Source organism: Xanthomarina sp. GH4-25 (assembly GCF_045363175.1).
Classification (GTDB): domain Bacteria; phylum Bacteroidota; class Bacteroidia; order Flavobacteriales; family Flavobacteriaceae; genus Xanthomarina.
Window position 1 is genome coordinate 173,015 of the sequence record NZ_JBJFLO010000007.1, and the last position, 84,510, is coordinate 257,524.

General features: G+C 32.7%; 78 protein-coding genes, 1 tRNA gene and 1 pseudogene (1 of these 80 running past the window's edge). 45 read left to right on the plus strand and 35 right to left on the minus strand.

The features are described 5' to 3' along the window. The 10 genes from ACI5KZ_RS11830 to rlmN all read left to right on the plus strand — a co-directional run. On the plus strand, window positions 1–237 hold the 3' end of the coding sequence (locus ACI5KZ_RS11830; RefSeq protein ID WP_406847731.1) for a prephenate dehydrogenase. 615 nt of this gene lie to the left of the window's left edge; 237 of the gene's 852 nt are visible here — the last part of the coding sequence; its start codon lies beyond the left edge, outside the window; it ends in the stop codon at window positions 235–237. A 52-nt stretch (window positions 238–289) separates the two neighbouring features. Further along, window positions 290–1,372 (plus strand): bifunctional 3-deoxy-7-phosphoheptulonate synthase/chorismate mutase type II, encoded by a 1,083-nt coding sequence (locus ACI5KZ_RS11835; RefSeq protein ID WP_109309730.1) that lies wholly within the window; start codon window positions 290–292, stop codon window positions 1,370–1,372. Window positions 1,373–1,442: 70 nt separating this feature from the next. Continuing rightward, window positions 1,443–2,396, plus strand: coding sequence for a ribosome small subunit-dependent GTPase A (gene rsgA, locus ACI5KZ_RS11840; protein WP_109309729.1), 954 nt, complete (start codon window positions 1,443–1,445; stop codon window positions 2,394–2,396). 3 nt (window positions 2,397–2,399) lie between these two features. Then, on the plus strand, window positions 2,400–2,852 hold the full coding sequence (dtd, locus tag ACI5KZ_RS11845; protein ID WP_109309728.1) for a D-aminoacyl-tRNA deacylase: 453 nt from the start codon (window positions 2,400–2,402) through the stop codon (window positions 2,850–2,852). A gap of 74 nt (window positions 2,853–2,926) precedes the next feature. Continuing rightward, window positions 2,927–4,828: a DUF3857 domain-containing protein gene (locus ACI5KZ_RS11850; RefSeq protein WP_406847732.1), complete on the plus strand. Its 1,902-nt coding sequence runs from the start codon at window positions 2,927–2,929 to the stop codon at window positions 4,826–4,828. A gap of 3 nt (window positions 4,829–4,831) precedes the next feature. Then, on the plus strand, window positions 4,832–6,847 hold the full coding sequence (locus tag ACI5KZ_RS11855; RefSeq protein ID WP_406847733.1) for a DUF3858 domain-containing protein: 2,016 nt from the start codon (window positions 4,832–4,834) through the stop codon (window positions 6,845–6,847). Window positions 6,848–6,850: 3 nt separating this feature from the next. Then, complete coding sequence (locus ACI5KZ_RS11860) at window positions 6,851–7,177, plus strand: nucleotide pyrophosphohydrolase (protein ID WP_109309726.1); 327 nt, start codon at window positions 6,851–6,853, stop codon at window positions 7,175–7,177. Window positions 7,178–7,231: 54 nt separating this feature from the next. Continuing rightward, the gene (locus tag ACI5KZ_RS11865) at window positions 7,232–8,458 is read left to right on the plus strand and encodes a 3-phosphoshikimate 1-carboxyvinyltransferase (protein ID WP_406847734.1); all 1,227 of its coding nucleotides are present in this window, start codon (window positions 7,232–7,234) and stop codon (window positions 8,456–8,458) included. Between the two features lie 102 nt (window positions 8,459–8,560). Next, window positions 8,561–9,610 (plus strand): tRNA preQ1(34) S-adenosylmethionine ribosyltransferase-isomerase QueA, encoded by a 1,050-nt coding sequence (queA, locus tag ACI5KZ_RS11870; protein ID WP_109309724.1) that lies wholly within the window; start codon window positions 8,561–8,563, stop codon window positions 9,608–9,610. Between the two features lie 239 nt (window positions 9,611–9,849). After that, window positions 9,850–10,890 carry a 23S rRNA (adenine(2503)-C(2))-methyltransferase RlmN gene (gene rlmN, locus ACI5KZ_RS11875; RefSeq protein WP_109309723.1) on the plus strand — a complete coding sequence of 347 codons (1,041 nt, stop codon included), beginning with the start codon at window positions 9,850–9,852 and terminating at the stop codon, window positions 10,888–10,890. Window positions 10,891–10,938: 48 nt separating this feature from the next. Here rlmN and ACI5KZ_RS11880 read toward each other — a convergent pair whose 3' ends face one another. Beyond that, complete coding sequence (locus ACI5KZ_RS11880; RefSeq protein WP_109309722.1) at window positions 10,939–11,811, minus strand: T9SS-dependent choice-of-anchor J family protein; 873 nt, start codon at window positions 11,809–11,811, stop codon at window positions 10,939–10,941. 155 nt (window positions 11,812–11,966) lie between these two features. On the opposite strand from ACI5KZ_RS11880, the gene ACI5KZ_RS11885 reads away from it, so the two are divergent. From ACI5KZ_RS11885 to ACI5KZ_RS11900, 4 genes are all read left to right on the plus strand, one after another. Continuing rightward, a complete protein-coding gene (locus ACI5KZ_RS11885) occupies window positions 11,967–12,944 on the plus strand; it encodes a polyprenyl synthetase family protein (RefSeq protein ID WP_109309721.1) in 978 nt (325 codons plus the stop codon). Window positions 12,945–13,051: 107 nt separating this feature from the next. Continuing rightward, window positions 13,052–13,615, plus strand: a complete 564-nt coding sequence (locus tag ACI5KZ_RS11890; protein WP_406847735.1) for an RNA polymerase sigma factor — start codon at window positions 13,052–13,054, stop codon at window positions 13,613–13,615. Next, window positions 13,602–14,333, plus strand: a complete 732-nt coding sequence (locus ACI5KZ_RS11895) for a hypothetical protein (RefSeq protein WP_406847736.1) — start codon at window positions 13,602–13,604, stop codon at window positions 14,331–14,333. Before ACI5KZ_RS11890 ends, ACI5KZ_RS11895 begins: the two co-directional genes overlap by 14 nt. 29 nt (window positions 14,334–14,362) lie before the next feature. Next, window positions 14,363–15,445, plus strand: a complete 1,083-nt coding sequence (locus ACI5KZ_RS11900) for a hypothetical protein (protein ID WP_109309718.1) — start codon at window positions 14,363–14,365, stop codon at window positions 15,443–15,445. Window positions 15,446–15,496: 51 nt separating this feature from the next. On the opposite strand, the gene ACI5KZ_RS11905 is transcribed toward ACI5KZ_RS11900, so the two are convergent. Then, window positions 15,497–16,591 (minus strand): DUF748 domain-containing protein, encoded by a 1,095-nt coding sequence (locus ACI5KZ_RS11905; RefSeq protein WP_109309717.1) that lies wholly within the window; start codon window positions 16,589–16,591, stop codon window positions 15,497–15,499. 137 nt (window positions 16,592–16,728) lie between these two features. Here ACI5KZ_RS11905 and dnaG point away from each other — a divergent pair, with 137 nt between their 5' ends. Then, a complete protein-coding gene (gene dnaG / locus ACI5KZ_RS11910) occupies window positions 16,729–18,687 on the plus strand; it encodes a DNA primase (RefSeq protein ID WP_109309716.1) in 1,959 nt (652 codons plus the stop codon). Here dnaG and ACI5KZ_RS11915 read toward each other — a convergent pair. Continuing rightward, the gene (locus tag ACI5KZ_RS11915) at window positions 18,684–19,313 is read right to left on the minus strand and encodes a response regulator transcription factor (RefSeq protein WP_109309715.1); all 630 of its coding nucleotides are present in this window, start codon (window positions 19,311–19,313) and stop codon (window positions 18,684–18,686) included. The two genes, dnaG and ACI5KZ_RS11915, sit on opposite strands and share 4 nt — an antisense overlap. Window positions 19,314–19,397: 84 nt before the next feature. Continuing rightward, window positions 19,398–20,192 carry an NAD(+) synthase gene (nadE, locus tag ACI5KZ_RS11920; protein ID WP_109309714.1) on the minus strand — a complete coding sequence of 265 codons (795 nt, stop codon included), beginning with the start codon at window positions 20,190–20,192 and terminating at the stop codon, window positions 19,398–19,400. Window positions 20,193–20,284: 92 nt separating this feature from the next. Between nadE and gldB the strand changes: the two genes are divergently transcribed. Together gldB and gldC are read left to right on the plus strand one after the other, a co-directional pair. Then, window positions 20,285–21,247, plus strand: coding sequence for a gliding motility lipoprotein GldB (gene gldB / locus ACI5KZ_RS11925; protein ID WP_109309713.1), 963 nt, complete (start codon window positions 20,285–20,287; stop codon window positions 21,245–21,247). Beyond that, window positions 21,247–21,576, plus strand: coding sequence for a gliding motility protein GldC (gene gldC, locus ACI5KZ_RS11930; protein ID WP_109309712.1), 330 nt, complete (start codon window positions 21,247–21,249; stop codon window positions 21,574–21,576). Before gldB ends, gldC begins: the two co-directional genes overlap by 1 nt. A gap of 50 nt (window positions 21,577–21,626) precedes the next feature. On the opposite strand, the gene aqpZ is transcribed toward gldC, so the two are convergent. The 14 genes from aqpZ to ACI5KZ_RS12000 all read right to left on the minus strand — a co-directional run bounded on the left by aqpZ (window position 21,627) and on the right by ACI5KZ_RS12000 (window position 38,003). Beyond that, a complete protein-coding gene (gene aqpZ / locus ACI5KZ_RS11935; protein ID WP_406847737.1) occupies window positions 21,627–22,316 on the minus strand; it encodes an aquaporin Z in 690 nt (229 codons plus the stop codon). 176 nt (window positions 22,317–22,492) lie between these two features. Continuing rightward, entirely contained in the window at window positions 22,493–23,530 is a 1,038-nt protein-coding gene (locus tag ACI5KZ_RS11940) for an HAD family hydrolase (RefSeq protein ID WP_406847738.1), read from the minus strand. A 20-nt stretch (window positions 23,531–23,550) separates the two neighbouring features. After that, window positions 23,551–24,102, minus strand: a complete 552-nt coding sequence (locus ACI5KZ_RS11945) for a hypothetical protein (RefSeq protein ID WP_406847739.1) — start codon at window positions 24,100–24,102, stop codon at window positions 23,551–23,553. Window positions 24,103–24,438: 336 nt separating this feature from the next. After that, window positions 24,439–25,227: a neuromedin U gene (locus tag ACI5KZ_RS11950; RefSeq protein WP_406847740.1), complete on the minus strand. Its 789-nt coding sequence runs from the start codon at window positions 25,225–25,227 to the stop codon at window positions 24,439–24,441. 230 nt (window positions 25,228–25,457) lie between these two features. Next, window positions 25,458–27,353 carry a DUF3604 domain-containing protein gene (locus tag ACI5KZ_RS11955; protein WP_406847741.1) on the minus strand — a complete coding sequence of 632 codons (1,896 nt, stop codon included), beginning with the start codon at window positions 27,351–27,353 and terminating at the stop codon, window positions 25,458–25,460. A 20-nt stretch (window positions 27,354–27,373) separates the two neighbouring features. After that, window positions 27,374–29,239, minus strand: coding sequence for a DUF3604 domain-containing protein (locus tag ACI5KZ_RS11960; RefSeq protein WP_406847742.1), 1,866 nt, complete (start codon window positions 29,237–29,239; stop codon window positions 27,374–27,376). Then, window positions 29,236–30,222, minus strand: a complete 987-nt coding sequence (locus ACI5KZ_RS11965; protein WP_406847743.1) for a transporter — start codon at window positions 30,220–30,222, stop codon at window positions 29,236–29,238. Before ACI5KZ_RS11965 ends, ACI5KZ_RS11960 begins: the two co-directional genes overlap by 4 nt. Window positions 30,223–30,243: 21 nt before the next feature. Continuing rightward, window positions 30,244–31,323, minus strand: coding sequence for a DUF6515 family protein (locus tag ACI5KZ_RS11970; RefSeq protein ID WP_406847744.1), 1,080 nt, complete (start codon window positions 31,321–31,323; stop codon window positions 30,244–30,246). Window positions 31,324–31,351: 28 nt separating this feature from the next. After that, window positions 31,352–32,077: a DUF2092 domain-containing protein gene (locus ACI5KZ_RS11975; RefSeq protein ID WP_406847745.1), complete on the minus strand. Its 726-nt coding sequence runs from the start codon at window positions 32,075–32,077 to the stop codon at window positions 31,352–31,354. Window positions 32,078–32,220: 143 nt separating this feature from the next. Then, a complete protein-coding gene (locus tag ACI5KZ_RS11980) occupies window positions 32,221–33,153 on the minus strand; it encodes a metal ABC transporter substrate-binding protein (protein WP_406847746.1) in 933 nt (310 codons plus the stop codon). 18 nt (window positions 33,154–33,171) lie between these two features. Next, window positions 33,172–34,350 carry an ABC transporter permease gene (locus ACI5KZ_RS11985; RefSeq protein WP_406847747.1) on the minus strand — a complete coding sequence of 393 codons (1,179 nt, stop codon included), beginning with the start codon at window positions 34,348–34,350 and terminating at the stop codon, window positions 33,172–33,174. After that, window positions 34,347–35,003 (minus strand): ABC transporter ATP-binding protein, encoded by a 657-nt coding sequence (locus ACI5KZ_RS11990; protein ID WP_406847748.1) that lies wholly within the window; start codon window positions 35,001–35,003, stop codon window positions 34,347–34,349. Before ACI5KZ_RS11990 ends, ACI5KZ_RS11985 begins: the two co-directional genes overlap by 4 nt. Further along, window positions 35,000–37,153 carry a hypothetical protein gene (locus ACI5KZ_RS11995; RefSeq protein WP_406847749.1) on the minus strand — a complete coding sequence of 718 codons (2,154 nt, stop codon included), beginning with the start codon at window positions 37,151–37,153 and terminating at the stop codon, window positions 35,000–35,002. Before ACI5KZ_RS11995 ends, ACI5KZ_RS11990 begins: the two co-directional genes overlap by 4 nt. Beyond that, window positions 37,143–38,003, minus strand: a complete 861-nt coding sequence (locus tag ACI5KZ_RS12000; RefSeq protein WP_406847750.1) for a peptidyl-prolyl cis-trans isomerase — start codon at window positions 38,001–38,003, stop codon at window positions 37,143–37,145. The genes ACI5KZ_RS11995 and ACI5KZ_RS12000 overlap by 11 nt, the downstream gene beginning before the upstream one ends. 336 nt (window positions 38,004–38,339) lie before the next feature. On the opposite strand from ACI5KZ_RS12000, the gene ACI5KZ_RS12005 reads away from it, so the two are divergent. From ACI5KZ_RS12005 to ACI5KZ_RS12040, 8 genes are all read left to right on the plus strand, one after another. Beyond that, a complete protein-coding gene (locus tag ACI5KZ_RS12005) occupies window positions 38,340–39,227 on the plus strand; it encodes a hypothetical protein (protein WP_406847751.1) in 888 nt (295 codons plus the stop codon). A gap of 127 nt (window positions 39,228–39,354) precedes the next feature. After that, on the plus strand, window positions 39,355–40,893 hold the full coding sequence (locus ACI5KZ_RS12010) for an arylsulfatase (RefSeq protein WP_406847752.1): 1,539 nt from the start codon (window positions 39,355–39,357) through the stop codon (window positions 40,891–40,893). Between the two features lie 170 nt (window positions 40,894–41,063). Next, entirely contained in the window at window positions 41,064–42,032 is a 969-nt protein-coding gene (locus ACI5KZ_RS12015; RefSeq protein WP_406847753.1) for an AAA family ATPase, read from the plus strand. Window positions 42,033–42,060: 28 nt separating this feature from the next. After that, the gene (locus ACI5KZ_RS12020; protein ID WP_406847754.1) at window positions 42,061–42,993 is read left to right on the plus strand and encodes a DUF58 domain-containing protein; all 933 of its coding nucleotides are present in this window, start codon (window positions 42,061–42,063) and stop codon (window positions 42,991–42,993) included. A 2-nt stretch (window positions 42,994–42,995) separates the two neighbouring features. Next, a complete protein-coding gene (locus tag ACI5KZ_RS12025) occupies window positions 42,996–43,502 on the plus strand; it encodes a DUF4381 domain-containing protein (RefSeq protein ID WP_406847755.1) in 507 nt (168 codons plus the stop codon). Then, window positions 43,495–44,490 carry a VWA domain-containing protein gene (locus ACI5KZ_RS12030; protein ID WP_406847756.1) on the plus strand — a complete coding sequence of 332 codons (996 nt, stop codon included), beginning with the start codon at window positions 43,495–43,497 and terminating at the stop codon, window positions 44,488–44,490. The genes ACI5KZ_RS12025 and ACI5KZ_RS12030 overlap by 8 nt, the downstream gene beginning before the upstream one ends. Continuing rightward, window positions 44,487–46,232, plus strand: a complete 1,746-nt coding sequence (locus ACI5KZ_RS12035) for a vWA domain-containing protein (protein ID WP_406847757.1) — start codon at window positions 44,487–44,489, stop codon at window positions 46,230–46,232. Before ACI5KZ_RS12030 ends, ACI5KZ_RS12035 begins: the two co-directional genes overlap by 4 nt. Next, the gene (locus ACI5KZ_RS12040; RefSeq protein WP_406847758.1) at window positions 46,226–47,572 is read left to right on the plus strand and encodes a BatD family protein; all 1,347 of its coding nucleotides are present in this window, start codon (window positions 46,226–46,228) and stop codon (window positions 47,570–47,572) included. The genes ACI5KZ_RS12035 and ACI5KZ_RS12040 overlap by 7 nt, the downstream gene beginning before the upstream one ends. Window positions 47,573–47,616: 44 nt before the next feature. Here the strand turns inward: ACI5KZ_RS12040 and ACI5KZ_RS12045 are convergent, their stop codons facing one another. From ACI5KZ_RS12045 to ACI5KZ_RS12080, 8 genes are all read right to left on the minus strand, one after another. Beyond that, the gene (locus ACI5KZ_RS12045) at window positions 47,617–48,195 is read right to left on the minus strand and encodes a DUF4136 domain-containing protein (protein WP_406847759.1); all 579 of its coding nucleotides are present in this window, start codon (window positions 48,193–48,195) and stop codon (window positions 47,617–47,619) included. Window positions 48,196–48,343: 148 nt separating this feature from the next. After that, window positions 48,344–49,621, minus strand: coding sequence for a rod shape-determining protein RodA (gene rodA / locus ACI5KZ_RS12050; RefSeq protein WP_406847760.1), 1,278 nt, complete (start codon window positions 49,619–49,621; stop codon window positions 48,344–48,346). Continuing rightward, window positions 49,621–51,480 (minus strand): penicillin-binding protein 2, encoded by a 1,860-nt coding sequence (mrdA, locus tag ACI5KZ_RS12055; RefSeq protein ID WP_406847761.1) that lies wholly within the window; start codon window positions 51,478–51,480, stop codon window positions 49,621–49,623. Before mrdA ends, rodA begins: the two co-directional genes overlap by 1 nt. After that, on the minus strand, window positions 51,480–51,983 hold the full coding sequence (locus ACI5KZ_RS12060) for a rod shape-determining protein MreD (RefSeq protein WP_109309706.1): 504 nt from the start codon (window positions 51,981–51,983) through the stop codon (window positions 51,480–51,482). Before ACI5KZ_RS12060 ends, mrdA begins: the two co-directional genes overlap by 1 nt. Then, entirely contained in the window at window positions 51,976–52,797 is an 822-nt protein-coding gene (gene mreC, locus ACI5KZ_RS12065) for a rod shape-determining protein MreC (protein WP_109309705.1), read from the minus strand. Before mreC ends, ACI5KZ_RS12060 begins: the two co-directional genes overlap by 8 nt. Before the next feature lie 9 nt (window positions 52,798–52,806). Next, window positions 52,807–53,835 (minus strand): rod shape-determining protein, encoded by a 1,029-nt coding sequence (locus tag ACI5KZ_RS12070; protein WP_109309704.1) that lies wholly within the window; start codon window positions 53,833–53,835, stop codon window positions 52,807–52,809. A gap of 138 nt (window positions 53,836–53,973) precedes the next feature. Next, entirely contained in the window at window positions 53,974–55,506 is a 1,533-nt protein-coding gene (purH, locus tag ACI5KZ_RS12075) for a bifunctional phosphoribosylaminoimidazolecarboxamide formyltransferase/IMP cyclohydrolase (protein ID WP_406847762.1), read from the minus strand. A gap of 167 nt (window positions 55,507–55,673) precedes the next feature. Then, the gene (locus ACI5KZ_RS12080) at window positions 55,674–56,129 is read right to left on the minus strand and encodes a GAF domain-containing protein (protein ID WP_406847763.1); all 456 of its coding nucleotides are present in this window, start codon (window positions 56,127–56,129) and stop codon (window positions 55,674–55,676) included. 90 nt (window positions 56,130–56,219) lie between these two features. On the opposite strand from ACI5KZ_RS12080, the gene xrtF reads away from it, so the two are divergent. The 6 genes from xrtF to ACI5KZ_RS12110 all read left to right on the plus strand — a co-directional run bounded on the left by xrtF (window position 56,220) and on the right by ACI5KZ_RS12110 (window position 61,120). Next, window positions 56,220–56,771: an exosortase family protein XrtF gene (gene xrtF / locus ACI5KZ_RS12085; RefSeq protein ID WP_406847764.1), complete on the plus strand. Its 552-nt coding sequence runs from the start codon at window positions 56,220–56,222 to the stop codon at window positions 56,769–56,771. Next, window positions 56,764–57,192, plus strand: a complete 429-nt coding sequence (locus ACI5KZ_RS12090; protein ID WP_109309700.1) for an exosortase F system-associated membrane protein — start codon at window positions 56,764–56,766, stop codon at window positions 57,190–57,192. The genes xrtF and ACI5KZ_RS12090 overlap by 8 nt, the downstream gene beginning before the upstream one ends. A gap of 50 nt (window positions 57,193–57,242) precedes the next feature. Next, window positions 57,243–57,656 (plus strand): HYC_CC_PP family protein, encoded by a 414-nt coding sequence (locus ACI5KZ_RS12095; protein WP_406847765.1) that lies wholly within the window; start codon window positions 57,243–57,245, stop codon window positions 57,654–57,656. A 163-nt stretch (window positions 57,657–57,819) separates the two neighbouring features. Next, entirely contained in the window at window positions 57,820–60,057 is a 2,238-nt protein-coding gene (locus ACI5KZ_RS12100) for a TonB-dependent receptor (protein ID WP_406847766.1), read from the plus strand. Window positions 60,058–60,085: 28 nt separating this feature from the next. Then, window positions 60,086–60,442, plus strand: a complete 357-nt coding sequence (locus ACI5KZ_RS12105) for a heavy-metal-associated domain-containing protein (protein ID WP_406847767.1) — start codon at window positions 60,086–60,088, stop codon at window positions 60,440–60,442. 72 nt (window positions 60,443–60,514) lie between these two features. Further along, window positions 60,515–61,120, plus strand: coding sequence for a hypothetical protein (locus tag ACI5KZ_RS12110; protein ID WP_109309696.1), 606 nt, complete (start codon window positions 60,515–60,517; stop codon window positions 61,118–61,120). Between the two features lie 22 nt (window positions 61,121–61,142). On the opposite strand, the gene ACI5KZ_RS12115 is transcribed toward ACI5KZ_RS12110, so the two are convergent. The 8 genes from ACI5KZ_RS12115 to miaB form a co-directional block, all read right to left on the minus strand. After that, window positions 61,143–61,781, minus strand: coding sequence for a DUF6090 family protein (locus ACI5KZ_RS12115; RefSeq protein WP_109309695.1), 639 nt, complete (start codon window positions 61,779–61,781; stop codon window positions 61,143–61,145). Window positions 61,782–61,893: 112 nt separating this feature from the next. Next, window positions 61,894–63,525 carry a chaperonin GroEL gene (gene groL, locus ACI5KZ_RS12120; RefSeq protein ID WP_109309694.1) on the minus strand — a complete coding sequence of 544 codons (1,632 nt, stop codon included), beginning with the start codon at window positions 63,523–63,525 and terminating at the stop codon, window positions 61,894–61,896. A gap of 128 nt (window positions 63,526–63,653) precedes the next feature. Further along, on the minus strand, window positions 63,654–63,929 hold the full coding sequence (gene groES, locus ACI5KZ_RS12125) for a co-chaperone GroES (protein WP_109309693.1): 276 nt from the start codon (window positions 63,927–63,929) through the stop codon (window positions 63,654–63,656). Between the two features lie 138 nt (window positions 63,930–64,067). After that, the gene (gene secG, locus ACI5KZ_RS12130; protein WP_109309692.1) at window positions 64,068–64,424 is read right to left on the minus strand and encodes a preprotein translocase subunit SecG; all 357 of its coding nucleotides are present in this window, start codon (window positions 64,422–64,424) and stop codon (window positions 64,068–64,070) included. A 2-nt stretch (window positions 64,425–64,426) separates the two neighbouring features. After that, entirely contained in the window at window positions 64,427–65,362 is a 936-nt protein-coding gene (locus ACI5KZ_RS12135; protein WP_109309691.1) for a hypothetical protein, read from the minus strand. Between the two features lie 4 nt (window positions 65,363–65,366). After that, a complete protein-coding gene (locus ACI5KZ_RS12140) occupies window positions 65,367–65,873 on the minus strand; it encodes an LptE family protein (RefSeq protein WP_109309690.1) in 507 nt (168 codons plus the stop codon). Between the two features lie 7 nt (window positions 65,874–65,880). Next, on the minus strand, window positions 65,881–67,137 hold the full coding sequence (locus tag ACI5KZ_RS12145) for a sigma-54-dependent Fis family transcriptional regulator (protein WP_109309689.1): 1,257 nt from the start codon (window positions 67,135–67,137) through the stop codon (window positions 65,881–65,883). A gap of 65 nt (window positions 67,138–67,202) precedes the next feature. Beyond that, window positions 67,203–68,648 (minus strand): tRNA (N6-isopentenyl adenosine(37)-C2)-methylthiotransferase MiaB, encoded by a 1,446-nt coding sequence (gene miaB / locus ACI5KZ_RS12150; RefSeq protein ID WP_109309688.1) that lies wholly within the window; start codon window positions 68,646–68,648, stop codon window positions 67,203–67,205. 163 nt (window positions 68,649–68,811) lie between these two features. On the opposite strand from miaB, the gene ACI5KZ_RS12155 reads away from it, so the two are divergent. From ACI5KZ_RS12155 to ACI5KZ_RS12195, 9 genes are all read left to right on the plus strand, one after another. Next, the gene (locus tag ACI5KZ_RS12155) at window positions 68,812–69,555 is read left to right on the plus strand and encodes a hypothetical protein (protein WP_109309687.1); all 744 of its coding nucleotides are present in this window, start codon (window positions 68,812–68,814) and stop codon (window positions 69,553–69,555) included. A gap of 43 nt (window positions 69,556–69,598) precedes the next feature. Continuing rightward, complete coding sequence (locus ACI5KZ_RS12160; protein ID WP_109309686.1) at window positions 69,599–70,378, plus strand: hypothetical protein; 780 nt, start codon at window positions 69,599–69,601, stop codon at window positions 70,376–70,378. 133 nt (window positions 70,379–70,511) lie between these two features. Continuing rightward, on the plus strand, window positions 70,512–73,016 hold the full coding sequence (topA, locus tag ACI5KZ_RS12165) for a type I DNA topoisomerase (protein ID WP_406847768.1): 2,505 nt from the start codon (window positions 70,512–70,514) through the stop codon (window positions 73,014–73,016). Window positions 73,017–73,044: 28 nt separating this feature from the next. Continuing rightward, window positions 73,045–74,211: a formimidoylglutamase gene (locus ACI5KZ_RS12170; protein ID WP_109309684.1), complete on the plus strand. Its 1,167-nt coding sequence runs from the start codon at window positions 73,045–73,047 to the stop codon at window positions 74,209–74,211. Window positions 74,212–74,373: 162 nt separating this feature from the next. Further along, window positions 74,374–75,738 carry a gliding motility lipoprotein GldK gene (gldK, locus tag ACI5KZ_RS12175; RefSeq protein WP_109309683.1) on the plus strand — a complete coding sequence of 455 codons (1,365 nt, stop codon included), beginning with the start codon at window positions 74,374–74,376 and terminating at the stop codon, window positions 75,736–75,738. A 75-nt stretch (window positions 75,739–75,813) separates the two neighbouring features. Beyond that, complete coding sequence (gene gldL, locus ACI5KZ_RS12180; protein ID WP_109309682.1) at window positions 75,814–76,455, plus strand: gliding motility protein GldL; 642 nt, start codon at window positions 75,814–75,816, stop codon at window positions 76,453–76,455. A 55-nt stretch (window positions 76,456–76,510) separates the two neighbouring features. Beyond that, window positions 76,511–78,061, plus strand: coding sequence for a gliding motility protein GldM (gene gldM / locus ACI5KZ_RS12185; protein ID WP_109309681.1), 1,551 nt, complete (start codon window positions 76,511–76,513; stop codon window positions 78,059–78,061). A 51-nt stretch (window positions 78,062–78,112) separates the two neighbouring features. After that, window positions 78,113–79,012: a gliding motility protein GldN gene (gene gldN, locus ACI5KZ_RS12190; protein WP_406847769.1), complete on the plus strand. Its 900-nt coding sequence runs from the start codon at window positions 78,113–78,115 to the stop codon at window positions 79,010–79,012. A 90-nt stretch (window positions 79,013–79,102) separates the two neighbouring features. After that, a complete protein-coding gene (locus tag ACI5KZ_RS12195; RefSeq protein ID WP_406847770.1) occupies window positions 79,103–80,146 on the plus strand; it encodes an NAD(P)/FAD-dependent oxidoreductase in 1,044 nt (347 codons plus the stop codon). On the opposite strand, the gene ACI5KZ_RS12200 is transcribed toward ACI5KZ_RS12195, so the two are convergent. Then, window positions 80,127–80,519 (minus strand): DUF983 domain-containing protein, encoded by a 393-nt coding sequence (locus tag ACI5KZ_RS12200; RefSeq protein WP_406847771.1) that lies wholly within the window; start codon window positions 80,517–80,519, stop codon window positions 80,127–80,129. The two genes, ACI5KZ_RS12195 and ACI5KZ_RS12200, sit on opposite strands and share 20 nt — an antisense overlap. Window positions 80,520–80,604: 85 nt before the next feature. On the opposite strand from ACI5KZ_RS12200, the gene ACI5KZ_RS12205 reads away from it, so the two are divergent. From ACI5KZ_RS12205 to ACI5KZ_RS12225, 5 genes and pseudogenes are all read left to right on the plus strand, one after another. After that, window positions 80,605–82,509, plus strand: a complete 1,905-nt coding sequence (locus tag ACI5KZ_RS12205) for an ABC-F family ATP-binding cassette domain-containing protein (protein ID WP_109309677.1) — start codon at window positions 80,605–80,607, stop codon at window positions 82,507–82,509. A 116-nt stretch (window positions 82,510–82,625) separates the two neighbouring features. Further along, window positions 82,626–83,447 carry a Two component regulator three Y domain protein gene (locus tag ACI5KZ_RS12210; protein ID WP_109309676.1) on the plus strand — a complete coding sequence of 274 codons (822 nt, stop codon included), beginning with the start codon at window positions 82,626–82,628 and terminating at the stop codon, window positions 83,445–83,447. A gap of 73 nt (window positions 83,448–83,520) precedes the next feature. Then, window positions 83,521–83,703: a CPXCG motif-containing cysteine-rich protein gene (locus ACI5KZ_RS12215; protein WP_109309675.1), complete on the plus strand. Its 183-nt coding sequence runs from the start codon at window positions 83,521–83,523 to the stop codon at window positions 83,701–83,703. 120 nt (window positions 83,704–83,823) lie between these two features. Beyond that, window positions 83,824–83,896, plus strand: a tRNA-Met gene (locus ACI5KZ_RS12220). 54 nt (window positions 83,897–83,950) lie between these two features. Beyond that, window positions 83,951–84,510: pseudogene (locus ACI5KZ_RS12225) on the plus strand (hypothetical protein); the annotation flags it as partial.

The following is an 84,510-nucleotide window of genomic DNA, read 5'->3' on the forward strand; positions in this document are numbered from 1 at the left end:
ATTTTTGATCTGGCTGGTAGTGGATTTGCCTCAACAGTTAGGTTAGCAAAAAGTTCACCACACATGTGGACACCCATTTTTAAGCAAAACAAAGTAAATGTCATCGAAACTTTAGATGAGTATATAAACAATCTGACTAAATTTAAGGAGTTTATGGAAGCTGATAATTTCGACGACATATTTAATGAGATGGAAAACACCAATCATATCAAAGATATCCTTAATGGAATCGCCTAAAAAAGAATAGTGTCAGGTCGAGCGCAGTCGAGACCTAAATAATAAATAGATTATGGAAAATAAAAAAGAATTAAGAAATTGGTTAAATGCTTTCAATTTAGATCATCCTCTAGTGATAGCAGGACCATGTAGTGCAGAAACAGAAGAACAGGTTTTAACTATTGCACATCAATTAAAAAATAGTGATGCCACTGTTTTGAGAGCAGGAATCTGGAAACCAAGAACACGACCTGGAAATTTTGAAGGTGTTGGCGCTTTAGGTTTAAAATGGCTACAGAAAGCCAAAGAAGAAACAGGCTTGTTAATTTCTACAGAAGTGGCCAATGCCAATCATGTAGATTTAGCCATGCAGCATGATGTAGATATTTTATGGATTGGAGCCAGAACAACGGTAAGTCCTTTTATAGTTCAAGAAATTGCTGAAGCTCTAAAAGGAACAGATAAAATTGTTTTGGTTAAAAATCCTGTAAATCCAGATTTAGCACTATGGTTAGGAGCTGTAGAGAGACTTCATACGTCAGGAATCAATAATTTGGGCGTTATTCATAGAGGTTTTTCAACTTATGAAAAAACAAGATATAGAAACAATCCCGAATGGCAATTGCCAATCGATTTACAAAATCGTTTTCCAGATTTACCACTTATTTTAGATCCTTCTCATATTGCAGGACGAAGAGATATAATTTTCGATTTATGCCAAACAGCTCTCGATTTAAATTACGACGGTTTGATGGTAGAAACACACCATACTCCAGATAAAGCCTGGAGCGATGCTTCGCAGCAAATCACACCAGAAACGCTTATTCAATACACAAAAGATTTACGTATTAGAAAAGAAATTGGAGAAGCTGCAGAGTTTAAAAATAAAATAAATACGATGCGTACACAAATTGATGTGATAGATCATCAGTTAATTGATATGTTGGGTAAACGTATGAAAGTAGCCGACGAGATAGGAGCACTTAAAAAGTCTCATAACGTAGCCGTTTTGCAGACAAAGCGATGGAATGAAATTCTTGGAAAAATGATTCTTCAAGGGGAAGAAAAGAACTTAAGCGAAGAATTTATTTTACGTGTTTTTAAGGCTGTTCATCAAGAATCTATTAATCATCAAGAGAAGATTATTAATAGTTAAACAGGAATAGTTCATGCCATTATTAACGAATCTCTTTTAAATATTAATTAATAGTGGCATCTTTGTAAGAATGACAGGAATTGTATATAAATCTACCGGAAGCTGGTACACTGTGAAAACAGATTTAGGTGCCACATACCAATGCCGAATTAAAGGAAAGTTCCGTATGCAAGGTATTAAAAGTACCAATCCCATTGCCGTTGGAGATAGAGTAGACTTCGATTTAGATACAACTAATAACGACGAGCCTGTTGGTGTTGTTACAAACATTCACGACAGAAAAAATTACATTGTTAGAAAATCGGTTAATCTGTCTAAGCAAACACATATTATCGCTTCAAATATCGATCAGGTTTTTTTATTGGTTACTATTGATAATCCTCCAACGTTTACAAGTTTTATCGACCGGTTTTTGGTAACAGCTCAAGCCTATTCCATTAAAACAATATTACTTTTTAATAAACTAGATACGTATAACAAAGACACGCTTAATGAGGTGAGATATTTAGCACATGTGTACCGTCAAATAGGTTATGAATGTATTGGTATTTCGGCAGAAACAGGAAAAAATATCGATAAAGTAAAAGCCTTAATGCAAAATAAAGTAAGCATGTTTGCAGGTCATTCAGGTGTTGGTAAATCAACATTAGTCAATGCTATTGAAGCAGATTTAGATTTAAAAACCAAAGCTATTTCCAGTCAACATAGTCAAGGGCAACATACTACAACGTTTGCCGAAATGTACGATTTAAGTTTTGGAGCAAAAATTATTGACACACCTGGAATTAAAGGGTTTGGTGTGGTAGATATGGATAAAGCTGAGGTTGGCGATTATTTCCCTGAATTTTTTAAACTAAAACAAGACTGTAAGTTTAATAATTGTATTCATGTTGATGAACCAAAATGCGCTGTAAAAGATGCTTTAGATAAAGACGAAATTGCCTATTCTAGATATAGAAGTTACATTCAAATTTTAGAAGGAGAAGACGAACACTATAGAACTGATACTTGGGATAAAGAGTAAAAAATGAAAGCAGTTATTCAAAGAGTTTCAAAAGCAAGTGTTACTATTGAAGGAAAACAAGTAGCATCCATTTCCTGTGGGTTATTAATTTTACTCGGGATAATTGATGAAGACTCCACCGAAGACATTGCATGGTTAACCAATAAAATTACAAATCTCCGAATTTTTAATGATGAAAATGGCGTCATGAATCAATCTTTAAAAGAGGTTCAAGGAGATGCTATTGTTGTTAGTCAGTTTACCCTTCATGCAAACACAAAAAAAGGTAATAGACCTAGTTATATTAAAGCTGCAAAACCAGCAGTAGCCATTCCTATGTATGAAGCTTTTGTAAAACAATTAGAAATAAATATAGGGAAATCAGTTCAAACTGGAGAGTTTGGTGCAGATATGAAAGTGGAGCTTTTAAACGATGGGCCTGTAACCATAATCATAGATACTAAAAATAAAGAATAAGGAAATTAATTTTAATTAAAGCTTTGTTAATTCACAAATAGTCCTATTTTTGAGAAGAGAAAAAAAGTTCCTACATGCATAAAATTATACTTTTAGTACTCTCCTCACTAATTTTTACCCAAATAGCAGCACAGGAAGAAGATTTACTTACTGTAAATTCCATTCCTTTAGACCTTAGAATAAAATCTAATGCTGTCGTTAGTTTTGACAATATTCAAATTGAAATTTTAGACTACAATAAATTTGTATATACTAACAAAAGAATCATCACGGTTTTTAATAAAGAAGGCGATTATAAAATTGGCGCTTATCGGCATTACGACGAGAATATCAACATTCAAGATCTTGAAGCACGTGTTTATGATTCAAGTGGGAAAGAAATAAAGAAATTTAGAAAGAACGATTTTAAAGACGTTAGTGCAGTTCCAGGAGGCACATTATATTCAGATAGTCGAGTAAAATACCTAGACTATACACCAATTAGCTATCCATACACACTGCTTTTCGAAACGAAAGTTGTTTATAATTCTACAGCATTTATCCCAAGTTGGAGACCTATTGAAGGTTATTATATCAGTACTGAAAATGCAGAATATAAAATTACAAATTCGACTCAAATTCCTCTTAAAATAAAAACTTCAAATTTTGAAGAATATGCCATTGAGAAAGTCAGCGACTATCACTTTATAGCTAAGAATTTAAAGTCAATAGAACCTGAATCTTTTAGTCCAGACTTCAAAACATTTGCACCATATTTAAAAGCAGCATTAACAGAATTTGACATGGAAGGTGTTAAGGGAGTTAATAATACTTGGGAAGATTTTGGCTTATGGATGAACGATAAACTTATTGCCGACACTCAAGAATTACCTCAGAATGTAAAAAACACAATTCATCAGCTTACTTTAAATGCTAATTCAGATGTTGAAAAAGCCAAGATTGTCTATCAATATATGCAAGACAAAACACGCTATATTAGTGTGCAAGTAGGAATTGGTGGATGGAAGCCTATGCTAGCCGAAGATGTAGATAGACTAGCCTATGGAGATTGTAAAGCTTTAACAAATTATACTCAGGCTTTGTTAAAAGAAGTTGGAATAGCATCTTATTATACCATTATTTATGGCGATGATAAATTGTTAGATATTGATAGAGATTTTTCTGCAACGCAAGGGAATCATGCCATTCTATGTTTGCCTAATAACGACGATTACATCTGGTTAGAATGTACTAGTAAAACAAGTCCGTTTGGTTATAATGCCAATTTTACAGACGATAGAGAAGCACTTATTATTACTCCAGAAGGAGGGAAGATTGTTCGGACAAAAGTGTATCATGCTGCAGAAAATTTACAAGAAATGCTTGCCAATATATTTATAGATGCTACTGGAACTGTATTGGGAGAGATTAAAATACAATCTAAAGGAGCTCAATATGGCGACCATGAAGGGATTCAGAATAAAACTATTAAAGAGCAGGAGCTTTATTATAAAAATAATTTTTGGGACGATTTAAACAATCTCGAAATTCTTAAAATGAATTTCAATAATAATAAAGACAGTATAGTTTTTACAGAAGATGTCAATGTTAAAATTTCTAAATACGGCTCTAAAGCAGGAGAAAGATTATTATTCCAACCTAATGTGTTTAATAAATTAACGGTAACACCTCCAAGATATAAAAATAGAAAATTACCATTTGTAATAGAGAGAGGTTTTACAGACAAGGATACCTATCAAATTAAATATCCAAATTCATTACAAGTTGAGGCCATAAAAAAACCAGTGTCTATTCAAAATAAGTTTGGATCTTATATTTTAAGTATTTCAACAACCAATAATATCATTAGCTATAAGCGTGAATTCATATTACATAAAGGCTCCTATTCTAAGGAGGATTATCAAGAGTTTAGAACGTTCTTATTGAGTATAAAAAAACACGATAACTCTAAAATTGTATTTAACACAAAAACTTAACCTATGAAATATATTTTATTATTTGCATGTGTCTTCACTTTCCAAATAGCAATAGCACAAGATTATAAATTTGGAAAAGTAAGCAAAGAAGAATTAAAAGAAACCCAACATCCTCTCGAACCAAATGCCAATGCAGCTGTTTTATATAGAAGTCAGGATGTCAAGTTTACCTATGTACAAGATTTGGGTTTTGTACAACAAAATTATGTCTCTGAAAGAATAAAAATTTATAATAAAGAGGGTTTTGAATATGCAACAAAAAGAATTAGGCTTTATGATGGTGATAAAAATACCGAAGATGTTTTAAAGAGTTTAAAGGCTTACACATATACACTCGAAAACAATAAAATTGTTGAAACGAAACTAGGTAAAAATGAAATTTTTGAAGAAAAAATAAACAAATATTGGAAGGCAACACAATTTGCAATGCCAAATATTAAAGAAGGCTGTGTGATAGAATATAAATATATGATTGAGTCGGAGCTATTAGCAATAGATGAAATCCCTTTTCAAACAACAATCCCAATTAATAAATTAGACCTTAGAGTAGGTACTCCGGAATATTATAAATATTCTACTATTGTAAATCCAAAAGCTACCTATTATCCTCAACTTAAACAGTTTAATGAACAGGCAAAAATTACTTTAAGTAAGACCAGACAATCCAATGCACGTTCTGTTGGCTCTGCCACTTCCTTAGATTATTCAACTATAGACTACTTTATAAATGTTATAACTTCTAATTTAGTAAATATTCCTTCGTTAGAAGATGAAGCATATGTTGATAATTTAAGTAACTATCAAGCTAAACTAATTATGGAGTTGAAATCCATTCAATTTCCTAATGAGCCATTTGAGAACTTGTCAACTTCTTGGGAGGAAGTCACAAAAACAATTTACGATAGTAATGATTTCGGCCAACAATTAAAAAGGTCAGGTTATTTTGGAAACGATTTAGACACTGCAATTGCAGGAGCAACCGAGCCAATAGAACAAGTCTATCATATTTTCAATTTTGTAAAATCTAAAGTAAAATGGAATGGAACTTATGGTTACTATACTGAATTAGGTGTTAAACAAGCATATAAACAAGGTGTCGGTAATGTAGGAGATATTAATCTAATTTTAATTGCTATGTTGCGAGAAACTGGATTAGATGCCAATCCAGTTTTAATAAGTACTAAAGACAATGGCATTCCTTTATTCCCAACTAGAAGAGGTTTTAACTATGTTATTTGCGCTGTCAATACAGAACAAGGTCAGGTTCTCTTAGATGCCACAGAAAGCTTTACAAGTCTTAATGTGTTACCTGTTAAAATATTAAATTGGCAAGGCCGTTTAATTCGAAAAGATGGAAGTTCAGATTGGGTAAGTCTATCTGCCTCACAAGCATCAAAAGAAATTGTTTCATTAAATGTTAAATTAGACTCAGATTTATCTGCAACTGGAAAAATAAGAAATCAATATACAGATTATAAGGCTTTAGAATATAGAAACACTTATGAGAATTACTCGGAAGACGATTTAATAAAAGCAATTGAATCGAAAAATGGAAATCTATTGGTTTCAAATATTGAAGTTGAAGACATGAATGTTCCAGTAAAACCTGTACTTTTATCTTATGAATATCAATTAGATGAAGCTTTAGAGGAAATAGGAGATAACTATTATTTTTCGCCCTTATTATTTTTAAAAATAAAGGAATCACCTTTTAAACTTCAAACCAGAAAATACCCAATAGATTTAAACTTTCCTACATCTAGAAAGTACATGGTAAATATTATGTTACCTGAAGGTTTTCAAGTGGAATCATTACCGGAAAACGTGAAATTGGAATATAATAGTAACGAAGGAGAATTTACTTATTTAATAAGAGAAAATGGTTCCATGCTTCAATTGGTCATTACTTTAAATTTAAACAACACATTAATATTGCCAACAAATTACGAGCAGTTTAAACAGTTTTTTGAGTTAGTAGTAAATAAACAAGCTGAAAAAATTGTACTTAAAAAAGTATAAAAAATGAATTTACAAAACTCACAACAAGCCGTTGATAGCTGGATAAAAGAACATGGAGTTCGCTATTTTAACGAGCTAACAAACATGGCGCAATTAACCGAAGAAGTAGGCGAAGTTGCTAGAATTATTGCCAGACGTTATGGAGAGCAAAGTGAAAAAGAAAGTGACAAGAACAAAGATTTAGGAGAAGAATTAGCCGATGTTGTTTTTGTAGTTTTATGTCTAGCAAATCAAACAGGAATCGATTTGCAAGAGGCTTTCAATAAGAAAATGGATAAAAAAACCAAACGCGATCACGATAGACACCATAATAACGATAAACTTAAGTAGCAGGTTTTAAACAAACATCGAGCTCAGTCTCGATGTTTCCTGCTTTTAAAATAGATGAACATTCAACTCCATAAATCTAGCATAAATCAACTGTCAACAATCGAAATAACAGGTTCCAAAAGCGAATCTAACAGATTGTTATTATTACAGGCTTTATATCCAAATATAGAAATAAAGAATTTATCAAATTCAGACGACACACAAGTCATGTCTGAAGCCCTATCAACATTATCAAATACCATTGATGTCCATCACGCAGGAACTGCTATGCGTTTTTTAACAGCTTTTTTCGCAACTCAAGATGGACGAGAAGTAATAATTACAGGTTCAGAGAGAATGAAGCAAAGACCTATAAAAATTTTGGTCGATGCCCTTAAAAGCCTTGGAGCAGATATTTCGTATTTAGAATCAGAAGGACTGCCACCTTTAAGAATAAAAGGAAAAACAATAACACAAAATAAAGTTACTCTAAAAGCCAATGTAAGCAGTCAGTACATTTCTGCCTTATTGCTAATTGCTCCTAAGTTAGAACAAGGTTTGGTGCTGACTTTAGAAGGAGAAATAACATCCATTCCGTACATTAACATGACATTGAGTTTGTTAAACAAAATAGGAATTGAAACGAAGTTTCAAGATAATGTTATTCAAGTTAGCCAACAATCAACAGTTAAAGATCAACAATTAGTAATCGAGTCGGATTGGTCATCTGCATCCTATTTCTATAGTATTGTAGCATTAAGCAATATTGGTTCAGAAATTAATTTGTCTTCATATAAAGAAAATTCTTTACAAGGAGATTCTGTATTGGCCAAAATTTATCAGCAGTTTGGCGTTAAAACAAACTTTCAAGATAATAATATCGTACTTCATAAATCAGCAGTCAGCAATCAAGAAGCATCAATCAAATTAGACTTAGCAGATGCACCAGATATTGCTCAAACTATTGTGGTAACATGTTTTGCTTTAGGGTTAGGTTGTAAGCTTATAGGTCTTCATACCTTAAAAATAAAAGAAACAGATAGACTATTGGCACTTAAAAACGAAATTGAAAAATTAGGTGGTAAAATTACAGTTTCTGACGACAGTTTGTTGTTAAAGCTGTCAAAATCAATAAAATCTCAAGTTAGCATAGATACATATAACGATCATAGAATGGCCTTGGCATTTGCTCCTCTTGCGCTAGTAACTTCAATAACCATCAACGATGCCGAAGTTGTTTCAAAATCCTATCCATCGTTTTGGGAAGATTTAAAAAGCATCGGATTTCAACTATCTAAATAATAATTGCCTAAATACTTGACAACGCCTACTTTCAGGTTGTATATTTGCAACCTTTACAAAAACAAATCACTTTCATTTTAACATAAAAATTGATTGACAAATATGAAATTATCACATTTTAGTTTTGACCTCCCAGAAGAATTATTAGCTGAGTATCCATCAGAACATAGAGACGAAGCTCGTTTAATGGTCTTAAATCGCGAGAAGCAAACTATTGAACATAAAATGTTTAAAGATCTTATTGATTATTTCGATAAAGATGATGTGATGATTCTTAATAATACCAAAGTATTTCCAGCGAGACTTTTTGGAAACAAAGAAAAAACTGGAGCAAGAATTGAGGTGTTTTTATTAAGAGAGTTAAACGAAGAGCAACGTCTTTGGGATGTGCTTGTAGATCCAGCTAGAAAAATAAGAATTGGAAACAAATTGTATTTTGGTGAAGGAGAGTCTTTAGTAGCGGAAGTTATAGATAACACAACTTCAAGAGGAAGAACCTTACGATTCTTATACGATGGATCGTATAGAGATTTCCGTATGAAACTTCAGGAACTTGGCGAAACACCACTTCCTAAATACATAAAAAGAGATGTAGAACCAGAAGATGAAGAACGCTACCAAACTATTTTTGCTAAAAATGAAGGTGCAGTTGCAGCTCCTACTGCAGGAATGCATTTTTCTAAACACCTTTTAAAGCGTTTAGAAATTAAAGGAGTTAATTTTGCAGAAGTTACATTACATGTTGGTTTAGGTACTTTTAACCCAGTTGAGGTTGAAGATTTATCGAAACACAAAATGGATAGTGAAGAAATTATTATTAAAAAAGATGCAGTAGATATTATTAATACTGGAATTAAAAACAGAAAACGTGTATGCGCTGTTGGTACAACTGCCATGCGTTCTATAGAAAGTTCAGTATCTTCAAGCGGTACTTTAAATGAGTTTGATGGTTGGTCTAATAAATTTATTTTTCCTCCATACGATTTTAGTATCGCGAATTGCATGATTACAAATTTCCATACGCCAAAATCTACCTTATTAATGATGGCGTCTGCATTTGCTGGTCACGATTTCATTAAAAAAGCGTACGATGAAGCTATTAAAGAAAAATATAAATTCTATAGCTATGGAGATGCCATGCTAATTATTTAATTAAAAATATATTCTATTAAAAGCCTTGTTTTTGCAAGGCTTTTTTTATGGTCACTACCCAAAGAGTCGTATCTGCCTGCCAGCAACTAGGCTTTCACTACTCGTTTTTTTATGTTGCATAGGTGCAACAACATTAAAAAGCTCAAACATGCGTTCAATAGTTAATGGGTTTATCACGCAATTATTCTCTAGTCCTTAATTTCTGTTTACAAATCCCTTTTTATTACTTTTGCAAACACATGGAAACAAAAAAGAAAGACATACGTGCATTAACCAAAGAGCAACTTCGAGATTTCTTTGAAAAAGAAGGCGATAAAGCATTTCGTGGGAATCAGGTTTATGAATGGTTGTGGAGTAAAGGAGCTCATTCCTTTGAAGATATGACGAACATATCTTTAGAAACCAGGCAAATGCTTGAAGATAATTTTGTTATTAATCACATCCATGTAGATACCATGCAAAAAAGTAACGATGGCACTATTAAAAATGCAGTTCGTTTGCACGATGGATTAATTGTCGAGTCGGTTTTAATTCCAACCAAATCAAGAACTACAGCCTGTGTTTCTAGTCAGGTTGGTTGTAGTTTAGATTGCAGATTTTGTGCAACATCTAGGTTGAAACGCATGCGAAATCTAAATCCAGACGAAATTTTCGACCAAGTAGTTGCCATAGATAAAGAAAGCAGATTGTATCATGACAGACCCTTAAGTAATATTGTGTTTATGGGTATGGGAGAACCACTTATGAATTATAACAATGTTCTAAAAGCGATTGATAAAATTACATCAGATGAAGGTTTGGGAATGTCGCCTAAACGAATTGTGGTTTCAACATCTGGCGTGCCAAAGATGATAAAAAAGATGGCTGACGATGAGGTAAAGTTTAAATTAGCCGTATCACTCCATTCAGCAATCGATGAGGTTCGTACCTCTATCATGCCCTTTAATGAAAATTTCCCTTTAGCAGATTTACGTGAAGCGTTAGAATATTGGTATGCCAAAACCAAAAATAGAATTACCTACGAATATGTGGTTTGGAAGGATATCAATGATAAAAAGAAAGATGTTGATGCCTTAATAGCCTTTTGCAAATTTGCACCAAGCAAGGTTAATTTAATTGAATACAATCCCATAGACGATGGCGAGTTTCAACAAGCAAACACGCAAGCTATAGATATGTATGTGTCCATGTTAGAACGCAACAATATTACTGTAACTGTAAGACGTTCCAGAGGTAAAGACATTGATGCTGCTTGTGGACAATTAGCTAATAAAACATAAAAAAGACTGCCTTCTCAGGCAGTCTGTAAGATATTAATTTGTTACTTTCTAAAATGCAATTTTCTTTCTGTAAACAGCATTTGTTTGCGGATTGGAAATTTCAATAACATACACTCCAGAAGTTAATGTTGTAGCATCAATGGTATGAGTTTTATTAGAGGTTTTTCCCTCTAAAAGTTGCTGTCCAGTTAATGAAATTAGCTTGTAATTTACTACATCATTTATATTGTAAATAGAAATGTATTGATTGTTGCAACCAATTTTATAGTAAGGTGCTTGAGCGTATTCATCGATGCTTAAAGTTTCGTTAACTTCTACAGCATCAATACCAATAAAATTGGAGTTAGTTCCTGATGGACCTCCACTTGCCACATAATATCTAAAAGCTAATCTAGCATCAATAGCAGTACTGCCTAAACCAGAAATGGTAACAGTTTGTAATTCCCAATCTGCATTAGGATATCCACCAACAGTTAAGGTTGGATTAATATCTAAAAGTAATGTGGTATAAGATCCTTCATCAGAATCATTTGTTGGAGCTACAGATGCAGCTCCATCAGCACTAACTCTTACTTGCAATCTGTCTGGATAAATGCTTCCTGTGCTAGTTCTAGTGTAAAATGTTAATACATCATCATCTTTTAAAGATAGTACTGGTAAAATTAACCAGTTGCTTATGGTTCCAGTACCTGTGGTGGCGTTAAAGTTTGCTCCAATATAAGAAGTTGGCCCACCATTATATGAAGAAAAAACAGCATCGTTACCTTGAAACCAATTTGTTGACCCTAAAGTAGTACTAACATTAACCTGATCCCAGTCTGTAAGGGTCGTGATGTCATCGAAATTTTCGGATAATACAATTTGGGAATTAGCCGATAATATAGCTAAAAACCCCATAATAAGTAAAGTAATTTTTCTCATAAGTCTGATTTTTAAAGGGTTATAATTAATTAAGATATTAAAAAAAATGAATTTATCCTAAATAACAATGTTAATTTTCCTTTGTTAAAAATAAGAATAGAATATCACAGGCATTTTTAGTAGGTTTGTTATAACCATATTAGTAATATTTTCTTTTGAAAATTGTAGAACAAATAAAACAGCCCATTGATTACGAAATGGAACTTTTTGAACAGAAGTTTCAGCTTTCCATGTCTTCTAAGGTGGCTCTTCTAAACAGGATTACACATTATATTGTTAATAGAAAAGGCAAGCAAATGCGACCGATGTTTGTGTTCTTGGTAGCTAAAATGGTTTCTAATGGAGAGATTAGTGAGCGTACCTATCGTGGCGCTTCGGTTATAGAACTGATACATACTGCTACTTTAGTACATGACGATGTGGTAGACGAAAGCAACAGACGTCGTGGTTTTTTCTCTATCAATGCACTTTGGAAAAACAAAATTGCAGTTTTAGTTGGAGATTACCTACTTTCAAAAGGCTTGTTGCTTTCTATCGATAACAACGATTTCGACTTGCTAAAGATTATCTCTATAGCAGTTAGGGAAATGAGTGAAGGCGAATTACTTCAAATTGAAAAAGCTAGGAAATTAGATATTACAGAAGCCGTTTATTACGATATTATTCGTCAAAAAACAGCCACACTAATTGCTGCTTGTTGTAGTCTTGGTGCTGCTTCGGTAAAACCAGAATCAGACCATGTTGAACGCATGCGTAAATTTGGTGAACTTATTGGGATGGCTTTTCAAATTAAGGATGATTTGTTCGATTATGGAAATGAAGCTATTGGCAAACCTACAGGCATTGATATTAAAGAGCAAAAAATGACTTTGCCTTTAATTTATGTTCTCAATCAGGCAGACAAAAAAGACAAACGTTGGCTTATTAATTCTATTAAAAACCACAATAGAGATAAAAAGCGTGTAGCTGAAGTAATTAGTTATGTTAAAACAAAAGGAGGATTAGACTATGCTGTTTCCAAAATGAAAGAATTTCAGGAAGAAGCCTTACAAATACTACAAATATATCCGGAATCTACCTTTAAAAATTCCTTAGAGCTTATGGTTAATTATGTGATTGATCGAAAAAAATAGGTTTTAATCACCTCATTTTTAACAGTATAAAAATTAATTAAGTTATCAGGCAACCTTTTGCATGATTTTTTCGTCTTTATAAATAGAAGCAGAACAAAACCCTTTTAGTGAAAGTTATACAACTCTACAAAAACGAGACTGTGCTTATAAAAAAAGCCATTAAAAACAATCGTGAAGCGCAACACGTTTTGTTTGAAATGCATGCACCTAAAATGTTAAGTGTTTGTCGATATTATATTAAAGATGTTCAACATGCAGAAGAAGCTATGTTAAATGGTTTTTTTAAAGTGTTTAAATACCTTAAAAATTATAAAGCAGAAGGGAGTTTTGAAGGTTGGATTAGACGTATTATGGTTCGAGAATCTATCTCATTTTTAAGACAACAAAAGCATATTGAATTTTCGGTAGAAAAGATGGAAGAAACAAACACCTATTCCAACCAGATAAATACCGAAATTGAGGTTGCCGAAATTCAAAAACTGATAGATGGTTTACCAGAAGGATACAAAATAGTTTTTGTTATGTATGCTATAGAAGGATATAAACATGCTGAAATTGCAGAACTTTTAAAAATAACTGAAGGCACGTCAAAATCGCAGCTATTTAAAGCTAGAAAAATGCTTCAAGAACAAATTAATAATCAAAATAACACCAGTTATGGCTCCAATTAAATTTGAAGAAAACATCAAAGAGAAGCTTGAAAAAAGAACACTTGAACCATCAAGTCAGGCTTGGAATGTGTTGTCTGAAAAGCTTCATAAGGACTCAAAGCAATCGTCTAATAAAACAATTTGGTGGTTTGGTGTTGCTGCTAGTTTGGTAGGAGTTTTGATAATGGTGAACCTATTTTTTAATACTTCTGAAACAGACAGTTATAAGCCAGTTTTAGGAGACACTGAAGCAAAGGAAATTAAAAATATTCAGGATGTCGACCTTGTAAAACCAGAAGATAATATCGTTGCTGTTGAAGACATGCATGTCGTATCCAAAACTATTTTAAACGAGACTACTGACGCAGATAAAAAGTCTAAAATCTCAAAAAACCAAATCGTTAAAAACACAAATATTACGGAAGTTGTACCACTTCACGAACCAGACGAAAAAACAACTAATTCTAACCTTGAAGTGGTTTCAGAAAAAACAGAATTAACACAAGTTGCTTTTCAAGAGAATTCCAATAAAACCGAAACAGATATTGATGCGCTACTTAAAAAAGCCCAACAAAATCTAGCCGATAATAAAAAGAATGAGGCTTATTCTATAGATGCTCAATCCTTACTTCAAGACGTTGAAGAAGATTTAGACGAATCGTTTAGAAACAAAGTGTTCGAGACGTTAAAAACAAATTTTAAAAAGGTAAAAACTGCAGTTGCCGAACGTAACGATTAATAATTTCATCCATTAAAAAAAGAACAATTATGCAAACAATTACTAAGTACTTAGCACTTATTGTGCTAGCATTATCTGTGCAATTAATCACTGCACAAGAGATAACAAATAAAGAAAAAATAGATGCTTTAGAATTACAAAAAGAGCAGGTAGTAATTCAAGAAAAAGACCAGCTTAAAACAGGGGTTGAAGCGATTGATCAACAATTAGACAATAATGAAATCTCACAAGAAGAAGCAACTCAATTAAAAGATGAGCTTGCAACCAAGCATGCTTTAAATATTGAAAACAGGTTAGCTATTATAGATAACAGAATCTCGCTTTTAGAGAGAAATGAGCATGTATCTTATGATACTGGAGCTAATTTAGAAGGTTTAACTATAATCCTTGGTAAAGACAAAGATTCAGATGAATTCGATACGGGAAGTCTTTATATCGGACCAAAAAACAGAAAAGAGCCTAAAAAATACGACAGACGTACAACCAGCGATTTAGTGTTTGCCATTGGTTTTAATAATGCCATAATTGAAGGGCAATCTCTTAACGATTCGCCTTATAAACTAGGAGGTTCTGGATTTGTTGAGTTAGGTTGGGCATGGAAAACGAGACTTTTTAAAAACAGTAATGCCGTACGTTTAAAATATGGTGTGTCTTTCCAGTGGAATAAATTAGATATAAAAGACAATCTCTATTTTCAGGAAATAGATGATGTAGTAACTCTTGAAGAATTTCCAGTGAATTTAAGTAAATCTAAATTTAGATCCACCAATTTGGTATTTCCTCTACATTTTGAATTTGGTCCTTCAAGAAAAATAGATAAGAAAAATTATTTTAGATACTCAACATCAAATAAATTTAAAATAGGTGTTGGTGGTTATGGTGGTTTTGTGCTTCAGTCGATGCAAAAATTAAAGTATGATGATGACAATGGCGATTTCCAAAAAGATAAAATTAAAGATTTTAATACCAATAGTTTTGTGTATGGTTTAAGTTCGTATATCTCTTGGGGAAATGTTGGGATCTATGCCAAATACGATTTATCGACCATCTTTAAAGATCAAGCTATAGACCAGAATAATATTTCTTTAGGGCTTCGTTTTGATATGGATTAGTTTAAGTAGTTAATTTGATTAAAAAGGCTTCAATTTTTTTTTGAAGCCTTTTTATTTCTTTTTTTTGTCCTCATTAAAAGCGTCTTTAAAATCTATATCATCATCTACAACACCTTTAAAAGCTTCTATCCAAGCATTACTAAGTATGTTTGTAAATGTTTTCCAAGCACCAACTTCTACATTGTTAAGATTGCCTTCCAAAGGAATTTTTGTAGCAAGTGTATCTGTTTTTTGATTTTTTAAAACGAATTTAAAAAAGCCTACAAAGCCTTCCCAGAGGGTTTCCACGAAATTATCATCTTTCCCAATTAACTTGGAATTTTTTATTAAAGGTTTCATATAACCTTTTAAATAACCATCTGCAATGGCCATTTCGCTATATAAATTAAAATCACCACTTTCAAAATCGATGTTTGCATAGTGTGTTGTAAAATCGTTCAAAGCAGAAACATTGGCGTTTTCTAAAGCAAACTCAATATCCATATCTGGTATCTCTTTAATTAGATTCATATTACCATTTAAACGCATGTTTCCTTGCCCAAAAGATACGGCAGTAGCAGAAATTGGAGAAGGTAATGTAAGTTCTTTTTCAATGACATTTCTTAAATTATCAGCAGTAAGTTCTAAGTTATCAAAATGAAGGTTGATATTTGGTTCAGAACTCACTTCTTGAAACGATATTTTGCCATTATGCACTTCAAAATGGTTTATTTCAATAGGTACTAAATCTGTTAAGGCATTTGTCCAACTATCTATATTTGGATTTTCTCCTTCTGTTTGTTGGTCTTCCAAAACATAATTTATTTTTGGATTGGACATAATTATTTCACTTACTATTTCACCCTTAAATAACGATTTCCATTCAATGGAAATATCACTTTTAGGAAAATCTAAAAAAGGAATTTGTGTCTGTGCATTCACTTTATTTAAATACATGCCATTTATAACATATGCTCCACGAACAAGTGCAATATCAATATCGTCTACTTGGCCATAATAACCTGGAATATCAGCAAGCACTTTATTTACATAGTTTTTAGCTAAAGTTGGTAAATACAATCTAAAAGCAACTATAAATAAGATGAATAAGAATGGAATAATATACCTTTTCTTCTTGTAAACGTATCGATATTCTTTGTTTTTCATATAAATGACTATTGGTATTTACCAAGTTAATAAAAATTGTTTTCTATTGGGTTTATTTTTAATTAGGTTTAACAGTCTAAGACTTCCATATTAAAACTTAATTTTAGTACTTTTATACGCTATAAAATTATAATCCTTTGATTTCAAAATCCACCATAGATCAAGTCTTTGAAACTGCTCGCGTTGAGGAGGTTATTGGCGATTTTGTTCAATTAAAAAAATCTGGAAGTAGTTTTAAAGGATTAAGTCCATTTAGCGATGAACGTTCACCAAGTTTTATGGTCTCTCCAGTGAAACAAATCTGGAAAGATTTTTCAAGTGGAAAAGGAGGGAATGTGGTAGCTTTTTTAATGGAGCATGAACATTTTACATATCCAGAAGCTATTAAATATTTAGCTAATAAATACAATATTGAAATTGAAGAAACCCAACAAACCAATGAGGAGAAAGAGCAAGCAGATGAGCGTGAGAGCCTGTATTTGGTAAGTGAGTTTGCTAGTAAATATTTTCAGCAGACACTTCATAAAACAGATCAAGGAAAAGCCATTGGATTGAGTTATTTCAAGGAGCGTGGTTTTACTGAAGAAACGATTAAAAAATTCCAGTTAGGGTATTCTTTAGACGAGTGGCATGCTTTTACAGACGAGGCATTAAAACAAGGTTATAAGCTAGATTATTTAAATAAAACAGGGGTAACTATTGTAAAAGAAGAAAAACGTTTCGATAGGTTTAAAGGACGTGTTATGTTTCCTATTAGAAGCATGAGTGGACGTGTTTTAGGTTTTGGAGGACGTATTCTAATAACCGATAAAAAAGCCGCAAAATATTTAAACTCACCCGAAAGTGATATTTATCATAAAAGTAAAGTGCTTTATGGTATTTTTCATGCCAAACAGAGTATTGCGAAAGAGGATAATTGCTATTTGGTTGAAGGTTATACAGACGTTATTCAGTTTCATCAAACTGGAATTAAGAATGTCGTGTCTTCTTCAGGAACAGCTTTAACTCCAGAACAAATTAGATTAATAAACCGATTAACAAAAAACATAACCGTTCTTTTTGATGGTGATGCAGCAGGAATTCGAGCGTCTTTAAGAGGGATCGATTTAATTCTTGAACAAGGTATGAATGTGAAAATTTGTACGTTTCCAGCAGGAGAAGATCCAGATAGTTTTGCCAAACAAAACACGTTAGAAGAGCTTACTTTATATTTAGAAGAACATGCGCAAGATTTTATTCAATTTAAAGCCTCTATGTTATTTGAGGATTCGAAAAATGATCCAATAAAAAAAGCAGAAACTGTAAGAGATATTGTGAATAGTATTTCTAAAATTCCAGATAGAATTAAACGAGAAATATATATTCAGGAGTGTTCTAAAATTATGGATATTAGCGAAGGTGTTTTATACAGCACTTTGGCACAAATGTCTAAAAAAGGAAATCAGGAAGCCAACCAACAATTCAAACAAGAGCAAAAAGCCTTTGAGGTTATAAAAAATAAAGAACCTCAGAAAAAAGTAGATGTTCAGTATGAATTAGAACGTAAAATCATTCAACTTCTCTTGTTATATGGCAATAGAACCGAAGATTTTGAAGATTTAATTTTAAAAGAAAATGATAAAAACGAGCTAATTCTTGAACCTGTTATTCATCAAGCAAAAGTATTTGAAAAAATATTTTTAGATCTTCAAGAAGATGAAATGGAGTTTACTAATGAAAAATTTAAAGAACTGTATTATAAGATTATTGATACTTTAAATCAAAATCCAGAATTTGCATTAGAGAATTTTGTAAATAATGAAGATACCGAAATAGTTAGCGAAATGACAACTATTTTAATGGAAGAAGAACGATACTCTTTGTCTAATTGGAATAGTAAAAACATTTTCCCAAAAGATAAAATGGATTCTATTTCTCAATTGGTAAGTGAAACCATATTGAGCCTGCGTTGTTTTTTAATTAGCAAAAAAATAGACGAATTAAATCAAGAAACAAAAGGAGATTTAGAGAAACAATATAAAGAGATTTTAGAAGAAGTTGTAGGTTATAAAAAATTAGATAATTTGCTTTCTAGGAAATTAAACAAACCTCTTTAAATATCCATTAATTTAGCTCTATTTATTAAATCTACAATATTTTCAACATGTAGTTTTTTCATTAAACGAGCTTTATAAGTACTAACAGTTTTTTCGTTAATTTCTAATTCTTGAGCAATTTCTTTATTCTTTTTTCCAATAGAAATAAGTTTTAAAACTTCAATTTCTCGCGTAGATAATTTTTTGTAAAGTGATCCAGAAGACTTATTAACCCCTTTTCCAAAAGCTAATTGATTAGATAGATTATTGCTTAGATAGGTGTCGCCTCCAGCAACTTTCATAATTGCCTCTTTTATGGTTATGATATTTGCATTTTTAGAAATATATCCAGAGGCTCCAGCTTTTATAGTGTTCAAGGCATAAATTTCTTCTGGTTGCGAAGTAAAAATTAAGACCTTAATTTGTGGAAATTCTTTAGATAATCGCCTTAAAGCAGTAATGCCATTAAGTTTTGGTAAATCTATTTCAGATAAAACAATATCTGCTTTTTCTTGTTTTAGAAAATCGAAAATTGCTTCTCCATTGCTAACGCCTCCAACAACTTTGATGTCTTTGGAGGTAACAAATAGAAGTTCGATACCTTTTCTAATAATTGGGTGACTATCAACAACCAACAGTTTTATCATCTTAAAAAGTTTTAAATATTAAGACTGTCGAGGCAAAAAAGTGATACATAATAAGTAAAGATACTAAATATATACAAAATATAATCAAGATTGTTTTAAATTATTTGGGATGGTACAAATTGGTATTGGGTTCATTTTGTGCTTGTTAGAAGTGTTTAGACGTTTGTAGATCTTAAAAACTTCTTTTTCTCTTCCAAAAAAATCTGCTTCATCTTTATGTTCTTCAACCATTTTCATAGCCCATTCTAATTCCGGATAAGAGGCTCCAATTTGATCTTCATCACTTCTAGCATCACCAAAAAGACCGTCGCTAGGTGCTGCTTCCAAAATAGATTTTGGAACCTGTAGTAGTTTGGCCAACATATACACTTCAGATTTTAATAAATCTGCTATCGGGCTTAAATCCACACCACCATCGCCATATTTTGTGTAAAACCCAACACCAAAATCCTCCACCTTATTTCCGGTTCCAGCTACTAACATTTTCTTTAAACCAGCATAATAGTACAAAGTAGTCATGCGTAAACGAGCTCTTGTGTTTGCTAAAGCCATATCCACAATAGCTTGTTCGCCTTCCAGCGAAACTTCAGTTTTAAACTCTTCAAAAACAGGTGTTAAATCTGTTTTCACATCGCTTACATTTTTATAATTCGACTTTAGGAAGGTAATGTGTTCCTGTCCTCTTGTTACATGGCTTGGTGCTTGATGTATAGGCATTTCTATGCATAAAACATCTAAACCTGTTTTAGCGCAAAGCGTAGAAGTAACTGCAGAATCTATTCCCCCAGAAATTCCAACAACAAAACCATTTACTTTTGCGTTAATAGCGTAATTTTTTAGCCATGTAACGATATGTTCTACTACTTTTTCTGTTTGCATTTTAAATGTATTTTAAACAAAGAATACTACCTTTGTCAAACAAAAATAGAGCAATCACTCTATTTATAAAAATTAACACCCTTTTAGTTTTTATGAAACAACTTATTTTATTGTTTGTTATTTTGTTTTCAGTTTTTTCTTGTCAAAAAGATCAAGGAATTGAAAATGATATTGCTAAAATTAAGGTAGACTATATTATTGAAAGATTTGATATCGCTTTTGGAAATGCAACTGCTACAGATTTACCTAATATAAAAGAAGCTTATCCTTTTATGTTTTTTGAAAAATATTCAGACTCTTTTTGGCTTGCCAAAATCAATGATACGCTTCAACAAGAGCTTACATATGAGACACAAAACATATTTCCAGAATTAAAGGAAGAAAAAAAAGAAATAACGCAACTTTTTCAGCACCTTAAATACTATTTCCCAGAATTTAAAACACCTCGGGTTATTACAACAACTTCTAATGTCGATTACAGAAACAAAGTAATTGTTACAGACACCATTGTATTAATTTCTTTAGATACGTATTTAGGAAGTGACCATAAATTCTACGGAGGAATTCAGAAGTATTTAAGACAAGATTTTAATAAAGATATGATAGTCGTAGATTTAGCAAATGGGTATGCTAATAATTTTATTTTTCAACCACAAAATAAAAACTTGCTTGATGAAATGATTTATTTTGGGAAGCAACTTTACTTTAAAGATAAAATCATTCCATTTAAAACAGATGCTGAAAAAATAGGCTATTCAGAAGAACAATTAGATTGGGCTAAATCTAATGAAATAGAAATCTGGCGCTTCTTTGTTGAAGAAGAACTCCTGTTTAGTACAGACTCTAAATTACCTAACAGATTTATCAATCCAGCACCATTTTCAAAGTTCTATTTAGAAGATATAGATAAAGAATCTCCTGGTGAAATAGGGAAATATATAGGTTGGCAAATAGTTAAAGCGTATATGGAGAGAAATAACGTTTCTTTAAAAGATTTACTTCAAGAAGATCCAAAAGAAATTTTTAATCATTCAAATTATAAACCAAAAAAATAATGGCAATTACATCTACAATAGAATTAACAGTTGAATTAGACGACAATCGTGTTCCGGAAAAATTATCATGGACAGCAGATGATGGTGGGATTAATAATGAAGAAGCAAAGGCCATGTTATTGTCTGTTTGGGATAGTAAAGCTCAAGAAACTTTAAGAATTGATTTATGGACAAAAGATATGCCTGTCGATGAAATGAAATTATTTTTTCATCAAACCTTAGTTGCCATGAGCGATACTTTCCATAGAGCAACTCAGGATGAAAAAATGACTGCAACCATGAAAGATTTTTGCGATTATTTTGCAGAAAAATTAGAACTTAAAAAATAAGAGGATTGTTATAAAAAAACAATCCCCTTATTACTTGGTGAGATATCTGTTTATTCCTTGTTAGGAGCCATAAATTTATATACAAGACCGGCTAATAAAGCACCAACAATTGGAGCTACCCAAAATAGCCATAATTGACCTAGGTACTCTCCACCAGCAAACAATGCTTGACTAGTACTTCTTGCAGGATTTACAGATGTATTTGTAACAGGTATACTAATTAAATGTATTAATGTTAGAGACAACCCAATTGCTAATCCTGCAAAACCCGGGGAAGCATTTTTATGTGTTGCTCCAAGAATTACAATTAAAAACATAAAGGTCATTACAACTTCGGTAACCAATGCGGAAGTCATATTATAACCCATAGGCGAATATTCTCCATAGCCATTAGAAGCAAATCCATTAGAGAGACTAAAACCCTCAAGCCCACTTGCAATTAAATATAAAACTCCAGCACCTGCAATACCTCCTAAAACTTGAGAGATAATATAACCTGGTAGTTCTTTACCATCGAAGCGTCCTCCCATCCATAAACCTATAGAAACGGCAGGATTAAAATGTGCTCCTGAAATATGACCTAAAGCATAAGCTCCAGTTAATACTGTTAAACCAAATGCAAGTGCCACACCTGCAAAGCCGATGCCTAATTCTGGAATGCCTGCAGCTAAAACAGCGCTTCCACAACCTCCAAGTACAAGCCAGAAGGTTCCAATAAATTCAGCTAATAATTTTTTCATGTTTTAAAAAAGTTTGGTTAGTAATTTAATGTAATGATTGTTAGTAAATTATCATCCAATATACAAAAAAAAGAAAATCCTAATTCATGAAAATTTAAAAATTGATTTAAATAAAAAAGGCGTTTAAATTTTTTATACAGCCTTAGTGAAATATATTTTATATATCAATGTGAAGATTATTGTTCTAATTCGAAAGGATAAATTATTTTCCAATCGTTTTTCATATCGATAACAGTCCAACCTTTTTCAGAAGCTTCATCTAGTCCTTTATTAAATTGACCAATATGAGATTCTCTATCGTATGCCCATTCTCTTTCTGTATCTGTATGATGAACGTAGATTTGGAAAGATTTATAACTATTTGAATCTGTCCATTGCATCATTTGTAAATCGCCATCTGAATTTCCTGATGCAAATACCGGTTTTCTTCCTATAAATTTATTTATACCAACGGGTTTTCCTGCTTTATCGTCTATAAAATCAATTTTTGATAAACGTCTTATAACTGGGGCTCCATTGTTATAATCATATTCGGTAGCGATACTGCTTCCAACTACTTGATCTTTGGGAATGCCGTAAGCTTCTTCAACCCAAGGCCTCATAAATTCTATGCCTCCACCAGAAACTATAAAGGTTTTAAATTGGTTAGCTCTTAGATAGTCTAAAAGTTCTAACATAGGTTGATAGATGAGTTCGTTATACGGTTTATTAAAACGAGGATGTTTAGCAGTTGCAAGCCAATCTGTAACAAGTTTTTCAAATTCGTCAGTTGTTATACCAGCATGCGTTTTCATAATCAATTCCATAAGTCCCTTTTCGCCAGAAGCCATTAATGAATTTATATCATTTTCTAAAACGGCTTTAAAGGGCTGTTTGTTTTTCCATTCTGGATGGTCTTTAGCCATAGCTTTTACACGATCTATAGCGAAAAATAATTGAAAATATGCTGGTTGCTCTGACCATAAGGTGCCATCGTTATCAAAAGTGGCTATTCTATCTATTTCTGGTATATAGTTATCACTTTCTTTTTTCGTAACATCTTCAACATAATTAATAATGGCATCTTTAGTCACACCTTCATTCCAAGAGGGAAGTGGGTCTACGCTAGTGGTAATTGTATCTTTTGCTACAACTTCTACTTGGTTGTTTTCTGCTTGTTTAAGACAACTTGTTAAAAGCAAAAAAAAGATGCTTAAAATGGCCATGTTTTTCATAATTTTCATTTTTAAAAGGATTATAATTTTCGAGCAATGCCAATACCAAAAGAGAATGAGTTGTAGGCATTAAATTTTGAGTCGTTTGTTAGGTTGCTTACTAGCTCCCAATTTTTATGAAACTCATAACCATATTCAATTCCTATTCGTATCAACATGAAATTTTCTTCTTTGGAAAATTCCCCACCTAGTCCTAATAAAGCTGAAAAATGATTGCAGAATTTAAAAGAAGTTACAATTGCTGGTGCAATGGGAGAACTACGCTCAATCACCTTGTTATCTTCAGAAAATGTTTCTACACTAAAATCTTCAATAACAATATCTGTATGGAGTCCAATGGCCCATTTTTCATTGATTTCAAAATTATAATTTAATTCAAAAGAAGGGACTGATAACCATGCTCTTTTACCATCTTCATTTATTGCCTCTTGAATCTGGGTATGTCCTAATAAAAACTGTAATGAATGATGCCTTTCTTTTAATTCGGAAGATTCTTGTTCCGATTGCGCATTAGAAACAATTGAAAAAAGAAATAGAGTAATCAATAAAAAGTTCGTATAAAATTTCATCATAGACTATAGCTCATAATGGATTTGTCGCTGTCAACTAAAATATAAAATTAAATTATTTCTTTGAAGCTTCAAAGAAATATTAATTCTCTCATTAAAATGATTCAATGAAAACCATCAAGGATGGTTACATAAAGCAATTTCTTTTTAAATGCCATTTATACTACATTGAGACAAGTTATTTTATTGCGATATTTTATTGATAGTTAATATAATAGTATGTCCTTTGATTTTTATTTAAAAAAGTTATTATAGGTCTGGCAATTAGTAAATTATATTTTTTTAAAAGTGGATTGGTATTTTGGTTCTCTTTTAAATGTGAGTATATTAAGTTTTAAATTATTTCAAAATAAAAGTTGCTTGAGCCTGAACCAACCAATCGGCATCGTTAGGATGCGCTACATATTTAAATACGCCAGCTTTTAAATTAATGGGAAGATATCTATTATGGGTTATCAATTTCCCAGCACCTGCGCCTAAAGGGATGGTCCATTGTTTTCCACTTGGTGCATTCCAATCTGCTGTAATATTAGGACTAGAGTAGACGTACCAGCCATTATTAAGTTTTTTAGATAAAATAACTTGAGTGTATAAATAGTTGACATCTTTTACACTGCTAGGGCCTGCAATCGAAAAGAAGTTTTGCAATAATAAACCATAAGTAAAACCATTGGTTTGTTTTAATGCCACTACCGAAGGACCAATGGAAAATTTTTCAAAACCCAACCCTTCAACACCTGTTGGCAGCATAATTGCAGGACCAGCTCCCCATGTAAAACTACTTTCTTTAGCGGGTGTTATAGCGCCAAGAAACGTGACGTTTCCAACACCATTTTTATAGCCTGTTTGGGTTGGAACATTCATAAAAGGAACAATAGTTCGGGTTATTAACAACCATTTTTTAGACAATGTTACTGGAATAACTGGTTGGATGTTTAATACATTCGTATTGTCGTTATTAATAGATAAGTTATAATTCATGGGAATGCTCACCATGTTGGCAATAGGGTTTTGGATTTTATCTTCCAAACCATGACCATCTTCGGGATCTGCACTTGTTCTGTTTTCCTGAGCATTAAGTGTTGAAATAAATATTAAGTTTAAAGCAAGTAATACGAGTTTTTTCATGAGTTGATTTTTAAATTAATAATTTGCTAAAAATCAGACTTATTACTTAATTTTTGGGAAGAATATTGTAATACCCTATAAAGATACTTAAAATATTTTTTTATCTAATAAGATGTTATTAGATAAATTATGTTTTAGATTAATTCATCATACGAGTTTAGATATAACTATTGGATATAATGTCTAATGCACAAATTAGGTATGTTGTTTTATTTTCGAAAAAAACAGTTTTATTTTGATGGTGTATACCAAATAGGACTTGTCCAAGCACGTTCCTGAATAGTAGCAGGAAAATCTTTTGGAGGTGCAATACCTAATTTTTTGGCATCATAAGTAGACCAACGAGGCGTTGGAATCTCTAATACGCGTACATAATAAAACGCTTGAATGTTTGCATTAAAGTCGGGATCTGTCCATACCGTTTTTAATTCTGGACTTCCAATAGTGTTCGTGTAGGAAGCATTTGGAATATCTACGGTATTTCCAACTTCAGGTAGCAACCCGTTGCTATCTAACTTTCTATTTTCGGTGTCAGACCAGGCTACATTATAAATTTTATCATGAGTTTTCCCATTAGCATCAACCCAACCTTTAATAATTTGAATACGATCTAAATTTCCACTATTAGGACCTTTCATTGCCCAAACCATTAATTGTGGTGAATTACCATTTGTTGCTTTTGGCATATCTCCACCCATAGGTGCACCGTTTTTATATCCTACTTCTGCCCAGTTAGTATCGCCAGGTTTGGTATCTTCAAAATTAAATCCACCAAAGACACGAACCGTGATTCTTGAACCACTAGTAGCCCATGTTTCTTTACGCTCCATGGCATCCCAAATGGATTCTCTGGTGTTTTCTTCAGCCCAAACACAAGACAATCCAGCGGTTCCTTGTTCTATTTTTGAAGGTTCTCCAGGAACGTTTTCTAATAAACGTTCTTTTGGTGTGCCTGATTTTAAATTGTGTTCTCCTGTATGCGCATATTCTTCATGTGATACAATAGATGTATGAATATCGCCACCACCAACAACACCATATTTAAAAGGATTGGTGCCAAATTGTTGTTCTAAAACCATCCCGTTTTCAAAGGCGTTTCTAACATAGTTTGTTTCGACAATTTTCACGGTTCCTGGTCCAGCAACAGGCTTCGTCCATAATTCAAAATTAAAAGCAAATTCATCATTAGGAGCAATAGACGGGTGCGTTTCAGATTGCCCCTTGGTTTGGATAATTTCGGTTAATTTCTCATTTCTTGCTCTAGATTCTACATAAGCTTTCGTTAATGGTTGTCCATAGCTATCTTCTAAAGCATACATAATCCCATTACTTAAATTTCCGTTATGTGGTATCGCTAATAAATCTAATCCTTTTGCACGTTGTTCATCCATCCATTTCCAAAGATCTTCTGGGAATTGTGAATCGAAATAAGAAAATGGAATTGGTAAGTTTTTTGTGGATCTGAAAATAATATTTCTATGCAAATTAGACATGTTAGGCTGCGATGACCATTCATAACCAGCAAGTGTTGTAAATTTTCCAGGTTCGTAAAACTGATCTGTAATAGCTACGTATTCATCCCAAAGTGTTTTTTTTAATTCAGGACTATCCAAAATGCTATCTGGTTTTGTTGAGCCATCTTTTTGAATGGTTGCAGAAACTAGTCCGTAGAAGGCTTTTGTAGACGCTTTTATGTCGTTACCAGAATTAACAATTGGGCCAGCCATAGGGTGTTTTGAGAGAGGGTTGTTTGGGTCGAACATTTTTAACAATACGCCTAGGTATTCTGAGTGATCACTAACTACCATAAAATCTAATGGAACTTTAAGCTGAACTTCGTAACCTGAAGGATGCATTACTTTTTCTCCCCTTGCATGACGATATGAGTTGTCTGGCCCTAATTTCACATTATATATTGCTTCGTCAAAACTCCAGCCTGTATGTTGATGCGTTTGCCCGAAATACGGATTCCTGAATTCATTATAACCCTCGGTTTGTATTGATTTATTCGCAGGCTCTACTGTTGATTCAGAGTTTATTTGGGTATCTGTATTTTTTTTATCGGAATTACAACCTGCAAGAACAAAAGTAGATATAAGTATTGTGGTAATAAATGAATGTTTCATGTTAAGAGGTTGTTAAGTGTTTATTTTTTAGGTGTATACCAAATAGGAGAACTCCAAGCACGTTCTTGAACAGTTTTGTCTACGGTTTCTGGATATGTTACTTGGTCTCTTATTTCATCGTATAAATTCCAACGGGCTGTTGGGATTTGCAGTACGCGAGCATAATAAAAGGCATTATCCGTAACTTTAAAATCTGGATCGGTCCAGGTGGTCATGAATTCAGCTGCGCCTTTTGATGTGTCAAATGCTGCAGTTTCTAAATTAACTAGAGCGTCTGTTGGTGTTACAGTCCCATCTGGTTTTAAGCGATTATCACTTGCAATCACATTGTATATTTTTTCTTTTAATTCGCCATTTTCATACCATCCTTTTACAATTTGAATACGATCAAGATTCGCATTCATTGGATCTTTTATGGCCCAAACTAAAAACTTAGGAGCTTCTTCAGAATTCATTCTTAAATCACCTCCCATAGGAACTCCTTTTTCGTAACCATCGCGAACCATGTCGTTATAAGATGTATAGGATTCTTTATATCCGTAGCCTGCAAAAAGTCTTACCTTTAACCTTGGGCCACTGGTTGCAAAGGTTTCTCGGTTATACATGCCATCCCAAATGTCGGCTCTAGTGTTACTTGGAGCCCAAACGCCTGTAATAGAACCTGGATTGGTATCGTAAACCTTGGCCCAGCCATCAACGGTATTGCTTACACGATTTTCAGCAGTCATATCGGCAAGACCATGACCACCCGTCCAGTTATCTTCTTCCACGTTTGCCATAAAACCATTGTGACTATCGGTTCCACCATTAAACCCTAATTTATATGGGTTTACGCCCAACTCGGTTTCATATTGAAGCCCTTTTTTTAAGGCATCTCGAACAAAGTTCTTTTGTTCAAACTTCCTACCACTAAAATCAGCCATGGAATTAGCATTTTCAAAATTGGCAAATTCATCGTTTTTCCAAAATAGTGGATGCACTTCAGAACTTCCTTTTATTTGCATGATTTCAATGGTTCGTTCCCATCGGTTACGCTCATCAGCGTATTCTTTAGTGATTGGTTGTCCGTCTGGCATATTAGCATCAAACATCATTCCTTTACTCGCATTGGAATTATGAGGAATTGCAAGAACTGTTGAACCGTTATGGGTAATTTCACCTAGCCATTTCCATAAGTCTGTTTCTCTGTTTCCATCAATATAACTATAAGGTAAGTCTGGAACTATGGTATCTCTAAAAATAATATTTCGGTGTAAATTTCCACCATTTGGTGCACCAGACCATTCAAAAGCATGAAGGGTTGTAAATTTACCAGGTTGATTATATTTTTCTGTTGCTTCGTTCATAATTTCCCACGCATTCATTGTGGATGCTGGACCTTGCCAAAAATCTGGATGTTGCGGTGTGGCACTTCTATTATTACTCACCACATATTTTACAAATAGTTTTAAGCCTTCTTCTAGATTGGGTACGTTTCTAATGGCTTCTGAAGCTTCTAGATTATAACCTGGAGCGCCAGGAGTTACAATAGTGTATACTTCCCCTATATTTTCTGCATGATCGGTAACAGCAGCAAAATCTAATGGACGTTTTAATTGCCATGTTTTTCCAAACTTATCTAATGCTACGGCTTCTCCTTGAGCAAAACGTAGTGCTGCATCAGGTGTCATTCTGTTACCACCAATATAAGCATCTAAAGAGAACATGGTGTGCATATGAGTTTCTCCAAAATAGGCCTCTTTTAATGGGTTAGTTGGAATTTCTGCTATGTTTTTATTAGTTGTAGTTGCTTCTACTTCAGCTGTTGAGACAGAAGATTTTTTGTCTTCTTTACAAGCTAGACAAACGATTAATATTAAAATTAAAAAGAGTGTTTTTTTCATCATTTAATTGTTTTAGAAGCTTTTATTTTTTTTAAATTGATATAGGCAAATACTAAGCTAACTCTTAACATATTGGATCTAGCATTATTATCTCCAAATATTATAGTGTCGTATCCAACAAAGGCTGATAATGGGGCAATTATTTGATAGCCTAAATTAAGTCCTCCTCCTAAAATATTAATGTGGTTGTCGTCTGAAACCCCATCTGCTTCTGTTTCACCACCAACCTGATAACGTAAGTCTGCTCCAACCCATAATTTTTTATTAAGATTATGAGTGAGATGATTTTCAATAATGAATAGCGGTTTTTGTTCAACCTTATTTGCTCTAGAAGATCGTGCAGGATCGTTATTATCAGTATAAAATTGGACAGTTGGCATAATTTCCAACCAAGTAGCATTTTGTGTAAGATTTTTATGAAATGGGATTGCCATAGTTGTTCCAATTTCGAAAGTTGAACGATTGGTTCCTAGATTAATAAGCTTGTTGCTATCATAAGTGCCAGAATACCAATAACGTAAAAACCCGTTGAGACTGAATTGTGGTTCATGCTTCGCAAACTCAAGAGCATTGAGAGCTGGTGAACCAATTAGGCCATATTCAAAAGCAACAAACCCATCGGAAAATCCACTAGCACTTAATTCTTTAGAAACTTGTAAAGAAGATGCTTCAAAATTTCCAGTAGCCGTTAACGAGCCAGGGTTTATCATGGCAAAAACACGTGCAAACTTACCTTTAATATTAAATGTGTGCACTAAAGTGGTTGGAAATACATCCACATTGATATCCGCGTTTTCTACTAAAATATTACCGTTAGGAAGCAGGTTTTGATCTAAATGTAGGTATTTAGGGTTGATTGCCCATACATTTTTAGGCGATGGTAAATGAGCTCTTGGGCCATCGCCTTGAGAAAAAACAGGCATGGAAAAAACGAGCAAATTAATAAATACTAATATAAATTTCACTTTGCTTTTTTTATCAATCATGATATAATTTTGTACAACAAATTATTCAGCTTTAACTTCCACTATCTCATACATGTTTTTTCCATCTACTTGAATAGGTTGGTAGTAAGTATCTCCAAATTGCACATAAGTCACATCTCCAATTTTCACTTCCTCGCCACCATCTGGTAAGCCTGGGACAATGGTTCCAGCAGTTGCAGGAACTACCACATAGCCATCGGCATTTTTCTCGTAAAAAGCGCCACCATAATAATAATTATTGGTGGTTTCATTTACGGTTACTTCCTCAGCTTCTTTTGGAATAGAAGGTACCTCGGCTCCAACTGGTGCTTGAACAGCAACAAAGCCATCTTCGGTTTTTAAATAATAGGTTCCGTTATCATAGTGGTATTCATCTTTATCATCGTTATTATCGTCAACAATGCTTACAATAATTGCAGTTGTAGCCAACGTGGTTACAAAATAACCCCAAGGGTGCCAAACTGGGCCCCAATAAAAAGGTCTGTAAGGATGATAATAATATGGTCTGTGGCAATAATAACTATGTCCACCATAACGATAAGGAGGTCTGTTATACCGAACCGAACTGCTTCTTACATGCGTGTTTCTAATGTTATTATGGCTGTTGTTTACATTGATATTGACATTATTATTTCCAATATGTGTTTTGTTACCTACCTTATTATTATTTCTAGTTTTTACATTAGAAGTTTTATGATTTCTTGAGTTTGTATTTAGTTTAGGTGCACTATTTGAACCTTTTCTATCGGCAACTTTGCTTTTTGCATTACTAGTTGAAGCTCTATTATTTGCTGGTCTATTAGTTGTATGCGAAGGCTTTGAGAAATTTCGACTATTAGTCTTTGTATGTCCTCCATTTATAGATCGAGATGGAGTTCTATTGGAAGTAGTAGGTCTAGTGGTTTTTGGTCTACTTGTTGGTCTGCTAGCGGGTCTTGACATGGTATGTCCACCGCCTCTTGACATGGAATGACCGCCACCTCCACGAGAAGCCCTATGTCCCATACGTTGTGCTTCGATAGATTGTAATGGCAAGATTAAAGTTAAAAGCAAGATAAAAGTTGCTGCTTTAAATTTTGAGATTGATATATGTTGTATCATGTTGATTTGTTTTTGAATGTACAATGGATTATTTTTCTAAAATGCTTATTAATTTTGATTTTGGGGGAGGTGTAAACTCAAAAACCGAATTTGGAATTTCTGGATTTAGATCCCATTTTAAAAAATTAGCCTCGTATTGCATGTTGTTTTTGTCTTTTTGAATAATAACCATACGTTTTGGTAAGGTTTTCATTGAATTTGAAATCCAAAGTTGCACATTTGTGTCTTTATTGGTAGCCATGATATAAAAACAAGGTTCTCCATCAATTGTTTTTTGACCTAAATATTTTATGGAATCAAAATCATCCATAATGTCATCGGTAAAAGAAGGGTAAAAGAAATCGGCTGCTGGAAATCTAAAATTGAAACGTGTATGCATACTGTCAATCATGGTGATGATATTATCAGGTGCTTCAAGCGTCACATAATTGTTTTCATTAAATGAATAATAAGTCATGAATTCGCCGTCATACCAAAATGCATGATCCCCTTTATCACCTAAAACTCTGGCAATAAGTTTGTCTGGTCCTACCATAGTTACTTCACTATGATTATAATGTTTTTCAATATTACTGTCGTCATTTAGTTTATCTACAGAACTATTCATAGATATACTTACTGAATTTAAATCACCAATAACATCGCTCATCTTATCCAAAATAAAAATAGCTGTGGAGTCTATTTGTTTAGAGTCCTGTGCTTGAATGCATATGGATAAAACACATAAGCAAATTAATAATAATTGTTTTTTCATAGTTTGTGATATTTTGGTTTGTGTAATAGCTGAAGTTTCATTGATTAATTGTGTGTCTTTTAAAATATAGACAAACGTTCTATATGTAAATATAATAAAAGCCATTAAAAATTAAATAATGATTCCTTAATTAAAATCATTTTTTATTCATTTAACGCATTGAAAATTTTCGACAATTGGTTGTAATTTGATTGCATTTCTTTAAAATAATTACTGTTTTCTGGTACGGAATACACAGGGTTTATAACGATGCTGTAAATACCCATTTCTTCCAATTTTGTTTGAGTTTCTGTTAGTGGCTTAGCCTCCCAAATCAAAAATTTAAAATCTTCATCTTTTTTTAAATGCTCAATGTCATGTTTCCTATCATGATTTAATTCGTAAGTAGGTTCCCAATGTAAGTCTCTGCCTTTTAAATCATAAGCTTTTTCAAAATACTGATACACAGGATGCGAAAACACAACTGCTAAACTTGGATTGGTATGGGTGAGTTCTTTGAAATTTAAATCTAACCCTAATAAATCTTCAGATAGTTTTTCAAAATTCGTTTGAAATTCTACTTTATGTTCTGGGAATTTCACCATTAAATGATTGGCTATAACTTCAGCTTGTTTATTCGCTAACTCTAAGTCTAGCCATGTAAGCGATGCTATTTCGTTGTGCTCATGTGCGCCATCTTCTCCATGACTATGGGTAAATACGTTACCACTTTCTAACAGACTGCTTTCTAAATCTCTTGTGGTGTTTATTAATATGGATTCTGGTAATGAAATGCTCATAAGCCATTTTTCAAAAGACGCCCCATTAATAAAAACAAAGTCAGCTTCCTGCATCTTGGTAATGGTTTCGGTTTCTGGTTTCCAATTGGTAATAGATCCGGCATTCTTCATTGGAAAACGCAAATCTATTTGATTGCCTCCAATGCGTTCAGCAAAATAGTGTAATGGGAAATTGGAAACATAAACTACCGGTTTTTTAGTAGCCACAACTTGTTCAGATTCTGAAGAATCCTTGGAATCATTTTTACAGGCTATCATAAAAACAACAGCAATAAAGAGTAATGATAATTTTTTCATAAGAATAAAAATAAAAATTTAGAGAATAAAAGTTTTAATTAAATAGGGCCCAAACGCATTTAAAAGAATCACCAAAGTCAATGCGAGAATCATACTGATGGCGATGGTTAGTAAGATTTCCAATCCAATAATATTAAATATGGTACTTTTGGAGCTGCCAATGCGTTTCATGGTGTGAATTTCGCCACTGCGTAATTTTATGGATAGGCTAAACACCAAGGTCACGATGACTAAAGTGGCTAAACCAATACTTAAAGCCGCAAGAAACAAGAGGTTTTTTACTGAAATAACTGTGTCTAATAATTCCTCCATGATTATGGTTGGAACGACAATTTGTAAATTATTCGGATGGTTTTCAAAGCGACCTCTTAAAATTAAACCGTCTTTTTTGGATTTCGGATTGACTAAAAGTGCCTGAACTGGGAACGCGTCTGGATTTCCATGAAAATGAAAGGAGGCAATGTTTTCCGGTGTAATTTCATTATAAGTTAACACAGCAGGACTGGCAATAGCTGTATTTTTTGTTTTTGAGAGAAGTAAACTATCAGCTGTACTTTCTGAAACATCATCATGACCATGAGCAAATCCCGAAATAACCCAAGTGGTTTTAATATCTGTAAATACCGCTTCGTCATCGGCTGTATTTGTGTGATTTAAAATACCAACAACCGTCATTTTTAAGGGGTAGCTTCCTGAAACATCAAAAGCGCTTTTGGGTGAAGATATTACGGTCTCGCCAACGTTTACACCTAAAGTTTCGGCTGCTTTACTTCCTAATACACATTCGCCCAAGATAGCCATAGAACGACCAGCTTGAAATGATGTTTTACGAAATTTAAAATAACTAGTAGCTGTTCCTACAATAGGAAATTCCTTGACATAATATTCTAAATGAAGTGGAATCACATCACCTAAATTGGTCTCTGTAATTTCGCTAACCGTTTTAAACGGAATGGCCTCAAGACTGTTTGCTTTAAAATATAAGCCACTCAAACTCAATTCGGTTTCGCTGCCTTTTGCACCTATTAATAACGGTGTGCTTTCAGCACGAGCCATCATGTCTTTGGAACCCTTATTAGATAAGGTGTTTAAGCCTAAAGGAATAAATAGCACAAAACTAATGGAAAGGATGAGTATGGTAGTTTTCACCCAATGATATTGCAAGTATTTCCATGCTAAAAATAATTGATGCCTCATGAGATGTACGTATTTAAATCGATGACTGTTTTAAAACGTGGCAACACATCATGATCATGTGTTACTACCACCAATGTGGTTTGACTATCTTGGCAATAAGAGGTTAATATATCTATAATATTATCACGATTTGTAGGATCTAGATTGGCTGTAGGCTCATCGCATAAAAGTACTTTAGGTTCTGTTATTAAGGCTCTACAAATAGCCACCCGTTGCCGTTCGCCTTGCGATAAATTTTTAGGATAGCGTTTTAGTTTGTCCCTTAGTCCCACACGTTCGGCTAATATTTCAGCACGCTTTTTAACATGAATATCTAGGGTGAGCATATTATTAATACGATATGGTAATAGGATATTCTCAAAAACCGGTAAATAGTCTAACAATTCAAACTCTTGAAAAATGAGTCCCATGGAAGCAATTCTAAAATCTTGACGTTCGTTTTTATTGAAATCTGAAAGTGTGATATCGTTTATAGTGACAGTTCCAGAATCGGGTGTTAAAATTCCAGAAATAAGATTGATGAAAGTTGTTTTTCCACAACCACTTGGACCAATTATAGCCGTTTGTTGCCCTTTTTCAAGACTCAAATTTTTTAAGCTGAAAACAAAATCGCTTTGTGGATATTGAAACTGTATGTTGCTGCAGGTTATCATTTATTATTCGCTGAAATTATGGTTCTATCTTCACTCGTAAGTGTCATGTTTGAAATTTTCCAAACATTGTCACTTATTTTCAAAGTAATTTCACCAAGATACTTATTTTGTCTGTAATGTACATGCTGTAAATGTCTCACTCTGGCTGTAACGGTCCATTCTGTTGGATATTTAAAAACGGTTGCTAAATCGTCTGTTGGTAATCGTTCACCAATATTTGAAACGACCACGGTTTCCACGGTCACTTCAGCACCATCTTTCAACCCCATGGTTAAGCGTCTTCTGCTATCTAAATACACATTATCTACAAGTGCGCCTTCTAAATTATTAGAAAGGATAGTGAAAAGTTGTGTTTCATCTTTTAAATTGAAGGCCGTGTAGGCATTGGTTAGAATTCGTTGGGTTATTTGTTGGACTTCAGCCTGTGTCGGTTCTTCAAAAACATGCCAAGGATTAGAAGCTTTAATTGTAATAGGAATTAACAAAAGTGCCAAGCCTAAAAATAAATAACTTAACATGGGTTTTTTACGTTCCATATTCATGGCTTTATGGATTTTTTTATAACGAGGCCAAGCTACCCAAACCAGTATCAGGAGTATGATAGAAAGCACCGGAAGGTGTAATAAACCCATAGTGAAATCTGTTTGAATGGTTTGAAATAGTTCTGAAGAAAAGCCTTGAAACCAAATATAAATCAAACTTAAAAAGATGATTAAGGTGATAATGAATTTATAAGGTCTTGACTTTTCCGAAGTCGTTTCAGTTTTAACACGTAAAATATTCGTTAAAAACAACAGTAAAATAATAAGATATCCAGTGGTTTGACCTAATGCAAATGATAGAGAATCTCTAGTATATTCGGCTAAAAGCATTCCTGTTAAAATTCCAGCTAAAGTTAGAATAAAAAGTTGAAACAGTTTTGTTTGTAGGCTAGTATAAGAATAACTTAAAAACAAAAACCAAATACAGCCTAACAAAATTGTAAAGGCAAACGGTATTTGAATTCCTTGAAAGCCAAAACTAATTCCTAGGGCTAAAGGCGCTAAAAAAAGCATGGTTTTTACCAAGGTGTTGCCATGGTTTATTCGCTTCAAACTAAAACTGGCAACTAGGGCAAAAACGATTAGTACCAGAGGCAAATTTGGTAGCATAGAAGGAGCTGTGATATACAAACTGCATTCATAAATTAAAAAGGCAAACGATAGTATGCCAACAGAATAAGCAAAAATTGGTTCGGTTTTGTTTTTGAATAAATATGTCAAGAGAATTATTAGTTCTTTTAGCATTAAAACTATAAGTTCTAGACCTAATAAAACGCCTAGAATCATGGCTGTTAAATATGTGATAACATCACTGGAGGTAAAACCTGTTAAATCTGTATGTGGACTTAAAACACCCCCATAAGCTAATCCTAATAACAAACTAAAGGTTGCTGTTGTAGCGTCTTTAAAGGCTGTTTTTGGTAGCTTTAAAAGGTTGAACGCACTAAATAAGCTCGTTAATAATAGTATAAAAGCGAAGTGATATTTGGAGAATACTAAATATTCCTGAATGCTCAACCAAAGTCCTAATAAACTAAAAACACCAAAAATAATGAGGAGCTTTTGAAGGAATCGATTGGTTAAAAATGGTAATAAAATTAAAAGAAATAAGTAGAAAACATTGAACGATAAAACCAGTTGAATCCCATTTATAAAGGCCTCCTTGGTTAAGCTTAAAAACGTTGGAGGAGCCGGAATCATGTAAAAAGCACTTGCAGGACTTAATTTGGTATCGTACGAGCGACCATTTAATAAACTTAATTTAAAAAACACATCTGTTGGACTGCCTAATAAACCATCAATACCAATTTTCAACCCTGAAATTTTATCAGGATCACAACTCACACGCCAGGTCATACGTTTGGTATTATTGTCGCCTTCAATTTTAGGTTCATCTAAAATGGTAAAGGCATCGGGAAAAACGGGATGGGCTTTTAGTACTTTCCCATTTATAACTGGGAGTACAAAAAACACCTCGTAAATGCCAGGCGATATTTCCGTAATTTCCAATCGTGCAGGAAAGGTGATGTCTGCTTTTAATGCCAAAGGCGCCAATAAGCACAAACTAAAAATTGAAATCGCTAAAAAACGCTTGAGGCTATTTTTCATTGAAGAATTCTTTTATTTCTCCTTTGTAAATAATCTCATATTGTTGCATAAGTTCCGTGTAAAATTGCTCTTTAGCAGCATCCTTACCTTCATATTGCAGTTCACGTAATAATTCGTTTTTTACAGCTTCTATTGGTAGCGGCTCTTCAGGATTTACCTGACTAATATAAACCAAATGACTTCCAAAAGATGAGGCGATTGGTCCTTGCCAGCTGTTTAAAGGTAATTCTAAAAGTTGCTGGCTTACATTTTCGCCAAGTGTATAATCTATTTTATTGGTAGCAATGTTTTTAAAATTGGATTCTAACATAATGGATTCACCTACATCAGAAACATTGTCAGGAGTTGTGTTATTGGCGTTTAACTGGTTTTTTATTGCTACTAAAACGTCTTTAGAATTTTCAACTTTATTGCTGAAATAAATTTGTGAAAATGTTATTTCTGCTGGTTTTAGGTATTTTTCCTTTCGCAATTCGTAATAGGCTTTTAAATCGTCTTCTGTAATGTTTTCAGAACTTCCTTGACTTTCCGCAAGCATATTCATTTGCATAATCAATGAGCGTTTTACACTGGCATTATTTTCATCTAAATGTTGATTTAAGGCTTCCTGATATACTACTTCATCTCGAACATAATTTTCTAATACATTTTGAAATTCTTCTTTAGTAGGTGGTCGTTGCCATGTTTTTTCCCAAGAGGCTAGAATATGGGCGAAATCTGCATCATTAATAATAATACGTTTGTCTTCTTTTGAAGGGAGTTTGGCGCCAAAAACAGTGATTAAAATGATTCCAAGGAGTAATCCGAAAATTAAAATATGAATAACGGGATGATTTAATAACTTGTTCATTTTTAAGTTTAAGTATAAAAATTGAAAAATAGGTAAATTTACAAATTGCTACAAGTTTTCATCTAGAAATGAATATAAAACAAACCAAATCTAAGTATTGTTTTTTTTATTGAACTTGTAACCTTACAGAACAATTATTATTCGTCTTCAAAAAAATAAAAAAAGCCTAATGTTTAAAGTAAAGGAAGGATGTTTTTAATTTTACAATAAAAAATATGTTCTTAAAATTCTGTTTATCTCGAATTAGTAAGGCGCATTATTAGTTATTAGAAACATTTTTTTTTATTTTTTATTTGTGATATCACTTAAGAATAAATAATTAATATCTTCGCTTTTATGGCACAATTTATCATGAATGAGCAGCTTATTAAAAATTTAGATTTGTTTGTGAATCAAGAATTTTTTAGCAAAAAATTAATAGATAATATTCCAGGAGTATTTTATGTTTATAAAGAATACAAGGGTGTGTTTCGTTTGTTTACTTGTAACAAACAACACTTAAATGTAACAGGTTATAGTGCTGAAGAGTCTTTTAATAAGCTTCCACTATTTTTTGTTGCTGAGAACTCAAAACAATCTATTATAAATGGTGTAAGCAAAATAAAAACTCAAAATTACGTAAAAGAAGTATACGCTAATTTTCTTACAAAATCTGGCAAAGAAGTTTCTTATGTATTCGAAGGATATGGGTTTAATTACAAGGGCGAAAGTTACTTTATGGGAGTTGGTTCAGATATTAGTGCTTTAGCACAAGCTTATAAAGATTTGAGTAATGAGCGTTTAGAACGTGAACGAAAAGAAAAAGAATTATTAACTCTCACTTTAAAAGATAAGCAAAAAGAAGATGTGTTGGCTTCAATTTCTAAAAAATTAGATGATTTAAAACAAAATGCAAAAGACCAGGTTGTGTTAAAAACTATATCAAAATTGTCAGAAGAAATAAATAGTACTTTTTTGTTTTCTGAAGATAATTGGCACAAATTCGAGCTGCTGTTTAATAATTTACACAAGTCATTCTATGAAACTCTTTTAGACAGTCATCCAAATATTACAAAGTCTGAACAGGATTACTGTGCACTAATTAAATTAAAAATGAATACAGAGCAAATTTGTAACACATTAAATATCTCTAAAGAAGGTTTAAAAAAGAAAAAATACCGTTTAAAAACTAAGTTAGGTTTGGATAAATCTAAACGATTAGAAACATATATAAATAAATTTTAATGTCCTCTTAATGTCCTCTTTTTAGTTTGTTTTTTTTCTTAAAAATGTGTTAATTTTGTTATGTTAAATGAAATATTGGGGAGTGCCTTTATTGATTTTTATTATTTTTTAACTTAAAAACATTAATATGAGAAAAAACGGAATTTTAACTGCTCTATTTACGTGTGGTATTGTAGTAGGCTTATTTGCTCAAAATAAACCTAATATTTTAGTCCTTTGGGGTGATGATATTGGTCAGTCTAATATTAGTGCCTATACTATGGGATTGGTGGGCTATCGAACACCAAATATTGATCGCATTGCAAATGAAGGAATGATTTTTACAGATTATTATTCTGAGCAAAGCTGTACGGCAGGACGCTCTACCTTTATTTTAGGACAAAGTGTTCTTCGAACAGGGTTAAGTAAAGTTGGGATGCCAGGAGCAAAAGAAGGTATTTCAGAGAAAGATCCAACCATTGCGGAACTATTAAAGCCTTTGGGCTATGCAACTGGGCAGTTTGGAAAAAACCATCTAGGAGATCGTGATGAAATGTTACCAACAAATCATGGTTTTGATGAGTTTTTTGGAAATCTTTATCATTTAAATGCTGAAGAAGAGCCAGAATTGAGAGATTATCCAGATCCTAATAAATTTCCAAATTTTAAAAAGAAATATGGGCCTAGAGGTGTTATTCACTCGACAGCCGACGGTAAAATTGAAGATACGGGACCCCTAACTAAAAAAAGAATGGAGACTATTGATGATGAGTCATCAGATGCTGCCATTGCATTTATTAGAAAAACGGTAGCTTCTGGGAAACCTTTCTTTGTTTGGTGGAATGGAACACGTATGCACTTTAGAACCCATGTTAAGCCTGAATTAACAGGGATTTCTGGTCAAAATGAATACGGCGATGGTATGGTTGAACACGATATGCACATTGGTAAATTCTTAAAGGTAATTGATGAATTAGGGATTGCAGACAATACTATTATTCAATATGGTACAGATAATGGACCACATAAAAATACATGGCCAGATGCTGGTGTAAACCCATTTAGAGGTGAAAAAAATACCAACTGGGAAGGTGGTTGGAGAACACCTGCTATGGTGCGTTGGCCTGGTAAAATTAAAGCAGGTTCTGTATCAAATGAAATTATGTCTGGTTTAGATTGGATGCCTACATACGTTGCCATTGCAGGAGATGCAAACATTAAAGAAAAATTATTAAATGGACATACTGCTAATGGAAAAACTTTTAAAGTTCATTTAGATGGTTATAACTTTTTGCCTTTTTTAACTGGAGAGACAGATAAAGGACCTCGTGAAGAATTGTTTTATTTCTCTGATGATGGTGAATTAATGGCACTACGTTATAACGATTGGAAAGTAACATTTATGCATCAAGAATCTCCAGGAACTCTAGATACGTGGTCAAAACCAATGGTAACTACAAGAATTCCTTGGATATATAATTTACGTAGAGACCCTTATGAATTTGCTACAATAACTTCAAATACATATTGGGATTGGTATTTAGATCATGTGTTTTTATTACTTCCAGCTGCTGAATATGTCGGTAAGTTTATAGCAACATTTGAACAATATCCTCCACGAATGAAAGCTGCAAGTTTTAATTTAGGTGACACCATGGAAGCTTTATCTTCTCCCAAAAATAATTAAAACTTAATATTACTATGAAAAAGCAATTCAAAAAAATAATAGAATAATATTATATATTAATAAAAAGCTGATCTCATTTATTTAAATAGATCAGCTTTTTTACTTATGTCTAGATATTTTTTTGACTGTTTTTTTATTTACCATCAATTGTTAAAAAGACTCTTTTCAATATGACACCACACGAAGCTATTCTAAGCCTAAAATCAAAAATGTCCGAATCCATCATTGGACAAAATCAATTGATAGATCGTTTGCTATTGGTTTTATTAGCAGACGGTAATATGCTACTTGAAGGTTTGCCTGGGTTAGCAAAAACGCGTGCTATAAAAACTTTGGCCAAACATTTGGATTGCGAATTGAGCAGAATTCAATTTACACCCGATTTATTGCCATCAGACATTACAGGAACAGAAATTTATCAACCTACAGAAAAGGAGAAGTTCCTGTTTCAAAAAGGACCTATTTTTAGTAACCTTGTTTTGGCCGATGAAATTAATCGTGCTCCAGCAAAAGTACAATCTGCTTTATTAGAAGCCATGGAAGAACGTCAGGTAACTGTTTCTGGAAACACCTATAAAATGGCAGAATTGTTCATGGTTATGGCTACCCAAAACCCGATTGAGCAGGAAGGAACTTACCCATTGCCAGAAGCACAAATGGACCGATTTATCATGCATGTGGTTATTGATTATCCAGATGATGCTTCCGAATTAGGGATTCTACGTTTAAATAAACAAGAGAACGATAAATCCTTTAAAACTGAAGAAAATGTAACCATTTCACAACAGCATATATTTGATGCTCGTACTGAAATAAATAAAATAAAAGTAACAGAGGAATTAGAAAAATACATGGTGAGTCTTATTGCTGCTACCCGTTTTCCAGAACGTTATAATAAAGAATTACGCGATTTAATCGATTTTGGAGCGAGTCCTCGTGGAACTATAGCATTAGACCGTTGTAGTCGTGTAAATGCTTGGATGGAAGGCAATAATTTTGTGTCGCCTGACAATATTCATAATGTGATTAAGGATGTATTACGACATCGAATCGCTTTAAGTTATAAAGCACGAGCAGAGGGTATTACAGTAAATCAAGTTATTGATAAAATTATTGAACAAGTAGCTGTTGTTGCTTAATAATTCATTATTACTTTAATAGCTTTCCATGAAAAAACCTGTTGAAAATAAGAATGTGTTTTTAACACTCGAACATCTTTTAAAGTTTGAATGGCTAAATACCGTTTTAAATTTTAAAATAGGTAGTCAGAAATCTAATAGTATTTTATCAGGTCGTTATACTTCAAAATTACGAGGTAGAGGCTTAGATTTTGAAGAGTCCAGACCTTATGTTAGAGGTGATGATATTAGAAATATCGATTGGAATGTTACGGCCAAAACAGGAAAAACACACACTAAGGTATTTACTGAAGAAAAAGAAAAACCCGCTTTTGTTTTTGTCGATCAATCAGCAACAATGGGGTTTGGGTCTACACATAAAACCAAAGCCGTTGTGGCTGGAGAGCTAGCTGCAATTGTTGCTTATAAAATATTAAAAGGAGGCGATAGAATAGGAGGTATGGTTTTTAAAGGTGCCGATTACGATTTAATTACCCCCAAGCGAGACCGAAGAAATATCTTGCAGTTTTTTCAGAAAATTGTAAATGCCAATAAAGCCATTTACGAACATAAATCATTTGATTTTTCAGATTCTTTAAGTCAAATGGCTAGCAAACTTCGGAATATTATTACCCATGATTTTATGGTGGTCATTATTAGCGATTTTTATAGGTATGACCCACAAACTATTAAGCATTTAAGCGAGATTTCAGAACATAATGATGTGATTTTGGTTAAGATTTACGACCCTTTGGAAGTCGAATTGCCAAAAACAAAAATGACCTTGAGTAATATTACCCATCAACTTCAAATGAAGGGCAACAAAAAAGTAGTTGCCAATTTAGCTTCAGATTTTGAAACTAATTACAATAACTTTAAATCGGAGGTTGAGAAATACAATATCACCCTTTTTAAAATTAATACCGTTGATAAATTAGAAAATCAATTGGTTCAATTGTTTAACAGGCAAACACAACACTAGACTTGAGCTTTTATTCAATATATATCGCATTTAATCAAGATCCGGAAGTACCACCGTTAGAGTTGGGCAACATCATGGAACCAGCGCCTATTCCGTTTTCTTTTGACACTACAGGTTGGAAAGTGTTGTTTGTTGTATTAGTTGTTTTATGTGTTTACTTATTGTACCGTCTTTATTTAAACTTCAAACACAATCAATACCGACGTGATGCCGTTGCAGAAATAGTAGCACTAAATCAAGATGCTAAACTGCCAGAATTGGAATTTATAACCAAATCTGTTTTTATTTTAAAACGTACAGCATTACAATCCTATCCTCGAGAAAGTGTTGCTTCGCTTCAGGGTAATGATTGGATAGCCTTTTTAGACAAGACTAAAAGAGATGTTAATTTCAGTAAATACAAACAGGATATTGCTAATGCTGTGTATTGTGAAACTTTTAATAATACAAATTTTAATAAAGAAGAATTTTTTAAAATGTCACTAAAATGGATTAAAAATCATGCCTGAAAATTTTCATTTTGCATATCCCTTGGTGGCACTTTTAATTCCGCTACCACTACTCATTTATTGGTTGTTTCCACCAATTAAGAACCGGAGTAGTGCTTTAAAATTTCCTTATTTTTCAAGAGTTGCAGAAGTCACCAATCAGAAACCAAAAAAAGCATCTTTTATTAAAAAAAGGAACTGGTTTAGTTGGATGATTATGTACAGTATTTGGTTGTTGCTATTATTAGCTTTGGCTTCACCAGAATTAGTAGGCAAGCCCGAAAAGAAAATTAAAACAGCTAGAAACTTCTTAATTGTAGCCGATATTAGTTTTAGTATGGCTAATACAGATTGGGTTCTCGACGGAAAAAGAGTCACGCGTTGGTCTGCAGTAAAAGATATTATGCGTGAGTTTATTGGCAAGCGAAAAAGCGATCGGATGGGCTTGGTTTTCTTCGGAAGTAACGCCTATATTCAAGCGCCTTTTACGTCTGATTTGAGAACCATTCAAACCATGCTAGATGAAGCTGATGTAGGGATGGCTGGACAAATGACAAACATTGGGAAGGCCATTGTAAAAGGGATGGATTTGTTTGAAAGAGATACCATCCAAAGTAAAGTTATGTTGCTTTTAACCGATGGGGTAGATAGTGGCGAAGAAATTTTACCACTAGATGCAGCCAATATGGCCAAAAGAGATTCAACTATTATTTATACCGTTGGAATTGGTGATCCTGGAAGTTCAACATCCGATTTAGATGAACGAACACTTATAGAAATTTCTGAAATGACTGGTGGAAAATATTTTAGAGCTAAAGATGCAAAAGCTCTTGAAAATATTTATACAGAATTAGATACTTTGGAACCTATAGAATACGAGGAAGAAAGCTTTGTACCTAAAACTCTATTATACTATATTCCTTTGGGAGTAGCGTTGGCTTTGGGAGCTTTTATTGTTTTAATTAATAATTTAATCTTGTTATATAAACGTTTTCGGAGCAATTCATGATTGAGAAACTCAAACATATCGATTGGGATAAATTCCATTTTTTAAGACCAGAATATATGTGGTTTGCTATTCCATTAGCCATTATTGTGTTTTTGGGAATATTGGCTTATGCTGAAAACACATCATGGAAAAAACATATTTCCGAGCATTTAAGACCTTTTGTTATTCAAAATGGAACTTCTTGGAAGTCACGTATGATTCATTTTTCATTGTTTCTACTTTTCGGAATCGGCTTTTTAGGCTTTCTCGGACCTACTTGGGAAGAGGTGAAAGAGCCCACTAAGAAGTTGAAATCGCAATTGGTTATTGCTTTAGATTTATCTCAAAGCATGCTCGCAACCGATGTTTCCCCAACCCGATTGGAACGTGCTAAATTTAAAATTCAGGATTTCTTGGAAGCCAATCCGAGAGCCGAAGCTGCACTTCAGGTTTTTGCAGCATCTACACATACCGTCGTGCCATTTACGACAGATTATAAAATTATTTTAGATCATTTAGATGGTTTAAAACCTAGCATGATGCCAAAACGAGGCACAGGATTCGATAATTTATTTGCGAATCTGGACAGCCTTTTTGTAGATAATAAAGCCGAAGGAAAGATATTATTATTCACAGATGATTTAGAAGGCTTAGATGTTCAGAAAGTGAGTGCTTTCATGCAGCAAAATAATGTGGTGCTAAATGTGTATCCAATGGCAACTATGGTTGGAGGCAATGTACCTTCATTTTATAATCAGAAATACCCTTTAAAAATTAAAGGGAAAATAGTGACTTCAAAACGAAATCAAGCTGTTACTGATAATTTAGCAGGAATTAAAAATGTACATGTTTTAGATATGTCCTTAGACAATAGTGATGTAAAATTATTAGCTGAAGAAATTAGTAAACATTTAATTTTTGAAGAAAAACCCAAGGACGATGAAAAGAACTGGCAGGATAATGGCTATTGGTTAGTGATTCCTGTTCTGTTTTTATTTATTTTTAGTTTTAGAAGAGGATGGGCAATTTATAGCGTTTTGCTTTTGGTAAGTTTATCATCTTGTACAAAAGTTCATGATGCGAAAGATTCCGAAAAAATATCTTTTAAAGATTTATGGTATACCAAAGCCTATCAAGGTCAGCAGGCTTATGACAAAGGCAATTATGCTTCGGCCGCTAAATTATATGAGGATCCATTACATCAAGGCGTGTCTTATTTCAAACAAGGAGATTATTTAAGTGCTAAAACTGCGTTTGAAAAAGATAGCTCCAAAACAGGTGTGTATAATTTAGGGTTGACCTATGCTAAATTAGGAAATTTGGAAAAGTCTCAAGAAATTTTCGAATCGCTTGTTGCGAAAGACCCCACTTTTGATGAGGCTCAAAATAATTTAAATCAAATTAATCAAGCGATCTTAGCTAGTAAAAGTTTTGCGCCTGAAAATGCTGAATTAAATGAAGAAAAGCCTAATGCTAAAAATAAAAAGAACGATTCCATGGAAGATTTAAGTGGTGGTGGACAGAAAGCTACAAAAAAAGACATGGAAAAGCAGCGTATGGAAGAAGAAACAACGACAGATAAACGTATGGGGAAAGAATTAGATGAAGTTCCTGAAGATTTTAAATCGGGTGAAGGAGGTGTTCCGAAAAACGTTCTAATGCGTAAAGTAGATGATGATCCTGCATTGTTTTTAACTAAAAAATTTAAATATCAAATAAAGAAAAAACAAGTAAATGCCGAAGAAACACCTAATTCATGGTAGATAAATTGAAATATATCGTTTTTCTAATGTTTGCTATAAGCGTTCAAACATATGGACAGCAGCTTATTAGTTATGTGTCTGTAAACCATAGTACGGCATATATTGGTCAACCTGTACAAATGACGGTTTCTGTATATTCTAATACCTGGTTTACTTCTGGAATTGATGTTGGGAATATACAAGTGGAAGGTGCTTTGACGGTATATTTTCGATCTGTTTCTAATAGCAGAACTTTTAGTGGGAAAAATTTTTCTGGGGTTGATTTTATTTATAATCTGTTTCCAACCAAAGCTGGTGAAATAACCATTCCAGTACTTACCATTCATGTGGAATCTCCAAAACCAGGAGGATATAAAGGCTTGAAACATGTAATTCATACCAAATCAAAAACAATTCAAGTAAATGATGTTCCTGTGGGGTATGACCCAAATAATTGGTTGGTATCAAGTTCACTTAATGTTTATGAAAACTGGAACACTTCTCTTAAGAATGTTAAGGTTGGCGATGTGTTACAAAGAACCATTACACGTACGGCAGCTGGAACCCTCTCTGAGTTTATTCCAGAAGTAGTTTGGGATACTGTAGCGGGTACCAGTATTTACAAAACACGACCAAAAACTCATACGACCAAATCTAAAACAGCAGTTTCAGCTAAGCGTATAGAAATGGTAAACTATCTTTTTGAAAAAGAAGGAGAGATTGTATTGCCTAAAATTGAATTTGTGTATTGGAATTATTACAATAAAAAATTCTATAAGAAAGTTATTGATTCTACTGTTATTCAAGTAGCGCCAAATGCTGATTTGAACATGTTGGCTAGTATTAAAAAGCAATTAGAAGGAGAAACAGAAGAACCAGAAGTAGTAGAAGATAAACCCTTTCTAATTATAGGGATGACGCCAAGGCGTTTTGTTTTAATAGTTGCTTTGAGTTTTATAGGACTATTTTTATTTTTTAAATTCATTAAATGGTTAGTTCCCTTTAGTAAGAACGCCAACCAGAAATATATTCAATCTGAAAGGTATCTTTTTGCTAAAGTTGAAAAAGCTGCTAGACAAAAAGATGCCCGAAAATTTATAGAACAGCTTACTAAATGGATGTTACATTTAAATATAGATGATCACAGTTTTGATTATTTTTTAAAGTTGTTTGGCACCGATGAACTTAAAAAAGAATACCATAAGTTATTGAGTAATTTGTATCAAAATGAATCGCAGGTATATTTTGATTCAAGTCTATTATTGACTGCCTTAAAAGCCTCTAGAAAAGCTTATTTTGAGGAGTTAGAAGCTAAGCGACAAGTAAAAACTGATACGGATTGGTTAAACCCAACAAGTTGAGGAATAAAAAAGGCTAAATTTTAAATTTAGCCTTTCTTAAAATATTATTTCATGGGTTTAATTGGAAACTTTTTCATTAATTTACTCACGTTTTTTGGAATTGTTTTATCTCTTTTTTGACTCTTTTCCTGTACATCCGTAGTCATATCACCTTGCCAAATTAGTTTCTTTTCTGCAGTATCATACATGTCAATAACTAGCGTTCCTACTCTGTATTCATTTTCAGAAACTGACGTGCTAGCTCCTAAACCACCACCTCCATAAAATCCTCTACCATAACCCCATCGTCCTGCGTAGCCCATACCTCCGTTAAAGTCTGTATAAGCTGTGTAGTTCGACTTTTTATTAATTACCAAGTATAGCGTTATAGTTGCATCTCCATTGGTTTCAACTAAATTAATACCTCTAGATTTAAATTCGTTTGTTAAAGCATCTGTTATTCTTTTCTTGTCGAAATCGTTTAATTGCTGGTCACTATCTTTTTGCCAACCACCAAAACTTATTGTTTTGTATTTTGTGAAATCTGTGCTTTTATCGTAGTCGCTGTTTACTTGAGAATAAACATTACTGGTGAAAATTACGGTAGCAAACAAGATGCTAAAGGTTTTAAATAGTGTTTTCATGATGTTAGTTTTATAATTTATGTTATTTAAAAGAGAGAACAATAGATAAATTTACAAAAACTGACAGAAAAAATATGAATCTCTCTTTTTTTTATTTTTTAATTTTTTGCAAAAAAAAACAATGTGATTATTGCAAACTTTTAGTTTGTTACCATTCATTAATCCTATTTGAATCCAGTTTGATGAAAATAAATAGTAAAATGGTGAAACCCCAAAGACCAGAGCCTCCATAGCTAAAAAAGGGAAGCGGAATACCAATGGTAGGAATTAAGCCCATAACCATTCCGATGTTAATCATAAAATGAAAGAAGAGTATGGAAGCTACACTATAGCCATACACTCGACTGAATTGCGATTTTTGTAATTCGGCAAGATGTAATATTCTTAATAATAATAACACAAAAAGTACTACAACAAAAGTGGTTCCTGCAAACCCCCATTCTTCGCCTACAGTGCTAAAAATATAATCTGTATGTTGTTCTGGAACAAATTTTCCAGTGGTTCGGGTGCCTTCTAAAAAGCCTCTTCCGGTTAATCCACCCGAGCTTATAGCTTTTTCAGATTCGTAAAGATTGTATAAAATATCACGACGCATGTCTGCAAGTTTAGTAGGGTCGTTTTCCAGTCTTAACCACAAACTAATTCGGTCTTTTTGATGCGCTTGTAAGATGTTTTCATAAAAAAACTGAATTCCAAAGCTTAATATTAAACAAGCGATTATAGTGAAAATTGTTTGTATAATTCTCGGTTTTTTTCGTCTAGTAAAATGATAGGCTACTATTAATATGGTAACAACTATTCCTGTTATTAAGGCACCAAACTTTAAAGAACTTACCGAAATGATTATGAGTAACAACCCAATAGTTAAGTAAATTTTTGGCAAGCCTTCTCTGTAAAAAACAAAAAAGAAGGAGGCGTATACCACAGTACTTCCTGCATCGTTTTGGAGCAAGATTAAAACAGCTGGGATTGCAATAATTATAAACACTTTTACTTGATCTTTAAAAGATCTGATGTCTGTTTGTAAATCGCTTAAAAATTTTGCGACTGCAAGGGCTGTAGCAGCTTTAGCAAATTCGCTTGGTTGTAGTGTCATACCTCCAATGCCATACCAAGAGGTTGCTCCATTAACATTTTTACCAGCAATAAACAAACCCACTAAGGAGAGCATAGAAAGGATGTAAATAATACTAGAAAATCGTTCGTAAAATTTAGATTCTATGGAGAGAATAAGAATAATTAATAATATGGTTAGAAAAATAAACATCAGTTGTTTTCCGTAGGGTTGAGAAAAATCAAAATAATCGATGGTTTCTCCAACATGAGATGCAGACAAAATATTTAACCATCCAAAACCAACAAGTAGCATAAAAATTATAATGCTAATCCAATCGAATTTAAAATGTCTGTTTGTCTCTCTGTACATTATCTGTTAATTGTAAAAGGTTTTCCTGAATATGGTTTCATGTATTCATCCTCTAAACTTTTTTCTAAAACAAGTTTTTCCATTTGTTTTAAAGTAATTTCACCTTTTAGGTATTTTTCAATCATAAGACTAGCAATTCTTCCTGCCCAACGTGCTCCATAATAACCGTTTTCTACAAAAACCGCCAATGCAATCTTTGGGTTGTCTTTTGGAGCGAAAGCAACAAATATTGAATGGTCGGTTAATTGCGTTCTTTTTCCATCTATAATGGTGAAATTTTCTGCTGTACCAGTTTTTCCACAAATTTCAATATCTGGAACTTTAAGAAACCATGCTGTTCCGTTGTTATAAACATCATGAAGTCCTTCAATAACTGGGTCGAAATGTTTCGCATCAATGGAGGTTTGTTTTTTAGTCGTATATTTTTCGTCTATAGGTTCACCATTTATATGTTTTATTATATGTGGTGTGTAATAATATCCTTTGTTAGCAATGGCTGCTGTGGCATTTGCTAACTGTATCGGTGTTACTAAAACTTCTCCTTGACCAATAGAGTTTGATATAATTGTAGTGGCTCCCCAATTAAAATCAGGATACCATTTGTCGTAATAGGCCCCATTAGGCATGTTTCCTTTCTTACCAATAGCTAAATCGTAGCCTAAGAAGTCTCCAAACCCAAAACTTTTCATATGATTACTCCAAATATCCATAGAATTTCCAGCATCAGGATACATGTCGATACTTTTTCTAAAAGCATTTGCAAAATAGGAGTTACAAGATTTTGCGATACCTAAAACCAAATCTCTTTTGCCTCCACCACAATGGCACCCCATGGGTTTTCTACCACCATAATTGTAACCACCATTACAGAATACTGTAGTTTGTGGCGTAATGGCGTTTTCTTGTAAGGCAACCAGGGCAACAAATACCTTAAATGGCGAACCAGGTTCGTGCATACGTAACAAGCCTCTGTCAATTAAAGGCCTATTTATGGTGTCGTTATATAGTTTTGTGAAATTTCTAGAACGTTTTCTTCCTACTAATAGATTAGGATCATAAGTTGGAGCAGAAACTAGAGCGAGTATTTCTCCTGAGCTGGGTTCAATAGCAACAATGCCACCATGTTTCATTTGCATGAGCCTTTCGCCATATTTTTGAAGTTCGGAATCTATAGAAATTGTGATGTCTCTTCCTTGTTTTGGTAGGGTGTCGTAAACTCCGTCTTTATAAGGTCCAATGTCTCTGTTAAACCTGTCCTTTTGAATAAATTTAATGCCTTTAACTCCTCTTAGTTCTTCTTCGTAAGACAATTCAACACCTTGTTTCCCAATTAAATCTCCCATGTTATAATATGGGTCATTTTCAATTTGATAAGGTGTTGCTTCAGCAATATAACCTAAAACATTAGCTCCAATAGTTGTTTGATAATCTCTTAAAGAACGTTTTTGTATATAAAAACCTTCGTATTTTCTCATTTTTTCTTGAAGTGCTGCATAATCTTCTTTAGATAATTGGGGTACAAATACAGACGGTAATCTAGGAGAATAATGATAGGCTTTTTTATAGATTTTATTGAATTGTTCTTTGTCGATTTTTAAAAGCGAACAAAACTCAAGAGTATCCAATGGTTTTACTTCTCGAGGAATAACCATGACATCGTAAGATGGCTGATTCGATACCAAAAGTTTTCCATTTCTATCGTAAACAAATCCTCTTTTTGGATAATCGTAAACTTTTCTAATGGCATTATCGTCAAACAAGTTATGTCCTTCCAAGTTGTAAACCTGTAGGTAAAAAAGCCTTCCAATAAAGGTAAGACCTACTATAATGATAATAATGAAAAGTAAAAATTGTCTCATTAATTCCTCCGGCTAAATATAACAGTTGTTAAAATGCATAATATAATAGTGAATATACTGGAGAATAACGTGTTTTGGAGTATTAAAATTATTTTTGAAAAGTTAAAAATTTCTAATGAAAACAAAATAAAATGATGAATCAGAATTAAAATAGCAAAATAAGTAAGTTTCGATCCAAACTCTACATTGCTAAACTTCATGGTTTGATGATCGTAAACAGCACCAAAAGAAAATTTTAAAATAAAAGGACGAATAAATGCTATTGATACAGAAGCTGCAGCATGTACTCCACCAGAATCTAAAAATGTATCTATAGTTAATCCTAGTAAAAAGCTTATTAGTATAAAAATAACTCTATTGTTTTTTAATGGATATAATAAAATAAATAAAATGTAAGGATATGGATTTATATACCCTAAAAAGTTTATATGACTTAACACCAATACTTGCAATAACGCTAGTATGATAAATCGAAATGTATGTGTGAATATAATACTATTCATTGGTGTTGTTAATTAGGGCATTTATTTCGTTTGCATCTTTATTTTCAATAATATAAACATGCTCCAAACTTGTCATGTCGTTAAACAATCGAATATGAATGACATAGTAATTTTGTGATGTATCTAGGTTGAAACTATCTATGGTTCCAATAGGAATGTTTTTTGGAAAAATGGATGAACGTCCAGAGGTAATAATAGTGTCTCCAACTACAATTGGAGCAATTTTAGGAATTTCTGTTAATTGAACTAAATAAGGCGATTTCCCATTCCAGATCAAAGATCCAAAGTGATTTGATTTTTTCAATTGTGCACTAATTCGACTACTTGTATTTAATATAGAAATTACAGTTGCATATTTTTTGCTTGTCTTGTCTACAATACCAACTAATCCTTTGGGAGAAACTACGCCAAAATCCTGTTGAATACTATCTCTTCTTCCTTTGTTTAATAACAATACATTATTACTTAAGGAATAGCTGTTTTTTATAACTACAGCAGGAGAAAATTTATATGATGTACCAGAGTAAGTACTATCTATAAATGTTTTGCTTATAGTGTCGGTTTTATTGAATAATATAGATTTTAATTGATTGTTCTCTTCTTGAAGTAGCGTGTTCTGTGTTCTTAAATTCAAGTATTCACTGGCATCATTTATAGAATTATAGATGCCTCCAGACAAAAAGTTTGCCGAATTTATAAATTTACTTTTATGGTAAGAATGCGATTGAATAGTGAAAACAAAAGCAAGAGAAAACAACAATAAGTATAACAAAAACGATTTGTTTCTTATGATGAAGTTTATTATTTGCTGCATTTGTTAAGGCTATTTTATCAAGACGCTTTTGTATTTAGGTAAGTTTTTAAGAGTAATTCCTGTACCGCGAACAACAGCTCTCAAGGGATCTTCTGCAATGTAGACAGGTAAGTCTGTTTTTTGAGACAAACGTTTGTCTAAGCCTCTTAACATCGAGCCACCACCAGCAAGATATATTCCTGTGTTGTAAATATCTGCTGCTAATTCGGGTGGTGTTTGAGATAAGGTTTCCATAACAGCATCTTCAATACGTAAAATGGATTTATCTAAAGCTTTTGCAATTTCTCTATATGAAATTTGAACTTGTTTTGGTTTTCCAGTTAATAAATCGCGTCCTTGAACACTCATGTCTTCTGGAGGAAGTTCTAAATCTTCAGTAGCCGCACCAATCTGGATTTTTATTTTTTCAGCAGTACGCTCTCCAACATATAAGTTGTGCTGAGTACGCATGTAATAAACAATATCGTTTGTAAAAACGTCTCCTGCAATTTTAACAGACTTGTCGCAAACAATACCACCAAGTGCAATCACGGCAATTTCAGTAGTTCCACCACCTATATCCACAATCATATTTCCTTTAGGTTGCATAATATCTACACCAATACCAATAGCTGCTGCCATAGGCTCGTGAATTAAATAAACTTCTTTCCCATTAACACGTTCAGCACTTTCTTTTACGGCACGCATTTCAACTTCTGTTATTCCTGAAGGAATACAAATAACCATACGTAAAGCAGGTGTAAAAAATTTCTTTTTTAAAGCAGGAATATTTTTGATAAACATGCTTATCATTTGTTCACTAGCATCAAAATCTGCAATCACACCATCTTTTAATGGTCTTATGGTTTTAATATTTTCATGCGTTTTTCCTTGCATCATGCTGGCTTCCTTACCAACAGCAATTATTTTTCCAGAAATTCTATCTCGTGCAACAATAGACGGGCTGTCTACAACTACTTTATCATTATGGATAATAAGTGTGTTTGCAGTTCCTAAATCTATTGCTATTTCCTCGGTTAGGAAGTCAAAAAATCCCATGTGTTTATGTTGTTTATTTGAGGGTTGTTAATCAAATCTTGTAAATGTAATAAAAGTTATGCAATAATTATCTTTGCTTTTCTTTTTGATTTTTATTATTCGATAAGATACTTTCTTATTAAATGAAATAATCTCAATTTAATGTTTAAAATGGCGTGTTCCAGTAAATACCATTGTAAGATTATGTGCATTGCAATAATCGATACTTAATTGGTCTTTAATAGAGCCGCCAGGTTGAATTACAGCTGAAATACCAGCATTATCTGCAATCTCTACACAATCAGGAAACGGAAAAAAAGCATCACTTGCCATAACAGCTCCTTTTAAATTGAAATTAAAAGATTGCGCTTTATGTATGGCTTGATTTAATGCGTCTACACGACTGGTTTGTCCTGTTCCACTAGCACATAATTGTTTGTTTTTTGCTAAAACGATGGTGTTAGATTTGGTGTGTTTGCAAATTTTCGATGCAAATATTAGGTCTTCTAACTCGCTTTCTGTTGGTTTATTGTTTGTGGCATTAGATAAATCTGCAAGCGTGTCTGTTTTATGGTCTCTATCTTGAACCAGAACTCCGTTTAAACATGTTCTTACAGTGGTTTGAGGCAAGTCAATATTTTTTAAAACCAATAAGATTCTATTCTTTTTTCCTTTTAATAATTCTTCAGCTTCAGATGAAAAAGAAGGTGCAATAACCACTTCGCAGAATAGCTTATGAATTTCTTCAGCGGTTGCTAAATCTATTTCAGTATTGCTTATTAAAATACCACCAAAAGCAGAAACAGGGTCGCCAGCTAAAGCATCTAAATAGGCCTGATAAACAGTTGTTCTTTGTGCAAAACCACAGGCGTTGTTATGTTTTAAAATGGCAAACGTTGGTGCTTCTCCTTTAAATTCGTTCATTAAATTAACAGCTGCATCTACATCTAGCAGGTTATTGTAGCTTAATTCTTTGCCATGAAGCTTGGTGAAGATATCGTCAAAATTTCCAAAGAAAAACCCTTTTTGATGCGGGTTTTCTCCATAACGTAACACTTGAGCTTGTGTTTCGCTTATCTTTAAAGTTGCTATTTCATGATTTTTATTGAAATAATTAAAAATAGCCGAATCGTAATGTGAAGACACATTAAACGCTTTGGCTGCAAAACGTTTTCTTTCGTCCACGGAAGTTTCACCCTCCTTTTCTTGAAGTAATTCTAAAAATTCGCTGTAATCTTCAACCGAAGACACACAAATAACATCTGCATAATTTTTAGCTGCAGCGCGAATTAAGGAAATACCACCTATATCGATTTTCTCAATAATATCTTGATTGCTAGCTCCAGAAGCAACTGTTTTTTCGAAAGGATATAAATCGACAATAACTAAATCGATTTGTGGGATTTCAAAATCGATTAATTCTTTTGCGTCACTTTCGTTGTTTTGTCTGTTTAAAATACCTCCAAATACTTTTGGGTGTAAGGTTTTTACACGACCTCCAAGGATAGAAGGATAAGAGGTAACATCTTCTACAGGGACTACTGGAATATTTAAATCTTTTATGAATTTTTCTGTGCCACCAGTTGAATAAATAGTGACGTTTTGCTGATGAAGCTTTTTTACAATAGGTTCTAATCCGTCTTTGCTAAAAACAGAAATTAAAGCCGATTTAATAGTTTTGTTGTTGCTCATTTTAGTTGTGTTGTGTGTCTGTACATTCTTCAAAAATTAAAATTTATAAGAGTAAGAATGTCAGTTGTTTTTTATGATTGCAAAAGTAGGTATTTCAATCAAAAAACAACTAGTAACAAGTGCTAAAAACTATTGTTTTTTCAACTTAAATGTAAAGTTATTAACAACTATAAAATGGAAGCAACTTTTTGGCAAACAAATTCTAAAAATCGTTCGTCTGTTTCGTCAAAAGGGTCTGGTGTGTTTGAATCTATATCTATCTGACCAATATTTTCACCATTTACAAAAATTGGAATCACAATTTCTGCTTTAACAGTAATACTGCAAGCTATATAATTGTCTTGGGCAGCGACATCTGGCACCACAAAATTGGTGTTGCTTACTGCTACTTGGCCACAAATACCTTTTCCAAAAGGGATTATAGTATGATCTGTTGGTTCTCCAACATATGGGCCTAATTTCAACTCATTTTTATCGCCATTTTTAAAATAAAAACCTACCCAATTATAGTGAGGGACTTCAGATTCTAAAAGTTCACAGATGTTTTTTAATCGTTCATCAACCGTTTTTTTATTTAAAGAAATAAGTGTTTCTATTTGTGGTTTAAGAGATGTGAAAGGCATTGTTTAAAAATTTTTAGCAAAAGTATTTAAAAAGACGTCAATCTCATTCTAATTTGTATAATTTTAACGTCGGAATTAATCTTATTTTTTTTGAAAGATCTTATTTTAAAATATAAATCTGTTATCAAGTTTATACTCACCTTCCTTTTGGTATATACCGTTTTGTCTGTGACTTATAAATTATATTTGCAATATGGTTCTAGTGAGACTTATTATCCCGATTACATGACGAATTTGGTGGCAAAACAAAGTAAAGAATTACTGGAAAATTTAGGTTACCATGCACAAGTAATTCCGCATCCAAAGGAGCCTTCCATGAAATTGATTATCAATAAAAAATATGTTGCAAGAGTTATTGAAGGTTGTAATTCGGTTAGTGTAATCATTCTTTTTGCTTCTTTCATCATGGCCTTTACTGGGAGATTTAAAGCTACTGTTTTGTATTTACTGGCAGGTTCTGTCTTGATTTATGTTGTTAATTTAATTCGTGTTGTTATTTTGTCTGTTGGCTTGTATCATTATCCTTGGCGAAAAGATATTTTGCACACAGTTATTTTTCCAGCTATTATTTATGGTATGGTTTGTTTGTTATGGTTGTTTTGGGTGAATAGGTTTTCTAATCAAAAAAAGAGCTATGAATAAATATGTAAAATACATAGCCTTTTTTGTTTTAGTCAGCCTATTAGTAATTATAAGAATCTTTGAAGAGCAATTGTTTTATGATCCGTATTTAGCGTTCTTTAAAAACGATTATTTATATATTGATTCACCAAGACAAGAGGTGTTTAAGTTGGCATCCAATACTGCACTTCGATATGTGTTAAACTCCATAATTTCTTTAGGAATTTTGTTTGTGCTTTTTAAAGATAAAAGTATTATTAAATTTTCTATTTTAATTTATACTATTGCTTTTTTGACATTTATGTCCTTGTTTCTCTATTTTGTAATCCATCCCAAAAAAGAAGATTATTATTTGTTTTTTAATGTGAGACGCTTTTTAATTCAACCATTAATAGCCTTATTGCTTATTCCAGCTTTTTATTACCATAAACAACGTTTATAAATCCTTATGTAAATTAGGTGTTACAAATCCTTTTTTTGTAAATTTGCAATGTGATTAAAGCATTTTTACATAGAACTTTTTCGGCAACATTAGCGTGTTTAGTATTGTTTTCAACCATGTCTTTTACTGTTGAAAAACACTATTGTGGTGATGATCTAATTGATGTTGCTATATTCTCTAAAGTGGATAGTTGTATTCCTGATATGGAATCGATTACAATTAATACTGTAGAAAATAAGCATTGCTGTAAAGATGAAATACAAATTTTTAAAGGTCAGGATAAACTTAATAAAACATCCTTTGAAGATCTACATTTTAATCATCAATTGTATCTAAGTGCTTTTACATATTCTTACATAAACCTTTTTGAAGGTTTACCAGAGCTGGTAATACCTCATAAAAATTACTCTCCACCCAATCTGATTGCCGATATACAAGTTCTCGATCAGGTTTTCATTATTTGATAAATAGATTATTTTATGTCTTTTCTTGCCTTTTGGCAGATAGAAAACAAGAATCTTAATAAGTCTTTTCGAACTAACGAAAAGAGTATTGTTTATTTTATAATAATTCAAAAATGAAAGACAAATCTATTCAAATTGTCACACTAATTGTAATCGGTTTCGTATGAGAAAGCTAGCACTATTATTAGTTTTTCTTCCAGTATTTTCCTTTTCTCAAGAGAGATTAAATGGAACGATTATGGAAGTAAACGAACAAAACAAGCAGGTTCCTATAGCAGGAGCCAATGTGTATTGGTTAGAAACAACGGTTGGAGACGTTACAGATTTTGATGGGAAATTCACCATTCCTTATAATACGGAATACAAAAAACTAGTTATAAGTTATGTTGGTTATAGAACAGATACATTAACAATTAAAAACCCTGATCGTGTTTACCATTTATTAGAACCAACCAGTAGTTTAAATGAAGTGGTTTTAACGTCTAGGAAGCAAACAACCGCTAAGTCATACTTGGCGTCACAAAATATCATGAATATAAGTAGTGATGAACTTTTAAAAGCGGCTTGTTGTAATCTTTCTGAAAGTTTTGAAACCAACCCGTCCATTGATGTTAATTTTGCAGATGCTGTATCTGGAACCAGACAAATTAAAATGTTAGGGTTAACAAGTCCTTATATCTTAATTACTACCGAAAACATACCTTCTATTCGTGGCGCATCGCAAGCTTATGGTTTGAGTTTTATTCCAGGGACTTGGGTAGAGAGTGTTCAAATTACAAAAGGAGCAGGCAGTGTGGTAAATGGCTATGAGAGTATTGCGGGTCAAATTAATGCAGAATTAGTAAAACCAAGTACCGACAAATCGCTATTTGTCAATCTTTATGGTGCCGGTAATTCCAGATTTGAACTCAACACACATTTAAATACAAAAGTTTCAGATAAATGGGATACTGGTTTATATGTTCATGGAAATACACACAATAAAAAACACGATGTAAACGACGATGGTTTTATGGATATGCCAATCTATAACCAAATTAATGTTATGAATCGTTGGCAATATACCAATCCAGAAAAAGGTTTGGTTAGTTTTATTAATGTAAAATATTTAAACGATTCCAAACAAACAGGTCAATTAGATTTTAACCCAGATACTGATAAACTAACAACCAATGCTTGGGGAAGTGAAATAGATACACAACGTTTTGAAGCAGCTGCTAAATTAGGATATGTTAATCCAGACATTCCATATCAAAGTTTAGGTGTTCAGACAGCTTTTAGCTGGCACCAACAAGAGTCTTATTTTGGACTAAATATTTACGATATTACACACAACAGTTTGTACACAAACGTTGTTTATAATTCTTTAATTAGCGATTCTAGGCATAAAATTAAAACTGGAGTAAGTTATACTTACGACCATTATAATGAATTGGTTAATGTTAATAGTTATGAGCGTACAGAAGCATCCATTGGTGGTTTTTTTGAGTATAATTACGATAACTTAGACAAATTAAATGTAACAGCAGGTGTTCGTGTAGATAACCATAACTTACTTGGTGTTTTTATAACGCCAAGATTGAGTGCTCGCTATACACCTTGGGAAAAATCGGCGATAAGAGCATCTGTTGGAAGGGGAAAGCGGAGTGCTAATATTTTTACCGAAAACCAAAGCATGTTTGCTACATCTAGACATATCAATATTGTAAATTCTGGTGGAAGTGTTTATGGGTTAGACCCGGAAATAGCTTGGAATTATGGTGTGTCATTTTTACAAGGATTTAATCTGTTTGGAAAAAAGGCTGATGTAGCTTTAGACTTTTATAGAACAGATTTTCAGAATCAAATAGTAGTTGATTATGAAAATCCACAGGCTGTTAGTTTCTATAATTTAGATGGGGAAAGTTTTGCTAATAGTTTTCAATTTGAGTTTAATTATAATCTGTTTACTAATTTCGATTTACGATTGGCTTATAAATATTATAATGTAAAAACACAATACCAATCTGGTATATTAGAGAAACCTTTAACGCCTCAACATCGTTTGTTTGCCAATGCATCCTACGAAACTCTTGTAAAACCAAATGGGGCTCATTGGAAATTTGATGCTACTTATAATTGGTTGAGTGAGCAGAGATTTTCATCGACCGTTACAAACCCTGTGGCGTATCAAGTAGCAGAATATTCACCTACGGTTGGAACTTTAAATGCTCAAATTACAAAGGTATTTTCTCCAAAATTTGAAATCTATGTTGGTGGTGAAAATGTTACTGATGTTAGACAAGAAAATGCTATTTTAGCAGCAGATGATCCTTTTGGTTCATATTTTGATACCACTTTTGTTTACGGACCTGTATTTGGTAGTACTTATTATGCTGGATTACGATTTAACATAGAATGATAAAACAATAAAAATTAAAATTTATATTATGAAGAAAATAGGAGTATTATTAGTGATGCTTATTAGCATGTCAGCTTTTTCACAAGATAAAAACGCCAGAGCAACTATAGAAGTCGACGGTGTTTGTAATATGTGTAAAGAACGTATTGAAAAAGCATGTATTAAAACCAAAGGAGTTAAATCGGCTGTGTGGAATGTGAGCACGCATGAATTGAATCTTATTTATGATGCACGTAAAACAGACCTAAATACTATTGAAAACAATATAGCTGCTGTTGGGCATGATACAGAAAATGTTATTGCAACAGACGAAGCCTACAATAGTGTACACAATTGTTGTAGATATCGTGATGAATCTGTGGTTGATGATCATAAAGATGATTAATAGAAACTAAAAGTCCAAACGTTTGTTTGGACTTTTTTTATATATTGCCCATTCATTAACGAACCAAATTCTATGAAAAAATTACTTTATCTTTTTACTTGTTTATTAATTTCAAATATTTACTCTCAAACCGATTTTATAATTACCATAAATAATCAATCTCAAGAAATTGCTTTAGATAAAAATTATGAATTTGAAATAGAAGGAGAGACCATTCAAGTGTCTGTAAAAGAAAAAGATACATTGTTTTATAATGATGCATTCTATAATTTTAAATATTCAAAAAAACACAAGGTGTCAAAAGCAGAATTAGACGAAGGTATAGAGCAAATTATGTTAATGACTGCTGGTGGATCTGGAATTATTATTCAGAAATACGAATCGTTTAACCCAGTGATGCTACAAGAAATGATGTTGAATGAAGTGACTAAAGAAAGTGTGAATTATGGTTATGCTTTAGAGAGAAAAGATTACGATAAAACCTTGAAATCTGGAGATGAATTAAGAGTTCTTAGAGCTGAATTAGAATACAAGGGAGAATTAGAAATATATGAAATTTCTGCCGTTGGCAAAAAAGATGAAGGTATCCTTTTAATGACAATGAATTTAGGAGCAGATAGCAATAATGAAGGAGAGGAGATGATTAATTTACTATGGAATACTTTGAATATTAATTAGCACTTTTAGCTTGAATCTTCTTTTAATAAAGCAGGTTTAAAAGGCTATCACAATTTTTAATACCTCGTTCTGTAGCATTCTTTTTAATATAAAGAGAACCTGTCATGCTCTGCAATATATTTTTAAATAATTTCTCATTACTGAAGCCAAATTGACCTTTACGCATGGCATCATAATCAGCGTTTTCAATCATATACTTTCCTAAATATTCTTTATGAATAATTTCTTGACGTTCATAATCTTTTAAAATTGATTTGTAATCTGAATAATGACTTTCAATAGCAGTCTTTGTATTAAAATTATCAATAAGCTTAAAATCACCTGAGTTTATCATCGTTTGGTACGTGATATCCTTTGGATAGAATTCAACTAAGGTAAATAAGCCAAAGATATTTTTTATGGAGGATATTTTTTCAGGATTATCCGTATTTATTAGTGGTAAAACCTCATTAAGAGATTGAATTTTTTGTCCAATAGAGATTAAATTTTTTTCAAGATTTTCTTTGTCTATTTTTATATCAGATTTAATACTTGATAAGTATTGTTGTTTTAAGCTGTCATTTTTATTGATTTCGGCACATTTATTCATGCTAAAAGCAATTGAAAGTCCTACAATTACAATTAATATTTCGCCTAAAGCATAACGGAATCCTTTTTTCATGATAGTTAGTTTTTATAAAGCTATGAAATAATAAATAAAAAAAAGCTCTTGATAAGAATCAAGAGCTTTAGTAATTAACACTTTTAGTAGATCAATATATCTTCCCTACTTATTACATCATGCCAGGCATGCCACCTCCGCCCATTGGAGGCATAGCAGGTGCATCTTCTTTAATTTCTATTAAAGCACATTCTGTAGTAAGAATCATTCCAGCAACCGAAGCCGCATTTTCTAAAGCGATACGTGTTACTTTCTTAGGATCTATAATTCCAGCTTTAAGCATGTCTACATAAGTTTCTGTTTTTGCATCAAAACCAAAAGCTCCTTTGCCTTCCATCACTTTGGCAACTACCACACTGCCTTCACCACCTGCATTGGATACAATGGTTCTTAATGGAGACTCAATTGCTCTAGCTACAATTTGAATTCCTGTTACCTCGTCTAAGTTCTCTGTAGTTATTTTTTCTAAAACAGATTTTGCTCTTACTAAAGCAACACCACCTCCAGCTACAATGCCTTCTTCTACAGCAGCTCTAGTTGCATGTAAAGCATCATCAACACGATCTTTTTTCTCTTTCATTTCAACCTCACTAGCAGCTCCTACATAAAGAACAGCAACTCCTCCAGCCAATTTAGCTAAACGCTCTTGAAGCTTTTCTTTATCATAATCGCTAGTCGTAGTTTCAATTTGAGTTTTTATTTGATTAACTCTTGCTTTAATATCAGCAGCTTTACCAGAACCGTTAACAATTGTTGTATTGTCTTTGTCGATTGTTATAGTTTCAGCAGTACCTAACATACTTAAGTCTGCATTTTCAAGAGAGAAACCTCTTTCTTCAGAAATAACTACTCCACCAGTTAAGATTGCAATATCTTCTAGCATCGCTTTACGTCTGTCTCCAAAACCTGGAGCTTTTACTGCAGCAATTTTTAATCCACCACGTAATTTGTTTACCACTAAAGTAGCTAAGGCTTGACCTTCTACATCTTCAGCAATAATTAATAAAGGACGACCAGACTGTGCCACTGGTTCTAATATTGGAAGGATTTCCTGTAAGTTAGAAATCTTTTTATCAAATAATAAAATGTACGGATTTTCTAAGTCTGCAATCATTTTATCTGAATCAGTTACAAAGTAAGGAGATAAATAACCTCTGTCAAATTGCATACCTTCAACTACATCAACGTATGTTTCCATACCTTTTGCTTCTTCAACTGTAATGACGCCTTCTTTACCTACTTTTCCGAAAGCTTTAGCAATTAATTCGCCAATAGTATCGTCGTTATTAGCAGAAATAGCAGCAACTTGCTTTATCATTTCAGAAGAGTTACCTACTTTTTTTGCTTGTTTTTCAAGATCTTTAGTAATGGCAGCAACAGCTTTGTCGATACCACGTTTTAGATCCATTGGGTTTGCTCCAGCTGCAACATTTTTCAGGCCTTCTTTAACAATGGCTTGAGCTAAAACAGTTGCAGTAGTTGTGCCATCACCAGCTAAATCGTTGGTTTTAGAAGCAACTTCTTTTACCATTTGAGCTCCCATATTTTCAAGCTCGTTATCTAGCTCTACTTCTTTTGCTACTGTTACACCATCTTTAGTTACTTGAGGTGCACCAAAGCTTCTGCTAATTATTACATTTCGACCTTTAGGTCCTAAAGTAACTTTTACTGCATTAGCTAATGCATCCACACCACGTTTTAGTCCATCGCGTGCTTCTATATCAAATTTTATATCTTTTGCCATAATGAAAAATTTTAGTTAAAATTTTTAAATCTCAAAATTCAAATTCTAGATTCCTAGAAGGAATTACTACATTTTAATTTTAAGGTTTTGGAATTTGTTTTTTGTTTTTTTTTGGAATTTGCAATTATTTATATAATTGCTAGAATGTCGCTTTCACGCATCATTAGGTAATCTTTACCTTCAAGTTTAAGTTCTGTTCCAGAGTATTTTCCGTAAAGAACAGTGTCTCCAACTTTAACCGTCATAGGTTCGTCTTTAGTGCCTTTACCAATTGCCATAACTTTCCCTTGTTGAGGTTTTTCTTTGGCGTTATCAGGGATGATAATTCCAGAAGCTGTTTTAGTTTCAGCAGCAACAGGTTCAATTAGAACTCTATCTGCTAATGGTTTAATTTTTAAGCTCATATGTATGTTTTTTAATTAAATAGTTAATACTGTAGTTTTGTACTAAAAATGTGCCAATAGAAGAAGACTGACAAATTTTCATTAAAAAAAAATGCCAACTAATTTAGTTGGCATTTAAAATATTTTGAAACAATGTTTTTATTCTGAAACTGGTTCAGTTTCTGTATTGTTTGTTGGTGCTTGAGCTGCTGGTGCTACAGGAACAACAGGTTGTGTTGTTGCTTCAGTATCTAAAGCTTTAGAATCTACGACACCAGACCCTCTGTTAATAGCAACATTAGAAAGTAAAATTAATACTAACATTAAAGTTGCTAAAGTCCAAGTGCTTTTGTCTAAAAAGTCGGTTGTCTTTTTTACGCCACCAAGTTGCTGTGTTCCACCACCACCAAATGAAGAAGATAATCCACCTCCTTTTGGGTTTTGAACCATAATTACTACCACTAGTAAAAAGGCTACAACGACTATTAGTGCTAAGAATATTGTAAACGTACTCATTGTTATTTATTGTTTTGTTCTTGTAATTTTTTTATTGCCTTGATTTGGTCTGCAAAGAAACCACTTTTTTCTGGATATTTCAAAATTAATATGTTGTAAGATTGAATTGCTTTTTTGTAGTTTTTTTGCTCTACATAAATTCTTGCCAAAGTCTCTGTCATTAAAGATTCTGGTTGAATCATTTGTTCTTCGGCGAGGTTTGTATTTTTAATTGAAGTCTTTTCTGGTTTTAATTTGGGGTTTTTAATAATGAATTTTTCAATTAAATTAAATTTTTTTTCTCTCTCTATAGTAGCTAGATCCGATACCTTTTCTGATTGACTTTCTGTTTCTCTCTCAATGGTTTTGAAACGTGTTAATTTTAACCATTCATTAAAAGAATGTGTTTCATTATGATCAAATTGAAGCGGTTTGCCTAATTTTAAAATGGTATCTGGAGAAGGTGCTTCTTGAAGAATTTCGTTTTTTGGTGTTTCTTCAATTAGCTCAGTTTCATCTAATTTAAAATTAGCAATTTCTGCTCGTTTTATTTTTGGTTGGAATAATTCTGGATCTAGAACACCTGTTGTGTCTTTTATTTGTTGCTTTAAAGCATCGTCTATAGAAACACTTCTATTAACGGAAATATCTTCAGCATCAACAGGAATGTCTTTTAAGTTAGCTGAATTTTGTTTTATGTATTGCGATATTTCATTTTGAAGAAATTCTTTAGAGGTTATAAAATCGAATAAGATACTTCTGTCTGTAGTATAAGCAGCAGTTGTTTTTAGTTCTTGATTGTATTTAAAACTTTCTTTGTTTTTTAAACCTTTTAAATAAAGTGCTCGAGCCGATTGAAAGTATGGAAACTCCTCAGTAATTGCTTTTAAATCTATAGTGTGATTAGCGGTTACCTCTTGTGGGTTTTGAAGAACGTATATAAACTCTTTTTGATTCATGGAATTACCACTTAGCTAATGTTGCATTAAAAATATCCTGTGTTAACCTTTCAAAAATAGCTTCGATAGCTGTTACTTTTTGGGCTCCTATTAAGTTTGCATCTCCAGCATAATCGTAGAAAAACGAGAAACGTTGCTCTAAATCGTCTTCTTCATTTTTCTTGTTGTAGAAACGCACATTTACAGAAATGGTTAATTTGTTTTGAGCTGCTGTATTATCTGCCGTTGCTGTTGTTGGCGAGATTCTATATTCTGTAATCTCCCCTTCATACACTAGATCGCCATTAGAGGTTACTAATTCTAAATTCGTTTGATTTAGTAGTAAGTCTTGTAATGCTAATGTGAACTGTCTGTCTAATCCTGGTTCCACTAAAATGGCATTATTTTGAAAATAATTTACTTGAAAAGACTTTGTGTCTGATGAGATTGAGGCTCCAGTAAAAGAATAGGCACCACAACCTAAAAGAATGAGCGAAATAAGGACTAAGAGGGTTATTTTATATAATTTCATGATGTTCTTATAAATCGAATTGTTTTATCTTTCTATACAAAGTACGTTCACTGATGCCTAATTCTGCTGCTGCCAATTTGCGTTTTCCATCATGGCGTTCCAAAGATTTTTTGATGAGTTCTAATTCTTTATCATGTAAAGATAGGGTTTCTTCTTCTTCAATTTCTTCAGCAAAATGATATTTGTCTTGAGGTTCAACGCTTGACTCAAAATTATCAGCCGATTTTTCACCAATGGATAACACTTCTAAGTCTTCAATGGTTTCATCGTCATCTTCACCTCCATATATTTTTTGAATTAAGCCTTCGTTTTGCTTCTGAACATCTTGATCATTCCCATTTTTCATGAGTTCCATGGTTAATTTTTTCAAGTCGTTCAAATCGTTTTTCATATCAAAAAGAACTTTGTACAAAATTTCACGTTCGTTACTAAAATCGCTTTCAGCTTTCGAATTGTTAATAACGGCAGGTAAATTAGTGCCTCCAGTTGGTAAGTAGTTCTGAAGTACTGAAGCGCTTATGGTACGATTTTGTTCTAAAACGGAAATTTGTTCTGCCACGTTTCGTAATTGTCTAACATTTCCACTCCATCGAAACTTTAACAATAAAACAATCGCTTCGTCTGTTAATTTAATAGTTGGCATTTTATATTTTAATGCAAAATCGCTAGCAAATTTTCTAAACAATAAATGGATGTCTTCTTTTCTGTCTCTTAATGGAGGAAGATGAATTTCAACTGTGCTTAATCTGTAATATAAATCTTCACGAAATTTTTCTTTTTTAATAGCATCAAACATATTAACATTTGTTGCTGCTACAATACGCACATTTGTTTTTTGAACTTGGCTGGAACCTACTTTTAAAAATTCACCATTTTCTAATACACGTAATAAACGTACTTGAGTTGTAAGGGGTAATTCGCCAACCTCGTCTAGAAAAATGGTTCCTCCATCTGCTACTTCAAAATAGCCAGAACGGGTTTGAGTAGCTCCAGTAAATGCGCCTTTTTCATGACCAAAAAGTTCGCTATCTATTGTGCCTTCTGGAATAGCTCCACAATTTACTGCTATGTATTTTCCATGTTTTCTATGTGATAATTGATGGATGATTTTTGGGATACTTTCTTTTCCAACTCCAGATTCTCCAGTTACTAATACCGAAATATCAGTAGGAGCAACCTGAATGGCTTTTTCTATGGCACGATTAAGTTTGGCATCGTTACCTATAATTCCAAAACGTTGTTTTGTTGCTTGAATGGATTCCATAATCTATATGTAAAAGAGAAAAGACCAGATGAAGCCTCTTTAATCTTTTCTCAATTTTTTTAAATTTAATTATTCTTCGAATGCCCAATCGCTTCACCAATAAGTGTTGCGCTTGTGCAGTCTGTTATTTTTACTTGCACTAAATCGCCAATAGAATGGTTTGCTTTAGGAAAAACTGCTACAATGTTTTGAGATGTTCTTCCAGACCATTCAGCATCAGATTTTTTTGATTCTCTTTCAATTAAAACCTCGACTGTCTGATTCAGATATTCTTTGGTTTTAATTTCGCTGTGTTCTCGCTGGCGTTGAACTATTTCAGCTAGTCTACGTTTTTTTACTTCCTCAGGAACATCGTCTTCCAGTTTGCGCTCTGCTAATGTTCCTGGTCTTTCAGAATAGGTAAACATATAACCAAAGTTGTATTTTACATAGTCCATTAAACTTAATGTGTCTTGATGATCCTGCTCTGTTTCTGTTGGAAAACCTGCAATTAAATCCTGACTAATAGAACAGCTTGGAAGAATGCGCTTAATGTTATCTATTAATGTGAAATATTCTTCACGTGTGTGTAAACGGTTCATTTCCTTTAAAATTCGGTTACTTCCGCTTTGTACAGGTAAATGGATGTGTTTGCAAATATTTTGGTGTTTTGCCATGGTTTCTATCACATCTAATGTTAAATCCTGTGGATTAGATGTAGAAAAACGAATACGCATTTTAGGTTGAGCTTTGGCACAGATATCCAATAAATTAGCAAAATTAATGGCAGTTGCTTTTTGTAAATCACTCGCTTTATCAAAATCTTTTTTCAAGCCTCCACCATACCAGAGATAGCTGTCTACGTTTTGACCTAAAAGTGTAATTTCTTTATACCCTCTAGACCACAAATCGTTTACTTCTTCTATAATACTTTGCGGATCTCTACTTCGTTCTCTTCCTCGAGTAAAAGGTACCACACAAAAGGTACACATATTATCGCAGCCACGAGTAATAGACACAAAAGCAGTAACGCCATTGCTGTTTAAACGTACTGGTGAAACATCTCCATAGGTTTCTTCTTTAGAGAGAATGACGTTAATGGCGTCTCTTCCATCTTCAACTTCGGCAAGAAGGTTGGGTAAATCTTTATAAGCATCAGGACCAACTACCAGGTCGACAATTTTTTCTTCTTCGAGAAATTTGCTTTTTAAGCGTTCTGCCATACAGCCTAAAACACCTACTTTCATTCCAGGGTTAATGCGTTTTACGGCATTGTATTTTTCAAGTCTTTTTCTAACAGTTTGTTCTGCTTTATCACGAATAGAACAAGTGTTGACTAAAACTAAATCTGCATCTTCAAGATTTTGAGTGGTGTTATACCCTTGATCTGAAAGAATGGATGCTACAATTTCGCTATCGCTAAAATTCATGGCGCAACCATAACTTTCAATATAGAGCTTACGTGAGTTTTGTTCTTTATTTTTTAAAACTAAGCTTTCGCCTTGTTTACTTTCGTCAATAATCTTTTCCATATTTAAAATAAAAACTATTTTAAGTCAATTTTCATGCCTACAAAAAGAAGCAGCAGCAAAGATACAATTATTTTAAGCAAAGTGACAAAGTGACAGTGTGTTAAAATTTCTATTTCTAGTTATAAAATTTAATTACTTTTAAGCCCTAACTAAAAATAAATTAATGACCTACTTAGAACTAGAAGTAAGAATTAAAAATGCTAAACAATTAGATTTTGGAGATCTTATTAGTGATGTTATAGAATTGTTTAAAAAAATTTGGTTGAAAGGGTTTTTGACCATTTTGCTAATCATGGCTTCGGCTTTGTGTTTGATGTTTGTTTTTACAATAATTGGAATTTCACCTCAAGACGTTACTTTACAACAAGCGTTCAGTTTTGAGACTTTTTATGATACATATTATACAAATATTATTTATGGGATTCCACAAACCATATTATTGAGTACTATAACCCTAGCATTTGTTGCAGCCTTTTATAGAATATGCAAACAAACCGTTTTAGAAGACCCTGAACATGATGATTATTTTTACTTCTTTAAAAAAGATTACTTCTCAAAAGTGTTTATGTTGGGGATTATCTATACAGGAATTGCTGTTGTTGCTCAACTTCTGTTTATAATTCCTTATATTTATGTTTTTGTACCATTGTCATTTTTTGCAGTGACATTGGCCCATAATCCAGAATTAGGAGAACTTGATATTGTTAAAGTAAGTTTTAAATTGGGGAACAAAAAATGGCTTATTGCCTTTTTTACCATGTTTGTAGCTGGTATTTTAGGGATGCTTGGCATTTTAGGTTGTGGAATTGGATTGCTATTTACCATGTCCATTGTTTATTTGCCCGCTTTTTTTATTTATAAAGAAGTGGTTGGGTTTGATGAAAAAAGAGACCCAATGACTGTTTAAAACTAAAATAAATTAAATTTTTAATAACCAACCAACTAGAGATATGAATACAATTAACACCTTATTAGAGAAGATTGAAAATTCTAAAACATTAGATTTTGGAGATATTTTCAGTAGAAGTATAGAGTTATTTAAAAAAGTATGGGTTCAAGGCTTAGTCATGCTTTTATTAATGATGGTTATTTTAGTTCCCTTTTACTTAATGATGTATTTGCCATTAATTGGAATAGGATTTATTGAAGCCGACTCTTACCAATACGGTTTAGATTCAATTCAGAATAATACAGAATTTAGCCCTTTACTGATGATCCCATTTTTTATTTTCATCTTTATTTTTTCTATTGTAGCTATGGTTCTTTCTTTTGGAATGAAAGCATCATTTTATAGAATATGTAAACTTAAAGATTTGGGTGAAGCTGGTTCCGACGATTATTTTTTCTATTTAAAAAAACCTTATTTAGGGAAAGTAATTACATTGTCAATAATGACTTTCGGAATTTCAATATTAGCAATGTTGTTATGTGTTTTGCCTCTTATTTATGTGATGGTTCCAATAACGTTAATCAACGTTATCTTTGCATTTAATCCTGATTTGTCAGCTTCAGAGATCATAAAAGCTGGATTTAAATTAGGAAATAAAAAATGGTTTATAACTTTTGGGCTCATTATTGTATCTTCAGTTTTGGCCGAATTGGTTGGGGTATTAATGTGTTTTATTGGGCTATTTGTTACAGCTTCATTTGTGTATCTTCCAGCTTATTATGTATATAAAGATTCTGTTGGATTTGAAAAATCTGTTGACATTGAGAATTCTCAAGACTAATTTTTGGCATATATAATGACTGTGCTTTTTATAGTTAAAATCAAAAAAATATCGATAAAAAGCACTTGATTCATTTATTAATTAGGAAGATAAATTTTTTTTCACATACATTTGTAGCCTTAAAAAATCATAAATGGCGAAGAATTTAGTAATAGTAGAGTCACCAGCAAAAGCTAAAACCATAGAGAAATTTCTAGGAAAAGATTTCAAAGTAGAATCTAGTTTTGGGCATATTGCAGACTTACCTTCAAAAGAATTAGGAGTAGATGTAGATGGAGATTTTAAACCAAAATACGAGGTTTCCAAAGATAAAAAAGCAGTTGTAAAGAAACTTAAAGACTTAGCAAAAAAAGCCGAAATGGTTTGGTTAGCAAGTGATGAGGATCGAGAAGGAGAAGCGATTGCATGGCATTTGGCAGAATCTTTAAATTTAGATAAAGAAAAAACCAAACGAATTGTTTTTCATGAGATTACAAAATCGGCAATTCAAAAAGCCATTGAGAATCCTAGAGGCATAGATTACGATTTGGTAGATGCGCAACAAGCTCGTCGTGTATTAGATAGAATTGTAGGTTACGAATTATCACCAGTACTTTGGAGAAAAGTTAAAGGTGGTTTATCTGCTGGACGTGTACAATCCGTGTCTGTAAGATTAATTGTAGAACGCGAACGCGACATTCAAGATTTTAAACCAGAAGCATCTTATAGAGTAGATGCAGAATTTTCTAACGAAGAAGGTCAAGCTTTCAAAGCGAAATTGCCGAAGAATTTTGGAAAGAAAAAGGATGCACAATCATTTTTAGAGAAAAATGCCAAGGCAGACTTTAAAGTTTCAGATTTAGAGAAAAAGCCAGCTAAAAAATCACCAGCTGCACCATTTACAACATCTACATTACAACAAGAAGCCTCCCGAAAATTATATTTTTCAGTAAGCAAAACCATGACTTTAGCACAACGATTGTACGAAGCTGGTTTGATTACTTATATGAGAACAGATAGTGTAAATTTATCTGATGAGGCTAGAAAAGGTGCTCAAGCTGAGATTGAATCTGCTTATGGTTCAAAATTTAGTAAGCCACGAAACTATAAAGGAAAAACTAAAGGAGCTCAAGAAGCGCATGAGGCTATTAGACCAACAGATTTTTCGCTACATTCGGTAGATATCGATAGAGATCAAGCTAGATTGTACGATTTAATCTGGAAACGAGCCATTGCTTCGCAAATGAGCGATGCCGAACTTGAAAGAACCAATGTAAAAATTAGTGCGTCTACACATAACGAAACATTTACAGCAAATGGAGAAGTTATTACGTTCGAAGGATTCTTAAAAGTGTACCTAGAAGGTACAGATGATGAGGATTCTGAACAAGATGGTATGTTGCCAGCCATGAAAACTAACGAAACATTACTTAATAGCTATATTACAGCCACAGAACGTTATACTAGAGCACCAGCAAGATATACTGAAGCCTCTTTAGTGAAAAAATTAGAAGAATTAGGTATTGGTCGTCCGTCCACTTATGCGCCTACAATTTCTACAATTCAAAATAGAAATTATGTTGAAAAAGGAACCGTTGAAGGTGTTGAAAGAGACTATTCTCAATTAACATTAAAAAATGGTCAAGTAAAAGATAAATTGTTATCTGAAAAAGTGGGTTCCGATAAAGGAAAATTAGTTCCAACAGATATTGGGATGATAGTTACCGACTTTTTGGTTAAAAATTTTGATGCTGTTTTAGACTATAACTTCACTGCTAAAGTAGAAGAAGATTTTGACGATATAGCTGAAGGAAAAGTAGATTGGACAACCATGATGAAAGATTTTTATAAAGATTTTCATCCAATAGTTGAAGATGTTCAAGAAAATGCAGATAGAGAATCTGGCGAAAGAGTTTTAGGTACAGATCCTAAAACAGGGAAACAAGTAAGCGTTCGTTTAGGAAAGTTTGGACCAATGGTGCAAATAGGAACCGTAGATGATGAAGAAAAACCAACCTTTGCAAGTTTATCTCCAGATCAACAACTAAATACGATTACATACGAAGAAGCCATGGACTTATTCCAGCTTCCAAAACACTTAGGAACATACGAAGGAGAAGAAGTAGAAGTTAATAATGGCCGTTTTGGACCTTATGTAAAGTTTGGTAAAGCGTATGTGTCTCTTCCAAAAGGCGTAGATGCTTTAAGTGTAGAATTAGATGATGCCATTGTTTTGATAAAAGAAAAACAAAAGGCAGATGCACCTATATATATGTATCAAGATTTGCCAGTACAAAAAGGAAAAGGACGCTTTGGACCATTTATTAAGTGGAACAACATGTTTATTAATGTAAATAAAAAGTACGATTGGGATAATTTATCAGATACAGATATTGTAACACTTATTGAAGAAAAAATTCAAAAAGAGATAGATAAAGTCATTCACCATTGGGAAGAAGAAGGAATAAAGGTCGAGAAAGCCCGTTGGGGAAGACATAATATTATTCAAGGTAAAACAAAAATTGAATTACCTAAAACTGTAGATGTGTCTAAAATGACTCTTGAGGAAGTTAAAGCGATTATTGAAGAAAAAGCGCCAAAGAAGAAAGCCACAAAAAAGAAAGCGACAAAGAAAAAAACAACCACCAAAAAGAAATAACTAATTTAAAAAGTAATTTATCCATCTAATGAATTTTAATTTTCTGTCCCCTGTTTCCGATTTGGTACTTGCTCATAACGAGCTCTTGTCTCAGCAAACATTAGGAAAAAAAATCAAGATTCATTCCAAGCAACAAGGTGTTCCAGAATTGGAAGATGTACAATTAGCTATAGTGGGTGTGCTTGAAAGCAGAAACGATGTTAACTATATAGGTGAAGCATTTAATTTAGACGAGATTCGAAAATCACTTTATTCGCTTTTTCCAGGAAATTGGCATAAATCTATTGTCGATTTAGGAGATATAAATAAAGGAGAAAGTGTTGAAGACACCTATTTCGCTTTAAAGACCACCATAAATATATTGGTACAAAAAAACATCATTCCAATTATTATTGGAGGAAGTCAAGATCTAACTTATGCTAATTATCGTGCATATGATGATTTGGCACCAATGGTTAATATTGTAAATGTCGATTCTAAATTCGATTTAGGAGATTCGGCAAAACCTATTAAGAACGATAGCTTTGTTGGAAAAATAATTCTAGATCAGCCTTACAATTTATTTAATTATGCAACGGTTGGGTATCAAACCTATTTCAATTCCCAAGAAGAAATTGATTTAATGGATAAACTCTATTTTGAATCTTATAGATTAGGTCAGGTTTCAAAAGACATTACCATTGTAGAACCAGTTATGAGAGATGCAAACATAGTTAGCATCGATTTAAATGCAGTTAAAGCTTCTGAAGTTAGTGCAAGACAAAAAGTGTCACCAAACGGTTTAGATGGAAAAGAAATTTGTGCCATTTCAAGGTATGCAGGTATTAGTAATAAGGTAACTTCTATTGGCATCTATGAATACCAACCTTCAAAAGACGATACCATAACGTCAATGTTAGTAGCACAAATAATATGGTATTTTATTGAAGGAGTTAATTTTAGAGTCAAGGATGACGATTTTATAAATGATGATAGCTATCAAAAATTTATTACCTTGGTAGAAGATCAAGAACTTATTTTTTATAAAAGCACCAAAACCCAGCGTTGGTGGATTGAAATTCCTTTTTTATCTGAAATAAATAATAAATTAAAAAGACATACGTTATTACCTTGCATGCATCAAGATTATTTAGATGCAAGTAACAACAAGTTGCCCGACCGTTGGTATAAGGCATTTCAAAAGAACTGTATATAATAAAAGTGTTATTTAACGGATATTTCATCGTTAAAACGCACATTTTTTACGATGAAGCGTAAATTTTATTAAAAAAAAGTTGTTTTTTTAAAAATATATAGATATGTTTACGCTCTTAAAATTTTTAAGACACAAAATTAAATTATTAACCTCGAGTTTTCTATGGATATGAAGAAGTTTATTTTATTAACCGCAGTTTTAGCATTGCTTGTCAGTTGTGGCTCTGGAGACAGGGGTCAATTAGTTGGTGTTAAAGGAAAAAAATGGCATCCAGAAAAGCCTTATGGTATGGAATTAGTACCTGGTGGCGCTTTTATAATGGGTAAGGCAGACGATGATATTGCTGGTATTCATGATGCACCTTCAAAAACAGTTACTGTTAGGTCATTCTATATGGACGCTACAGAAATAACAAATAGCGAATATCGTCAGTTTGTTAATTGGGTGAGAGATTCTACTATTAGAACAAAATTAGCTATTCTTGCTGATGAAATTGGAGAAACTCCTGGAAATGGTGGTATTGGAGAATATGCATTTAAAGATGCAGATCCAGAAAATATGACTGTATACGAAAAGTATATGTACGATAACTATAGTGGTTTAGGACCAACAGGATACGAAGGTCGTAAATTAAATCACGATGTAGAATTGTTATTTGATACTGGAGATTATCCAGACGAATATTATGCTGAGGTTATGGATACTATGTATATTCCACTTGAAGAGTCTTATAATGGACAAAGAACTTGGGATGTAACAAAATTCAAATTCCAGTACTCTTACATGGACATTCAAAAAGCTGCTAAAGACAGATCTTTAAAAAGAAAAGACGTTATTGTTAAGGAAGAGGTAGAAATTTATCCAGATACTACTGCTTGGATTAGAGATTTTGCATATTCTTATAACGAACCAATGCATAACGACTATTTCTGGCATGATGCTTATGGAGACTATCCTGTTGTAGGTGTATCTTGGACACAAGCAAAAGCTTTTTGTCAATGGAGAACATTATACCATAATGCGTCTAGAAAAGAAAGAAAACAACATTTTGTAAATGCTTACAGATTACCATCTGAAGCCGAATGGGAATATGCTGCAAGAGGAGGTCTTCAAGCTGCAACTTATCCTTGGGGTGGACCATATACCAAAAATGATAGAGGTTGTTTTATGGCAAACTTTAAACCTTTAAGAGGAGATTATGCAGCAGATCAAGCACTATATACTGTTGAAGCTAAATCTTACGAGCCTAACGATTTTAACTTATATAATATGGCTGGTAATGTTTCAGAATGGGTAAGTGCATCTTATGATCCATCTTCTTATGAATATGTTTCTACAATTAACCCAAGTGTAAACGATGTAAATAACCAACGTAAAGTTGTTCGTGGTGGTTCTTGGAAAGATGTAAAATACTATTTACAAGTAAGTTCTAGAGATTATGAATATGCAGACTCTGCTAGAAGTTATATAGGCTTTAGAACTGTTCAAGATTATATGGGAACAGAAGTAACTAAAAACGCAAAATAATAATAACAACAACAATAATTAATATTAATCTACTTAAGTAAAACTAACTTAACTTAATCAAAAAAAACTAAAATTATGGCACAATCAAGAGCATTTAAGAAATTTATGACTATGTCTTACGGATTCGGAGCATCCATTGTAATTATTGGAGCCTTATTCAAGATTATTCATTTTGAAATAGGACCATTAACAGGAAACGTGATGCTTACATTAGGTCTTGTAACAGAAGCTATTGTATTCGCAATTTCTGCATTCGAACCAGTAGATGACGATTTAGATTGGTCTTTAGTATATCCTGAATTAGCTGGTGGAGCTTCAATGGGTAAAAAAGAACAACCTAAAGATGCTGAAGGATTATTATCTAAAAAACTAGATAACTTATTAAAAGAAGCTAAAATTGATGCAGAATTAATGACTAGCCTTGGAGATAGTATTAAAAACTTCGAAGGAGCTGCAAAAGGTATTAGCCCAACTGTAGATTCTATTGCTGCTACAAAAAAATATGGTGAAGAATTATCTTTAGCTGCTGCACAAATGGAATCTTTAAATAGTTTATATAAAGTGCAATTAGACAGTGTTAATCGTCAAGCGACAATTAATGAAGAAGCTGTTGAAAATGCAACTAAATTAAAAGAGCAAATGCAATCATTAGCGTCTAACTTATCTTCTTTAAACGGAGTTTATGGAGGTATGTTAACAGCAATGACTAAGCACTAATTAGTTCAATTTAACTAAATTTAATTTTAACAATTAACTACAAAACTAATTAGAAATGGCAGGAGGAAAATTATCTGCAAGGCAGAAAATGATTAACTTGATGTATTTGGTGTTTATAGCAATGCTAGCACTTAATATGTCGAAAGAAGTGCTATCGGCATTTGGATTAATGAATGAAAAGTTAACCGAATCTAACGAAGCAACCACAGATAGAAACGAAGCTTTTATGCAGGGTCTAGCTGAAAAAGTATCAGAACAACCAGCAAAATACCAACCTTTAAAAGCACAAGCTGACCAAATCAGTGCTTTAGCGAGTAACTTTAATGCATATTTGGTAGATTTAAAAGGGAAGATGACTGCTACTGTTGATGATCCTCAAGATTATGAGATTATGGACAAAGGAGACTTCCTTGACAACCATTTCTTCAAAGGCGATAAATTAAAACCAGAAGGACAAGAGTTTTTAAATCAAATAGCGACTTTTAGAGATGGTGTTTCAGAAGTATTATCACAGAACCCTGATTTAGCTAGTATTGCTGAAGATGTAAAAGAAAAATTTGAAACAGATCCTGTTACAAATAGAGATGGAAATAAAATCGATTGGTTAGATTATAACTATAAAGGTTTTCCATTAGTAGCTTCTTTAACTAAAATGACACAGTTACAAGCAGATGTTAAAACTACAGAATCTGAAGTTTTATCTTCTATGTTAGCTGGTAAATTAAAAGTAGAAGCCTCTTTAACAAATTTTGATGCTATTGTAGTTCCTAGTAAAACAGCTTTCTTTTCTGGAGAAAACTTTACAGGTACTATTATCTTAGGTAAAAAAGATAACACCTTACAAGCTGATAAAGTAATTATCAACGGTACAGAATTATCTAAAGAATCTATGCAAGCTGGTAAAACATTGTTAGATTTTCCAGCAGGAGCTGTTGGAGAAAGAGAGATTGAAGGAGAATTCCAATTTAAAGAAGGAGATTCAATTATTTCTATTCCAGTTAAAAGTACTTATGCTGTAGTACCTAAACCAAATTCTGCAACTATTTCTGCAGATAAAATGAATGTAGTTTATCGTGGTGTTACCAATCCAATGACTATTTCTTTTGCTGGTATTTCAGATAATAATGTATCTGCAAGTGCACCAGGTTTAAGTAAAGGTTCTGGAGTTGGTAAATACAACATGAATCCAGGTTCTGGTAGAGAAGTTTCTATTAATGTCTCTGGTACATTACCAGATGGAACTAAAGTAAGCGATAAAGCGACGTTTAGAATTAAAGATATTCCTAAGCCTACTGGAACTATTAGTGGACAAGATGGAATTGTAAAATTACCACGTAACTCTGTAGAAATTGGAACTGTTGGTGCTATGTTAGACGATTTTGATTTTGAATTACCAATTCAAGTAACATCGTTTAAATTTAAAGTGCCTGGACAACCTTCAGTATCTGTAAATGGAACAAAATTGAATTCTCAAGCTAAGAATGCATTACGTAAAGCAAGACGTGGAGATAATGTTCAAATATTCGACATTAAAGCTCAAATTAGAGGAAATTCTTCTTATAAGCTTAAAGGAGTTTCAGCTGTAATTGTTGAGATATCTAATTAATAGAATTTATCATCTTAATTGAGATAAGCCCTAATAAATAAATTTGAAAAGATGAATTATAAAAGTTTTTTATTAACCGTTTTAAGCATATCGTTTGTATCTGCTTCCTTTTCACAGGCTAACATATTAAATGCAAAAAGCCCTACTGAAATTGGTGTTAGAACCGAAGCTCAAAAAGCTGTAGATAACGACAAACCATTAGAATATGGCTATGTAGACGATAGAGACATTATGTTTTCTAAAATGACTTGGGAAAGAGTGGTTCTTGACGAACGTGTTAATTTTCCATTATACTACCCTGTAGATACTAATAATATTGGTAAAGACAGACGTTCTTTATTCGATGTACTTTGGAAAAGCGTGAAACAAGGTGATATAGAAAATATTTATGATGATTCTTATTTTACTACCAAACGTACTTTAAAAGATATTAAATCGGCTATGTCTAAAGTAGATACCTTAGATATTGGTTACGAGCAATATAATGCAGATGGTTATGTTGATCCAGAATACATTGTAAAACGTGATATTACATCTTATGATATTAGTGCTTATTTAGTTAAAGGATTATGGTATTTTGATAAACGCCAAGCAGAGTTAAAATATAGACTTCTTGGAATAGCACCTGCTGCTCCAGATGTGAACTTTATTGATTCTGATGATGAAGCAAACAAAGAACCAATTCCTTTATTCTGGGTGTTTTTCCCTGATGCAAGAGATATATTACATGAAGCTAAATCGTTTAATAACGAAAATAGTGCAGTGCCTTTTTCTTTCGATCACTTATTGAATTCAAGACGTTTTAATGGTTATATTTATAAGGAAGAAAATGTATATGGAGACCGTAAAGTAACCGAATACATTTCTGAAAATGCCTTAATGCAGTTATTAGAATCTGATAGAATTAAAGAGAAAATTAGAAATTACGAATCAGATATGTGGGCTTATTAATTAAAGCATCATATAGATAAATAAAAACGCTCACTTTTCTAGTGAGCGTTTTTTTGTATTATTAATTGAAACCAAAGTATCTTTGTTATAATGAAAGTAGATTATATTATTGTAGGTTGTGGATTAGCTGGTATTGCTTTTTGTGAGCAATTAATTACTGCAAATAAAAGTTTTGTTGTTTTCGATAATCAATCGCAACAATCATCTGTTGTTGCTGGGGGATTATATAATCCTGTAGTTTTAAAACGCTTTACTTCCGTTTGGAAAAGTGAAGAACAATTAGAACTAGCTCTACCTATGTATCAATCTATTGAAGATAAACTTCAAATTAAAATAGATTATAAAATTCCGGTTTATAGGCGTTTTAACTCAAACGAGGAACAAAATAATTGGTTTGCAGCTTCCGATAACCCGTTTTTAGCTAATCACCTTTCATCCAAAATAATTAAAAACACCAATCCACACATTCAGGCTGATTTTGGTTTTGGTGAAGTTTTAAACACAGGTAGAATAGATACCAATGCCTTAATCACTTCCTATAAAGCATCTCTCAAAAAACACCATCAACTTATTGAAGAATCTTTTAATTATAATGAATTAAAGCTTCAAGAGTCTGATATGTTGTATCAAGATATTTTAGCAACTCAGATTGTTTTTGCTGAAGGATTTGGCCTAAAACAAAACCCGTTTTTTAATAATCTTCCTTTGAAAGAGTCTAAAGGCGAATTGTTAACCATTCATGCTCCAGAGTTGCAAATAGATTATGTTTTAAAATCCAGTGTGTTTATCCTGCCTTTAGGGAACCACTTGTATCATATTGGAGCTACCTATAATTGGAACGATAAAACAAATAACATTACAGAAGAAGGTAGAGAAGAGCTCTTAAAGAAGCTTAAAACATTTTTAAATTGTTCTTTTAAAGTGGTTAATCAAGTAGCAGGAATAAGACCAACAGTAAAAGATAGAAGACCTTTAGTTGGAAAACATCCAAAACACCATAATATGTATATTTTAAATGGACTTGGAACCAGAGGTGTTATGATTGGGCCTTATGTTGCCAAACAGCTTTTTAATAATATAGAAAACAAGCAGATTTTAGACAATGAAATTGATATTATTCGGTTTTATTCTTAACCATGGTCTTATCGTAATGAATAAACATATTAATCCAGATATTTCTAGAAATACGCATAATAATAGGTCCAAAAACAATTAATGTGCCAACAATTGCAATAAAAGCTGTTAATAAGCTACTGCCAATAAACAAATAACTAATGATAAAAGCAGCAACGGCAAAAGCAATTCCAACCCCATAACTAACATACATAGAACCATAAAAAAATGAAGGTTCCAAGCGATATTTTATACCACAATGCGAACAAGTCTCATTTATTTTTAAAACATCTCTTAAAATATAAGGGTTTTTATTCGAATACATGGATTCTTGGTGACATTTAGGGCAAGCTCCTAAAAGAATGCTATAAAGTTTACTTCCTTTTTTTATCATGATTAAAACTATTACTTTTGCGCTATGTAAGAATTTACAAAACTATCACTTTATTTAATAATGCTCTGTAACAATAGTAACAAAAATGCTTAACATTCATAATCTTTCTATTTCTTTTCAAGGGGAATATTTATTCGAAGACATTACTTTTAAATTAAGTCCTGGAGATAGAATTGGATTAATTGGAAAAAATGGCGCTGGAAAATCGACCATGCTAAAAATTTTAGCAAAAGAATTAGAACCAGATTCAGGACAGATTGCTGCAGATAAAAATTTAAGCATTGGATTTTTAAAACAAGATATCGATTTTGTTTTAGGGAGAACTGTATTGGAGGAATCTTACGAAGCTTTTCATGAAATAAAAGCTTTGGAAGCTAGAATGGAAGAAATCAATCATCAATTGGTTGAACGTACAGATTACGAAAGTGATGGTTACCATCAAATAATGGTGGATCTTAATGACGTGCAACATCAATATGAAATTCTTGGAGGTTATAACTACCAAGGTGAAACAGAAAAAATACTTCAAGGCCTTGGCTTTAAACGAAACGATTTCGAAAAACTAACAGATACATTTTCTGGAGGTTGGCGTATGCGTATTGAGTTGGCCAAATTATTACTTCAAAACAATGATATTCTACTCCTGGATGAACCTACAAACCATTTAGATATCGAATCGATTATTTGGTTAGAAGGATTTCTGAAAAATTATCAAGGAGCTGTCGTTATTGTATCTCACGATAAAATGTTTTTAGATAACGTTACCAATAGAACTATTGAAATATCGTTGGGCAGAATATACGACTACAACAAACCCTATTCTAAATTTCTAGTGCTACGTCAAGAAATAAAAGAGCAACAAATAGCAACTCAAAAAAATCAGCAGAAGCAAATTGAACAAACCGAAAAGTTAATTGAAAAGTTTCGAGCTAAAGCGTCTAAAGCAACAATGGCTCAATCTTTAATTAAAAAACTAGATAGAATAGAACGCATTGAAGTTGATGAAGATGATAATTCTGTGATGAAACTTAATTTCCCAGTATCTATTGTTCCTGGAAAAGTAGTGATTGAAGCACATAATATTTCAAAAAATTACGGAGACACTCAAGTGTTGAAAAATATCAGCATCACTATTGAGCGTGATTCTAAAACAGCCTTTGTTGGACAAAATGGTCAAGGAAAATCTACTTTAGCAAAAATAATTGTAGGAGAAATAAAGCATCAAGGTGAAATAAATTTAGGTCATAATGTACAAATAGGATATTTCGCTCAAAATCAAGCAGAATATCTAGACGGAAACAAAACTGTTCTAGATACCATGATTGATGCAGCTAACGAAAAAAATAGAAGTAAAGTAAGAGACATATTAGGTTCTTTTCTCTTTAGAGGAGAAGAGGCAGAGAAGTATGTAAGAGTCCTTTCTGGAGGCGAAAGAAATCGACTGGCATTAGCTAAATTATTGCTTCAACCGTTAAACGTGTTGGTAATGGATGAGCCAACCAATCACTTGGATATAAAATCAAAGAATGTTTTAAAAGAAGCTCTTAAAAAATTCGAAGGCACACTTATTTTGGTTTCTCACGACAGGGATTTTCTTCAAGGCCTTACAGATAGTGTTTATGAGTTTAAAGATCATAAAATAAAAGAATATCTTGGAGATATAGATTTTTATTTACAACAAAGAAATGTAGAGAATTTACGAGAGGTTGAAAAACGAGATGTAATAAAAGAAACTCCAAAAGAAAGTAACAAACAAACTTATGAAGAGCAAAAGAAAACAAAGTCTTTAAATAATAAATTAAGCAATTTAGAGTCTAAGATTCAACAGTTAGAGAAAGATATTAAGGAAATGGATGTAGAACTAGCCACAAATTATGACAAAGCAGTTTCTAATTCGAACTTTTTTGATAATTACAATTCAAAAAAACAAAAACTTGAGGGTTTTATGATAGAATGGGAAACAGTTCAAGAAGCTCTTGAAAACTTATAAATAGTTGATTTGTAATTCCTGTAAATTTTCTCAAAACATGCATTTCATCGAATAAATTTGTTTATTATCCTATTTAAGTCTAATATTGTTAGAGATTAATCCCAAATCGAAGACATATGAAAACTTATACTCTTATCATATTTTGTTTTTTTGTAACCACTTTGTCCTTTTCAGAAGTGACTCAAAACGAGAAAGATGCCTTAATAGCTCTTTATAACTCTACTAATGGTGACGCATGGAATAATTCTTGGAATTTAAACGAACCTATTGAAAATTGGTATGGCGTAACTGTCGTTAACGATAAAGTAATAGAAATCAACTTGCATTTTAATAACCTTCAAGGAACACTACCTCAAGAAATAGGCAATTTAATTTACTTAAGAAGCTTAAACCTTGGGTTTAATCAATTAGATGGAGAATTACCACTTTCATTAGGAAACCTAACAAGATTAACATCTTTAGAATTATTTATGAATAAGTTAGAAGGTGAAATTCCAAATGAAATAGGAAACCTATCTCATTTAAAAACTTTAAAATTATATAGTAATAGTTTCACGGGTCAAATACCAACGTCAATTGGAAATCTAGTAAATTTAAGAGAATTGATGTTAGGAAGTAATTTTTTAACTGGAAATATTCCTTCAGAAATAGCAAGCTTAAACAAACTTGAAGTATTAAGCTTAATTGATAATAAATTAGATGGAAAAATTCCTGTAGAATTAGGTCAATTAACCCAATTAAAAGAATTAGTCTTAGCTAGTAATGATTTAACAGGAACGGTTCCTTATCAAGTAACAGATTTAACGGAGTTAAGTACATTTATGGTTAGCGATAATAATTTTGATAAAGAATATGTAAGTGTTATAGATGGTGAAGGGAAAATGCCAAATAGTTTATTGGAATTCGATCCAGGAACCGTAATAACAGATAACGATTAAGTATTAATTAATTGATTAATAACCAAAACGAGACTATCTGAAAAGATGGTCTTTTTTTATATCTTTATTGTTTATGGAAGAACACTTTTTTCAATGTCCACATTGCTGGGAAACAATTTCGATGTTACTAGATCACTCTCAACCAGAACAGGAATATGTTGAAGATTGCGAAGTTTGTTGCAATCCCATTCAAATTACAGCTAAATTTTTAAAATTAGAATTAGTGTCATTTAATGCAAAAAGCATCGAACAATAAAATTCTTTAAAAATGTTCTTGTTATATTTAAAAAGCATTGTATATTTGCAGTCCTAAAATGATTGAGTCGGCATTATGAACCGAAAGTTAAAAGCTAAGAAAATTGTTTAGGAATTAAATCGCGGGATAGAGCAGTAGGTAGCTCGTCGGGCTCATAACCCGAAGGTCACTGGTTCGAGTCCAGTTCCCGCTACTAAATGTAAATCGTTTGAAATCAATGGCTTTGTTTGCACAAAGCCATTTTTTTATGTTTATATTAAATGAATTTCTAACGAATGAACACGAAAATGAACACGTTTTAGAACATAGTTTGTTAAAAAAGAAAAAATTTTCAGTCCCAAAAATTTATTCTGCTAACGGAAATTTAAGTAAGCGTTGGCACGTTTATTATTCCTACCGAAATCCTAAATCAGGAAAACTTCAACGGATGAAAAATGTCTATGGTAATGCTAATAGATATACCACAAAGGAAGATAGACTTGCAATTTTAAGCGTTTATAGAATTAAGCTTCTTAACTTATTAAAAGAAGGTTTCAATCCTTTTGAGGATAATACTCAAAGGTATGCGGAACGAGAGGTTGAAAAATTAAACTCTCATTCAGCTAAAAGTTCTAAAAAAACGAAAAAAGCTTTAGAATCAGAAAAGGAATCAGAACCCTTAGAATTAGTTTTAACTTATAAAGAAGCCTTTGAAAAAGGATTAAAGTTTAAAGAAAAACTGATTAGTGATACAACAAAGCGCAGTTATGAAAACCGTTTAAAAAACTTTTTACTTTGGGTAGAGAAGCATCATCCAAGTTTGAAGAC

Bases quoted from the DNA above. Each gene is read 5' to 3' on its own strand.
- ACI5KZ_RS11965 (WP_406847743.1), bottom strand. From the start codon at position 30,222: ATGATTGATAAAAAAAGCAAAGTGAAATTTATATTAGTATTTATTAAT.
- ACI5KZ_RS12210 (WP_109309676.1), top strand. From the start codon at position 82,626: ATGAAAACTTATACTCTTATCATATTTTGTTTTTTTGTAACCACTTTG.
- ACI5KZ_RS12000 (WP_406847750.1), bottom strand. From the start codon at position 38,003: ATGAACAAGTTATTAAATCATCCCGTTATTCATATTTTAATTTTCGGA.
- ACI5KZ_RS12155 (WP_109309687.1), top strand. From the start codon at position 68,812: ATGACCTACTTAGAACTAGAAGTAAGAATTAAAAATGCTAAACAATTA.
- ACI5KZ_RS12135 (WP_109309691.1), bottom strand. From the start codon at position 65,362: ATGAATCAAAAAGAGTTTATATACGTTCTTCAAAACCCACAAGAGGTA.
- ACI5KZ_RS12030 (WP_406847756.1), top strand. From the start codon at position 43,495: ATGCCTGAAAATTTTCATTTTGCATATCCCTTGGTGGCACTTTTAATT.
- ACI5KZ_RS11835 (WP_109309730.1), top strand. From the start codon at position 290: ATGGAAAATAAAAAAGAATTAAGAAATTGGTTAAATGCTTTCAATTTA.
- ACI5KZ_RS12115 (WP_109309695.1), bottom strand. From the start codon at position 61,781: ATGAAAAAAGGATTCCGTTATGCTTTAGGCGAAATATTAATTGTAATT.
- ACI5KZ_RS11950 (WP_406847740.1), bottom strand. From the start codon at position 25,227: ATGAAAAAACTCGTATTACTTGCTTTAAACTTAATATTTATTTCAACA.
- ACI5KZ_RS12015 (WP_406847753.1), top strand. From the start codon at position 41,064: ATGACACCACACGAAGCTATTCTAAGCCTAAAATCAAAAATGTCCGAA.
- miaB (WP_109309688.1), bottom strand. From the start codon at position 68,648: ATGGAAAAGATTATTGACGAAAGTAAACAAGGCGAAAGCTTAGTTTTA.
- gldK (WP_109309683.1), top strand. From the start codon at position 74,374: ATGGATATGAAGAAGTTTATTTTATTAACCGCAGTTTTAGCATTGCTT.
- ACI5KZ_RS12010 (WP_406847752.1), top strand. From the start codon at position 39,355: ATGAGAAAAAACGGAATTTTAACTGCTCTATTTACGTGTGGTATTGTA.
- gldC (WP_109309712.1), top strand. From the start codon at position 21,247: ATGGCAATTACATCTACAATAGAATTAACAGTTGAATTAGACGACAAT.
- ACI5KZ_RS11855 (WP_406847733.1), top strand. From the start codon at position 4,832: ATGAAATATATTTTATTATTTGCATGTGTCTTCACTTTCCAAATAGCA.
- ACI5KZ_RS12045 (WP_406847759.1), bottom strand. From the start codon at position 48,195: ATGAAAACACTATTTAAAACCTTTAGCATCTTGTTTGCTACCGTAATT.
- ACI5KZ_RS11860 (WP_109309726.1), top strand. From the start codon at position 6,851: ATGAATTTACAAAACTCACAACAAGCCGTTGATAGCTGGATAAAAGAA.
- ACI5KZ_RS12060 (WP_109309706.1), bottom strand. From the start codon at position 51,983: ATGAATAGTATTATATTCACACATACATTTCGATTTATCATACTAGCG.
- ACI5KZ_RS12105 (WP_406847767.1), top strand. From the start codon at position 60,086: ATGAAGAAAATAGGAGTATTATTAGTGATGCTTATTAGCATGTCAGCT.
- gldN (WP_406847769.1), top strand. From the start codon at position 78,113: ATGAATTATAAAAGTTTTTTATTAACCGTTTTAAGCATATCGTTTGTA.
- ACI5KZ_RS11985 (WP_406847747.1), bottom strand. From the start codon at position 34,350: ATGAGGCATCAATTATTTTTAGCATGGAAATACTTGCAATATCATTGG.
- ACI5KZ_RS11975 (WP_406847745.1), bottom strand. From the start codon at position 32,077: ATGAAAAAACAATTATTATTAATTTGCTTATGTGTTTTATCCATATGC.
- purH (WP_406847762.1), bottom strand. From the start codon at position 55,506: ATGAGCAACAACAAAACTATTAAATCGGCTTTAATTTCTGTTTTTAGC.
- gldM (WP_109309681.1), top strand. From the start codon at position 76,511: ATGGCAGGAGGAAAATTATCTGCAAGGCAGAAAATGATTAACTTGATG.
- ACI5KZ_RS11955 (WP_406847741.1), bottom strand. From the start codon at position 27,353: ATGAAACATTCATTTATTACCACAATACTTATATCTACTTTTGTTCTT.
- ACI5KZ_RS11940 (WP_406847738.1), bottom strand. From the start codon at position 23,530: ATGAAAAACATGGCCATTTTAAGCATCTTTTTTTTGCTTTTAACAAGT.
- ACI5KZ_RS12160 (WP_109309686.1), top strand. From the start codon at position 69,599: ATGAATACAATTAACACCTTATTAGAGAAGATTGAAAATTCTAAAACA.
- ACI5KZ_RS11915 (WP_109309715.1), bottom strand. From the start codon at position 19,313: ATGATAAAACTGTTGGTTGTTGATAGTCACCCAATTATTAGAAAAGGT.
- ACI5KZ_RS12145 (WP_109309689.1), bottom strand. From the start codon at position 67,137: ATGGAATCCATTCAAGCAACAAAACAACGTTTTGGAATTATAGGTAAC.
- ACI5KZ_RS11980 (WP_406847746.1), bottom strand. From the start codon at position 33,153: ATGAAAAAATTATCATTACTCTTTATTGCTGTTGTTTTTATGATAGCC.
- ACI5KZ_RS12040 (WP_406847758.1), top strand. From the start codon at position 46,226: ATGGTAGATAAATTGAAATATATCGTTTTTCTAATGTTTGCTATAAGC.
- mreC (WP_109309705.1), bottom strand. From the start codon at position 52,797: ATGCAGCAAATAATAAACTTCATCATAAGAAACAAATCGTTTTTGTTA.
- aqpZ (WP_406847737.1), bottom strand. From the start codon at position 22,316: ATGAAAAAATTATTAGCTGAATTTATTGGAACCTTCTGGCTTGTACTT.
- rsgA (WP_109309729.1), top strand. From the start codon at position 1,443: ATGACAGGAATTGTATATAAATCTACCGGAAGCTGGTACACTGTGAAA.
- ACI5KZ_RS11995 (WP_406847749.1), bottom strand. From the start codon at position 37,153: ATGAAAAATAGCCTCAAGCGTTTTTTAGCGATTTCAATTTTTAGTTTG.
- nadE (WP_109309714.1), bottom strand. From the start codon at position 20,192: ATGCAAACAGAAAAAGTAGTAGAACATATCGTTACATGGCTAAAAAAT.
- queA (WP_109309724.1), top strand. From the start codon at position 8,561: ATGAAATTATCACATTTTAGTTTTGACCTCCCAGAAGAATTATTAGCT.
- ACI5KZ_RS11945 (WP_406847739.1), bottom strand. From the start codon at position 24,102: ATGATGAAATTTTATACGAACTTTTTATTGATTACTCTATTTCTTTTT.
- gldB (WP_109309713.1), top strand. From the start codon at position 20,285: ATGAAACAACTTATTTTATTGTTTGTTATTTTGTTTTCAGTTTTTTCT.
- ACI5KZ_RS12200 (WP_406847771.1), bottom strand. From the start codon at position 80,519: ATGATAAAAAAAGGAAGTAAACTTTATAGCATTCTTTTAGGAGCTTGC.
- ACI5KZ_RS11895 (WP_406847736.1), top strand. From the start codon at position 13,602: ATGGCTCCAATTAAATTTGAAGAAAACATCAAAGAGAAGCTTGAAAAA.
- rodA (WP_406847760.1), bottom strand. From the start codon at position 49,621: ATGTACAGAGAGACAAACAGACATTTTAAATTCGATTGGATTAGCATT.
- ACI5KZ_RS12100 (WP_406847766.1), top strand. From the start codon at position 57,820: ATGAGAAAGCTAGCACTATTATTAGTTTTTCTTCCAGTATTTTCCTTT.
- gldL (WP_109309682.1), top strand. From the start codon at position 75,814: ATGGCACAATCAAGAGCATTTAAGAAATTTATGACTATGTCTTACGGA.
- ACI5KZ_RS12140 (WP_109309690.1), bottom strand. From the start codon at position 65,873: ATGAAATTATATAAAATAACCCTCTTAGTCCTTATTTCGCTCATTCTT.
- ACI5KZ_RS12070 (WP_109309704.1), bottom strand. From the start codon at position 53,835: ATGGGATTTTTTGACTTCCTAACCGAGGAAATAGCAATAGATTTAGGA.
- ACI5KZ_RS12205 (WP_109309677.1), top strand. From the start codon at position 80,605: ATGCTTAACATTCATAATCTTTCTATTTCTTTTCAAGGGGAATATTTA.
- ACI5KZ_RS12020 (WP_406847754.1), top strand. From the start codon at position 42,061: ATGAAAAAACCTGTTGAAAATAAGAATGTGTTTTTAACACTCGAACAT.
- rlmN (WP_109309723.1), top strand. From the start codon at position 9,850: ATGGAAACAAAAAAGAAAGACATACGTGCATTAACCAAAGAGCAACTT.
- dtd (WP_109309728.1), top strand. From the start codon at position 2,400: ATGAAAGCAGTTATTCAAAGAGTTTCAAAAGCAAGTGTTACTATTGAA.
- ACI5KZ_RS12110 (WP_109309696.1), top strand. From the start codon at position 60,515: ATGAAAAAATTACTTTATCTTTTTACTTGTTTATTAATTTCAAATATT.
- secG (WP_109309692.1), bottom strand. From the start codon at position 64,424: ATGAGTACGTTTACAATATTCTTAGCACTAATAGTCGTTGTAGCCTTT.
- ACI5KZ_RS12080 (WP_406847763.1), bottom strand. From the start codon at position 56,129: ATGCCTTTCACATCTCTTAAACCACAAATAGAAACACTTATTTCTTTA.
- ACI5KZ_RS12195 (WP_406847770.1), top strand. From the start codon at position 79,103: ATGAAAGTAGATTATATTATTGTAGGTTGTGGATTAGCTGGTATTGCT.
- ACI5KZ_RS12035 (WP_406847757.1), top strand. From the start codon at position 44,487: ATGATTGAGAAACTCAAACATATCGATTGGGATAAATTCCATTTTTTA.
- ACI5KZ_RS11850 (WP_406847732.1), top strand. From the start codon at position 2,927: ATGCATAAAATTATACTTTTAGTACTCTCCTCACTAATTTTTACCCAA.
- ACI5KZ_RS12215 (WP_109309675.1), top strand. From the start codon at position 83,521: ATGGAAGAACACTTTTTTCAATGTCCACATTGCTGGGAAACAATTTCG.
- ACI5KZ_RS11960 (WP_406847742.1), bottom strand. From the start codon at position 29,239: ATGATGAAAAAAACACTCTTTTTAATTTTAATATTAATCGTTTGTCTA.
- ACI5KZ_RS12005 (WP_406847751.1), top strand. From the start codon at position 38,340: ATGGCACAATTTATCATGAATGAGCAGCTTATTAAAAATTTAGATTTG.
- ACI5KZ_RS11880 (WP_109309722.1), bottom strand. From the start codon at position 11,811: ATGAGAAAAATTACTTTACTTATTATGGGGTTTTTAGCTATATTATCG.
- ACI5KZ_RS12090 (WP_109309700.1), top strand. From the start codon at position 56,764: ATGAATAAATATGTAAAATACATAGCCTTTTTTGTTTTAGTCAGCCTA.
- topA (WP_406847768.1), top strand. From the start codon at position 70,512: ATGGCGAAGAATTTAGTAATAGTAGAGTCACCAGCAAAAGCTAAAACC.
- mrdA (WP_406847761.1), bottom strand. From the start codon at position 51,480: ATGAGACAATTTTTACTTTTCATTATTATCATTATAGTAGGTCTTACC.
- groL (WP_109309694.1), bottom strand. From the start codon at position 63,525: ATGGCAAAAGATATAAAATTTGATATAGAAGCACGCGATGGACTAAAA.
- ACI5KZ_RS11905 (WP_109309717.1), bottom strand. From the start codon at position 16,591: ATGAAAAACAAAGAATATCGATACGTTTACAAGAAGAAAAGGTATATT.
- ACI5KZ_RS11865 (WP_406847734.1), top strand. From the start codon at position 7,232: ATGAACATTCAACTCCATAAATCTAGCATAAATCAACTGTCAACAATC.
- ACI5KZ_RS11990 (WP_406847748.1), bottom strand. From the start codon at position 35,003: ATGATAACCTGCAGCAACATACAGTTTCAATATCCACAAAGCGATTTT.
- ACI5KZ_RS11970 (WP_406847744.1), bottom strand. From the start codon at position 31,323: ATGATACAACATATATCAATCTCAAAATTTAAAGCAGCAACTTTTATC.
- groES (WP_109309693.1), bottom strand. From the start codon at position 63,929: ATGAGCTTAAAAATTAAACCATTAGCAGATAGAGTTCTAATTGAACCT.
- ACI5KZ_RS11900 (WP_109309718.1), top strand. From the start codon at position 14,363: ATGCAAACAATTACTAAGTACTTAGCACTTATTGTGCTAGCATTATCT.
- ACI5KZ_RS12170 (WP_109309684.1), top strand. From the start codon at position 73,045: ATGAATTTTAATTTTCTGTCCCCTGTTTCCGATTTGGTACTTGCTCAT.